Here is a 115,343-nt window from a genome sequence, read left to right as displayed (position 1 = left end):
CGTTGACCGCCTCGGCCCCGGACACCACGTGGTTGTTCGTGACGATGTGCCCCTCGTCGTCGACGACCACGCCCGAGCCCTCGGCGCCGCCCTCGGCCGTCTGCACCTGGATGGCGACGACGGACTGCTGCACCGCCGTGGCGACGGCCTCCCAGTCCGGGCTGTCGACGCTCGACGAGCCCGCCGCCGGCGAGCTGCCGGACGCCTGGCCCAGGTCGGCGATCGACGCGGAGCGCGTCCCGGACCCGAGGTCGCCGTCGAGACCCTCGGAGGCCAGCACGGACCCGCCGACGCCCACGCCCGCGGCGAGCAGCGCCGCGAGGCCGACCGGCAGCCACACCCGGCGCCTGCGACGCGTGCGCGGGGCGGGCGGTCCCGACGGCGCGCCGTCACGGAACGGACCGAACGGCGAGGTAGGGGGCGTGCCATCGGCGCCCGCCGCACCGAGGGGGCCCGACGCCTGCGGCGGGAAGGGGCCGTAGCCCTGCTGCGCGTACCCCTGCTGGGTCTGGGGCTGCTGCACCTGCTGGGCGTAGGGCGCGTAGGGCCCGGAGCCGTGCTGGTGCCCGGGGGCCGGCGCCTGCTGCGCACCCCACGGCAGCGGCGCGGCGGACGGGCGGGCCGGGGCCGACCAGGGCTGCCCAGCCGTCTGCTCGCGGGCGCCGGACGGCACGGGCTGCGTCGCGCCCAGCGGCGGGATCGGCTGCGTCTCGTGCTCGGACGGGTGCTGCGCGTCACGGCGCTGGTCGGCGTCGTGCCCGCCCTCGGGGGTGGTGGTCATCGGGTAACCCTCCTTCGTCGGGAGCCATGAGACCCCGCCGATCTGGAGGCTGGCTCCGACGTGCCTGGGAACAGCCTAGGAGTCCGTCCTGAACCTCGCCCGGGCTGGCGCCCTCGCCGACCGACGGGCGCCGGCGTCAACCCTGCAGCGCGGTCGCCACGGCTGCCGCGACGCGCTCACCGAGCGCGCGGCGGTCGACGCGGTCCACGCGGACCTCGACGACCGACACGCCACGGCCCGGCGCGGCCAGCGCGGCGGCGAGCGCCTCGTCGGTGGCGACGCGGACGTGCCGGACGCCGTACCCGGCGCACAGCGCGGCCAGGTCCGCGCCGTGCGGGGTGCCGAAGACCCGCTCGAACGCCGCCGCCCGCGCCGGCTCGCCCGGCTCGAGCGTGCTGAAGATGGAGCCGCCGTCGTCGTACGCCACGACGACCTGCAGGTCCGCCCGACGCTCGAGCGGCCCGGCCAGGAGCCCGCCGACGTCGTGCAGGAAGGTGAGGTCGCCGACCAGGAGCCGTGTGCGCCGGGACGGCAGCCCCAGCGCCACGCCGAGCGCCGTCGACAGCATGCCGTCGATGCCCGCGAGGCCCCGGTTGGCCAGGACCAGCGGGGGGTGGGCCCACCGGGCGACGAGGTCGAGGTCGCGGACGGGGTTCGACGACCCGACCACGAGCACGTCGTCCGGGGCGGACGCGGCGGCGACGGCGCGGGCGACGACCGGCCCGGTCAGGGGCGGCTGCAGGCGGGTGGCCGGCCGGTCCACGGCCGCGGCCGCGTCGAGCACGGCGTCGACCGCGGCGTCGGCCCGCTCCCCCGCCGCCCGCCACGCGTCGAGCCAGGGTGCCGCCGGTCCGGGAGCCGATTCGGGAGCCGGTGCGGGAGCCGGCGCGGGAGCCGGCGCGGGGACGAGCCAGGCGGACGGGACGGCGGGCAGGACGACGGCGGCGCGGCGGGCGGCGTCCGGCCACGGACCGGCGCCGGGGGCGACGACGACGACCTCCACGTCGTGGCGGGCCAGGAGTGCGGAGACCGGGCGGCTGAGCGTCGGGCGGCCGAGGACGACCGCGCGGCGCACACGGCCGCCGAGCCCGGGCGCACCCAGCAGGAGGCGGTACGCGGCCGGGCCGACGTCGGTGCGGCGCGCGCCCGAGGACGGCTCGGCCAGCACCGGCCAACCGCGGGCGCGGCCCAGCTCCACGGCGAGGGGCCCCGCGCCGTCGCCGGCGACGACGACGGTCGGACGGTCGTCGGGCAGGGGGAGGTCGACGGGCGCGACGACGGGGGACGCGGCGACGACGTGCGTGACCCCGGAGCGACCCCGGGGACCCTCGCCCTGGCCGGCGCGCTCGTCGCCGTCCTCGCCGGTCACCGGCCAGGGGGCGCCGGGCGGCGCGAGCAGGGGTTCGCGGTAGGCGAGGTCCAGGTGCACCGGTCCCGGCCAGCCGGTGCGGGCTCCCGAGGCGGCGGCCACGGCCCGGGACGCCAGCGCGCGGAGGTCGTCGTCCTCGCCGGGGCGGCCGGAGGGGGCCGGCACGTCGGCGAGGAGGCGGACCGCGGGACCGAGCAGGCCGGGCTGCTCGGTCGTCTGGTTGGCGCCCGTGCCGCGCAGCTCGTGCGGGCGGTCGGCCGTCAGCAGCAGCAGCGGCACGCCCGCGTGGTGCGCCTCGAGGACCGCGGGGTGCAGGTTCGCCACGGCCGTGCCCGACGTCGTGACGACCGCGACGGGCGGCACCGGGACGCCGGCACCCGCCGACGCCTGCGCCGCCCGGGCCAGGCCGAGGGCCAGGAAGGCCGCGCTGCGCTCGTCGACGCGCACGTGCAGGTCCAGCGCCGGCGCGCCCGCGGGCCGCCGCCCGTCGGGCAGGGTGGTGTCCACGAGCGCCTCCGCGAGGGGCGCGCTGCGGGAGCCCGGTGACAGCACGACGTGCCGGACGCCCAGCCCCGCGAGCGCCGCGAGCAGCACGCGCGCCGCGCGCGGGGCGGGCGGCAGGTCGTCGCCGGGTCGCGTGTCGCTCACGACGCCATCCTCACACCCGGGACCGCGAGCCGATCGCGCCGGCCCGGGCGCGCGGCCGAGGCGTCAGCGCACCGCGGCGATCTCGGCGGCCCGTCGCACCCACCGGCCCTCGAGCATAGGACCCGCGGCGGCCGCCGCGAGGAGCCCGTCGTCCGGCTCCGGACGACGCACGGCGATCGCACCGTCCACCGGCAGCAGCGGCGCGGCCACCACGTCCTGCGCCAGCAGCTGGGCCGTGGCCAGCCCACAGGCGTAGGGCAGCTCGGGCAGCGCGGCCGCGAGCGCGAGCCCCGCTGCGAGCCCGACGGACGTCTCCAGCGCGGACGACACGACGACGGGCAGGCCGACCTGCTCGACGAGGCGCAGGCACGCGCGCACGCCGCCGAGGGGCTGGACCTTGAGCACCAGCACGTCCGCGGCCCCGGCGCGCGCGACCGCCAGCGGGTCCTCGGCCCGGCGGACGGACTCGTCGGCGGCGATCGGCACGGAGGTGCGCCGGCGCACCGCGGCGAGGTCCGCCACCGTGGGGACGGGCTGCTCGGCGTACTCCAGCCCGCCGGCCGCCCGGTCGAGGACCCCCAGCCGACGGACCGCCTCGTCGACGTCCCAGGCCGCGTTCGCGTCGACGCGGACCCGCCCGCCGGGCCCCAGCGCGTCGCGGACGGCCTCGAGCCGGGCGACCTCCTCCGCCAGCGTCTGGCCCCGCTCGGCGACCTTCACCTTCGCCGTCGTGCACCCGCCCGAGCCGGTGACGATGCGGTGCGCCGTCACCGGGTCGACGGCGGGCACCGTGACGTTGACCGGGACGGCGTCGCGCACGGCGGCGGGCCAGCCCTCGTCGGCCGCCTCCCGGGCCGCGCGCCACCAGGCCGCGGACTCCGCCGGGCCGTAGTCCCAGAAGGGGCTGAGCTCGCCCCAGCCCGCGTCCCCGCGCACGAGGACGCCGTCGCGCCGGACGAGGCCACGGAAGCGGGTGCGCAGCGGCACGTCCCAGACGTAGGTGCGCGCGGCGAGGGCGGTGGCGACGGGCCGGGGCCGGCCGGCCGCCGACGCGGCCTCCTGCGCCGCCGGGCGTGCGGGGTCGTCGCTCACGGCCGCCACCCTAGGCTGGCGGCCGTGAGCACGCCGGTCCCGCCGCCCTCCTCCTCCCCCTCGTCGGCGTCCTCGTCGCCGTCCACCTCGACGCCCGACGAGCGCGCACCCGGTCGTCCCGCGCCGACGACGACCCCGCTGCCGGCACGCGTCTCGGAGACGTTCGACCCGGCCCGCTGGCGGTCGGTGCCCGGCTTCGAGGGCCTGACCGACCTCACCTACCACCGCGGGGTGGCCCGGCCCGACGCCGCCGCGGCGGCCGCGGGGGCCACCGAGCGGGACGTGCCGGTCGTGCGCGTCGCCTTCCACCGTCCGGAGGTCCGCAACGCCTTCCGCCCGCACACCGTCGACGAGCTGTACGCCGTGCTCGACCACGCGCGCACGAGCTCCGACGTCGGCACGGTGCTGCTCACGGGCAACGGCCCGAGCCCGAAGGACGGCGGCTGGGCGTTCTGCTCCGGCGGCGACCAGCGCATCCGCGGCCGCGACGGCTACCGGTACACGCACGACCCCGGGGCGCAGACCGCGGAGGGCTGGGACCCGGCGCGCGCGGGCCGCCTGCACGTCCTCGAGGTGCAGCGCCTCATCCGGACGATGCCGAAGGTCGTCGTGGCGCTCGTCGGCGGCTGGGCGGCCGGGGGCGGGCACTCCCTGCACGTCGTCGCGGACCTGACGATCGCGAGCCGCGAGCACGCGCGCTTCATGCAGACCGACGCGAACGTGGGGTCCTTCGACGGCGGGTACGGGTCGGCGCTGCTGGCCCGGCAGGTCGGCCAGAAGCGCGCCCGGGAGATCTTCTTCCTGGCGCGGGAGTACTCCGCCGACGACGCGCTCGCCTGGGGGGCGGTCAACGACGTCGTGCCCCACGCCGAGCTGGAGGAGGCCGGCTGGGAGTACGCGCGGATCATCGCCACGAAGTCCCCGCAGGCGATCCGCATGCTGAAGTTCGCCTTCAACCTGGCCGACGACGGCCTGGCCGGGCAGCAGGTCTTCGCCGGGGAGGCGACGCGCCTGGCGTACATGACGGACGAGGCCGTCGAGGGCCGGGACGCCTTCCTGCAGCGCCGCGACCCCGACTGGTCGGGCTTCCCGTACGCCTACTGACGCGCTCGCGGCCCCCGGTCAGCCGACCTCGATGGAGCCCGTCGTCACGGGCACGAGCTCGATCCACGTGGTCCCCGGCGCCAGCGTCGCCGTCTGCCCGTCGCCCGTGGTGAGGACCAGCGGCGCGGTCGGCTCGGCGCCCTTCGACCACGAGACGGGCACGGTCCGGCCGCCCGTGGCGAGCACGCCCTCGCCGCCGCTGCCGGCCAGGATCGTCTCCGGCACGGGGTTCCCGGCCGGGTCGGTGCCGACGTCCGGGTCGAGCTGCACCGACAGCGCGACGACGTTCGTCGCCGCGAGCCGGGTCCCGGACCGCGCGGTGGCGGGCACGCCCGACTCGGAGCGCAGCCACGTCCCGCTCGCCGCGTCCCAGTCCCACGAGGGCCGCTCGACCGGCGAGAAGGTGGGGACCACGCGGGTCGCCGGCGTGCCGAGGCGCACGGCCGAGGCCGCCTCGGGCGTCCGCGCGAACGAGAGCGGCTCGGCGGGCGGGACCGTGCGGCTCGCGTCGGCCTGCGACCAGAAGGTCGTGGGCGTGCCGTACACGTTGTGCGGCGCGGGGGCGACGCCGCGCTTGCGGTAGAAGCCCGCGTCGCCCGCGTCCATGCTGACGAGCTGGACGCCCGTCGCGCCGATCGCCTGCACGTAGCGCGGCTGCCCGCCGGAGAACGCGAGGAGGCCCCCGAGCGGCGCGTTGATGGCGCCGTCCATCGGGCGGACGGACCGGATGGGGCCGACCTCCTCGGGGACCTGCGAGTGGTAGACGGCGACGAAGCGCGAGATGCCGCCCTCGACGACCTCCTCCCACACCACGTCCGCCTGCTCCAGACCGGTCTGCGGGCGCGCCTGCGTGGAGTTCTCGATCTTCACCGACAGCGCCGGCCGGGCCGCGACCTCCGTGGTCTCGACTCCGGTGAGCGGCCAGCGCGGGGCCAGCGTGGGCGGCGGCGGTGCCGCCTTGGCCGGCTCGACCGGCGCGTCGACGGTGACCGTCGGGGTCGGCGCCGGTGCCGTCGCCCCGGCGGAGCAGGCGGCCGGGGCGAGGACGGCGAGCGCCAGCAGCGCCGCGACGCGCACCCGGCGGCCGCGGCGGCGGGCGGGGGCGGGCGTGGAGGCGGTGCCGGCGGCGGGCGGGCGGCGGACCGGGGTGGGTCGCACGTCGGGCTCCTCGGGGTGCTGGGCCGCACGGGCCGGTCGCAGGCGGGGCGCACGACGCCCGCGACCCCGGGCGGGGCCGGTGTGCATCCCGTGCGCGGGGCGACGCCACGGTACTGCCCGCCCCGCCCGCGACCGCGCACGCGTGCCCTTTCCGTCCCACGCCGTCCGGAAGGTCGCACCCCGCGACCCGCTCCCACGACGGGTGCCGGCGGCGCGGAGCGGGTCCGGCCGCGCCTACGCTGGGCCGGTGAGCCGTCCCCTCCTGCGCGTGCGCGCCGGGGCGGACCCCGCGGCCCCGGGCGCGGGCCTGCCGGACGGGCTGCTCGCGGGCCTGGCCGCGGCGCTGGCCGGTCGCGGGCCCGCGCTGCTGCCGGTCGACGAGGAGCTCCCCCCGGCGGGCGTGCCGGTCGGCCGCGTGCCCGACGAGGTCGCGCTCGCCGTGGCCACCTCGGGCTCCACCGGTGAGCCACGCACGGTCCTGCTGGCCGCCGAGGCGCTCCGGACCTCCGCGCGCGCCACCGCCGACCGGCTGCAGGGGCCGGGGCGCTGGCTGCTGGCCCTGCCGGTGCACCACGTGGCCGGCCTGCAGGTCCTCGTCCGGTCGGTCCTGGCCGGTACGGAGCCGGTCGCGCTGCCGCCGGGCCCGTTCCGGCCGCCGGCGTTCGTCGCGGCGACGGACGCCCTCGTCGGGGACGCGGGGGCGGATGCGGGCGCGGGTACGGGTGCGGGCGCGGGTGCGGCGCGTGCGCCGCTCTACACGTCGCTCGTGCCCACGCAGCTGCGACGCCTGCTCGACGACCCCGCGGCCCTCGACGCCCTGCGCGCCTTCGACGCGGTCCTCCTCGGCGGCGCCGCGCCGCCGGCCCGCCTCGTGTCGGCCGCCCGGACCGCCGGCGTCCCGGTGGTCGTCACCTACGGGATGTCGGAGACGTGCGGCGGCTGCGTCTACGACGGCGTGCCGCTCGACGGCGTCGGCGTGCGCGTCGAGGACCCCGACGCGACGGGTGCCGGCCGCGTGCTGCTGTCCGGCCCGGTCCTCGCCCTCGGCTACGCCCCCGGCACGGCGCCGCACATCTCATCGAGCGCCGCCGCCCGGCCACCGGGCGCCGTCGGTGGCGACCTGCTCCCCCTCGACACCTCCGCCCTCGTGGTCCTCGACGGCGTGCCCCACCTGCGCACCTCGGACCTCGGCCGGTGGCGTGACGGACGGCTCGAGGTGCTCGGCCGGGCCGACGACGTCGTCGTCACGGGCGGCGTCAACGTCGCCCCCGCGGCCGTCGAGCGGGTGCTGGCCGAGGTCCCCGGCGTGGCGGAGGCGTGCGTCGTCGGGGTCCCCGACGACGAGTGGGGTCGGGCCGTCGTCGCCCTCGTCGTGCCGTCCGGCCGCCCGCCCGGGCTCGACGAGGTCCGCGCCGCGGCGGCCGGCGCCCTCGGCCCCGCCGCCGCTCCCCGCGCCCTGCTCCTCGTCGACGCGCTGCCCCTGCGCGGCCCGGGCAAGGTGGACCGCCGCGCCGCCGCGGCGCTCGCCGCCGCGGCCCCGGCGGTAGCGTCCCGCCGGGCACCCGTCCCGCCCACCGCCCAGGAGGACCCCTCATGACCGTCGCGACCGCACCGCGCACCGGCCGGCACCACCCCGTCCGGCGGGCCGCCGCGTGACCACCGCCGCGCAGTGGGTCGCCGGCGCGCGGCCGCGCACGCTCCCGGCGGCCGTCGCCCCGGTGCTCGTCGGCACGGGGGCGGCCGACCACGCCGGCGGCGCGCACCTGGGCCGTGCGCTCCTCGCGGCCGGGGTCGCCCTGGCCCTGCAGGTGGGGGTCAACTACGCCAACGACTACTCCGACGGCATCCGCGGCACCGACGCCGACCGGGTCGGGCCGATGCGCCTCGTCGCCTCGATGACCGCCCGGGCCGTCGACGTGAAGCGCGCCGCCTTCGCGGCCTTCGGGGTGGCCGCGGTCCTCGGGCTGGTGCTCGTGGTCCTGTCGGGGGACCCCTGGCTGGTGCTCGTCGGTGCCGCCGCCATCGCCGCCGCCTGGTTCTACACCGGCGGGAAGCGCCCGTACGGCTACCGCGGGCTCGGCGAGGTCGGCGTGTTCGTGTTCTTCGGGCTCGTCGCCGTGCTCGGCACGACGTGGACGCAGGCGCACGCCCTGCCGCTGCCGGCCTGGCTGGGCGCGGTGGCGATCGGCCTGCTGGCCTGCGCGCTGCTCATGGCCAACAACCTGCGGGACGTGCCGACCGACGCCGTCGTCGGCAAGCGGACGCTCGCGGTGCGGCTGGGCGAGCACCGGGCGCGCCGGGCGTACGCGGCGCTCGTCGTCGTGCCCGTCCTGCTCGGCGCGGCCTGCGCGGTCGTGGCGCCGTGGTCGCTGCTCGTGCTGCTCGCGGGGGTGCCCGCGGTGGCGCTCGCGTCGGTGGTGCTGCTCGGGGCGCGCGGCCGGGCCCTCGTCCCGGTGCTGGCGGGCACGGGGTTCCTCGAACTGGGCGTCGGCCTGCTGCTGTTCCTGGGGCTCGTCGTCAGCTGACCGGCGGCGTCGCGTCGGCGCGCCCGGCGGTGCTCCTGTCGGTGCTCCTGTCGGTGCTCCTGTCGGTGCTCCTGTCGGTGCTCCCGGGGGTCCCCCGGTCCTCGGCGGCCGCGTCGAGGACCGCGTCCTCGGCCTCCGCGTCCCTTTCGGCGGCGCTGCGCTGCTGCTCGTCCCGTCGCCGGCGCGCCCGCTCCTCGTCGCGGCGCTGCAGCCACAGCGCGGCGCCGTCGCGCGGGCCCCGCAGCAGCAGGTAGCTCAGCAGGGCACCGATGACCACGGCTCCGACGGCCGCGAGCCACGGGCTCATGCCGGCCAGGACGAGGGCGCCCCAGGCGGCGGCCACGAGCACGAGGCGCAGCAGGGTGTAGACGAGCACGGGCACGCGCCCAGGGTACGACGGGTCGCTGAGCGCCCGGCGGGACCCCCGGCGGCGCACGGCGAGGCCCGGCGACGCGCCCGGACTACCGTGGGGGCGTGAGCCGCATCCTGCCCGCCCTCCTGGTCGTCGCGTTCACCGTCTACTGCGTCGTGGACGTCGTGCAGAGCGACGAGCGCAGCCGGCGCGGGGTCCCCGCGTGGCTCTGGGTGCTGCTCGTCGTGCTCGTGCCGGTCCTCGGCGGGCTGGCCTGGATCGTGTCCAGCCGGTCGGCGCGCGCGGGCGACGGCGGCCCCGGCGGCGGGGGCGGCAGCCGCCCGCGCCGGCCCGGCGGCCGGCCGGGCGGCGGGCGCGGCCCCGTGGCGCCCGACGACGACCCCGACTTCCTGCGCCGGCTCGACGAGCAGCGTCGTCGGCGCCAGGCCGCCGAGGGCCGGGAGGGCACGACCTCGTCCGGCGACGAGGACGGCCGCGGCCAGGGCACGACGAACGACGGGCCGGTCACCCAGGGCTGAGGCGCGCGGTGCCGCCCGGGGCCGGCCGGTCAGGAGACGGTCAGAGCCCCGAGTACGAGTGCTTGCCGGTGACGAACAGGTTCACGACGGTGAAGTTCGCCAGGACGACGGCGTACCCGACGAGCACGAAGAACGCCGCCCGGCGGCCCGTCCAGCCGCGCGTCGTGCGCGCGTGCAGGTAGGCCGCGTACACGACCCAGGCCACGAAGGTGCCGACCTCCTTGGGGTCCCAGCCCCAGTACCGGCCCCACGCGTGCTCGGCCCAGATGGCCCCGCCGATGAGCGTGAACGTCCACAGCACGAAGCCGACCGCGTTCAGCCGGAACGACAGCGCCTCGAGCCGCGTGGCCGACGGCACCTGGCGCAGCCAGGCGAACCGCGGACCGGTGACGCGCCAGTCGTGCAGGGCGCGACGCGCACCGCTCGTGGCCCCGGGGGCCGCCACGTGCGACCGCCCCTGCTCGCGCCCGTCCACGAGGAGCTGCAGCACGGCCGCCCCGAAGCCGACGGTGAACACCCCGGTCGCCGCGATGGCGACGCCGACGTGGATGACGAGCCAGTAGCTCTGCAGCGCGGGCTGCACCGCGTCCGCCTGGACGAAGAAGACGAGCAGGCCCAGCGCGAGCGCCAGGACGGCGATGCCCATGACGAGCACGCCGAGGAACGCCACGGTCCGGCGGAACTGCACCACCGCCAGCACCAGGACGGCGACGAAGGTCCCGACGAGCGTGAACTCGTACATGTTGGCCGTCGGCCAGCGCCCGGACGCGACCCCGCGCAGGACGATGCCGCCGAGCAGGAAGGCCAGGCCGAGCCAGGTCGTCGAGCGCGCGATGCCCTCCGCACGGACGGACCGGCCCATCGCGGGACCGTCGTCCTCGGCGCGGCCGAGCCCACCCCCGGACCCGGCGTCCCCCTCGAGGGTGATGGTCCCGAGGCCCGTGCCGACGGCGACGTGCGCGCGTGCCTGCGCCGACGGGCGCGCGGTGCGGGCGGCGCGCGTGGCGGCGTCGGCGATGCGCGCGAGGTCCACCGTCCACGCCACCAGGGCGATGGTGAAGACCGTCGTCGCGCCCCACACCAGCAGGGTGCTCAGGTCGCCGGTGCTCATGGCTGTCCTCCGGGGGTACGGGTGCTGGTGCTGCTGCTGGTGGCGCTGCTGCTGGTGGCGCTGCCGGCGCCGGTCTCCTCGGGGCCCGTCGCGCCGGCGCCCGTCGTGCCGGCGCCCGTCGCGCCGGCGCCGACCGTGCCGGCGCCGACCGGGGTCGGGCTGCGCGGCGGTCCGGCGTCACCGCCGGGGGGCGGGCCGAGCGCGGCCCGCAGCAGCGCGCCGACCTGCCCGACGAGCGCCGTGTCGTCGCCGCGCGCGAGGCCGGCGGCGAGGACGAGCGTACGCCCGGGCTCGTCGTCGTCCGCGGGTCCCGCCCGCAGCCACAGGCGGCGGCGAGGGGCGAAGAGCGAGACCGCCAGGCCCGCGAACGCGAGCAGCGAGAACACGAGGACGGGCGCGAGGGCGGGATCGTAGCGCAGGTCGAGGGCGACGAAGCGCGGCAGCGCACCGAACGTCACCGTGCCCCGGCCGTCCGGCAGGTCCACCGTCTGGCCCGGCTGCACGTACAGCGTCACGGGACGGCCCTCGGCGTCGACGGCCTGGGTCATGGCCGTCGTGTCGAGCTCGTAGACGTTCTGCGGCACGCCGTCGTCCAGCCCCAGGTCCCCGGTCCACACACTGAGCACGAGCATCGGGTCGCGCGGCTGGGGGTCGACCGACCGCACGAGCCCCTCGCCCAGCCGCTCGACCGTCGGCAGGAGGAACCCGTTGAGGCCGATCTGCTCCTGGCCGGGGCCGACGTCGGGCACCTTGACGACGCCGCGGGAGGTGTAGACCTCGTCCTGCGGGAGGAAGGGCACGGTGCCCGAGAAGGCGACGCGGCCGGTGGCGTCCCGGACCGTCACCTCCGGCGCGTAGCCGTTGCCCTGCAGGTAGACCTTCGCACCGGCCACGTCCAGCGGGTGGTTGACGCGGATCGTCCGCTCGGTGGGCTCGCCGCCGGGCTCGGTCACCGTGACGTCGGCGGCGAAGGACCGGGACTGCAGGGTGTCGGCGTCGAAGGAGGAGCGGAAGTCGTCGAGCCGCAGCGTGAAGGGCACGAGCGACTCCGCCCGGAAGGCGGCGCCCTGCTGCCACGTGTCGTAGTTCGTCACGGCGTTGGCGAACCCGCGCCCCTGCACCACCAGCTCCTGCCCGCGGTAGTGCAGCAGCTGCCCGGTCGCGACCGACACGAGCAGCCCGACGAGCGCGAGGTGGAACAGCAGGTTGCCCGTCTCGCGCAGGTAGCCGCGCTCGGCGGAGACCGACCAGGTGCCGGCCCCCTCGTCGTGCACGTCCACCCGGTGACGCGGGACGGGTGGGAGCCAGGCCCAGCCGCGTCGCAGGTCCGCGGCGGCCCGCTCGACGACCGCGCGCGCGTCCTCGTCCGTGCGAGCCCGGCCGCGCGCGGGGAACCGCTCGAAGCGGCGCGGGGTGCGGGGCGGACGGCCCCGCACGCCCCGCAGGTGCACCGCGGTGCGCGGCAGGATGCAGCCGACCAGCGACACCATGAGCAGCAGGTAGATCGCCGAGAACCAGACGGAGGAGTAGACGTCGAAGAAGCCGAGGCGGTCCAGCCACGGGCCCGCGGTCGGGTGGTCCGTCAGGTACGTCGCCACGCGGTCCGGGTCCTGCGCGTTCTGCGGGAACACGGTCCCGGGCACGGCGGCGACCGCCAGCAGCATGAGGAGCAGCAGCGCCACGCGCATGCTCGTCAGCTGCCGCCAGCCCCAGCGCAACCAGCCCCGCACGCCGAGGGCGACGGGTGCGGGGCGCGCGGGACCGTCCGGCGAGGCGGCGGGCCCGCCGCCCGAGGAGCCGCTGCCGGCCGACCCGCCGGCGCCGTCGCCCGCCCCCGTGGCGCCCGGTCCGGCGGCGGACGTGGCGCCGGCCGCCGGTCCGTCGTCGCCGGCAGGGACGACGAACGCGTCGTCGAGCCCCTCCGGGCGGTAGGGCGCCCGGGTGCTCGACCCGGCGCTCGAACCGGTGCTCGACCCGGTGCGCACCCCGGCGCCCGGCCCGGTGCGCGTGCCGCGGCCGGCCATCACACCACCGGCCGGAAGGTGTCGGCGCCGGTGAGCAGGTACTGCAGCCACGTCGCCCACTGCGTCCACAGCCCGGTGACGAGGGCCAGGCCCAGCACGACGAGCAGCACGCCCCCGGCGCGCTGCAGCGCGCGGCGGTGCCGGCCGAGCCACGCCAGGACGCGCGCGCTCCCGCCGAGCCCGAGGGCGACGAGCACGAACGGCAGCCCGAGGCCCAGGCAGAACGCCACCGCGAGGAGCGCGCCACGCCCGGCCGAGCCCTCGGTGTAGCCGAGCGTGAGGATCGCGGCGAGCGTGGGGCCGATGCAGGGCACCCAGCCGATGCCGAAGGCCAGGCCCAGCAGCGGCGCGCCCCACAGCCCGGCGCGCGGGGCCACGTGCCACCGCCGCTCCCGCTGCGCGGCCGGCACGAAGCCGACGAACACCAGGCCCATGAGCACGACGAGCACGCCGAGCACCCGCGTGACGACGTCCGACTCGCGCGCGAGGAGGGCGCCGACGGATCCCGCCGCGGTGCCGTAGGCGACGAAGACCGCGGTGAAGCCGAGCACGAACAGCACGACGCCGAGCACGACGTCGCGACGGGGGCGGACGGCACCCGCGGCCCTCGTCGTCGTGGGGGCCGGCACCACCACGGTGCTCGCGGCCACCGTGCGCGTGGCACCGCCGGCGGTGCCGGAGCCGGCGCCGGTGCCCGCACCGGTGCCCGTGCCCGTGCCCGTGCCCAGCAGCCCCGTCGCGTCCGCGAGCGCACGCCCGCCCAGGCTCGGCCCGGCGGGCGCACGTCCCGCCGTCGCCCCGGCCATGCCCCCCACGTACGCCAGGTACCCGGGGACGAGCGGCAGGACGCACGGCGACGCGAACGACACGAGCCCGGCCAGCACCGCGACGGGCAGCGCGAGCAGCAGCGAGCCCGACACGACGGCCCGGCCGAAGGCGTCGCCGACGTCGGCCACGAGGGGCGCCGCCGCGAGCAGCGAGGTCACGACGCGGCCCCCTCGCCCTCGGTGAGCAGGTCGTCGACGACGCTGCGCAGCGTGCTGCCGTCGGCCAGGCCGAGGACCCGGGCGGCGACGCGCCCCTCGGCGTCCAGGACGACCGTCGTCGGGACCGCGTTGACCGGGACGGTGCCCTGCAGCGCGGCGATCGCGGAGCCCTCGGTGTCGGCGATGCTCGGGTACGGGACCGCGAACGTCTCCTGGAACGCCTCGGCGGCACCGGCGGCGTCGGTGCTGTTGATGCCGAGCACGTGCACGCCGCGGTCGGCGTAGTCGGTGGCCAGCGCCACGAGGTCCGGCGCCTCCGCCCGGCAGGGCGGGCAGGCGGCGTACCAGGTGTTGAGCACGACGACGTCCCCGCGCCAGGCGCCGACGTCCTGCGTCGCGCCGGCGTAGTCCGTGCCCGCGAGCTCCACCGGGCCCGGCCGCTCGTCGGCGGCCCAGACGGTGACGGAGCCGTCGCCGGACACGTAGCCCTGGTCCGCGACCTCCTCCTGCCCACCGGTCCCGCCACCGGTGCCCGACCCCGCGGCCTCGTCGGGCGAACAGCCGGCCAGCACGACGAGCGCGACCGCGAGCCCCAGCACGGGCGCGAGGGCCCGCCGGGACCGTGCGCCCGACCGTGCGCCCGACCGTGCGCCCGACCGTGCGCCCGACCGTGCGCCCGACCGTGCGCCCGAACCTGCACCCGACGACGTGGCGATGCGTGCCGACCTCATGCGCCGCTCACGGTGGCCGCGCCGGGCAGCAGGGACGCCGCCGGCTCGCTGTACCGGATGCCGACGAGCACGTCGTCCTCGAACCGGAACGAGGTGAGGGAAGCCAGGGAGCACTGCCGGCGCCGGGGGTCGTGCCAGAGCCGGCGACCCTCGGCCGCGCACCGGGCCATCCAGACGGGCAGCTGGTGGCTGACGAGCACCGCCTCGTGCCCGCGGGCACGCACGCGTGCGCTGTCGACGGCCGACAGCATGCGGTCCGCCTGCTCGCGGTACGGCTCGCCCCACGAGGGACGGAAGGGGTTGACCAGGTGCGGCCAGTGCTCGGGGTGCCGCAGCGAGCCGTCGCCGACGCCGAAGGTGCGGCCCTGGAAGTGGTTCTCCGCCTCGATGAGCCGCACGTCCGTGGCGACCTCGAGGTCGAACGCCTCCGCGAGCGGCGCCGCGGTCTGCTGCGCGCGCTCCAGCGGGGACGCGACGACGAGCGTGACGTCGTGCCGGGGCTCGTCGCCCGAGCCGGCCAGGTGGTCGGCGACCATCCGGGCCATGGCCTCGCCGCGGGCGGAGAGGCGGTAGCCGGGGAGCCGCCCGTACAGGACGCCGGCGGGGTTGTGCACCTCGCCGTGCCGCAGCAGGTGCACGGTGGTGGGGACCATGGCCCCAGTCTCACAGACCGACCTGGGTGCCCGGCGTCCCCGGCCAGGGCCGCCTCAGGGGGTCCGCGTCACTCCTGCGTCACCGACCCGCCGCTCCCGAGGAAGCCCCGGGCCCGCTCCCGGCTCACTCCCCCGTCAGCACCGCCGACGGGCAGCCCACGCCGTCCAGCCCCGCGTTGACCGCCCGCATGGCGTCCCCGAGCGCGGTGAGCTGCTCCGGCGTCAGGACGTCGACGAGGTGCCGGCGCACCGAGCGCACGTGCCCCGGTGCCGCGGCGACGAGCCGCTGCCAGCCCGCCTCCGTCAGGACGGCCTCGACGCCGCGCGCGTCCGACGCGCAGGCCCGCCGCTCCACCATCCCCGCGTCCTCCATGCGCCGGACCGTGTGCGTGAGCCGGCTGCGCGAGTGCGCCAGGCCGGCGGCCAGCTCCGACATGCGCAGCTGCCGCCCCGGGGCCTCCGACAGCCGCACGAGCAGCTCGTACTCGTGCAACGACAGCCCCGACTCCGCCTCGAGCTCGTGCCCGAGGGCGCCCATGAGGCGTGCGCTGGCGTCGCGGAACGCGCGCCAGTCACCCTGCTGGCCCTCGGAGAGCCACTGGACGTCCGTCGCGGTGGTGGTGCTGGTCATGGCGTTGCTCCCGGTCCGGTCCTGCCTGCCGTCCCGCAGCACGTGCGCGACCCGTGGGGTGACGCGTACTTGCGGGAACAAGATCACTGTAGTAGAACTTTAAACCATCAGCCGGTTGAGAGTTCAACGACCTGGTCCAGCACGGGGCCGGGCGAGGGGCGATCGACCAGCGGTCAGCACCGCCCACCCCCCGGCCACCTCGCCGGTCCCGCCCCAGGAGGACGCCATGAGCACCACGACCCCCACCGCCCTGCCCGCCGGCCTCGTCACCGGCACCTACGCCGTCGACCCGACGCACACGGAGGCCGGCTTCACCGTCCGTCACGCCGGCATCTCCAAGGTCCGCGGGAAGGTCGCCGTCACCGAGGGCACCGTCGTCGTGGGCGAGGACCTGTCCTCCTCGTCCGTCACGGTGACGCTCGACCCGGCGTCGGTCAGCACGGGTGACGCCAACCGCGACGGCCACCTCAAGTCCGCCGACTTCTTCGAGGTCGAGACCTACCCGACGTGGACCTTCACCTCCACGGCGGTCCGCCCCGCCGGTGGCGCCTACGTGATCGAGGGCGACCTGACGATCCACGGCGTCACGCAGCGCGTCGAGCTCGAGACGGAGTTCAACGGCGTCGCGACCGACCCGTTCGGCAACGCCCGCGCCGGCTTCGAGGCCAACGTCACCATCTCGCGCAAGGACTTCGGCCTGACCTGGAACGCGGCGCTGGAGGCCGGCGGCGTCCTCGTCTCGGACAAGGTCGTCATCACCATCGACGCGTCGGTCATCCAGCAGCAGGGCTGACCCGTCGGGCCGGCGGGCCGACGCCGCGCAGGCCTCACGACCACCACGGCCGGGTGCCGGGACCACGCGTCCCGGCACCCGGCCGTCGTCGCCGGCGCGGACGTCGACCGGTCCCGGGCGCCGTCAGGCCCGCGGCGGCACCAGCGCGCGCCGCAGCCGGTCCGCGTCGATCCGCCAGTACCCCTGCCGGACGCCGTCGACCTCGACGACGGGGACGAGCTCACCCAGCTCGGCGACGAGGTCGCGCCCGTCCGGCGCCGCCGCCGGGTCGTCGACGTCGACCTCCCGCCACCGCTCCCCCGTCGCCGCGCAGACCTCACGCACCACGTCCCGGGCCGCCGCGCACAGGTGGCAGCCGGCCCGCCCGTAGAGCACGACCCGAGGCACCCCGTCCTCGCGCCCGCCCTCGCGCCCGTCCACGCGCCCGTCCTGCCCGTCCACGCGCCCAGGGTAGGACGGGTGCCGTGGCTAGAGTGGCCGCGTGCCCCAGGACGACGAGGTCGCCCCCGACCGGGGACCTCGCGCCGTCGCGGAGGTCGCCGCGGCGGTCGCCGAGCCGGTCCCGCCGGCCCGGGTCGGCGCCTTCTTCGACGTGGACAACACGATCATCCGCGGCGCCAGCGCCTTCCACCTCGCGGTGGGTCTGTACCGTCGCGGGTTCTTCCGCCAGCGCGACCTCTGGCGCTTCGGCTACCAGCAGGCCCGGTACCTCGCGTTCGGCGAGGACAAGGACCAGATCGACCAGCTGCGCCAGCGCGCGCTGTCGATCATGCGCGGGCACAGCGTCGCGGAGGTCGTCGCCATCGCGGAGGACGTGTACGACGAGGTGCTCTCCCTGCGCATCTACGAGGGCACGCAGCGCCTGCTCGACGAGCACCTCGCCGCCGGCCACCAGGTCTGGCTCGTCACCGCCACGCCCATCGAGATCGGGGCGCTCATCGCCCGGCGGCTCGGCGTGACCGGTGCCCTGGGGACCGTGGCCGAGCACGAGGACGGCTTCTACACCGGCCGGCTCGTCGGGGACCTGCTGCACGGGCAGGCCAAGGCCGAGGCCGTCCGCGCGCTGGCCGAGCGCGAGGGTCTGGACCTGGCGGCCTCCCACGCCTACGGCGACTCGGCCAACGACGAGGCCATCCTGCGGTCCGTCGGCAACCCCTGCGCCATCAACCCCGACGGCCGGCTGCGCCGCCACGCCGCCGAGGTGGGCTGGCCGGTGCGCGAGTTCCGCGGGCGCCGGCGCACCGCCCGGCGTCGCGGCACGCTGGTCGCCGCCGGCGCCGGCGCGGTGTGGGCCACCTCGCTGACCGTCCGCGCGGTGCGGCGGACCCTGCAGGGCTGACCCGGCCGACCCGGCTGACCCGGCCGGCGGCCCGGCGTCAGGCCGGGTCGAGGGCGAACCAGCGCACCCCGTGCGGCGGCACCTCGGCGACGAGCTCGTCGCCCAGGGGCACCGGCCCCGCGGGGTCCCAGAGGTCGGTGGCGCCCCAGGGGCGCCCGACGTCGGCGGTCCCCACCACCGAGGCGACGGCCACGGCGCACGTGCGCGCCGCCTCGCCGGTCCACACGAGCGCGGCGTACCGGCGCTCGCCCCCCGCGGCGCGCGCTCCCCACACGACGAGCTCTCCGGCGTCGGGCCCGGTGCCGAGCGGCTCGCGGACCAGCTCGGCACCGTCCGTGCTGCCGCGCAGCACCTCCCCGATCGCGGGGGTGGCGAGCAGGTCCAGGGTGGCCGGGTCCGTGCTGGGCAGGTCGCCGCCGACCATGAGCGGCGAGCGTGCCATGGTCCAGACCGTCAGGAGCGTGCGCTGCTCGTGCGGGGTCAGCCGGCTGTCCCGGGGCTCGCCGCGCTCGGCCCGCAGCCCGATCCGGCCCAGCGGCAGCATGTCCGCGTCGGCCCAGCCGCCCGGCCGCTGGAAGGGCGCCCAGCGCGCCAGCCGCGCGAGCTGCGCGTGCACGTCCTCCCACCGGTCCCACAGGTCGTCGGAGATGCGCCACATGTGGGCGTTCGCCCGCAGGTGCTCCACGTGCCGCGTCGACACGTGCGTGCCGGGCGACAGCGACAGGACGATCGGGCGCCCGCTGCGCTCCACCGCCCGCGCGTAGGCCTCGATCTCGCGCGCGTGGTACGGCGCGAGCATGTCGTCGACCTTCAGCAGGTCCACGCCCCAGCCCGCGAGCTGGGCCACCTGGGCGTCGTACCAGGCCTGCGCCCCCGGGTGGTCGTGGTCGAGGCCGAGGTTGTCGGGGTTCCAGGGGCACACGTGGTCCGGGTCCGCGACGTCCCGCGCGGTCCACGACGTGCCGAGAACCGGCAGGTCGAGCTCGACCGCCCGCCGCGGGACACCCCGCATCACGTGCACGCCGAACCGCAGGCCGAGCGCGTGCACCGCGTCCGCGAGCGGCCCGAAGCCGCAGCCACCCGCCGCGGAGGGGAAGCGCCCCGGTGCCGGCAGCTGGCGGCCGTACGCGTCGAGCACCACGGGGGCGCCCTCGTTGTAGCCGTGCGCCCGCGCGGTCGGGTCGTACCAGGCGATGTCCACGACGACCGTGTCCCACCCGACCGGCAGCAGCCGCTCGGCCATGACCCGGGCGTTGGCGAGGACCTCGTCCTCCGTCACGGTCGTGCCGTAGCAGTCCCAGCTGTTCCAGCCCATGGGCGGCGTGGCCGCCACCCCGGTCGTGCCCGTCATCGGTCCCTCCCCCGGCGCCCCTCGTCGGACGCCCGCGCCCAGCCGAGGGGAAGCGCTGTCCACCGACGTCCGACGGGCGGAGGGCTCAGACCGCGAGCCGCAGGACCGACCAGGAGACCGGCGGCAGCGTGCCGCCGAGGCGCCCGTCGGCCACCGCGACCGAGGCGTTCGGGCGCGGGGCGACGCTGACGTCGTCGTCCGGGGAGGCGACCCACGTGTGGTCCGGGTTCGACAGCGTCGTGGCCTCGACGAGACGGAGCCCCGGCAGCGCGCGCAGGTCGACGTCGAGCCGGACGTCGCCGTCGGTGCTGCGGTTGACGACGAAGACCGTCAGGGCGCCGGCCGGCTCGTCCCAGGTGGCCACCGCGTCGAGCAGCGGGACGTCGCCGAAGCGCGCCGTCTCGTAGGTCGGGGCCTCGACCGCGACCTGGAGCACCTCGCCGACGGCGAGCTGCGACGCCTGGGCGAAGGGGTGGAACGTCGTCTGCCGCCACAGCCGTCCGCCGGGCTCGGTCATCATCGGCGCGATGACGTTCACGAGCTGGGCCAGCGACGCGGCGTGCACGCGGTCGGTGTTCCGGAGCAGGGAGATGAGGAGGTTCCCCACGACGACGGCGTCGGCCACGTTGTAGCGGTCCTCGAGCAGGACGGGCGCCACCGGCCAGTCGTGCCCCGTCGGCGGGCGGGACTCCGCGCGCTTCTGGTACCAGACGTTCCACTCGTCGAAGGAGATGTGGATCCGCTTGGCGAGCTTCTTGTGGGCACGCACGCCGTCGGCGGCCGCCGCGACGGAGGACACGAAGTGGTCCATGTCGACGGCGGAGGCCAGGAACGACCCCAGGTCGCCGTCCTCCTCGGCGTAGTACGCGTGGGCGGAGATGTAGTCCACGTGCTCGTACGTCTCGTCCAGGACGATGCGCTCCCACTCGCCGAACGTCGGCATGGCGCTGGAGGAGGAGCCGCACGCGACGAGCTCGAGGCCGGGGTCGACCATGCGCATGGCACGGGCCGTCTCGGCCGCCAGCCGCCCGTACTCGTGCGCCGTCTTGTGGCCGATCTGCCACGGGCCGTCCATCTCGTTGCCCAGGCACCACATGCGCACGTCGTAGGGCTGGGGCGCCCCGTTCGCCCGGCGCAGGTCGGACCAGTACGTGCCCGAGCGGACGTTGCAGTACTCGAGCAGGTCGAGCGCCTCCTGCACCCCGCGGGTGCCGAGGTTGACGGCCATCATGGGCTCCGTGCCGGACAGGGCCGTCCAGCGCATGAACTCGTCGACGCCGACGAGGTTCGGCTCCGTGGAGTGCCAGGCCAGGTCGAGGCGGGACGGCCGCTGGTCGCGCGGGCCGATCCCGTCCTCCCACCGGTAGCCGGAGACGAAGTTGCCGCCCGGGTAGCGGACGCTGGAGATGCCGAGCTCCTTCGTCAGCTCGACGACGTCCCCCCGGAACCCGTCGGCGTCGGCCGTCGGGTGGCCGGGGTCGTGGATGCCGGAGTAGACGCAGCGCCCGAGGTGCTCGACGAACGAGCCGAACGTGCGCCGGCGGACGGGACCGACGCGGAACGCGGGGTCGACGGTCAGGGACGCGGACAGCATGGGGACTCCCGGGGGGACGGTGACGCGGACGGGTGGGGCGAGGGGCGGGCCGTACGGGCCCGGGCGGTCACTTGACCGAGCCGTGCGACAGGCCGCCCTGCCAGTACCGCTGCAGCGCCAGGAAGGCGACGATCAGCGGGAGGATCGAGACGAAGGCCCCGGTGGTGATCAGGTTCCAGACCTGCTCGCCGCCGGCGCCGGCGTTGGACAGCGCCTGCCAGCCGTTGAGCCCGACGGTCACGGGCAGCAGGTCGGGGTCTTGCAGCATCGCCAGCGGCAGGAAGAAGTTGTTCCACGTGCCCACGACGGTCAGCAGCAGCACGGTCACGATGGCCGGCCGCAGCAGGGGCAGCGCCACCTGGAAGAACACGCGCAGCTCGCCGGCGCCGTCGACGCGGGCGGCGTCGAGCATCTCGTCGGGCACCGCGTCCTGCGTGTACACGCGCATGAGGTAGACGCCCAGCGGGGACAGCAGCGACGGGAGGATGACCGCCCAGACCGTGTTGACGAGGTCGAACTTCGACAGCAGCACGAACGTGGGGATCACGAGCGCGGTGAGGGGCACCATGACCGAGCCGAGCAGCAGGGCGAAGGCGAACGTCCGCCCGCGGAAGCGGTACTTGGCGAAGCCGTAGCCCGCGAGGATCGACAGGACGGTCGCCCCGATGCCGCCGGCGAAGGCGTAGAGGAACGAGTTGCCCAGCCAGCGCCAGTAGATGCCGCCGTTGTGCGTGCCGAGCCCGCGCAGGTTGTCCAGGAGGCTGAACTCGCTGTTGAACCACAGCGGACCGCCGTCGCCCACGAACAGCCCGGAGTTGGACTTGGTGGAGGCGACGAGCAGCCACCACAGCGGCAGCACGAAGTAGACGACGAGCAGCAGGAGGAACACGTGGGAGCCGATGCGGCGGCCGCCGCCCACCTCGCGGTCGGGGCGCAGCGCGCGAGGTGCCCGGCCGGTCTGGGCGGCGCGGTCGGCGAGGGTCGTGGCCATCACTTCAGTCCGCTCTGCTTGCGCGTGAGGTACAGGAACAGGTACGAGCCGATGAACACCACGACCCCGAGGGCGAAGGCGATCGTCGAGGCGTAGTTGAACTGGCTGTAGGAGAACGCCAGGGAGTAGGCGTACATGTTCGGCGTGTAGTCCACCGGGATGGCGCCCTGAGCGATGGACCGCAGCACCTGCGGCTCCGTGAAGAACTGCAGGGTCCCGATGAGCGAGAACACGACGACCATGACCATCGAGCTGGAGATCATGGGGACCTTGATGCGCAGCGCGATCTGCCGGCCCGTGGCCCCGTCGATGCGGGCGGCCTCGTAGATCGACGGGTCGACCGACCGCAGGGCCGCGTAGATGACGATCATGTAGTAGCCCGCCCACTGCCACGTGACGATGTTGACGAGGCTGCCGAACACCGTGCCGGGCGCCAGGAAGTTCGGCGCGTCCAGCCCGACGAGCCCGAAGAGGTCCGCGGCGGGTCCGAAGCGCGGGCTGTAGAGGAAACCCCACATGAGCGCGCCGATGACGGCCGGCACGGCGTAGGGCACGAAGATCATGAGCCGGCTGAACTTCGACAGCCGGGTGGTGAGGGTGTCGAGCACGAGGGCCGCGACGAGCGCCACGAGGATCTGCACGGGCACCATGACCGCCGCGAACCCGGCGACGCGGAGCAGACCGCGAAGGAAGATCTCGTCGGAGAAGGCCTTGACGTAGTTCTCGAGGCCGACGAAGCGCTCCCCCGTCGCCAGCGTCTTCAGCCGCAGGCTCATCCAGAACGCGTAGCCCAGGGGGGCGATGAGGAACGTCGCGAAGACGATCGCGAACGGCCCGACGAACAGCCAGCCCCAGCGCTGACGCCGGCTGTCGATCTCCGTCCGGCGCCGACGCGTGGCCCGGACGGGCGCCGGACGGACCGGCGCGGCGGTGGTCGTGGTCATGCAGGTCCTCCAGGGGTGTCCCGGCCGGCGGGGCGGCGCGTCGTCGCGCCGCCGCCCCGCCGGTCCGGGCGGACGGGTCCGTCAGGGTGGGGCCGGGGCCGCGGCCGGGACCGTGGTGGTCCCGGCCGCGCGGGCTCACTCGCTGACCGTGAAGCCCTGCTCCTTGCCGTAGGTGACGAGGGTCTCCTGCAGCGTGTCGAGCGCGTCGCCGGCGCTCGTGCCGTTCTCGACCATGTCGAACAGCACCGTCGTCTGCTGGTCGTAGGCGTAGTTCTGGAACGGGCTGAAGGTGAAGCCCTCGTAGCCGGCGGCGGCGTCGAGGAACACGTCCTTGTTGATCTGCTGCCCGCCGAAGAACGGGTACTCGAGGTCGCGGAAGTAGTCCGACTCGAGGATGGGCTTCCAGAGGGGGAACAGCGCGCCCTTCTCGATGCCGATCTTCCAGGCCTCCTCGGTCCCGAAGATCTCCTTGGCGACCGTGGCGGCGGCCTCGGGGATCTCGGACTGCGACGTCACCGCGAAGGTCGAGCCGCCCCAGTTGACCTGCACGGGGGAGGACGCGTCCCACTGCGGCAGCGGGGCCGCGCGCCAGACGGCGTCGGAGTCGGCGTCGGCCAGGCCGGACAGGTAGCCCGGGCCCCAGGCGGCCGCCAGGTAGGTGGCGTACGTGCCGTCGACGAGGTGGGTGTTGTAGTCGGTGGTGAACGCGTCCTCGGTGCCGACGACGCCGTCCTCGATGAGGCCGTCCCAGTACTCGAGCACCTTCTTGGCGCCCTCGTCGTTCGCCGTGATGCCGACCTCGGTCGGCTCCGCGTTGTCGTAGGTCCACGGCGCCGACCCGGCCTGGGCGAAGAGCGCCTGGTTGAAGGCGCGGCCGTTCGTCGGGAAGTCGGTGATGTAGCCCTCGAAGCCCGCGTCCTTCAGCGCCTGCGCCGCCGTGGCGAACTCGTCCCACGTCGTGGGCACGGCCACGCCGTACTGGTCGAAGATGTCCTGGCGGTAGAGCATGCCCATGGGACCGCCGTCGACCGGGATGCCGTAGACGGCGTCCCCGGAGGAGACGTCCTTCCAGGCACCGGCCGTGTAGTCGTCCTCCACCTCGTCCGCGCCGTACTGCGACAGGTCGACGAGGGCGTCGCGGATCGCGAAGCTCGAGATGACCTCGGACTCCAGCATGATGACGTCGGGCGCGCCGGAGCCCGCCTCGATCGCCGTCGAGAACTTGGTGTACTCGTCGTTGCCCTGGCCGGCGTTCGTCCAGCAGACCTGGACGTCGTCGTGCGTCTCGTTGAACAGGTCCACGACGTCCGCGAACGCCGGGTACCACGCCCACACCGTGACCTGCTGGGCGTCCGTCTTGGTGATGGTGTTCGTGCAGGACGCCTCCTCACCGCCGGCCGCGTCCGTGCTGCCGGCGCTGCCGCCGTCGCCCCCGCTGCCGCAGGCGGCCAGCAGGCTCATCGCCAGGAGCGCCGGCACGGCGACCCGTCCCCTCGTGCGCCGAGTGGTGCGCATGCGAATCCTCCTCGATCCGTCCGTCCCGGTCGGCGGCTGCGCCGACGGGCTGCTCAGACGTCGTCCGGGCCGGTGGTCGCCGACCGTCTCCAACGTTGTAGTACAACGATAGAGGAAACCGGGCAGAAGTCCAGCACCCAAATGGCTGGGACCGTCAGCCGTGACCGGATCGTGACCCGGCCGCCACCGAGGACCCCCGCCCTCAGCCGGGGTGGGGCGCCGACGACTCGCGCTCGACGACCGTGAAGTCGGCGACGACGCGGCGGAACGGTCCCGCCGCGGGCCCGTGCTCGATGCGCTGCGCCAGCAGGTCGACCGCGGTGCGCGCGATCTGCTCGCGGCCGGGGGCGATGGTGGACAGCGTCGGCGCGACGTAGGCCGACTCGTCGATGTCGTCGAACCCGATGACCGCCACGTCCTCCGGCACCCGGATGCGCCGCTCGTGCAGGACGTGCAGGACGCCGAGGGCGAGGGCGTCGTTCATGGCGAAGACCCCGTCGACCTCGACGCCCTCGTCGAGCAGCCGCCGCATCGCGTCGGCCCCCGTCGCGCGGTGCCAGAGACCGGCCTCGGCGACGAGCGCGGGGTCCGGCTCGAGGCCCGCCGCGCGCACGGCCCGCTCCCAGCCCTGCAGCCGCAGCGCGGCGGACCCCACGACCTCGCCGGAGTGGGCCCCGACGGCGGCGACGCGACGACGACCCCGCCCGAGCAGGTGCGCGGTGGCCGCCTCGGCCGCCTCGACGTTGGCCATCGTCACGTGGTCCGCCGAGGCGTCGAAGATGCGCTCCCCGAGCAGGACGACGGGGTGCGCGCCGAGCAGGGGCTCGAGGTCGTCGCGCAGGATGGCCAGCGGCGAGAACAGCAGGCCGTCCGTCATGGCGCGGCGGCTGCCGGCGAGCACCGCGAGCTCGCGCTCGCGCACGGCGCCCGTCTGCTCGATGAGGACGGTGAGGCCCACGCGCTCGGCGGCCTGGATCACCGAGTCGGCGAGCTCGGCGAAGTACGGCAGGCTCAGCTCGGGCACGGCGAGCCCGATCATCCCGGTCCGGCCCTGGCGGAGGTTCCGGGCCGTGAGGTTGACCTGGTAGCCGAGGGCCCCGATGGCGGTCTCCACGCGCTCGCGGGTCTCCGCGCGGATGTAGGGGTAGCCGTTGATGACGTTCGAGACGGTCTTGATGGACACGCCCGCCCGCTCGGCGACGTCGCTCATCGTCGCCCCGCCGGCTCGTCGTGCAGGCATCGCCACCCCCGTCCCCCGAGCGGCGCACGCGCGCCGCGCGCGACGGCACCGACGCGCACGGCGATGCTAGCGGGTCCGTTACATCGTTGTATGGACCCTCCCTGGCCCGTGGGACCGCGGCCTCGCCGCCACGGCGTCCGGCACCGGGAAGAAGACGACGGGCCCGGCCGGAGGCCGGGCCCGTCGCAGGCTCACTTCTTGTTGCGGCGCTGGTGGCGCGTCTTGCGCAGCAGCTTGCGGTGCTTCTTCTTGGCCATCCGCTTGCGGCGCTTCTTGATGACGGAGCCCATGGAACCTCACTCGAGTCCGGGGGGCGGCCGCGGTGCGACGATCCGCCCAGCTTGTCTGGCGTGGTGGTCTCTCGACGCGGTGCTGTCGGCGGAACTGGCACGTGCCCACGCCCGGGAAAGTCCGAGGGGCGAGACTACCACCTCTAGGAGGACAGGCGGCCCGCCGCGGTGCCGCCGTCGAGGCCCGCGTCGAGCCCGCCGTCGGCGCGCACCGACGTCGCCGGCGACGTGGCCAGGAACCGCTCGAGCGCGTCCTGGGGCACCCGGAACGAGCGCCCGACGCGGACGCCGGGCATGTCCCCGGCGTGCAGCAGGCGGTACACGGTCATCTTGGAGACGCGCATCGTCGCGGCGACCTCCTGGACGGTGAGGAAGCGGGTGCGGGGACCCGTCCCGGGAGCGGCCCCGTCGCCACCGAGGCCGGCGTCCGGCCCGGCGGTGCCCCTGTCGTCCATGGCGTCATCCTCGTCCCGGCCGGCGCTGCCGGCATCCCGCACACCCGCGGCCGGGGTACGGCGGACACAGTAGTGGGGCCGCGACCTCGGCGGGAAGGTGACGCGCCCCGCAGGCACCGCGCCCCCGGGCGCCTGCTGCCGGTCGGCGCACCGGACGGCGGACCGGTCGACGGACCGGTCGACGGACCGGTCGACGCTCAGTCCAGCTCGGGGTCGAGGCCCCAGGCGGGGAAGACCGCCGCCCGCGTGGCACGGACGGCCCGGTCGACGTCGTCGGCGGGGTCGTAGCCGCGCGACCACGGGACGGGGTCGGGGGTCGTCCCGTCGCCCATCCGCGCCGGGCCGGACCGCCCGAAGCGGTCCTCGACCATCGCCTGCCACGCCGCCGGCACCGGGGTGGCCGGGTCGACGGGCCGGTGCACCGCGACCCCGACGAGGTGCGCCCACACGCGCGGCACCGCGTCGATGACGGCGTACCCGCCGCCGCCCAGGGCCACCCACCGGCCGCCGCACAGGTCGTGGGCGAGGTCGTGGAGCCGCGTCGTGGCGGCGAGGAGACCCTCGACGCTCATGCGCAGGCTGGTCAGCGGGTCGAGGCGGTGCGCGTCGCAGCCGTGCTGGGTGACCAGCACCTGGGGGTCGAACTCGCGCAGGACGGCCGGCACGACGGCGTCGAACGCGCGCAGCCAGCCGGCGTCCCCCGTGCGCGAGGGCAGTGCGACGTTGACGGCTGTGCCGTCGGCGTGCGGGCCGCCGGTCTCGCGCGCGTGGCCCGTGCCGGGGAACAGCGCCTGGCCCGTCTCGTGGAGCGACACCGTGAGGACCCGCGGGTCGTCCCAGAACACCTCCTGGACGCCGTCACCGTGGTGGGCGTCGACGTCGACGTAGGCCACGCGTTCCGCGCCGAGCTCCAGCAACCGGCGGATGCCGACGGCCACGTCGTTGTACACGCAGAACCCCGACGCGCCGCCCGGCATGGCGTGGTGCAGGCCGCCCGTGACGTTGACGGCGTGGCTCGCCCGGCCCGTCCACACGGCCTCCGCCGACTCCACCGTCCCGGCCACGGCCCGCGCCGACGCCTCGTGCATCCCGGCGAACACCGGGGTGTCCTGGGTGCCGAGCCCGCGCAGGACGTCGGGGGTCCCGTCGGCGTCGGCGCGGTGGACCGCCGCGACGTAGGCCGCCTCGTGCACGGTCTCGAGCTGCGCGTCGCTGGCGCGGCCGGCCCCGACGAGCTCGACCCCGGGCCCGTCGAGCAGGCCCAGCTCGGCCGCGAGGCGGACCGTCAGCTCCAGCCGCTCCGACGTCATGGGGTGCCCGTGGCCGAAGTCGTAGCGGAGCATCTCCTCGGACCAGACGACCCGGACCGGCGGGCCGGGGTGCGCGTCGCCGCCGCCGTGCTGCATGGGCACACCGTGGCACCCGCGCACCGCCACCGTCCACCGGTCCCGCGCGCTCGCACGCGGGGGCCTGGCCGGTCAGGCAGGATGGCGCGGGGCGGCACGACCCGCGGACGACGAGGGCGGAGGAGCGGATGGCGGCGGGAGGCATCGCCCTGGCCCAGCGCGGGCGCGACCTCGTCGACCGCGCGGCGCGCCACTCCCCCGCGCGGCTGGCGATCGCGGTGTTCGCCGCCGTCATCGGCGTCGTGACGCTGGGGCTGTGGGGCCCGTGGGCGACGGTCAGCGGTGAGAGCCCGTCGTTCGTCGACGCGCTGTTCACCGCGACGTCCGCCACGACGGTGACCGGGCTCGTCGTCGTGCCGACGGGCGAGTACTGGTCAGGGATCGGGCTCGTGGTCATCCTCGTCGCCATCAAGGTCGGCGGGCTCGGGGTGATGACGCTGGCGTCCCTGCTCGGGGCGGCCGTGTCGCGGCGTATCGGGCTGACGCAGCGGCTGCTCGTCTCGTCGGAGACGAAGTTCACCCGGCTGGGCGAGGTCGGCTCGCTCGTGCGGACCGTCATCGTCACCTCGACGCTGCTCGAGGTGTCCATCGCGCTCGTGCTCTTCCCGCGGTTCGTCATCGACGGCGAGGGCGTGGGGCAGGCGGCGTGGCACGCGATCTTCTACGGCGTCTCCGCCTTCAACAACGCCGGGTTCGTGCCCACGGCCGAGGGGCTGGTGCCCTACGGCTCCGACTGGTGGGTCCTCATGCCCATCATCATCGGCGTCTTCATCGGCTCGCTGGGGTTCCCCGTCATCCTCGACGTCATGCGGCGGCTGCGCCGGCCGCGGCGCTGGACGCTGCACTCGAAGCTGACGATCACGACGAGCGCCGTGCTCGTGGTGTTCGGCGCGGTCGTCGTCGCCGCCTTCGAGTGGACCAACCCCGACACCTTCGCGCCGCTGGACGCCGACGGCACGTTCCTCGCCTCGCTCTTCGCGGGCGTCATGCCGCGATCGGGCGGGTTCTCGACGGTCGACGTCGGGGCCATGCACGAGGGCACCTGGCTGCTCATGGACGCCCTCATGTTCGTCGGCGGCGGGTCCGCCTCGACCGCTGGCGGCATCAAGGTCACGACGCTGGCCGTCATGCTCCTGGCCATCGTCGCCGAGGCGCGCGGGGACCGGGACGTCGAGGCCTACGGCCGCCGGATCCCCCGCGAGGCGCTGCAGGTCGCGATCGCCGTCTCGCTCGTGTCGGCGACGATCGTGCTGGTCGCCTCCCTGCTGCTGCTCGCCATGACGGGGTTCACCCTCGACATCGTGCTGTTCGAGGTGATCAGCGCGTTCGCCACGTGCGGGCTGTCGACGCAGGAGCCCGGCGGCTGGCCGGACCCGGCGAAGTACGTGCTCGCGGCGCTCATGTTCGTCGGCCGGACGGGCACGATGACCCTCGCGGCCGCCCTCGCCCTGCGCAGCCGCCGCCGCGTGATCCGCTACCCCGAGGAGAGGCCGATCATTGGTTGACAACGACCCGCTGAAGCCGCGCACCACGCGACGCGCGCCCGACTCCTCGAAGGACGCCGGCGTCCTCGTCATCGGGCTCGGGCGCTTCGGCTCGGCGATCGCCGACACGCTGGAGCGCCTGGGCCGCGACGTGCTCGGTGTCGAGCGGCAGCCGGAGCTCATCGCGCAGTGGGCGGGTCGCATCCCCCTGGTCGAGGCCGACGCGACCAACCCCGAGGCGCTCGAGCAGCTCGGCGCGCGGGACTTCCCGACGGCCGTCGTCGGCGTCGGCTCCTACCTGGAGGCGAGCGTGCTCATCACGGGCAACCTCGTCGACATCGGGGTGCCGCAGATCTGGGCGAAGGCGATCAGCGCCGAGCACGCGCGCATCCTGCAGCGCATCGGGGCGCACCACGTGGTGCTGCCCGAGGCGGACGCCGGCGCGCGCGTCGCGCACCTGGTCTCCGGGCGCATGCTCGACTACATCGAGGTGGAGGACGGCTTCACGATCGTCAAGATGCGTCCGCCGCAGGAGACGCAGGGCTTCACCATCGCGCAGTCGAAGATCCGGGAGCGCTACGGCGTGACCGTCATCGGTGTGAAGAGCCCGGGCATCGACTTCGTCTACGCGACGCCCGAGACGCGGATCTCCGCGAACGACCTGCTCATCGTCTCCGGCAACGCCGACCTGCTGGAGCGGTTCGCGGCGCGCCCCTGAGGCCGACGGCCGGCCGTGCCGACCCGTGCCGGCCCGCGACGCGGGGAGGGCCGGCGCCGGCTCAGGCCTGGGTCCGGAACGCCTGCACCGGCCCGTACGCCACGCCGCTGCGCGAGCTCGCGACGACGCGGAAGCTGTAGACGGTGTCGGGCAGCAAGCCGCTGAGCCGCACGCCCTGGCTCCCGGCCTTCGCGCTGCCCGGCACGGCCACCCCGCCGACGCGCGCGGACGCCCCGTCGCGACCCCACTCCACCCACGCGCGGGTGTCCATGCCGTGGGTCGTCACGTGCACCCCGACCGTGGCGGCCGTCCGGCCCACGCTGACGGAGCCGCTCACGTCGATGCCGGGTCGGCGCCGCACCGCCGCGTAGGCGGCGGCCGCCGCCTGCACGGCGACCTCGACCGCGTTCGGCGCGGTCTCGTCGTGCACGTCCTGCGCCGTGGCCGCGGCGGCGGCCGGCGACGAGACCGCGACGGGAGTGCCCGCCACAGCGGACCCCGTCGCGGCGACCGCGTCCGGCGTCGGCTCCGCCCACGTCCCGGCCGTCGTCGACGGGGCGACCGACGACGCGTCGGTCGCCCGCACCTCTCCGATCCTGTCCATGTCACCGTCCCTGCGTCCTGCGCGCTCCGCCGGCGCGTCCGTGCGCCGGGTCCCCGTCGCCGTCCGCCGGTGGTGCCGGGCAGGGGTGGGGGCAGCATCGAGGATGCCGGACCGGCGGCACGCGGACGGGTCCGGGGACCCGGGATAGCCCGTGCGGACCGCCCGGGTCCTCCCCGCGGGCGATGCCCGGGTGGGCCCGGTCACGCCCGGACGGACGACGCCGCCCGCCCGGGCAGGGGCGGACGGCGTCGGGGCGGACCGGTGCGGCGGTCCGCCGGGGGCGTGGCGGCGGTCCGGGACCGCCGCCGTCCCCGTCAGAGGGGCTGGGCGATCCGGTGGTAGACCGAGTTCCAGCGCACCGCGTCGCGGAAGCCGCGGCGGGTCGTCGCCTCGTCGATGACGAGGAGCTCGACGCCGGAGATGTCCGCGAACATCTCCCACGCCTCGATGCCCACGGCCGTCGTCATGGCGGTGTGGTGCGCGCCGCCGGCGGTCAGCCAGCACTCGGCGCTCGTCGGGAAGTCCGGGCGGGGCTTCCACACCGCACGGGCCACGGGCAGGTGCGGCAGCTCGGCCGTCGGCGGGACGACGTCGACGACGTTGGCCGTGAGGCGGAAGCGGTCGCGCATGTCGGACAGCGCGACGACGACGCCGGGGCCGGCGTCCGCGTCGAACACCATGCGGACCGGGTCCTCCTTGCCGCCGATGCCGAGCGGGTGGATCTCCACCCGCGGCTTCGCGGTGGTCAACGTGGGGCAGACCTCGAGCATGTGGGCGCCGAGGATGAGCTCCTGCCCCGGCGTGAGGTCGTACGTGTAGTCCTCCATGAGGGACGCGCCGCCGGGCAGGCCCTCGCCCATGACCTTCGCGGCCCGGACCAGCACCGCCGTCTTCCAGTCGCCCTCGGCGCCGAAGCCGTAGCCCTTGGCCATGAGCCGCTGGACGGCCAGGCCGGGGAGCTGGCGCAGGTCGCCGAGGTCCTCGAACGTCGTCGTGAAGGCCTTCGCCCCGACGGAGGTGAGGAAGCCCTCGAGCGCGAGCTCCTGCCGCGCCGCGTAGCGCAGCGACTCGTGCCGCTCGCCGCCCGCCCGCAGCTCGGGCACGACGTCGTAGAGCTCCTCGTACTCCGCGACGAGGGCGTCGACCGCCGCGTCGTCCACGGCCTCGACGGCCGCCACGAGCTCGTTCACGCCCCAGGTGTTGACCTGCACGCCGAAGCGGATCTCCGCCTCCGTCTTGTCGCCCTCGGTCACCGCGACGTAGCGCATGTTGTCGCCGAACCGGGCCAGCCGCAGGGAGCGCGTCGCCGCGACGCCGGCCGCCGCGCGCACCCAGGTGCCGACGCGCTGCTGGACCGCAGGGTTCGACGCGTGCCCGACGACGGTCGTCCGCGAGACGCCGAGGCGGGACAGGATGTAGCCGTACTCCCGGTCGCCGTGGGCGGCCTGGTTGAGGTTCATGAAGTCGAAGTCGATGGTGTCCCACGGCAGCTCGACGTTGGCCTGCGTGTGCAGGTGCAGCAGCGGCTTGCGCAGGGCGTCCATGCCCGTGATCCACATCTTCGCCGGGGAGAAGGTGTGCATCCAGGTGATGACGCCGAGGACGGCGTCGTCGGCGTTGGCCTCCAGCACCGCGCGGCGGATGGAGTCGCTGTCCTTGAGGACCGGCTTCCACACGATGCGCGCGGGGACGGCGCCGGCCTCGTCGAGCAGGCGCGCCACCTCGCCCGACTGCTCGGCGACCTGGCGGAGGGTCTCCTCGCCGTAGAGGTCCTGGCTGCCGGTGAGGAACCAGATCTCCCGGTCGGCGTAGGCCTTGCTCATCGTGCGTCCTCCGTGGTGTCGGTGCTGCTGGTGCTGCTGCTGGTGCTGCTGCTGGGGGTGACGTCGTCGGCCACGACCGTCAGCGGCGCGCGGACCGCGCCGCCCTGGCCGTAGACGTACTGGTAGCGCTCGTACAGGGAGTCGACCTGCTCGGCCGGGATGCGCGTCGGCTCGCCGAGCTGGCGCGAGATGTGCACCGTGCGGGCCACCTCCTCGACCATGACCGCCGCCTTGACGGCGTCCTTCGCGTCGCGTCCGATGGTGAACGGCCCGTGGTTGCGCATGAGCACCGCCCGTGAGCGGCCGCCGCCGAGCGTGGCGACGATGCCCTGGCCGATGGAGTCGTCGCCGATGAGGGCGAAGGGGCCGACGGGGATGTCGCCGCCGAACTCGTCGGCCATCATCGTCAGCACGCACGGGATGGGCTCCGCACGCGCGGCCCACGCCGTGGCGTAGGTGGAGTGCGTGTGCACGACGCCTCCGACCTCGGGCATGTGGGCGTAGGTGTACGCGTGCGCGGCGGTGTCCGACGAGGGGCTGCGGTCACCCTCGACGAGCGCGCCGGTGAGGTCGCAGACGACCATGGCCTCCGGCGTCAGCTCGTCGTAGGTCACGCCCGAGGGCTTGATCACCAGCAGGTCGCCCGACGCGTGCCGGATGCGCTGGCTGACGTTGCCGGCGGTCCAGACGACGAGCTCCCACCGGGGCAGCTCGGCGTGCAGGCGGGCGACGACCTCGCGGACGCGGGTCACCTCCGCGCGGAAGGCCTCGTCCCAGGTGGCGGGGTCGGTGCTGACGACGCCTGTCGTCGCGGTCGTGCTCTCCGTGGTGCTCACGGCGGTGGTCACGTCGGTCATCCTCGTCTCGTCGGGGACTGGGACTGGGATCCGGGCGCCGGTCACAGCGCCTGGGTGGCGGCGCGCTCGACGGCGAGGCCGGCGCGGTAGCGGTCGAGGAACGTCGCGAAGCCGGCCACGTCCGCCGGGTCCGGCTCGACGACGTCGGACGCGCCGTCGACGAACACCCGGTTGCGCAGGAACGTCGGCAGGTCGTCGGCGCCGGAGGCGAGGAAGGCCGCGAGCACGGCGATGCCCCACGGCCCGCCCTCCCCCGCGGCGCTGCCGACGGCGACCGGCGTGCCGATGGCGGCCGCCAGCAGGCGCTGCGCGACGCCGGCCGTGCGGAACATGCCGCCGTGCGCGTACATCGCGTCGAGCTCGACGCCCTCGTCGGCCAGCACCTGCATGCCCAGCGCGAGCGTGCCGAAGGCGCTGTAGACCTGCGTCCGCGCGAAGTTCGCGAGCGTGAGGCGGCTGTCGGGGGTGCGGACGACGAGCGGGCGACCCTCGTCCAGGCCCGTGACGGGCTCGCCCGACAGGTAGTTGTAGGCCAGGAGGCCGCCGCCGTCGGCGTCGCCGTCGAGGGCGGCGCGCAGGAGGGCGCCGAAGACGGCGTCGGGGTCCGCGCTCTGCCCGAGGGCCGTGGCGAACTGGCCGAAGACCTCCGCCCACGCCCCGAGCTCGCTGGCGCCGTTGTTGCAGTGCACCATCGCGACGAGGTCGCCCACGGGCGTGGTCACGAGGTCGATCTCGTGGTGCACGCCCGTCAGGGGCTCCTCGAGGACGGCCATCGCGAAGATCGACGTGCCCACGCTGACGTTGCCGGTCCGGCGGGCCACGGCGTTGGTGGCGACCATGCCGGTCCCCGCGTCGCCCTCCGGCGGGCACAGCGGGACGCCGGCCGTGAGCGTGCCGGTCGGGTCGAGCAGCCGCGCGCCCTCCTCCGTGAGGCGGCCCGCCTCCTGCCCGGCGACGAGCACCTCCGGCAGCAGGGCCGACAGGGTGAGCCCGGGCCGGCGCGCGGAGACGAGGGCGTCGACCTGCGCCAGCCGTGCGGCGTCGTACGTGCGCGTGGCGGGGTCGACCGGGAACACGCCCGACGCGTCGCCGACGCCGAGCACGTGCCGCCCGGTCAGGCGGCGGTGGACGTACCCGGCGAGGGTCGTGATGGAGGCGACCTCCGCGACGTGCGGCTCCTCGTCGAGCACCGCCTGGTACAGGTGCGCCACGGACCAGCGCAGCGGGATGTTGTAGCCGAGGACCTCGGTGAGCTCGGCGGCCGCCCGGCCCGTGCTCGTGTTCCGCCACGTGCGGAAGGGCACGAGCAGCTCGCCGGCGGCGTCGAAGGCCAGGTAGCCGTGCATCATCGCGGAGACGCCCAGCGCCGCGAAGGTCGTCGGGCGCACGCCGTGCTGCCGCTCGGCGTCGTCGAGCACGGCCGCCACGCACTCCTGCAGGCCGGCCCACACCGCGTCGAGCGAGTACGTCCACACCCGGTCGACGTACTGGTTCTCCCAGGAGTGGCTGCCGCTCGCGAGGGGGCGGCCGTCCGGGTCGACCAGGCTGGCCTTGATGCGGGTCGAGCCCAGCTCGATCCCGAGGGCGGCGCCGCCCGCGGCGATGACCGTGCCGGCGTCGGGGCGGCCTTCCGGGCCGCCGTCGGGGGTGGACGTGCTCATGCGGTCTCTCCATCGCGTCGTCGCGGCACGGCGTGCTCGTCGTTCGCTGCCATGTTAGCGCTCACACGGCATGCCGTGTCCAGCCGGCCGGCCCCTCTCACCCTCGCGCTCGGGGCGCGGACGCGTCTCTCCTGCCCCCACGCCCGGTGCGGTGGCGGATCGGTGCGGCGAAGAGCCGGCGCCTCCGCGACACGCCGCGCGACACGCCGCAGGAGAGCCGTCCGGCAGGAGGACGCCGCACCGGAGCGCCAGCTGCCGGACCGCGACCGGCCGTCCCACCCCTGGCCCGGGCCCCGGAGGCTGCCCGGGCGGTGCCCCGCCCGGCGACGGGTCAGCGGCAGGTGCAGCGCTGCTCGGCCGGCACCTGGGCCATGACGGCGTCGGCGTGCTCGCCGCACCCCGTCCAGGTGGTGCCGCCGCAGGTGGCGCAACGGATCGGGCTGCACATGGTGGTTCTCCCTCTGTCGACCGGCCCTCATCCTCTCCCACCCCGCCGGTGCGGGTCACGGCGGGGTGGGAGTGCGGCTACGCGCCCGTGCCGCCGGCGCCCCGCCGTGCGGGCAGGCTCGTGCCCGACGACGACCGCACGCCGGCGGCCACCGGCCCGCGGGGGCCGGACGGGCGCCCGGACGGCGCCGCGGCGTGACTCGCCTGCTCCACCATCTCGCGCGCCGGGTCGCGCAGCTTGACGTTCTTGTGCTGGCTCAGCGCGGACAGGAACGTGAACGCCTCATCGGGGGTGCCGCCGCGGTGCGCCATGACGATGCCCTTCGCCTGGTCGATCGTCGCGCGCGACACCAGCGCCTGGCGGAGCTGATCGGCCTGGGTGCGCAGCTCGGCGTGGAGGCGCAGCTGCTCCACGCCGGTGGTCGTGCCTGCCGCCATCACCTCGACGGCGTGCCGGTGCCCCCCGTGGAAGACGCCGCCGTCCGCCCCGTAGACGTTGACGCCGCCGATGGCCCGCCCCTCGTCGAGCAGGGGGCTGGAGACGACCGGAACCGCGCCACCGGCCCGGGCGGCCCGCACGAGGCGTGGCCAGCGCGCGTCCGTGAGGACGTCCGCGCTCACGACCGTCCTGCTCGTGTCGCCGGACTCGACGCACGGACCCTCGCCCGCCCGGATCTGCCACCCGTCGAGCTCCGCGGCGCGCCGCGACGTCGAGGCCACCTCGGTCGGCTCCGCCGCGGAGCCGAGCTGCACGCTGACGGCCGTCGCGCCCGGGACCGTCCGCAGCACGACGTCGACGAAGGCCCCGAGGGCGGCGTGGAGCTCCGCGTGGTGCACCGGCACCGCCGCGAGCTCCAGCACGCCGGTGGTCAGCCCGGGCACCGCGACGACGGCGACGGGCCCGTCGGTGGGGACGGCGGCGGAGGCGACGGTGCCGGCAGGTGCACCGGCTCGCTCGTCGAGCAGCTCCTCCAGACCCATGACCGTGGCCACGACACGGGCCGTCCCGCTCGCGCCGCGCACCCTGAGCTCGCCGCCCCGCTCCACCACCAGGTCCCGCGCCGTGGCCAGCGCCCGCATCCCGGCCACGTCGACGTACCCGACCCCGGTCAGGTCCACCACGACGTCCACCCCGGGACGGGAGGCGACCAGGCCGGCCAACCCCACGAGGAAGGGACCGCCCTGCCGGTCGAGCTCCCCGGACGGAGCGACGACGACGGGGTGCGCACCTCCGACGGTGCAGACGAGGTCCGGGCCGGCTCCGGGGGACAGGGCGCCGAGGTGCAGGAGGTCGTCGAGGGACATGGCTCTTCCTTCTGAAGAGAGTGCGGGCCCTCGCCGGGTCGGCTGCTGCAGAAGGAGGCGGGGGCTTCGGGCCGCGTCGCTGCTGCAGTCCGGAGGCTGTTCCCTCAACCTGAGAACCACCTTACAGCGCGGAGCGGTCTTTCACCCCGGGGGGCGACATCAGGTCGCGCTCGACGCCCTGATCACGAGCTGCGGCGTGAGCACCCTGTCGCCCGGGTCGCCGCCGGCGAGGACCGAGGTGAGGGAGTCGACCGCCGCGCGGCCGAGGGCGGCGAAGTCCTGGCGGACCGTCGTCAGCGGTGGGCTGTAGAAGGCGGCGCCGGGCTCGTCGTCGAACCCGACGACCGCGACGTCGTCCGGCACCCGCACGCCGGCCTCCGACAGCGCCCGCAGCAGGCCGAGCGCGAGCTGGTCGTTGGCCGCGAACACGGCCGGCGGCAGGCCCTCGTCGAGCAGGCGCCGGCCCGCGGCGTACCCGTCCGCGGCGTCCCAGCCGGCACCGATCGGCGTACGGGCCGGCACCCCGGCGGCCTCGCACGCGTCCCGCCAGCCGGCGACGCGGTCACGGGCGTCGAACCAGTCCTGCGGGCCGGCGACGTGCACCACCTCCGCGCGACCGTGCGCGAGCAGGTGCTCGGTGGCCAGACGGGCGCCGGCGCGCTGGCCGACCGCCACCGCGTGCACCCCCTCGGGCCGCGGCCCCTCCGTGTAGGACGAGACGAGGACCACGGGGACAGTGGCGCGCAGCCCGGACAGCACGTCGGCGACCTGGGTCGTCGGGGCGACGACCGCCACGCCCTCGACGCCGATCTCCAGCAGCCGCTCCAGCGCGTGGCCGACCGCGGCCTCGTCGCCCTGCCGCAGGGTGGCCACCGTGACGACGAAACCGGCCGCGCGGGCCGCGTCCTCCAGCTCCAGCAGGGTGCTGGTGGGCCCGTAGTGCGTGCCGCCGATGGTGATCGCGCCGAGCACGCCCGAGCGGCGGGTCACCAGCGCACGGGCGGCGCTGTTGCGGCGGTAGCCCAGCGCGGCGATGGCCGCCTGGACGCGCTCGCGCGTGTCCGGCAGGACGCTCGGGTGCTCGTTGACGACGCGGGAGACGGTCTGGTGGGACACGCCCGCGAGCGCGGCCACGTCGGCCATCGAGGGCGCGTGCACGGGCGCCGGGCCCTCGGTGGCCACGCGGCTCAGGCCCCGTACGCCGCGCCGAGCGCGCGGGACCGGTCGCGCGCGGCTTCGGCGGCGGCCAGGACACCGGCGCGGACGCCGTGCACGTCGAGCTGCCGGACGGCCGCGACGGTGGTGCCGCCCGGCGACGAGACGCGCTCGCGCAGGACGACGGGGTGGTCGCCGGACTCGCGCACGAGCGCCGCCGACCCCTCGACCGTCGCGACCGCCAGCCGCGTGGCCAGGTCGCGCGGCAGGCCGAGCAGGACCCCCGCCTCCGCCATCGCGTCGATCACGTAGAACGCATACGCCGGCCCGGAGCCCGAGATGGCCGTCACGGCGTCGAGGTCCTTCTCCGCCACGCGCACGACGAGGCCCGTCGCCGCGAGCAGGCGCTCCGCGAGGGCCAGGTGCCTCTCCCCCGCGGCCGTGCCCGCGGCGATCGCGCTGGCGCCGCGGCCGATGAGCGCCGGGGTGTTGGGCATGACGCGGACGACGGGGGTGCCGGCCGGCAGCCGGCTCTCGTAGGCCGCGAGCGGGACGCCCGCGGCGACGCTGACGACGAGCGCGCCGGGTGCCAGGTGCGGGGCGATCTCGTCGAGCACGGGTGCCACGACGTCGGGCTTGACGGCCAGGAGCACGACGGCCGCGTCCGTCACGGCCGCGACGTTGTCCGCCGTGCCCTGCACGCCGTGGGCGGCGACGAGCTCCGCGACGCGCGCGGCGGAGCGCTCGGCGACCCGGACGTCGCCCGGCGCGAGGCCGCCTGCGAGCACCGCCCCGACGAGGGTGGCGCCCATGACGCCGCCGCCCACGACGGCCACCGGCCCGGGCGCGGCGGCGGACGGTCCCGCGTCCGGGGTCGTGCCGGCGCCCGCGGTCGTGCCCGCCTCCGGCGTCGCGCTCTCGTCCTGCGTCATGACAGCCTCCCGTGCTCGTCGGTCGCGGAGCCTACCGGCGGCCCGGTGCCTGGCCGGCAGGCGGCTGCGTCACCGGCGGGCGATGGCCAGCAGGTCCTGCGCCGGGCCGCGCGGCCGGCGGCCGGACGGCCAGACCGCGCGCAGCCGGCGCTCGAGGGCGACGCCCTCCACGGGGACCGCGACGAGCCGGCCGGCGGCGACGTCGTCACCCACGGCCAGCTCGCTCAGCACGGCCGGCCCGGCGCCGGCCTCGACGGCGGACCGCACGCCGGTGCTCGTCGAGAGCTCCAGCACGGGCGGCGCCTGGGCGGTCCCCGGGCCGAGCGCGGCCGCCAGGGCGCCCGCCAGCGCGGCCCGCGTGCCCGACGTCGGCTCCCGCTGCACCAGGCGCGTCGCCGCGAGCTCGGCCGCGTCCACAGGACGGCCCCGGCGCGCCCTCCTCGCCCAGGCGTGACCCGGCGGGACGACGAGGACGAGGTGGTCGGTGCGCACCGTGCGGGCCTCGAGCCCGTCCGGCGTCCCGGGCCCCTCGACGAACCCGAGGTCGGCCTCGCCCGCCAGCACCCGCCGCGCGACCTCCGTCGAGTTCACCGCCGCCAGGGTGACCGCCGTCCCGGGACGGTCGGCCGCCAGGCGCACGAGCCAGCCGGGCAGCAGGTGCTCGGCCACCGTGAGGCTCGCCGCCACCCGCAGCCGCCCCTCGCCCTCCTCGCGCAGCGCCGCGACGGACGTCTCGAGGTGCGCCGCCGCCGCCAGCAGCGGCTGCGCCCACTCGGCGACGAGTGCGCCGGCGGGGGTGAGCGTCGACCCGCGCCGCCCGCGCGCGACGAGGGGCACGCCGAGGAGCCGCTCCATCGCGCGGACCCGGGCGCTCACCGCGGGCTGGCCCAGGCCGTGCGCGGCGGCGGCGCGGCCGAGGCTGCCGGTCGCCGCGATCCGCAGGAGGAGGTGCAGCGAGTCCAGGTCCGGCAGGCGCGGGGACGGCGCCGGCGGGAGCGTTGTTGGGTCGGGCGCGGGCGCGTCGTCGCGGTCCGGCCGTGCGTCGTCGGCACCTCCGGACGCACCGGCGGTGCCCGACGGCGGCTGCCTGTCCTGCGTCACCACGGCACGGTAGCGCCGCCGCCCGCCGGAGTCATCGATGCCGTCGATGACCTCATCACCCCCGGGCCGCTACCGGCCGGACCCGAGCCGGCCGACCGTGGACCCCATGCTCCTGCCGCTGGCCCCGCCCGCCGCCCGTCCGGCGACGACGACCCCGCGGCCGTCCCGCAGCCGGCTCGCGCGGCTGCGCGGCACCGTCCCCGGGCTGGCCGTCGTCGCCGGCGTCGCCGCGGCCGCCCTCCTCGCGGCCCGGGCCGTACCGGGCGTCCAGGCGTCGACGGCCGCGGTCGCCCTCGGCGCCGGGCTCGCGGCCACCGGTCTGCACCGGCCGGTCCTGCACGCGGGGACCCGGTGGGCCGGGCACGGCCTGGTCCGGCTCGCGGTGGTGCTGCTCGGGCTGCAGACGGGGGCGGGGACGCTCGCGGTGCTGGGCGTCGGCGGTGCGGTGGTCGTGCTCGTCACCGTGACGACCACCTTCGTCGGGACGCGGCTGGTCGGGCGGCTGCTGCGGGTGCCGGCGCCGCAGGCGCTGCTCGTGGCGACCGGGTTCTCCATCTGCGGTGCGTCCGCCGTCGCCGGCGTGCGGGACGTCGCCGGGGCGCACGACGAGGACGCGGCCGTCGCGGTCGCCCTCGTGACGCTGTGCGGGACGATCGCGATCGTGGCGCTGCCGCTCCTGCGCGAGCCGCTGGGACTGGACCCGGCGGCGTTCGGGGCCTGGGTCGGCGCGAGCGTGCAGGACGTCGGCCAGGTCGTGGCGACCGCGCACCGGGTGGAGGGCGCCGATCGCGCCGCGGTCGTCGTCAAGCTCGCGCGGGTCGTGCTGCTCGCGCCGCTCGTGGCGCTCGTCGCCCTGGAGGGGCGACGAGGCCGCCACCCCGCTGCCGCCGCCCCCGCCGACGCCCCTGCCGACGCCCCTGCCGACGGGCACGTGCGACGGCGGCCGCCGCTCGTGCCGGCCTTCGTCGTGGCGTTCCTCGTCACCGCCGCGCTGTCCGGGGCCGGGGTCGTGCCCGTCCCGGTGCTGGCGGCCGCGGCCGACGCGCAGGGCGTCGTCGTCGTGGCGGCCCTCGTCGGGCTGGGCACGGGCATCACGCCCGCCGTGCTGCGTCGTGCCGTCGGCCGGCCGCTGCTGCTCGGGCTGACGGCGTGGGTCCTCGTCGCAGGGACGGCGTGGGCGGGGGTCCGCCTCGTCGGCTGACCCCCGCCCCGTCCCGCGCGGCCGGTCGGCGCTACGCCTGCCGGACCGACTCCTGCAGGGCCCCCGACGTCGCCAGCAGCTCCTGCGCCGCCTGCCGCACGCCGTCCAGCTCGGCGGTGGTGCGCTCGGAGGCGCGGCCGACCTCGTCGATGGTCGCGGCGATCTCGCGGCCGCCCTCCGCCGCGAACGCGACGCTGGAGGCCATCGCCGTCGTCGTGGCGGTCTGCTCCTCCACGGCCCCGGCGATCGTCACCTGGTAGTCGTTGATGGACGTGATGATCTCGCCGATGTGCGTGATCTCGGCGGCGGCCTGGGCGGCGGCGGTCTGGATGGCCTCCACCCGCACGGCGATGTCCCCGGTGGCCCGCGCCGTCTCCTGCGCGAGCTCCTTGACCTCCCCCGCCACGACCGCGAAGCCCTTGCCGGCCTCCCCGGCGCGCGCGGCCTCGATGGTCGCGTTGAGGGCCAGCAGGTTCGTCTGCTCGGCGATGGAGGTGATGACCTTGACGACCGTCCCGATCTCGCCCGAGGACTCGGCGAGCAGCGAGACGGTGCGGTTCGTCGTGCGAGCGACCTCCACGGCCTCGCCGGCGACGCGCGCCGCCGCCTGGGCGTTCGTGGCGATCTCCGTGATGGAGGCGCCCATCTCGTCCGTCCCGGACGCCACCGTGCCGATCCCCGTGCTCACGTCGGCCGCCACCGCGACGCCCGCGGCGGCGTGCTCCCGCGTGCGCTCGGCCTCCGCCGCGACGGCGTCGCTGCTGGCGACGAGCTGCTGGGCCGCCGCCTGCAGCCGGCCGACGGCGCCCTGCACGCGGTCGGCGACGTCGGCGGACCGGTCGAGGGACGCGTTCACCGCGCCGGCGAGGGCCTCGAGCTCGGTGCGGCCCGCGCCCGCCGGCAGGCGGGTGGCGAGGTCGCCGCTGCGCAGGACGCGCGTCATCTCCTGCACCGGCCGGACGACCGACCGGGCGACGACGAGCGCGAGCGCCCCCACCACGAGGACGACGACGAGGCCGGCCAGGCCCAGCCGCACGACCTGCGCGGTGGCGGCCGCGTGCACGTCGTCGACGTAGGTGCCGGACCCGACGACCCAGCCCCAGGGCTCGTAGCCCGCGACGTAGGACACCTTCGGCTGGGGGGCCTCGGAGTCCGGGCGCGGCCACTGGTAGGCGACGAAGCCGGCGCCGTCGGCCTCGACCACGCGCACGAACTCCTCGAACAGGTGCAGCCCGTCGGGGTCGGCGACGTCCGAGAGGTCGGTGCCGTCGAGCTCGGGCTTGATCGGGTGCACCACCATCGTCGGGCCGAGGTCGTTGATCCAGAAGTACTCGTCGCCGTCGTAGCGCAGCGTGCGCACCACCGCGATCGCCGCGGCCTGGGCCTCCTCGCGGGTGAGGCGGCCTGCGGCCTCCTCCTCGCCGTAGTGGGCGACGACGCCGAGCACCGTCTGCACGACGTCACGCGTGGCGGCCTGGCGCGCGCCCATCGCGGCCGAGGACGCCTGCACGGCGGCGACGGCGGTCAGCGCCAGCACGCCGACGGCGAAGGCGGCGACGAGGAGCACGAGACGGGCGGTGAGGGACCGCGGGACGAGGCGGCGCATGAGGGTCTCCGGTGACGCGGTGGGTGCGCCCGGGCTGCTCCGGCACGCAGACGGGACCATCGACCCATGTCGGCCCCTGTTGAGGATGCCGGGGCTCACCGGTGCGACGGGAGCCCGGGCAGCACGACCTGCACGCGCCGCACGCGCCCCGCCTCGACGAGGAGCCCGCGCCCGGGCGGCTGCTCGCCGACGGCCCGCGGACCGGGGGCGGTGCGGAACAGGCCCTCGGCGTCACCGGGCTGAGGGTGCAGCAGCAGTCCTCGCCGGCCGGACCGGAGCTCCGCGAGCAGCGGCCAGCCCGCCGACCACGCGGACGTCTCCGCCTCCCCGACGACGAGGCCGCCACCGCGCCGCACGGCCCGCACGAGCTCCGTCAGCGGCGCGTCGGCCGCCGTGCCCAGCAGGTCAGCGACGCCCTCGACCACGACGACGAGCGGCGCACCGGACCCGTCCGGGGTGTCGGCAGCACCGGCCGCGAGATCCACGAGGAGCGCCCGGGCGAGTGCTGCCGCCGCCTCGGGGTCGATGGTGCGGGCCGACCAGGGACCGGCGGCGCCGACGTCCGTCCGGCCGTGTGCGACGTGGACGAGGCGGGCGTCCGGCACGGCGTGCGCGACGGCCTCCGCCAGGGCGAGCAGGGCCGTGCTCCGTCCGCTCCCGCTGGGCCCGGCGACGACGAGGGTGCCCGTCGGCGCGAGGCCGACCGGCGCCAGCGTGTCGTCCGCCAGCGCCATCACGGGCAGGCCGTCGACCGTCCTCGGCAGGTCGGACGCGGGCACGACGGACGGCAGGCACCCGACCGGTGCCGTCACGCGGGCGCCGCTGCCACGGAGGCGGGCGGCCGCGGCCAGCACCGCCGCGGCCTGGGCAGCGGCATCGGGCACCACGACGGGACCGGCGTCCGTGCAGGGGTCGGTGCCGGCGTCGGTGCCGGCGTCGGTGCCGGCGTCGGTGCCGGGGTCGGTGCCGGGGTCGTTGTGGGAGTCGGTGCCGGCGTCGGTGCCGGGCGTCCGCGGCGTCCTCGGCGCGGCGTCCCCGACAGGGGTGAGCACCGGCCGCAGGCACGGCACCGCGAGCTGCACCTCCTCCGCGGCACCGGCGAGCACCGCGCGCCCGGGCGACGCGTCGGGTCCGAGCACGTCCCGCGGGACGCCGAGCTGCAGGTAGGCGCCCTCGTCGGCCTGCCGGAGCACCACGCGCGCAGGGATCCCGGCGCCCAGCACCGACGGCAGCGCCGCGGGTCGCTCACCCGTCAGCACGACGTGCACGCCGAGCGCACGACCCTCCGCCACCAGCCGCACGAGCGCGGCCCAGACCCCCGTCCGGGCGAGGTCGGCCTCGTACGCGTCGCGCACCGCGCCGATCCCGTCGACGAGCAGGAGCACCCGCGGCTCGTCGGGACGACCCGCCAGACGGCGGTACTCCGGCAGGGACCCGGCGTGCACCGCCCCGAACCGGGTCGCGCGGTCGTCGAGCAGCGACGTCAGCGTGCGCAGCAGCCGGGCCGTGCGCTCGGTGTCGGCGGGCTCGAGGACGGAGCCGACCGCCGGCAGCTGCGCGAGCACCGCGAGACCGCCGCCGCCGTGGTCGAGGACGTGCACCTCGACCGGGTCCGCCGCGGTGGCCGCGCCGAGGGCGATCGTCCGCAGCGCGGTCGTGCGGCCGCTGCCGCCGGCCCCGAGGACGGCGAGGTGCCCGTGCTCGTCGGGCCGGAACGCCACCGCGTGCTGGCGCTGCTCGGCGGGGGCGTCGAGCAGGCCGAGGGGCAGCGCGTCGCTCCCGTGCCCGCCGTCGGTGTCCAGCGGCACGACCGCCGGGAGGGCCGGCAGCCACGGCCGGCGGGGAGCGGGGACGGCCGCCGCCACGGCGGCGGCGCGGATCGTCGCGACGAGCCGCGCGGCGTCCGACGGGCCACCGGTCGGAGCACCGGTCGGAACACCGGTCGGAGCAGCGGTCGCGGCACCGGTCGCGGCGGTGCGACCTCGACCGGGACCGCCCCCGGTCACCGGCTCGTCCTCGCCCGCAGCCGTCGCCTCCGCCTCCGTCGCCTCCGCCTCCGTCGCCTCCTCCGCGGCACCACCGTGGAGCGGCAGCGGGTGCACGCGCACGACCGGGGCCAGCCCGCCGTCGGCCGAACCGCTGACGGACCCCGTCTGGAACACCGCGACCCGTCCCGGCCCGGTGCGGACGGCCGCACGGCCCGGGGTCGCCGGGTCCACGTGCGCCGCCAGCGGCACGCCCAGGACGTCCGTGGAGTCGTGCTCGTCGGCCATCCGCAGCGCCACGCGCAGGCCCGTGTTCGCGCGGATCGCGTCCGTCACCACGCCGGCCGGACGCTGCGTGGCGAGGACGAGGTGCAGCCCGAGCGAGCGCCCGCGCTGCGCCACGTCGACGACCCCCTCGACGAACGCCGGCACCTCGCGGGCGAGGGCGGCGAACTCGTCGACCACCACGACGAGGGAGGGCGGGGCCTCCGGGTGCCCCCGCCGCTCCAGCGTGACGAGGTCCGGCGCCCCGAGGCGCGCCAGGAGACGCTCGCGGTGCCGCAGCTCGGCGCGCAGGGACGTCAGGGCGCGGTGCACGAGGTGCCCGGACAGATCCGTGACCAGCCCGACGGTGTGCGGCAGGTCGACGCAGTCGGCGAACGCCGCGCCGCCCTTGTAGTCCACGAGCAGGAACGTCACCCGGTCCGGCGCGTAGGACGCCGCCAGCGACAGCACCCACGCCTGCAGCAGCTCGGACTTGCCGGCGCCCGTCGTGCCGGCCACCAGCGCGTGCGGCCCCTGCGCGCGCAGGTCGAGGACGAGCGGCCCGTCGGCGCCCTGCCCGACGACGGCCCGCAGCCCCGCGTCGGCGCCGGCCGATCCCCGCGCCGATCCCCGCGCCGGTCCCCGCGCCGAACCCTGCGCCGGACCCCGCGCAAGACCCTGCGCCGTGGCCCCCGCCGTGTCGACGGCCGCACGGCGCTCGACCAGCGACCCCGACTGGCGCCAGCGCGCGACGACCGCCCCGGGTGCGACCGCGACCGCCGGACCGAGCAGCGTGGTGAGGGCGACCCCCGCGGGCACCTCGCCACCGCCCGGTCCCGGCGCCCCCGCGTCCCGGACGCCGCACAGCACGCGCGCGAGGTCCTCGGCCACCACGTGGGGCAGGCCCTCCGCGTCGAGGGCCGCCCACGTCCCCTCGTCGGCGCGGCCGAGACGCGCCGACCACGCCGACGTGCCGGCCGTCCCACCGGTGGCACCGCCCATGGGTGCCGTCACCTCGAGGAAGGCCCGGCACGCAGCGGGCAGCTCGGGTGCACGGTCGGCGGCCCACACGAGGTGGACGCCGACGGCCGGCCCCGCCTCGGCCAGGGCGACGAGCGCGCCGCGGTCCACCGGCACGGCGTCCTCGACCACGACGAGGACCGCCGGGGGGCGTCCGGCGTCCGCCGCGGCACCGGTGCGCCACGCACCGCGGGTGGGCAGGGCCGCGCGGCGCTCGACGAGCTCCTCGAGCCGGACGAGGAGGGCGGCGCACCCCGCAGGCCCGACCGCCAGCCGTGGTCCGGCCGGGGTGGCCGTCGTGGCGACGTCGGCCGGGGCGGCGTGCGGCAACCAGGCGAGCCAGCGCCAGTCCGCTGCGCGCGACCCCGGGACGAGGGCCGCGACGAGGAGGTCCTCGGGCGCGTGCAGCGCGACCGCCTGGGCGACCAGGGCGCGCGCGACGTCCCGGCCGCCGTCCTGGGCGACACCGACGTGGCCGCACCGACCGAGGTCCACCTCGTGCGCCAGGCGCGGCAGGAGCCGGAGGGCGTCCACCGCGGCGTCGCGAGCCGCGGCGGCGGCGGCGTGCGGCGCCGAGGAGATCGCCGTCGATACGGTCGCCGCCACCGCTCGCACCGTCACGCACGACGGCGCGGGCCCGGTCCCCGCCCGCAGCACCGGCCCGCCGCCGGCGCCCGCCCGGCGGCACCACAGCAGCGGCCCTCGCGACCGCGCGTCCGCGACGAGCGCCACCAGCGGGGGCAGCTCCTCCTCCCGCACGGCCACCTCGTCCGTCTGCAGCGCGCGGGCCCGGGCGACGACGGCCTCCAGCGCCGCGTGGAAGGCGGCCAGCGCGACGCGGGTCGCCCGGCGCTCGCCCGCGCGCCGCTCCCACCACGCGCCGACCGCCAGCACCGGGCTCAGCGCCACGAGGACGAGCGTCAGCGCGGCGTGCGTCGCCAGCCACAGCGCCCCGCCGAGCACCACCGGCGCGGCGACCGTGAGCCAGGGGAACCGGCCGGGCACGGTCGGCTCGGGCACCGGCGGGAGGTCGAGCTCCTGCGGCGCGAACCGCGGGACGACCCGCGGCGCGCGGTTGAAGGGCTCGCCGCGGCTCCCGCCGACGGCGGCGTCGCCGGCAGCTCCCGTCGCGACCGGCTCCACGACGAGCACCGTGTCCCCCAGGACGGCGGGCTCCCCGGGTGCGAGGACCGCGCGGGCCACGCGTCCCCCGGCGACGACGACGCCGCCCACGGTGCCCTCGTCGACGACCTCGAGCCGGCGCCCGACCACGAGGCGCGCGTGCCGTCCCGCCACCCGCGGGTCGTGCAGCCGGACCGCGCTGCCGGCGTCCGTCCCGATCGACGCGGACCCGACGGGCAGCGGCACGACGAGGCCCGCGTCCACCCCGGCCAGCACCCGCAGCACGGCGGCCACGGGCTCGCCGTCGGCCGGCAGCGGCACGTCCTCGACCCGGACGTCGTCGCCGGGCACGAGGACCCCGTCCGCGAGCACCGCCGCCGGCGCCAGCCGCTGCCAGGACCGGCCCCCGGGCGGCCGGACGAGCAGCGTCGGCACCGTGCGACCGGTGCGGCCGCTGCGACCACCGGTGCGGCGCCCCCGCCGCGGCGCCACCGCCCGCGCGACCTGCGTCACCGTCGCCCGCCCGTCGGCCACGACGAGCACGCCCCGCGGAGCGGCCCCGTCGTCGTGCAGCAGCACCGGTGCGCGCACCACGTCCCCCGTCCCCGGGGCGGTGCCCGGCCGTCCACCGGCCGCGGCCGGACCGCCGGACCTCCGGCGGTGCGCGGACGCTAGCGGCAGGTCTCCCGGCCGCGTGCGTCCCCCTGTGGACGACGGGGGACGTCGACGGCGAGGACGTCAGCGCGCCGGCAGCAGGAGCAGCCCGTCGCGCACGAGGTCGCGCACCCGCGGCAGCACCTCGGCGGCGGTGGCCGCCGTGCCGGTCCCGAGCAGCTCCCCCAGCGCGGCGACGATGCGCCCGGCCGCGAGCTCCCCGTCGCACGCGCCCACGAACCCGGCGACGGCCGTGCCGACCTGCACGGTCCGACCGAACCCGCCGCCCTGCCGCAGCAGCACCACGCGCGGGTCGGCGTCGCCGGGCGTGAGGTAGCGCTCCTCCGTCACGTCCGGCGCGACGACGAGCCGCTGCGCGGCCAGCGCGTCGTCGTCGAGGGCGTCGAGCGCGTCGTGCGCGGCCAGCACCGCGGCGACCACGGGGCCGAGGGGCTGCTGGACCGTCCCCGTGACCTCCTCGAGCCGGCGCAGGCGGGTGCCCCCGGGCACGGCCGGGCGCCGCAGCGTGACGATGCCGAAGCCGACCGCCTCGACGCCGCGGGCGGCGAAGTCGTCGAGCCAGGCGCCGTACCGGGCCCGCCAGGCGGCGCGGTCGCCCTCGGGCGTGGTGCCGCCGTCGCGGATCCACATCTCCGCGTACTGCGCGGGGTCGAGCAGGTCCCGCTGCACCACCCACGCGTCGAGGCCGGCGGCGTCGACCCAGGCGCCGATGCGCTCGTGCCACTCCTCGCCGCGGTGCACCTCCCAGTTGCCGAGCAGCTGCGCGACGCCCCCGGGCACGAGGACGTCCCCGATCCCCTCGACGAGCTCCTGCACGATCGCGTCGCCCGCGCGGCCGCCGTCGCGGTACTCGTACGCCGGCACGCCGGGCACCCGCGGGGTGATGACGAAGGGCGGGTTGCTGACGACGAGGTCGAACCGCTCGTCGGCCACCGGCTCCAGCAGCGATCCGCGGCGCAGCTCGACCGTCCCCGCCGGCAGGCCGGCCAGGCGCGTCGTGAGCCCCGCGAAGGCGAGGGCGCGGGACGAGATGTCCGTCGCGACGACGGTGCGCGCGTGCCGGGCGGCGTGCAGCGCCTGGACGCCGCAGCCCGTGCCCAGGTCGAGCACGCGCTCCCGCGGGGTCCGCACCGTGGCCTGCGCGAGCAGCGCCGACGCGCCGCCGACGCCGAGCACGTGGTCCGTGCGCAGCGCGCGCCCCGTCGCCAGCTCCCCGAGGTCCGAGACGACCCACCAGTCGGCGGGCGCGCCGAGACCGTCCTCGACGGCGTAGGGCCGGAGGTCCACCCGCGCCCGCACGGCGTCGTCCCTCCCCTGCCCCGCGACCTCGAGCAGGCCCGCGGCGACGGCGGCGTCGACACCGAGGGTCGGCAGGGCGGCGGCCAGGTCCCGCCGGGCGACGTCCGCCCCCAGCAGGAACGCCCGGACCAGCGCGGCCGGGCCGCCCGCCCGCGTGACGCCCGTGCCGTCGAGGCCCGCCGTCGCCCGCAGCGCCGGCACCGCCTCCCCGCGGTGCAGCGCGGCCGACGCCACGGGCCCGAGCAGCTCCTCGACGCCGTCGACGGTGTAGCCCGCGGCGGTCAGGTCCGCACGCAGCCGCTCGACCCCGGCGTCGTCGAGGCCGGGGACGTCGGGCGCGGGGACGCCGGGCGTCACCGCCCGGCCCCCGCCGCCGGCGCGGCGGGCCGCACGTCGACGACGACGGGCCGGTGGTCGCTGGCCCGGGCGACGACGGGACCGCCGGGCACCCACGACCCCAGCACCACGAGCCCCGCGCGGCCCGGGGCGGCGGCCGCCACGCCGGGCACCCGTCCCGCACCGCTGCGACGGCCCCGCACCGCGTGCACGACCCGCGCCACGCGGCCGGGCGTCGGCGGCGGCGACTCCTCGTCCCCCGCCTCGACCAGGACGGCGTCGATGCGCAGCCGCGGACGTGCCGCCGGGAACGTCGCCACGCCCCCGCCGCCGAGGACCGCGGCGTCCGTAAGACGCCCGCCCAGCCGGCGCCAGGACGCGCCCGTCGGCTGCTCGTTGAGGTCCCCCATGACGACGAGCGGCCCGCCGGCGGGGTCGACCGCCGCGAGCAGCCGGTCGAGGTGCCGGGACCGCTCCCCCGCCGACAGGCCGAGGTGCACGACGAGCACCTGCACCCCTGCCACCTGCGCGAGCACCGCCCCGCGACGCGTGCGGCCCGGCCGCCAGGGCAGCCGCAGCGCCCGCGCGGGACCCGTCGGCAGGCCCGGCGCGACGAGCAGCGCGGTCGTCCGCGCCCCGCCGCCACGCACGAGGGGCACGAGCCCGGCCCGCCGCGCCAGCCGGTCGAGCCGGCGGCGGCCGAGGGGTCCGCGCGGCGGCTCCTGCACCGCCAGCACGTCCGGGGACTGGGCGCGCACGACCGCGGCCACCGCGGCGGCGTCGAGGTGCAGGCCCTTGATGTTGTACGTCATGAGGCGGAGCGACGGCGGCTCCTCGTCGCCGGCCGGGGACGCGCCCGGGACGGGCACGTCACCCGGTCCCGCCGCGGGCACGGTCGGCACCCCGGACGCCGCCACGGGACGGTCCCCCGCGGTCCCCGGGACGGCCGGTCCGCCCGCCGCCGCACCCGGCACCGGGTCCGCCGCCGCGTCGTCCCTCGCCTCGCCCACCGCGCCTGCCTCTCGTCGCCACCGGGCGCCGCTCCCGGTCGACGCATCGTCCCACGCACCGCCGCCCCCGGCCCCGCGGACGGCGGGACGGGGGGCGGCGGACAGGCGGGCGGGGCTGGGGACGGCTCAGGCCCGCCGCTCGGACACGAGCTGCGCGTCGTGCTCGAGGCGGCCCTCGGCGTCGACGCGGGCCGCGCGCAGCCGGGACAGGATGATGGCGGAGAACGCCACGCCCGCCGCGACCACCGCGATGGTCAGGCGCAGGCCGGTGCTCGCGTCGTCGCCCACGGAGACCTGGACGACGGCCGGCGCGATGAGCAGCGCGACGAGGTTCATCACCTTGATGAGCGGGTTGATCGCGGGCCCGGCGGTGTCCTTGAACGGGTCGCCGACGGTGTCCCCGATGACCGCGGCGGCGTGGGCGTCGGAGCCCTTCCCGCCGTGGTGGCCGTCCTCGACGATCTTCTTCGCGTTGTCCCAGGCACCGCCCGCGTTGGCCAGGAAGACCGCCATGAGGACGCCCGCACCGATGGAGCCGGCCAGGAACCCCGCCAGCGGCCCGACGCCCAGGCCGAAGCCGACGGCGATCGGCGCGAACGCCGCGAGCAGGCCCGGCGTGGCCAGCTCCCGCAGCGAGTCGCGGGTGCAGATGTCCACGACGCGCCCGTACTCGGGCCGCGTCTCGCCCGTCATGATCCCCGGGTGCTCGCGGAACTGGCGGCGCACCTCGAACACGATGGCGCTGGCCGCGCGCGTCACGGCGTCGATGGCCAGGCCGGAGAACAGGAACACCGTGGCCCCGCCGAGGATCACGCCGACGAGCGTGACCGGCGAGATGATGTCGTAGGACGTCATGGCCGCGGTGATGTCGCCGCCCAGGTCCGGGCCGACCTCCGCGAGCGCCGTGCGGACGGCGTCGGCGTAGGAGCCGAACAGCGCGGTCGCCGCGAGCACGGCCGTGGCGATGGCGATGCCCTTCGTGACGGCCTTCGTCGTGTTCCCCACCGCGTCGAGGTCCGTGAGGATCTGCGCGCCCTCGGGCGTGACGTCGCCGGACATCTCCGCGATCCCCTGCGCGTTGTCGCTCACCGGTCCGAAGGTGTCCATCGCGACGATCACGCCGACCGTGGTCAGCAGGCCGCACCCGGCGAGGGCGACGAGGAACAGCGCCAGCGGCACGGACCCGCCGGCCAGCAGGAACACGCCGCAGATGGCGGCGGCGATGATGCCCGCGGTGTAGACCGCCGACTCGAAGCCCACGCCGATGCCGGACAGCACCACGGTCGCGGCGCCCGTCAGGGTCGTGCGGGCCACGTGCTTCGTCGGCTTGCTCGTCGTGCCCGTGAAGTAGCCCGTCACCCACAGGATGACGCCGGCCAGCACCACCCCGATGGCCACGGCCGCCGAGGCGATCAGCCGCGGGTCCCCGCCGTGCGTCTCCAGGCCCGCGGTCCCCCCGGGCATCGCCGCGAAGGTCGAGGGCAGGTAGACGAAGGCCGCGACCGCCGCCAGCACGACCCCGACGAGCGCGGCGATGTAGAAGCCCCGGTTGATGGCCGCGAGCCCGCTCTCCTGCCCACGCACCTTCGTCGTGACGACGCCCAGGACGGCGACGACCGCGCCGATCGCGGTGACGATCAGCGGGAAGACCAGGCCCTCCTCGCCGAAGGCGGCCTTGCCGAGGATGAGCGCGGCGACGAGGGTCACCGCGTAGGACTCGAAGAGGTCCGCGGCCATCCCCGCGCAGTCCCCGACGTTGTCGCCCACGTTGTCCGCGATGGTGGCCGCGTTGCGCGGGTCGTCCTCGGGGATGCCCTGCTCCACCTTCCCGACGAGGTCCGCGCCGACGTCGGCCGCCTTCGTGAAGATGCCGCCGCCGACCCGCATGAACATGGCCAGCAGCGCGGCGCCGAAGCCGAAGCCCTCGAGCACCGCCGGCGCCTCCCCGCGGTAGATCAGCACGACCGACGCCGCCCCGACCAGCCCGAGCCCCACGACCGACATGCCGACCACGCCGCCGGTCCGGAAGGCGATCCGCGCCCCCTCCGCGCGACCGCCGGGCAGGGACGCGGCCGCTGCGACGCGCAGGTTCGCGCGCGTCGCCAGCCACATCCCCAGGAACCCGATGGCGGCGGAGAACAGCGCGCCGACGAGGAAGAAGATCGAGCGCCCCACCTTCACGCCGGCGTCGCCGGGCAGCAGGAGCAGCAGGGCCAGCACCACCACGGCGAACAGCGCCAGCGTCCGGAACTGCCGGCGCAGGTAGGCCGACGCGCCCTCCTGCACCGCCTGCGCGATGTCCTGCATCGCGAGGCTGCCCCGGTTGGCGGCGAGCACCTGCTGGCGCAGGAACATCGCCACCCCGAGCGCGGCCACCGCGACGACGGCGATGACCGCGACGATGAGCAGGCTGGACGTCGAGAGCTCGAGCATGCATCCCTCCCTGGTTCCGCGAGGGGCACCCTTGCCCCCCGGGACGCACCGGCCGTCGTTGGCCGGACCCGAGGAGCATAGGTGCACGCCACAGCGCCTGCCCAGGGTGTGGCAGGGACCGGACAGCCGTGTCCCCCGTGCGGGTCAGCCCCTGCGGGCACCGACGTCCCACCCCGGCCGGGGTCCGCCCGCCGCCGCGAGCGCCGACCGGTACGCCGGGCTCGTCCCGTCGGGCCGCACGGTCTGCAGGACGTGCTCGCGCACCCCCCGCGCGCGCAGCCGCTCGACGAGGCCCGCGACGTCCTCCTCGGTCAGGACCGTCGGGTCGACCGTGGTGCGCACCTGGAGGTCCACGCCGGCGGCGAGCACGAGGTCCAGGGACGCCTCCACCGCCGCGGCGGCCGTCGTCGGGCCGCCGACGCGCACGACGTCCCGGTACCGCGCGGCCGGCGCCTTGACGTCCAGGCCGACCCAGTCGACGTACGGCAGCACCTGCGCCAGCGCCCGCGGGTAGGCGCCGGCCGTGTGCAGGCCGACGCCGAACCCCGCGGCCCGCACCTCACGCGCGGCGGCGACGATGGCGGGCTGACGCGTCGGCTCGCCGCCGGAGAGGACGACCCCGTCGAGCAGGCCCACCCGGCGGCCGAGCAGGTCGCGCACCTCCTGCCAGGCGACGACCCCGGGGGTGCGCGGATCGAGAATGGCCGAGTTGTGGCAGTAGGTGCAGCGCCAGGGGCAGCCCTGCAGGAAGACGGTCGCGACGAGGCGCCCCGGCCAGTCCACCGTGGACATCCGCTCGAGCCCGGCGATGGCGAGGCCGTCGGCGCCCTCGTCGGGCGAGGTGCCGCGGCCGCCGCGGCCGCTCACCGCGCGGCCGTCGCCGACAGCCCCACCGGCTCCCGGAACGGGGTGCGCTCGGCGTGCTCGCCCTTCTTGCCGATGTTGAACGAGCTCACGGGTCGGTGGTAGCCCATGACACGGGTCCAGACCTCCGTCGCGCCGCCGCACGTGGGGCACGCCGGCTGCTCCCCGACGAGGTACCCGTGCGCCGGGCAGATGGAGAACGTCGGCGTGACGGTCAGGTAGGGGAGCCGGAACCGGGTCAGCGCCCGGCGGACGAGCTCGCGGCACGCGGCGGCCGAGGAGACCCGCTCCCCCAGGTACAGGTGCAGCACGGTGCCGCCCGTGTAGCGCCGCTGCAGCTCGTCCTGGCGCTCGAGCGCCTCGAAGGGGTCGTCGGTGAAGCCGACCGGGAGCTGGGAGGAGTTGGTGTAGTACGGCTGGTCGTCCGTCCCTGCTTGGCGGATGCCTGGGAAGCGGCGGCGGTCCTCCTTGGCGAAGCGGTAGGTGGTGCCCTCCGCCGGCGTCGCCTCGAGGTTGTAGAGGTTGCCCGTCGCCTCCTGGAACTCGACCATCCGGGCGCGGACGTGGTCCAGGACGCGCAGCGCCATCGCGTGGCCCTCGTCGGTGGTGAGGTCGTGGGCGTCGAGCGTGGCGTTGCGGACCATCTCGTTGAGCCCGTTGACCCCGATCGTCGAGAAGTGGTTGTCGAGTGTGCCGAGGTAGCGGCGGCTGTAGGGGAACAGGCCCTCGTCGAGCAGCCGCTGGACCGTCGTGCGCTTGAGCTCGAGGGACTGGCGGGCCAGCTCGAGGAGGCGGTCGAGCGCGGCGAGCAGCCCCGGCTCGTCGCCGGGGTGCAGGAAGCCCAGGCGCGCGCAGTTGACCGTCACCACCCCGATCGACCCCGTCTGCTCGCCCGAGCCGAAGAGCCCGTTGCCGCGCTTGAGCAGCTCGCGCAGGTCGAGCTGCAGGCGGCAGCACATGGACCGCACGTCGCCGGGCCGCATGTCGGAGCTGATGAAGTTCTGGAAGTACGGCAGGCCGTAGCGCGCCGTCATGGCGAACAGCCGCTCGGCGTTCTCCGACTCCCACGGGAAGTCCGCGGTGATGTTGTACGTCGGGATGGGGAAGGTGAACACGCGGCCGGAGGCGTCGCCGGCGGTCATCACCTCCATGTAGGCGCGGTTGAGCAGGTCCATCTCGGGCTGCAGGTCGCCGTAGGTGAAGTCGCACGGCTCGCCGGCGACGAACGGCACCTCGTCGGCCAGGTCCGCGGGGCAGGTCCAGTCGAAGGTGAGGTTGGTGAACGGCGTCTGCGTGCCCCACCGGCTGGGCACGTTGAGGTTGTGGACGAGCTCCTGGAGGCCCTGTCGGACCTGCTCGTACGTGAGGCCGTCGCGCCGGACGTACGGGGCGAGGAACGTGTCGAAGGAGCTGAACGCCTGCGCGCCGGCCCACTCGTTCTGCATCGTGCCGAGGAAGTTGACGATCTGGCCGATCGCGCTGGAGAAGTGCCGCGGCGCCGTCGCCTCGACCTTGCCCGGGACGCCGTTGAGCCCTTCGGCCAGGAGCTGCCGCAGCGACCAGCCCGCGCAGTAGCCCGAGAGCATGTCGAGGTCGTGGATGTGCAGGTCGCCGTCGCGGTGCGCCTGGCCGACCTCCGGCGGGTAGACCTCGGACAGCCAGTAGTTGGCGATGACCTTGCCCGCCGTGTTGAGGATGAGGCCGCCCAGCGACCACCCCTGGTTGGCGTTCGCGTTGACCCGCCAGTCCGAGCGGTCCAGGTACTCGTCGACGGTGGCGGCGACGTCGACGAGCACGGGGGCGTGGGCGCGAGGGACGGCCGGAGGGACGGGTCGGGCGGCGGGCTGGGCGGGCGGGGGCACGGCGGACGCGGGCACGGCGGGGCCTTTCGGGGTCGGCGACGCATGGCGGCGACGGCCGGTCCCAGATGTGGTGCCCGACCGGTGGGGGCACCACCAGATGTGCCATTCCTACGGGTGGCGCGCGGAGCCGACGAGGACGTTCGTCCTACCGGCTGCGGGTTCGGCTCGCCGTGCTGCGCCGACGGCGCGCAGCGCTGATGGCAGAGCGGGCGTGTCGCTGCAGCGCCCGGCGCGGCACCCCCTCCGGCAGGCAGGTCCGGTCAGAGATCCGGTCAGAGATCCGGTGAGGCGTCCGGACCTCTGACGTCCAGCCGCACCGCGTCGCCCGGCCGGAGCTGCGCGGCGCGGACCAGGGCCGAGGGCGTGAGCACCGCCACCACCGGGTAGCCGCCGGTGACGGGGTGGTCGGCGAGGAAGACGACGGGGCCGCCCGCCGGCGGCAGCTGCACCGCCCCGGGCACGAGCCCCTCGGAAGGGACCTCCCCGGCGTGGCGCCGCACGGCGGGCCCGACGAGCCGTACCGCCGTCCGGTTCGAGTCTGGTGAGACGGTGAGGACCAGCCGCGCCAGCGCGTCCCACGTCAGGTCCAGGCGGTCGGCGCGCGGGCCCGGCAGGGCGCCCAGGACGACCGGACCCGTCGCGGGCGCGCCACGGACGTCGGTGCGCCCGCCGTCGACGGCCCCGTCGGCGGCCCCGTCGTCGGCCCCGTCGTCGGTCCCGTCCGCGCCGGGGGCTGCGGGCTCCGGCCAGCCGTCGGTCTGCTGCCCGACGACGAGCACGTCCCCCGCACGGACCGGCGGCGGCCCGAGGCCGGACAGGACGTCGTGCGAGCGGGAGCCGAGCACGGGCGGGACGTCGACCCCGCCCCGGACGGCCAACCAGGACCGCAGCCCGGCCGACGGCGTCCCCAGCCGCAGCACCGACCCGTCGGTCACGCGCACCGGCACGTACAGGGGCACGGGCACCCCGTCGAGGTCGGCACCGCAGTCGGCACCCCCGAGCGCGACGACGTGCGGCCCGCGCGCCCGCAGCACGAGCCCGCCGAGCAGCACCTCGAGCGCCGCGGCACCGGCCGCGTTGCCGACCGCGCGGTTGACGCGGCGCAACGTCGCGGGGTCGGCGGCTCCGGACCGCGGCACCCCGACGGCCGCGTGCCCGCGGCGCCCGAGGTCCTCCACGAGCACGAGCGGCCCGGTCGCGAGGACCTCCCAGCACGGGCGCGGGGGGAAGGCCGAGGGGACGGCAGTGGGGACGGCGGTGGGGACGGCGGTGGGGCCGGCGGTGGGGACGGCGGTGGGGACGGCGGTGGGGACGGCGGTGGAGCCGCCGCCGTTCCCGGCCGCGGCCCCGGCGGACATCCGCCGCCCTCGTCGGCCTGCCGCCACCGCCTCGCGCACCGGCACGAAGCGCACCGCACGGCCCGGGACGAGCAGCGCCGGCGGGTCGCGCTCGACGTCGAAGAGGACCGCCGTGGTCCGCCCGAGCAGCCACCAGCCGCCGGGGGACGCCTCGGGGTAGACCCCGGTGAAGACGTCGGCGACGGCCACGGAACCGGCAGGCACCCGCGGCCGGGGCGTCCCCCGTCGGGGCAGCACCAGGGCCGGGTCGAGGCCGACGAGGTAGCCGAACCCGGGCGCGAACCCGCCGAAGGCGACCGTGTACCGCCCGGCGGCGTGCCGCGCGACCACCTCGTCGCGCGTCAGCCCGGTGGCCGACGCCGCCTCGTCGAGGTCGGCGCCGTCGTAGACGACCTCGAGGCGCAGCTCGTCCTGCGGTGCCGGGTCCTGCTCGCATCCCGCCTCGCGGTGGGCGTCGCCGCCCGTCGGCGGAGCCCCGGACGCCACCCGCCGCCGCCATGTCTCACGCACCAGCGCTGCCGCACGGTCCGCCGTCCCCGGCCCGCGCGGGGCCCACCGGACGAGCACCGTGCGGGCCGCGGGGACGACGTCCTGCACCCAGGCAGGTGCGGCCTGCCGCAGGGCCGCGTCGAGCGCGCGCACCGACCCCAGGTCGGGCAGGTCGACGAGCACCGCGTCGGGCCCGTACCGGTGCAGGACCAGCGCCGGCACGGCGTTTCCGGGCGAGCCCTCGGCAGGTCCGCTCACCGGGGCCGGAAGGGTTGCAGCGTCACGCCCGCGTCCGTCAGCGCCGCGCGGACGGCAGAGGCGACCGCGACCGCACCCGGCGTGTCCGAGTGCACGCACACCGAGCGCGCCGACACGGCCACGGACGTCCCGTCCACCGCCAGCACGGTGCCGGTCGTCGCCAGGCGGACCGCCTGCTCACCCGCCCGCCGCGGCGAGCCGACGAGCGCACCCGGCTCCCCTCGCGGCACCAGCGAGCCGTCCGCCCGGTACCCGCGGTCGGCGAAGGCCTCGGCGACGACCGCCAGCCCCGCCCGCGCGGCCGCGTCGAGCACCACCGACCCCGGCGCCGCCAGGACGGCGAGGTCCCGGTCGACCGCCAGCACCGCCTCCACGAGCGCACCGGCCTGCTCCGGGTCGTGCCCGACGCGGTGGTACAGCGCGCCGTGCGGCTTCACGTAGCGGACGCCGGTGCCGGCCACCGCGGCGTGCCGGGCGAGCGCCTCGAGCTGCTCGACGAGGTCGGCCCGCAGGACGTGGGCCGCGACGTCGGTGCGCCGTCGTCCGAACCCCTCCCGGTCCCGGTAGGAGGGGTGGGCGCCGACCACGACGCCGCGGGCGGCGGCGGCGCGGCAGGTGGCGAGCATGGTGGCGTCGTCGCCGCCGTGGAAGCCGGCGGCGACGTTGGCGCTCGTGACCAGGTCGAGGAGGGCCTCGTCGGCGACGGGCTCACCGCCGCGCCACGGCCCGTCGCCCTCGCCCAGGTCGCAGTTGAGGTCGAGGACCGGGCCGTGCCCGTCGCCGGTCATCCCGCTCCCCGTGGTCGCACCGGCAGGGTGTGCTGCGTCGTCCGTCAGGAGACCCGGACCTCCTTCCAGAACGCGACGTAGCCGCTGAAGTCGCGGCCGACGCGGTCGAAGGCCGTGGGGTACGGGTGCGGGTAGGACCAGGCGCGGTCCTGCAGCCGGGTGCCGTCCAACGCGACGGTCCAGTACTGGCACTCGCCCTTCCAGGGGCACGTGTACGGGGTGGGCGACGCCTCGAGGAGGTCCGTGCGGACCGACGACGGCGGGAAGTAGACGTTGCCCTCGATGTGCAGGACCTCGTCGTCGGTGGCCTCCGCGAGGACGGTGCCGTCGAGGGTGGCGGTGGGCATGGCTCTCTCCTGTCCCGGAGCTGGAGGGCGCCGGCCGACGCCCCTCCGCGTGACCGTAGGCCGCCGCGCCGGGGCACGCACCCCTCCGTCGGGTGCCGCACGCCCGGCGCCGGTCGTCCCCGGGCGCGGCCCCGGCCAGGGGTTGCCGGGCGGCACGTTCCGGGCCACCGTGGGCCGCATGGCCACGCACGGAGGACCGGAGGACGACGGGGACCTGACGGCGCTGCGCGAGCGCGCCGAAGCGGGCGACCGCGACGCCGTCGACCAGCTCGTCGAGCTCGCCGGCGAGCGGCGGGACCTGGTCGAGCTGCGCCGTCTCGCGGACGCGGGCTCCCGGGCCGCCCTCGACGAGCTCGTCCAGGTCGCGGCCGAGGAGGAGGACCTCGACACCCTGCGCGCGCTGGCCGAGGCCGGCCACCGTGACGCCGTCGACGTGCTCGAGGAGCTCGAGGGCGGGCGCCCGACCTGATCGCGCGTCCGGTGCGACCCGCGGGCCCGCACCTCGGCCGGGCGCCGGGCCCGGCTGGGCCGGGCCACCCGCTCTCTCCTCATGGCGCTCGTCACCGGCCGGCGTCGAGCAGCGTGCGCACGTCCGCGGCGGTCAGTCGGCCGCCGGTGAGCTCCTCGCCGCCCAGCACCGACGCGAACAGCGCCGCCTTGGCCCCCTTGAGCGCCATCACCTTGTCCTCGATCGTCCCGGCCGCGACCAGCCGGTAGACCATCACCTGCCGGGTCTGCCCGATGCGGTGCGCGCGGTCGACGGCCTGGGCCTCGACCGCCGGGTTCCACCACGGGTCGAGCACCACGACGTAGTCCGCCTCCGTCAGCGTCAGGCCGGCACCTCCGGCCTTGAGGCTGATGAGGAACACGGGCGCGTTGCCGGAGCGGAACCGCTCGACGACCTCCGGCCGCCGGCGCGTGGCGCCGTCGAGGTACGCGTAGGCCGTCCCCGCGGCGTCCAGCCGCTCGCGGACGCGGCCCAGCACCGAGGTGAACTGCGAGAACACCAGGACGCGGTGCCCGTCGGCGACGATCTCCTCGAGCATCCCGGCGAGGTGGTCGAGCTTGGAGGCCGGCACCCCCGCGTGCCGCTCGTCGACGAGGGACGGGTCCAGGGCGAGCCGGCGCAGCAGCGTGAGCGACCGGAACACCGCGAACCGGTTGCCGTCGAGGTCGTCCAGCAGCCCCAGCACCTTCTGCCGCTCCCGCGCCAGGTACCGGTCGTAGAGCGCCCGGTGCCGGGGCGCGAGCTCCACCTCCACCACGTGCTCCAGCCGCGGCGGCAGGTCGGCCGCCACGTCCTCCTTCGTGCGCCGCAGCAGGAACGGGCGGATGCGCCGACGCAGGTCCGCGAGCCGCGCGGTGTCGCCCTCGCGCTCGATGGGCGTCCGGTACCGCTCGGTGAACCGCTGCAGCGACGGCAGCAGACCCGGGGCGACGAGCCCGAGCAGCGCCCACAGCTCCAGCACCGAGTTCTCCAGCGGCGTGCCGGTGATCGCCACCTTCAGGGGCGCCGGCAGGGTCCGCGCGGCGGCGTACCCGCGCGAGGCGTGGTTCTTGAGGGTCTGCGCCTCGTCGAGCACGAGCGCGGACCAGCCGACGCCCTGGTGCTCGTCGGCCTCGAGCCGGAACAGCGCGTAGGAGGTGACGACCACGTCCGCCCCTGCGGCCACCTCCGCCAGGGACGTCCCGCGCCGCGCCGCCGTCGCCTCCACCGTGCGAACGACGAGGTCCGGCACGAAGCGGGCCGCCTCCGACGCCCAGGCACCGACGACGGACGTGGGGGCCACGACGAGCACCGGGCCGGCCCGGCCTGCCGTGGTCGTCCGGTACCAGGTCGCGAAGGTCAGCACCTGGAGCGTCTTGCCCAGCCCCATGTCGTCGGCGAGCACCCCGCCCAGACCGGACTCCGCGAGCCGGCGCAGCCAGGCGTACCCGGCGCGCTGGTAGGGCCGGAGCGTGGCGGCGACGCCCGGCGGCACCTCGACGTCCGACGAGGGGTCGGCCAGCGTCGCGAGCCGCTCCACCGCCGACCGCCACGCCCGGGCCTGCTCGACGACGACGCCCACCGCCTCGAGCTCGTCCCACGCGGACACGTCGTAGCGGCTCACGCGCAGGCCGGCGGCCCGACGCGGGTCGTCCAGTGCCCGCGCCTCGGCGAGCAGGGCGCGCAGGGCCTCGAAGGCCGGGCCGTCGACGCGCGCCCACAGGCCGTCGTCGAGCATGACCCGGTCCTGCCCGGCGGCCATGGCGGTCAGCACGCGGGCCAGCGGCAGGTCGCGCCCGTCGACGCGCAGCGTCACGGACAGGTCGAACCAGTCCCGGTCCCCGCCGAGCCGGGGTGCGGCCGCGACGGGACCAGGCGTGACGTCGGTCGCCGCGCCGGGGGCGAGGTCGGTCGCGGAGCCGGACGCGTCGTCGGTGCCGTCGTCCCTCCCGTCGTCGGTACCGCCGGCGGAGGTCCGGACGTGCACCTCCACCGGTGCCGACGCCTCGCGGAACTCCGGCAGCGGACCGGTGGCGCGCACCTCGACGTCCGGCAGGTCCGCGAGCGCCGGCAGCACCGCCCCGGCGAGGGTCACGCCGTCCCACGCCTGCAGCACCGCCCCGTCGGAGCGGCCGTCGGCGTGGTCGTCGAAGCGGCCGTCGGAGCGCCCGACGAGCAGCGGCGCCACGAGGGCCGCCCGCAGGCGCTCGGACGAGCCCAGCACGGTCGGCGCTGCCGCGGCCAGGGCCGCGTCGACCGTGGCCGACGTCGCGGCGAGCACCCTCGCCTCGTCGTCGACGCGGCGCCACGGCTGCGCCGCCCGGTCGAGCGGCCCGACCGGCACGGCCGGCGGGCCGCCGCCCTCCTCCCCGCGGTAGGCCCACGTCCAGCGCGCCGCCACGGTCAGGTCCTCCCCTGGCACCAGCTCCAGCCGGAGCACGCAGCGCGCGGGCGACGGGACCCGCACCGACGTGTCGCTGCTGGTCAGGGGGAGTACGGCGGCCAGCCGCGGGGCGTAGCCCGACCAGAACGCGTCCGTCGTCCCCCCGGTCACGCGGAGCGGCGAGGGGAGGGTCAGCAGCGACTCCGCCCGCCGGTCCACGTGCCCGTCGAGCCGGGCGAGCACGAGGTCGCCCGAGGCGCCGATCCAGTACGCGGCGACCGGTTCCGGCGCGCCGACCAGGCCCAGCGCCTCCGGTGCCGGCTCCGGCACCTCCGGCGCCGTGCCGTCCGGCAGCAGCAGGCGCGCCTGCACGACGAGCTCCCCCTCCACCTCCCGCAGGTCCACCACCGCGCGCACGGCGCCCGGCAGCAGCGTCACCGGACGGAACGGGGCCTTCGGGGCCACGAGCGGCACGCCGAGCCGACCGAGCTCCTCGAGCGCCGCCCAGACGAGCGGTCCCGGCGCCCGGTCCAGGGCGATCCAGGCGGCGGTCGCGCCCCAGCGGTACGGCGTGTCCTCCTCGGTGACGCGGTGCAGCGCGCGCAACGCGGCCCGCTGCTCGGGCCGTGTCGTCAGCGCGTAGCCGTGCAGGACGTCGGACCAGGCGGCGCCGGTGCGGACCCAGCCGCCCCGGTCGCTGCGGACGGCCGGCCGCGCGGCGAGCCGTCGCGGCCGCGGTGGACGCAGCCGGCTACCTGCCGGGTCGTCCTGCACCTCGACGAGGAGCGCCAGGTCCCGGACGGTCCGCGCGGGCCCCGACGCCTGGGGAGGGGCTGCGAGCACGCCGTCGAGCAGCGCGCTCCACACCGGGGCCGTCGTCCCCCTGGCGCCGGTGCCCGCGCCCGCGGGTCCCTTTGCCGCCGTCCCCGCACCCGCGACGCCGACCGGGCCTCCCGTCCCGTCGCCCGTGCGCTGCAGCAGCGCCGCCGCGACGTGCTTGCACCACCCGCCGACCGGGCACGTGCAGTCCGCCGCCCGGACCGTCCGTCCCCGGAACCGCACGCGCACGACGTAGGGGTGCGGCGCCGAGCCCGCCACCACCGCGTCGAGGAGCTGCTCGGCCGCGTCCCACGACCGGCTGCGGACGCGCCCGCGGTGGGCGTACTCGAGCCCCCGCGTGAACGCCGCCGGCCCGACGAGGTCGACGACCTCCTCGACGCGCAGCGCGGGCGGTGGCATGCGGGCCAGGGTAGGTGGCGGCACCCACACGGTCCCGCCCACCTGAGGAGCCGGGGCCGGCCCGGCGTGAGCCGTCCACCGGGACCACCGCCGGGCGGTGCGAGGATGGAGGCCGTGGAGTCCGGGGCGCTGCTCGACGTGCTCGTCGCGCACGGGCGACGGGCCGACCGGGTCACCCACCTGCGCCGTACCGAGCCGCGCGAGGGCCGGTCGGCGGACTGGCCCGCCTGGTCGGACCCGGCCGTCGTGGCCGGCTACCGCGCGCTGGGCGTGGACCGCCCGTGGACGCACCAGGTCGAGGCGGCCGAGCACGCCCGTGCGGGCCGGCACACCGTGCTGGCGACGTCGACGGGGTCGGGCAAGTCCCTCGCCTTCTGGCTCCCGGCGCTGACCGCCGCCCGCGCCGCCGTCACCCCGCCGCCGGCGGCGACGAGCGGTCGCATCGAGACCGTCGGCCGCCGCGCCACGACGCTCTACCTGTGCCCGACGAAGGCGCTCGCCGCCGACCAGCTCTCGGCCCTGGACCGGCTGCTCGGCGCGGGCGCGGTCACCGACGTGCGCGTCGCGACGTGCGACGGCGACACCCCGCGCGAGGAACGGCGCTGGGTGGCCGACCACGCCGACGTCGTGCTCACCAATCCCGACTTCCTGCACTTCGCGCTCCTGCCGCAGCACCGCCGGTGGGCGCGGCTGCTCGGGTCGCTGCGCTACGTCGTGCTCGACGAGTGCCACGCGTTCCGCGGGGTCTTCGGCGCGCACGTGGCCCTCGTGCTGCGGCGGCTGCGGCGGCTGGCCGCCTCGTACGGCGCCGCCCCGACGGTCCTGCTCGCGTCGGCCACGACCGCCGACCCCGCCGTCAGCGCCGCCCGGCTCGTGGGCGTGGAGCCCGACGAGGTCGCGGCCGTGACGGCGGACGGCTCCCCGACGGGCAGCCGCACGATGGTCCTGTGGCAGCCCCCCGCGAAGGAGGGCACCGGCCGCGACGGGTCCGCGCCGTGGGCGTCGCTGCTGCCTGAGGAGGACCCCTGGTCGGGCGACCACCCGCGCCGCACCGCCACCGCCGAGGTGGCGGACCTGCTGGCCGACCTCACGAGCGCCGGTGCCCGGACGCTGGCCTTCACGCGGTCGCGCCGTGCGGCGGAGTCCGTCGCGGCGGCCACACGCGCGCACCTGGCGGAGGTCGACCCGGCGCTGCCGGCGACCGTCGCGGCGTACCGCGGCGGCTACCTGCCGGAGGAGCGACGGGCCCTGGAGGCCGCGGTCCGCACGGGTCGGATCCGCGCCCTGGCGACGACGAACGCGCTCGAGCTCGGCGTGGACATCTCCGGCCTCGACGCGGTGCTGCTCGCGGGCTGGCCGGGTACGCGGGTGTCGCTGTGGCAGCAGGCCGGCCGCGCCGGCCGTGCCGGTGCCGACGGGCTCGTCGCCCTGGTGGCCCGCGAGGACCCGCTCGACACCTACCTCGTCACGCACCCGGAGGCCGTGCTCGACGCGCCCGTCGAGGCGACCGTCTTCGACCCCGGCAACCCCTACGTGCTCGCCCCGCACCTGTGCGCGGCGGCGCAGGAGCTGCCGGTCCGCAGCGAGGAGCTCGACCTCTTCGGCCCGCGCGCGGCCGGGCTGCTCGACGTGCTCGTCGCGCAGGGTGCGCTGCGCCGCCGGGCGTCGGGCTGGTACTGGACGCACGCGGAGCAGGCCGCGCGCCTGACGGACCTGCGCGGCACGGGCGGCGACCCCGTGCGCGTCATCGAGGCGGCCACCGGTCGCGTGCTCGGCACGGTCGACGCGGCGTCGGCCGACGCGCAGGTGCACGACGGGGCCGTGTACGTGCACCAGGGTGAGTCGTTCGTCGTCGAGCGCCTGGAGCTCGCGGACGCCGTCGCGCTCGTCACACGCCGGGACGTCGACTACGGCACGTGGGCCCGCTGGGTGACGACGACGGAGGTCGTCGAGACCGCCCGCAGCACGTCCTGGGGCCCCGTCACGTGGTCCTTCGGCATGGTCGACGTCACCACCCAGGTCCTGGGCTACCAGCGCAAGCGCATCCCGGACCTGCAGGTGGTCGGGGGCGACGACCTCGACCTGCCCGCCCGGACGCTGCGCACCGCGTCGGTGTGGTGGTCCGTGCCGGCGGAGGTGCTGCTGGAGGCCGGGGTCACCGTCGAGCTGACCCCCGGGGCGCTGCACGCGGCTGAGCACTGCGCCATCGGCGTGCTGCCGCTCCTGGCGACGTGCGACCGCTGGGACCTCGGCGGCCTGTCGACGGCGCTGCACGCCGACACCGGTCGGGCGACCGTCTTCGTGCACGACGCGTTCCCGGGCGGCGCCGGGTTCGCCGAGCGGGGCTACGAGCTGGCCGAGCGCTGGCTGACCGCCACACGGGACGTGCTGGCCACCTGCCCCTGCCCGTCGGGCTGCCCGGCCTGCGTGCAGTCCCCCAAGTGCGGCAACGGCAACGACCCGCTGGAGAAGGCCGCCGCGCTGCGCCTGCTCGACGTGGTGCTGGCGCACGTCCCGGGCCCGCCGGACGGGGACCTGGAGGACGCCGAGGGGGCGGAGGAGCCCCTCGCGGTCCCCTGACCGGGTGCGGGCCCGGGGGGGCGGCGCCCCGCTCACCGCAGGCCCGCACGCGCGTGCCGGACCAGGTCGCCGGTCGGTGCGGTGACGCGCACCGACACGCGCAGCGAGCCGTCCACCACCACGACGCAGCTCACCACCTGCGCCCCGTTGCGGGCCGCGGTCGCGCCGGCCGTCCCGCACCCAGCATCACCGACGAGCGCTGCGGCGGCCCCGGCGAGCGCCGCGAGGTCGGCGGCGGTGCTCGCCCGGGCGGCCGCGACGACCGACCCCCCGGCGACCGCCAGCACCGCCGCGACGGCGAGCACCGCGCCGGCGAGCGCGAGGACCAGCGCGGTCCCCGACCCGCGGTCCGCGGGCGAGGTCCGGCTGCCGGCCCGTCCCGCGGCCCGCTCGCCCGGACGCCCGCCGGCCCGCCCGCCGGTGCCGGGACGGACCGGGGAGCGCGGGGGCGTCACGGTTCCGCCCGGGCCGTGGCCGAGCCCGACACCCGCACCGTTGTGGCCCAACGGCCGAGCGTCACCGCCCTGCTGACCGTGACGGTGACCCAGGGCCCGGACGGTGCGACAGTCACCCGAGCACCCCCACCCGCGGCTTCCTGCGCCGCGGCTGTCACCTCCGCCGCACCCTCGCCGAGCGCGGCGGCGCGGGCACCGGCACGTGCCGCGTCCTCGCACGCCAGCCGCGCGGCCACCGCGCCTCCGCCGGCCAGCACCAGCGCGAGGAGCACCACCACGACCGGCAGCGCGAGCGCGAGCTCGGCCGTGACGCTCCCCCGGTCCCGCCCGGTGGGCCGGACGGCACGCCGGTTCGGCCGCCGGTGCGCCCCACGCACCCGCACCGGCACCCGCACCCGCTCCTCAGCGGAGCGGTGCGCCGGCCGGACCGCGCGACCGGGGGAACGCCACGCGTTCACGACGCGAGGGCCGCGCGGACGATGCCGAGCAGCAGCGAGCGCACCTGCTCGCTCTTGAGCACCACCAGCAGGATCCCGGCGAAGCCGACCGCCGCGAGCGTGACGATGGCGTACTCCGCGGTGGCCATGCCCGCGTCCGGGCCGAGGCCGCCCCGGCGGCGCGCCCATCCCGCCACGACCCGCCCCCGGTGCCGCAGACCGCGCAGCCGACCTGCCGCCCGCACGAGACCGCGCGCCCCTGTGCTCCTCATCATCTGTCCCTCCTCCCGGGCGGCCCCGGCGGCCGCCGCAGGACGACGGTGCCGGATGCGCCCCCGCCGTCGTGGTGGCGCTCCTCGGGTCCGGGGACGACGCGGTCGGAGGCGGGCTGGGGACGGCTCGCGGGCGTCCCGGCGCGCCCAGGGGCGCGCAGCCGCTCACCCGAGCAGGTCCTGCAGCAGCGAGAGCACGACGGGCACGAGCCCGAGCAGGACGAACGCCGGCAGCAGGCAGGTCCCGAGCGGCAGCAGGAGCCGGACGCCCAGCGCGCCCGTGGCCGCCCGGGCGGCGGCGCGCTGCTCCCGTCGGCGCCGGTCGGCGAGCGCGCGCAGACCCGGGGCCGCCGGCGCTCCTCCGGCCCAGGCGGGCGCGAGCGCCGCCGCGAGGCCGGACGCCCACGTCACGTCCTCCCACGCGCTGCCCCAGGTCGCGCCGAGCAGCAGCGCCGCGGCCACCCGGCGCAGGTCCTGCCCGCGCCCGCCCCCGATCGCCGCGCCGACGGCGTCGAGGACGCGCGGGACGGGGGCGCCCGTCCCGACCGCCGCCGCGACGAGCTCCACCACGAACACCTCCGGCACCACGACCTCACCGGGCGAGGCAGCCGCCGGCGCCTGCGAGGGGCGCGGCGGGACGCCGACGCCCAGCGCCCGTACCCTGCGACGCACCCGCCTCACGGCGCGCGCCCGGCCTGCTCGGCGCGCGCCAGCAGCGCCGCGGACCAGCGTCGGCCGACGACGAGCAGCACCACGCCGAGCACGACGGCGGCCGTCCCCGGTCCGCCGTCCGTCGCCGCGGCGAGGGGGTCCGCGCCGAGCGCGAGCCCGACACCGGCCCCGAGGAGCGGTAGCCGGCCGAGCAGCGCCGCCGACGCACGCGGGCCCGCGACCGCCGCGCGGCGCTCCCCGTCCACGTCGGCCTGCGCGGCGACCGCGTCGGCGACGTGCTCGAGCACGGGCGCGAGCGGCGCGCCGAGCGTCCCGGCCAGTCGGGCGGCGGCCACGACCACCGCCGCCTCGACCGCGCCGGGCGTGGCGTCGCCGAGGGGCGCCTCCGCATCTCGTCGGACGAGCGACCGGAGCGAGGGCCGGCGGGTCCCCGCCGCCCCGAGCTGGCCCACCGAGGGCACCCCGTCCGCGCCGACGGGCCCGGCGGCCGTCCCGAGCACCGCGGACCAGGCCGCCGCCGGCGCGACCCCGGCGCGCAGCCGGGCCGCGACGTCGAGCAGGACGGCGTCCAGCGGTGGTGCGGGGCGACGCGTCGCGCCCCGGGGCGTCAGCCCCTCGCGCCGTCGCCGCCCGCCACGCGCCCCCGGCCGCGCCTCCTCGTCGCGGTCGTCGCCCGTCACTGCGGCGCTCGGCCGCGCCGTCACGGCGGGCGTGCGCGACGATGCCGGTCCCCCCAGCAGCAGGAGGACGAGCGCGACCACCGACAGCACGGCTGCCGCAGCCGCGCCCGTGCTCACACCGGGCCCCGCACGTCGAGCCGCTCCTGCAGGCGGGCCCAGGCCGGCCCGGCCGTGACCCCGCCGCCCGCCCCCACCTCCAGGGCGGACGTGACGACGAGCGTGCCGTCGCCGCCGCGACCCAGCACCCCGACGGACACCAGGCGACGACCGCCGCCCGGCACCCGCCGGAGGTGGAGCACCGCCTCGAACGCGGCCGACGCCTGCGCCGCGACCGCCGCCCGGTCGAGCCCCGCCAGCGCGGCGAGCGCCTCCAGGCGTGCCGGCACGTCGGCCGCCGCGTTGGCGTGCACCGTGACGCAGCCGCCCTCGTGCCCGGTGTTGAGCGCGGCCATCACGGTCGCGACCTCCGCCCCGCGGCACTCCCCGAGCACGAGCCGGTCCGGGCGCATGCGCAGCGCCTGCCGGACGAGGTCCGTGAGGTCGACGCCGCCGGCGCCCTCGACGTTCGCGCGGCGGGCCAGCAGGCGGACGACGTGCGGGTGCCGGGGCGCGAGCTCGCCGGACTCCTCGACGACGAGGACGCGCTCGTCGTGCGGCACCAGGGACAGCAGGGCCGCCAGCAGCGTGGTCTTGCCGGCCCCGGTGGCACCCGACACGACCAGCGAGGCCCGTGCCGCCACGAGCGCCGCCAGCACCTCGGCCAGCCCCGGCGCCAGCGTCCCGGCGGCGGTCAGCTCGGCGAGCGTGAACGCGCGGGGGCGCACGACGCGCAGGCTGAGCAGCGCGCAGCCGTCCGCGACCGGCGGCAGCACCGCGTGCAGCCGCGTCCCGTCCGGCAGCCGGGCGTCGACCGTGGGCACCGCGTCGTCGAGCCGCTGCCCCCCGAGCGCGGCGAGACGCACCGCGAGCGCGCGGACGTCCTCGACCGTCCCGAGGGCGAGGTCGGCACGCCGCAGGGTCCCCGCCCGCTCCACCCACACGTCTTCGGGGCCGTTGACGAGCACGTCCGTGACCGCCGGGTCGTCGAGCAGGGGCTGCAGCGGGCCGGCGCCCGCGAGCGCGTCCCGGGTGGCGGCGACGAGGGCGTGGGCGCCCTCGTCGCCGAGCACGAGGCCCGCGGCACGCGCGGCGGCCCGCACGGCCGCCGGGAGGTCGTCCGGCGTGGGCCCCGCCGGACCGGCTCCGCCCGCGGTGCCGCTGAGCCGGTGCCGGACGTCGGCCAGCAGCCGTGGCGGCACCACGACGGCGGGGTCGCCCTCCTCGTGCCACGCGGCGGCGGGGACGTCCCCGCCCGCCCGGTGCTCGACGGCCGGACCAGCCGCACGGGCGACCCGCCCGGTCCGGGCCACGGCGCTCACCGCGACCGCCCGTCCAGCAGCCGGCGGGCAACGCGGGCGGCCGGACCGCCCAGACCCACGGCACCGCGCTCCCCCGCTCGCGCCACCGACCGGCGGTGCGGCAGCCGCGCGGCGGCCCGGAGCCCGAGGGCCGTCTCCACCTCGGCGACGCCCAGCCCTCCGGGCGCCGGCCCGCGGGTCACGAGCAGCACGTCGACGCCCGGCGCGCCGGCGTCCGCCAGCCGTGCCAGCACCGCCAGGGCACCGGCCACCCCCGCGAGGTCCTGCGGTACGACGAGGACGACCGCGTCGCACCGGGGCGCGACGGGCACGAGCGCGTCGCGGCCGACGTCGAGCACGACGAGCCCGTGCACGGCCGCGAGGCCCTCCAGCGCGGCCACGACGACGGCCGGGGAGGGTAGGCCCGGCCGGCGGTGGTCAGCGCTGAGCACCGCGACCGGCCCCCACCGGGGCAGGAGGGCGACGAGCTCGTCGCCGTCCAGCGCACCCCGGGCCCCCGCGAGGTCCGGCCACCGCACCCCCGCGTCGTCCTCGACGCCGACGAGCAGGTCCACCCCCGCGCCGTCGGGCACGAGGTCGACCAGCACCGTCGCCGTCCGCGGACCCCCGACGCGGGCGAGCGCCGCCGCCACCGTGGAGGCACCCGCCCCGCCCCGGGCGCCCACGACCGCCAGCACCAGCGCCGCGTCCTCCGGGTGGTCCCGCGCCCCGGCACGGGCCCGGTCAGGACGAGGACCGGTCGCCGACGGGACCTCGGTGCACCTGGATCGGGCAGGGGCGACGAGGTCGTCCCCGGGCAGGGTCGGCAGGGCGGCTCGCGCGTCGGACATGCCCGGGAGGCTGCTCGCGGCGGGGCGACCGCGGGGCTCGACCACTCCCGGCAGGGGAGCAGGACGCGCCGGCAGGGGCTGGGGACGGCTCGGTGCGGGTCGTCCCCAGGGGCCGCCGCCGGACGCGCGGCTCACGGACGCCACCCCTACGCTCGCCGCACCGGGTCGGCCTCGACGAGGGCGACCCTCGCGAGATCGACCCGGGGACCGACGACGACGACGGGGAGGTGACGGCGGTGGACGACGCACGGGCGCGGGGGACGGCCTCGCCGACGAGCACCTCCCCCACGAGCACCTCTCCGACCAGCACCTCGCGCACGGGCACCGTCCCCGCGACCGCGACGCCGAGCCCCCCGTCGTCCGCGGCGGCCTTCTTCGACCTCGACAAGACGCTCATCGCCACCACGACCCCCGCCGCGTTCTCGGCGGCGCTGCGGCGCACCGGCCTGCTCACCCGGCGGGCGATGCTGCGCGCCGCCCGGGCCCAGACGGCCTTCCTGCTCCGCGGCGCGACCGCCGACCGGACCGAACGACTCAAGCAGGCGATGACGCCCCTCGTGCGCGGCTGGGACGTCGACGTCCTCACGCGCGCCGTGGCCGACGCCGCCGAGGAGTCGGTGCGCCCGCTGCTCTCGCCGGAGGCGGTGGCGCTCGTCGAGGAGCACCACGCGCAGGGCCGCGCGGTCGTCGTCGTGTCCGCCTCGCCGGAGGAGATGGTCCGCCCGATCGCGGCGCTCATCGGCGCCGACGCCGTCGTCGCCAGCCGCATGCACGTCGTCGACGGCCGGTACACCGGCGCGGTGGAGTGGTACTGCTACGGCGAGCGCAAGGCCGAGGCGATGCGCGCGCTGGCGGCCGAGCACGGCTGGGACCTGGCCGCGAGCTACGCCTACTCCGACTCTGTCACGGACGCGCCCATGCTCGCGGCGGTCGGCCACGCGTTCGTCGTCAACCCGGACCGCGCGCTCGTCGGCCGGGCGCGCGCCGAGGGCTGGGGGCAGCTCGTCTTCCGCCACCCGCGCCCGTTCGTCCTCATCCCGGGCGCCCGCACCGCCGGGGTCGCGGCCGCTCTCGCGGCCGTGGCCGCCGCCGTGGCCGCGGCTCGCGCCCTCGCGCTGGTGCGCCGTGGCGCCCGGGCCGCGGTCGTGGCGGCCGTCGGTCCGACCTGACGACGGGCGGCGGACGCCGCGGCCGCCCGACGAGCGATCAGGCCGCGCGGGCCCACTGGGCCAGGCGCCCCGCCGGCACGACGCGGCGGCGCGCGACCGCGGCCGTCGTCAGCGCCAGGCCCAGCAGCGTCCACACGACGAGCACCGCCGCCGCCCCGCCGACCCCGCCGGAGCCGTTGACGACACCCTGCAGCCCCCGCAGCGACGCGGCCAGCGGCAGGACGCCGAACACCGCGTCGAGCACCCCCGGCACCGTCGAGACGACCGCCGTCGCCAGTCCCACGACCGCGACCAGCACCGACACGAACCGACCGATGCCGCCCAGGACCGCCACGAGGCCCTGGTTGACCGCCGCGAACGCCACCCCGGTCAGCGCGCACAGCACGGCGAGGGTGACCCAGCCGCCGGGCGCGAGGCTCAGCGCACCGGCGAGCACCGCCACCAGCGCCAGCCCCTGCACGACCCCGACGAGTGCCGCCGGCGCGAACGACCGCAGCGCCAGCACGACCGAGGGCCGCGTCGACGGCAGGGCCCGCCGCGTGACCGCCCCCAGGACGAGGAACGTCGCGAGCCCGCCCAGCCAGAGCGCCACGGTCACGAGGAAGGGCACGCTCGTCGAGCCGAAGAGCGAGCCGTCCTCGCCCTGCGCCGCCACCGGGTCGGCGACGACCTCGGCCAGGCTCCGCGCCTCCTCCGTCGTGTAGGAGGGCACCTGCTCCGTGGCCTGCTGCAGCCCGCCGGCCAGGTCCGTCGCGCCCGACGACAGCTGGCCCGCGCCGCCCGCGAGCGCACCGGCGCCCTCCGCCAGCTCGTCGGCCCCCGAGGCGGCACTGCCGGCGCCGGTCGCGAGCCTCCGGGCCCCTGCCGCCGCGTCGTCGGCGCCGTCGGCGAGGGAGCGGGCCCCCGTCGCGGTCTGCTGCAGCGCGCCGGACAGGGTCCCGAGGCCCGTCGCCGAGGCGGCGACGCCGTCCGCGAGCTGGCGTCCGCCGGCCGCGAGCTGCGGGACGCTCGCGGCGAGGCCCCCCGGCCCGTTCACGGCGGCGTCGAGCGCAGCCGCGCCCTGGGCGAGGCCCGCGGCCCCGGCCGCGAGCGTGGGCTGCCCGCCGACGGGCGCGCTGCCCTGCTGCGCCTGGACGGCGGCGACGAGCCCCTGGCACGCCGCGTCCGAGCCGGCCGCACACCCCTGCGCGGCCTGCTCGATCCCGTCGAGGAACGTGCCCACGCCCGTCGAGAGCGCGCTCGCCCCCGCCGCGAGCGACCGTGTCCCCGACGCGAGCCCGTCGCCGCCGGTGACGCCGGCCGCGAGCGCGTCCAGGCCCTGCGTGAACTGCTGCGCCCCGGGCACGGCCGCCTGTGCCGCCTGCGCCGACGACGCCGTCTGCGTCGCGATCCGACCCAGCCCGGCGGCCAGCTCGTCGGCGCCGTCGGCCAGCTGCCCCACGCCGTCGGCGAGGTCGTCCGCGCCGGAGGCGACCTGCCCGACGCCGTCCGCCAGGGACGCGGAGCCCGAGGCCACGCCCTGCGCGCCCGTGCCGAGCTCCCCCGCCCCGGAGGCGAGCCGGCCCGCGCCCTCGGCGGCCTGGCCCAGGCTCTCGTTCAACGTCGAGAACCCGACGTAGACGTTCTCCAGGTAGGAGGCCGTCAGCTCCTGGTCCAGCAGCCCGACCGCCGTGCTGGTGACGGCCTGGGCGACCGCCCGGTCGACGAGGCGGGAGCGCTCGCTCGTGGCGATGTCGATCGTCGCCTGCTCCGCAGCGGACGCCTCACCACCGACGGAGGTCGCGGCGGCCGAGAAGGACGAGGGGATCGTCACGACGGTGGCGTAGGTGCCGTCCGCGAGGCCCTCGGCGGCGTCCTCCTCGTCCGTGAGGACCCATGTGAAGTTCCGCGACGAGTCCGACCCCGACACGTTGGCGACCGCGTCGTCGTCGACCGTCGCCGAGGGCGAGGCCGCCAAGTCCGTCGACCCGTCGGACGTCACCAGGGCCGACGCGAGCTGCCGACCCAGCGGCACGGTCTGCCCGTCGAGCTCGACGGGGGTGTCGAGGTTGACGATCGCGGCCGTCACCCGGTCGAGCCGCTCGGTCGGCTGCCACAGCGCCCACGTCAGCAGCCCGCCGACGGTGAGCGGCACGAGCACGAGGCCGAGCAGCGTGAACCAGGTGGCGCGGCCCGACGAGCGGGCCCGCTCGGGGTGCAGCAGCCCGCCGCGCCGGTCGCGCCGGGCGACGCCCACGGCCGACGCGCCGCGTGCGGGGACGACGAGGCCCCCCTCGCCCCTGTCGGCGGGTGCAGCGGCGTGCGCCGGCACGTGGGCGGCGTCGTGGGCCGGGACGTGGGCAGGGACGTGGCCGCTGGTGGGCTGGGCCATCAGAGCACCTTCTCGAGGTCGTGCGGGGCGCCGTGCGAGGCGTCGGCGGCGTCGTGCGAGGGCGTGGCGGCCGGACCGACGGCGGCGCGCGCCGCTGCGGCGGCGTGCGCGGGGACGTCGACGACCGTGGCGGGCCCGTCGGGCAGCAGCCCGACCAGCGCGTCGGGCCTCAGGCAGCTCACGACGAGGGTCAGCGGACGCCCGTCGACCGCGGCGGCCGCCCGTGCGCGGGCGATCTCGTCGTGCACCTCCGCCCGCAGCACCGGGTCGCCGACGGCGTCGAGGTCGTCGACCACGACGATCGGCGCCCGCGCCGCGAACGCACGGGCCAGCTCCCCGACCGGGTCGACGGCGCGCGTCAGCGACGCGACCGCCACGCGCGCGCGGATGGCCGCCGCGCGCTCGGGCGCGACCAGCCCCGCGACCTTGAGCGTCCCCGCGTCGGCGTGCGCGCGCCCGGCCAGGGTGAGCAGCAGCGCGGTGCGCCCGCTGCGGTGCGGTCCGTCGACGACGAGCGTGCCGCCGGTCGGCACCCGCAGCGCCACCCCGTCGTAGATCGGGGTGCCGTCCGGCGCCTCCAGCCGCAGCCCCTCGGCGGCGATCGCGAGGTCCGCACCCGGCTCTGGCCAGTCGGCGAGCGCCAGCTCGCGCGCCAGCCCCTCCCCCTCGACGTCGAACGACGGCAGCACGCGGTCGAGCCGCCGCGGCATGTGCCACGCCCGGTCGCCCAGGAGCTGCAGCACCGCCGGCACGAGCGTCATCCGGACGACGAACGCGTCGACGAACACCCCGACGGCCAGCCCGAGCGCGATGGGCTTGATGTTCACGTCGCCCTCGGGCACGAAGGCCGCGAAGACGGAGAACATGATGACGGCGGCCGCCGTGACGACCTTCGCCGAGGCGAGGAACCCCGACCGGACCGCGGCGCGCGCGTCGCCGCCGTGCACGTAGTCCTCGCGCATCCGGGAGACGAGGAAGACCTCGTAGTCCATCGCCAGCCCGAACAGCACGCCCATGAGGACGATGGGCATGAAGGAGATGATCGGCCCGACGCGGTCCACCCCGATGAGCTCCGCGCCGTGCCCCTCGACGAACACGAGCGAGACCACGCCGAACGACGCGCCGACCGACAGCAGGTACCCCAGCGTCGCCTTCAGCGGCACCCACAGGGACCGGAACACCATCGCCAGCAGCACGAACGACAGCCCCACGACGAGCACCCCGAACGGCAGCAGCGCCGCGCCGAGCTTGTCGGAGATGTCGATGCCGACGGCCGTCTGCCCCGTCACCGACAGGTCGACGCCGTACGTGTCCCTGAAGTGGTCGTGCAGGCCGCGCAGCTCGGCGACGAGGTCCTTCGTCGCCTCCGAGTCCGGCCCGCCCTCGGGCACGACCTGGATGATCCCGGTGTCGGCGGAGGCGTTGGGCGTGGCCAGGGGGACCGCGGCGACGCCGGGCAGGTCGGCGATCTCGTCGGCGAGGTCCTGCATGAGCCCGAGCGGGTCCGTCGAGCCGATGATCGTGCCGGTGACGATGAGCGGGCCGTTGTAGCCCTCGCCGAAGTTCTCGGCCAGCAGGTCGTAGGCCTGGCGCGCGCCGGAGCTCTCCGGCTGGGAGCCGGCGTCGGGCAGGGCCAGGCGCAGGTTCGTCGCCGGCAGCGTGAGGGCGCCCAGCGCGCCGACGACGAGCACGACCGTCAGCAGCGGCCAGCGGGTCGCGGCGCGGACCCACCCGGCGAAGAAGCGGTTCTCGCGGACGGGCGCGTGCGCGACCGGGGCCGTGACCGCCGCGGCGGCGCCGGGGGTGTCGGCAGCGCCGGTCGCCGCCGTCGCCCCGCCGCGCGCCCCCGCCGCCAGCACCGCCTCCTCCTCCTGCGCCTGACGCTCGGCCCGACGAGCGGCCCGGCGCGCGGCGCGCCGCCCCGGCCGCAGCCGCTCGCCCGCGAACCCGAGCAGCGCCGGCGTCAGGGTGAGCGCGATGACGACGGAGATGCCGACGGCGACCGCCGCGGCCACGCCCATCGTCGTGAGGAACGGGATGCCGGCGACCGACAGCCCGACGAGCGCGATCATCACCGTCAGGCCGGCGAAGACGACGGCCGACCCGGCGGTGGCCAGGGACCGGGCCGCCGCCTCCTCCGGGTCCAGCCCCGCCGCCAGCTCGTTCTGGTGCCGGCTGATGATGAACAGCGCGTAGTCGATGCCGACGGCCAGCCCGAGCATGAGCGCGAGCAGCGGCGTCGTCGAGGAGATGGTGGCCACCGACGTCGCCGCGAAGATGCCGGCCATCGCGATGCCGACCCCGAGCACCGCGGTGAGCAGCGGCATGCCGGCCGCCAGCAGCGAGCCGAACGTCAGCACCAGCACGACGAGGGCGACGAGCAGGCCGAGCCCCTCGGTGATGCTGACCGCCGGCACCTCGTTGGCGAACAGGTCGCCCCCGAGCGCCACCTGGGCGCCGTCCGGCAGCGCCGCCGCCAGGTCGGCGCGGACCTCCTGCAGCGACTCCCTCGTCGCCTCGCCGACGCCCTGCGCCTGCCCGTCGAGCTGGACGCTCACCACGGCCGCCGACCCGTCGTCGGACACCGCACCGGCCACCGCGCCCTCGCCGGTCGCGAACGGGTCGGTCACGGCGGCCACCTCCTCGAGGTCGCCGAGCGCCGCCACGGCGTCCTCCACCGGGCCCTGCACGGCCGGGTCCGTCACCTGCGACCCGCCCGGCGAGACGACGACCAGCGAGGCCGTCGCGCCGCTGACCTGCGGGAAGGTGCGCGAGAGCTGGCCGAGCGCCTCCCCCGACTCCGTCCCCGGGATGGAGAACGTGTTGTCCGTGCCCTGGTTGAGCAGCCCCGCGGCGCCCCCGGCGAGGACGACGACGACGAGCCACAGCACGGCTACGCGGCGGTGGGCGCGGAACACCCAGCGGCCGAGGCGGTACAACGACGAGGACACGGTGCTCCCGGGGCAAGAGGTGGGACGGCGCGATACGTCGGTGTATCCGATGCATGAACGTATCCGATACAGTGGCGCATCGACAACCCGTCCCGCGCCCTCCGCACCGCCGTCGCCAGGAGCACCGTGAGCACCGCCGCGCCGTCCGCCGCCCCGTCCGCCGCCCCCAGTGCCCGCCGGGGGCGCACCCGCGAGCGCCTGCTCGACGCGGCGTACGAGGCGTTCGCGGACGTGGGCCTCGCCGCCGTCTCGGTCGAGCAGATCTGCGAGCGCGCCGGCTTCACGCGCGGCGCCTTCTACTCCAACTTCGAGACGAAGGATGAGCTGTTCTTCGCGCTGCTGGACCGCGAGAAGGAGCAGCGGCTGCGCCAGCTCGAGGAGGGCATCGACGCCCTGCTGCCCACGGACGGGTCGGGCGCGGACCTGGACGACGAGCGCATCGGCGCGGTGGTGGTCGAGCTCATCGCGGGCCCGCTCGACACCCGGCAGTGGTGCGTGATGCACCTGGAGCTCGAGCTGCTGGCACTGCGCGACCCGGCGGTCGCCACCCGCTTCACGGCCGACCGCGAGCGGCTGCTGGCCTCGGTGCTGCCGCTGGTCGACCGGGCGCTGAGCCGTGCCGGGCGCGCGTTCCGCGTCAACCCGGAGGTCGCGCTGCGCCTGCTCATCACGACGCACGGGGAGCTGCAGCGCGCGGCCGTCATGGCCGGCGAGGACGTCGGCGGGCCGGCGATGCAGCGCGGCATCGCGGACGTGGCGCTGGCCCTGACGCGCCGCGTCCCCGCGTGATCCCCTTGCAGCCCTGACCCTCCTCCGCCAGGTGGCCTCTCCCGCACCACGGTAGGTAGACAGTCTTTCTAGATCGCTCTACTGTCCACTCATGCCCGACGCCGCCTGGCCCAGCGAGTGGCTGCGCGGCGTGCTCGAGCCGTGCGTCCTCCGCGTGCTCGTCGAGGGGCCGACCTACGGCTACGCCATCGCCGAGCGTCTCGACGCCGCCGGTCTCGGCCGCCCCAAGGGCGGCACCCTGTACCCCCTGCTCGGCCGCATGGAGGCCGCCGGGCACGTTACGGTCGAGTGGCGCGCGGGCGACGGCGGCCCCGGCCGCAAGTACTACGCCCTGACCGCGCAGGGCAGGGACGCCCTCGCGGACGCCGCGTCGCGGTGGGCCGCCTTCACGGCGACCACCGGGGCGCACCTCGGGGCGGACCCCGGCTCCACCAGCAGCACCAGCACCAGCACGAGCTCCGTGCGCACCCTCACCGCCGTGGAGGACCGATGACCCGCCCCTCGCCCGCCGACCCGTCCGCGCTCGCACCGCACGTCGACAAGGGCTGGGCCGACGCCTTCGTCCTGGAGCTGCGTCTGCTCGACGTGCCCGGCGACCGCATCGGCGACGCCCTGGCAGAGGTCGAGGCCCACTGCCGCGACTCCGGGGAGCCGGCCGCGGAGGCCTTCGACGAGCCCGTCGCCTACGCCCGCTCGCTCGACCTGCCCGCCGTGCCCGCCGAAGGCGACGGGGTCGGGCCGGTCGTGCTCGGCTCGGTGCTGCAGGTCGCCGCGCTGTTCGCGGTCCCGACCGCCGTCGGCGTGCTGGGCGGGACCGGAGCCGTCGAGGTCGCCGGCGGCGTGCTCGTCACCGCCGTCGTCACCCTCGTCGTCATCGCGCTGCTCGGCGTCGCGCACGGTCCGTTCCTGCGGGCCGTCGTGCACCGCCCGGTCGTCGCGTGGCTCGTGGTGGTGGCGGCGATGGTCGCCGCCGTGCTGCCGGCGGCGCTCTGGCGGGATCCCGTGCTGGCCCTGCCTGCGGCCGGCGTGCTCGCCGTCGGGCTGCTCCTGCTCATCGCCGGTGCTGTGGTCCAGCACCGGGCCCTGGGCGAGGGCGACCCGGTCGTCGCCCCTGCCGGATCGACCGCCGCCTCGTCGCCGGCCGATCCGGACGGCGCTGACGCCCGCCGGTCCGCTCGTCGGACGACGACCGCCCTGTCCCTGCTGGTGCCGGTCGCGACGGTCCTGCTGTCGGCACTGGCCTGGGTCACGGCCGGCTGACCGGCTCCGCGCCGCGCTCGTCGGACCTCGCGACCTCCCGCAGCGGCGCCGGTCAGCAGCAGCGGCCCTCCGGGTGGTCGTCCTGGCGGTCCGCCTGCTCGCGCCAGAACTGCCGCGGCGTGGGCACCGGGTGGTCGGGGTCGGGGTGCGTGGCGCGCAGGTGCGCGACGTACCGCTCGTAGGCGTCCTCGCGCACCAGGCCGCGGGTGTACCAGGCCAGGCCTCGCCCGGCCCGGCGCAGCGCGTCGAGCACGGCGGCCGGCACGGTGGTGACGCCGGCGGTCGGCATGCCCGTCAGTGCCGGACGGCGGGCGTCGTCCGCCCCGCCACCGGCCCGTGCGCCGCCCACTGCTGCTCCAGCTCCTTCTCGGCGGGGCTCGGCGCCCAGCCGGCGGGCGCGAACACCCGGGACGGCACGGCGGCGTCCTCGCTGCTCGGCCCGCCGCCGGCACGGAACGCCCGGACGGTGGCGAGGACCGCGGTGAGGATGACGACGACGGCCAGCGTCACGAACACCACCGACAGCACGCCCTGGATCATCGTGTTCCGCACGACGGCCCGCATCGCCTCGACGCTCGTCGCCGTCCCGAAGGAGGTCTCCCCCGCCGCGAGCGCGTCCCGGAACGCCGCGTGCTGCGCGAAGTACCCGATGGCGGGCACGTCGGAGAAGATCTTCTGGACCGACGCCGTGATCGTCACCGCCGACGCGAACGCGAGCGGGACGGCCACGATCCACAGGTACCGGAACGACCCACGCTTCGCCGCGATGGCCATGCAGACCGCGAGCGCGATGGCCGCGAGCAGCTGGTTCGCGATGCCGAACAACGGGAACAGGGTGTTGATGCCACCCAGGGGGTCGGTGACGCCCATGATGAGGACCGCGCCCCAGGCCCCGACCATGACGGCGGTCGCGAGCCAGGCCCCCGGCCGCCAGGACGTGTCCCGGAACCGCGGCACGACGTTGCCGATGCTGTCCTGCAGCATGAACCGGGCCACGCGCGTGCCGGCGTCGACGGCCGTGAGGATGAACAGGGCCTCGAACATGATCGCGAAGTGGTACCAGAAGGCCATGAGCGAGGTGCCGCCGACGAGCTGCGCCATGATCGTCGCCAGCCCCACGGACAGCGTCGGCGCGCCGCCGGTGCGGGAGACGATGGTCTCCTCGCCGACGTTCGTCGCCGTGCTCGTGAGCATCTCCGGCGTGAGCGACACGCCCTGCAGCCCCAGCCCGTTGACGAACGCGACCGCACCCTCGACGGTCCCGCCGGTCAGCGCCGCGGAGGAGTTCATCGCGAAGTAGATGCCGCGGTCGATCGACAGCGCCGCGACGAGCGCCATGATCGCGACGAACGACTCCATGAGCATGCCGCCGTAGCCGATGAAGCGCGTCTGTCGCTCCTTCTCGACGAGCTTCGGCGTCGTCCCCGAGGCGATGAGCGCGTGGAAGCCCGACAGCGCGCCGCAGGCGATGGTCACGAAGAGGAACGGGAAGAGCGACCCCGCGACGACGGGCCCCTGCCCGGAGCGCGCGAACTCGCTGACCGCCGGCACCTCGAGCACCGGCCGCACCAGCACGATGGCGACGGCCAGCATGACGATCGTGCCGATCTTCATGAACGTCGACAGGTAGTCCCGCGGCGCCAGCAGCAGCCACACGGGCAGCACCGCGGCGACGAACCCGTAGACGATGATCCCCCAGGCGATGGTCACCTTGTCGAGCAGGAACAGCTCCGAGCCCCACGACGTCTCCGCGATGACCCCGCCGCCGACGATGGCGGCGATGAGCAGCACGAACCCGAGGACCGACACCTCGCTGACCTTCCCGGGCCGGAAGAAGCGCAGGTAGCAGCCCATGAGCAGCGCGATCGGGATCGTCATCGACACCGAGAACACGCCCCACGGGCTCTCCGCCAGCGCGTTGACGACGACGAGCGCGAGGATCGCCACGATGATGATCATGATGACGAGCGTCGCCAGCAGGGCGGCGGTCCCGCCGATGACGCCGAGCTCGTCGCGAGCCATCTGCCCCAGCGAGCGGCCGCCGCGGCGCATCGAGAAGAACATGACGAGGTAGTCCTGCACCGCGCCGGCCAGGATGACGCCGACGATGATCCAGATCGTCCCCGGCAGGTAGCCCATCTGGGCGGCGAGCACCGGCCCGACGAGCGGTCCCGCGCCGGCGATGGCGGCGAAGTGGTGACCGAACAGGACCCGCCGGTCGGTGGCCACGTAGTCGCGGCCGTCGGCCCTGTACTCCGCGGGGGTGGCGCGACGGTCGTCGGGCCGCAGCAGGTGCTTCTCGATGTAGCGGGAGTAGAACCGGTAGGCGATGAGGTAGGAGCAGACCGCCGCGAAGACGAACCAGATCGCGTTGACCGTCTCCCCGCGCACCAGCGCGATGACGACCCAGCTCACCCCGCCCAGCAGCGCGATGCCCGCCCAGAGCGCGATCTTCGCCGGCGTCCAGTGCCGGTCCTCGGCATCGCGGACGTCCGGGTCCAGCGCCACCGGTGGGAGCGACGGGTCCTGCACGAGGTCCGCCGTGCCGTCCGGGCCGGTCCCGCGTGCCGTAGTGCTCGCCATGTCTCCCCCTCGAGATCGCTGTGCGTCAGGACTGTAGTCCCGGTGCGCCGTCGCGCTCACGCGCGGCGGCCAGCCGCGCGGCGAGCCGCGGGGCCGTGCGCGCGGCGTCGCGGGGGTGGGCCGCCATCTCCTCGAGCGCGTCATCGACGCTGACCTCCGACGCGAACGCCGGCTCGCCGTCGTCGTCGAAGCGGAACGACGCCCGCCCGTCGCCGTCGATGCGGCAGCCCGCCGTGAACCACGTGCCCTCGCCCGGCCGTGCCACCGCGCCCCGCAGGGCGCGGAACGCGGCCGACGTCGCCCGCGGCGTCGCGACCCGCAGGACCTCGCCGTCGGGACACGTGAGGTTCGCCCGCAGCTCCGCGGTCTTCCCGAGCCGGAGGTACTCGAGCTCGGCCGTCACCCACCCCGGCGGAGACGCCTCGAGGAAGGAGCGGACGACGTCGTCCGACAACCGCGACGTGCTCGGCGGTCACGGCTCGCGCCCCCGGTCCTCGTCCGTCGCCCGTCCGTCCGCCTCGGCCAGCCGGTCGCGGAGCCACGCCGGCGTGTGCGTCGCGTCGCGGGGGAACCGCTCGAGGTCGATGCGGTAGTTCTCCGGGACGACGACGGCCCGGGACCAGGAGGGCTCGTCGTCATCGAGGAAGTCGTGGGTGACGCCGCCGTCCGCGGCGACGGACAGGCGCGCCGTGAACCACGTGCCCGACCCGGGGCGAGCCATCTCGGCGCGCGGCCGGTCCATGGCGGCCAGCGCGGCGCGGGGGAACCGCGTGCGCTGCGCCTCGCCCGCGCGGGTCTCGTAGGCGCGCATCTCGGTGACCTTCCCCGCCGTGAGGAACTCGAGGTCGATCCGTTCCCACCCGGGCGACGCGGCCGCCACCGCGGCCTACGCGATCTCCCGGAGCGCGTCGACCGGAGGCCGGCGGCGAGCCGGTCGGCGAGCCACGCCGGGGTGTGGGCGTCGTCGCGGGGATGCGCCTCCAGCTCCTCGAGGACGTGCCCGAGACCGATCTCCGACGAGAAGTCCGGCTCGGAGTGGTGGTCGAACTCGAAGGTGGCGGTCCGTCCGGCCGAGATCCGGCAGGTGGCGGTGAGCCACGCACCTTCCCCGGGGCGGGACAACACGGCCCGGAGCCGGTCGAACGCGTCCACCGTCGGCAGCGGCATCCGTACGCGCACCACGTCGCCCTCCGGGACGGTGACGTAGGCGCGCATCTCACTGGTCCTGCCCAGCTCGAGGTACACGGGCTCGGCGGACACCCAACCGTCGGGGAACGCCTCGACGAACGAGCGCGCCACCTCGTCCGACGAGCGCGCCACGTCCTCGGCGCTCACGGTCGCACCTCGGAAAACGCGACATCCGCAGATCCAAGCGCTCCGCTCGGCCGCTCGGGCCACGCCAGGGCCGGTCTCCTCGGCCGCTGCCGGCGAGCCCTCGCTGCCGTCGAGGCGTCCGGCGACGTCGGGGCCGACGAGCTCCGGCAACCGCGCGAGGAGCCCGGGGAGCCCTGCCACCCAGCGTGCGGCGTCGTCGTCCTCGGCGGCACCCGCGGCATCGTCGGCCATGCCGGGAACCGGTGCGCGCGCCGGCTCCCACCCCGGATCCTCGGCCGCACGACGCTCAGCCACACGCCGGGTCTGGGCGTCCATCACCTTCGTGAGGACCGTGCCGGTCCTGCGGTGCAGCGCAGCGGTGAGGAGGTGGAACGGCGAGATCGGCGTCGCATCGGAGGTGTCGAGCTGCACGAACGGACGCCCGGTGAAGACGAACGCGGGGTCGTGTTCGATCGACCAACCGCCGCCGCAGGACCGCAGCAGCGTATTCCCGACGTACCGGACCGCGCCGTCGACGAGGTCCGTGACGGGGTCCGCCAGGAACGACGTGTCGTCCGGCCAGCGGCGCAGCAGGTCCGCCTCGAGGCCCGCCAAGGACTTCCGCGACCAGTCGCCGTTCCACGATGGCGGCATGAGCAGGTCCCGGAACCGCGACAGGCGCGGGTGCATGTCCGCCAGCCACTGCTCGAGGACGACGTCCTGGCCCCGCACCTGCATCCCCTCCCGGTCCCGGCGTGTCAGACGCGCTGCTCCCACTCGCGGGCGGCGACGAGCCGGTCGGCGAGCCACACCGGGGTGTGGGCGTCGTCGCGAGGGTACGTCTGCATCTCCTCGAGGACGTGCCCCAGGCTGATCTCCGAGGAGAAGGCCGGTTCGGAGTCGAAGTCGAAGTTGAAGCTGACGCGCCGCTCAGCGGAGATGCGGCAGGTCGCGGTGAACCATGCACCCTCCCCGGGGCGGAACATGGCAGCCCGAAGACTGTCGAACGCGTCCACCGTCGACATCGGCATCTTCACACGCACCGTGCGGCCGTCCGGCCCCGTGGTGAAGGCGCGCATCTCGCCGGTCTTGCCGAGCTCCAGGTACACGAGCTCGGCGGAGACCCAGCCGGCGGGCGATTCCTCGACGAACGATCGCGCCACCGCGTCCGACGAGCGCGCCACGTCCTCGGCGCTCACGGTCGAGATGCGGGCCACGAGCAGCCCGGCATCACGCCCGCAGCTTGGAGAACGGCACCTCCGGAGAACCCGGCGCGCCGTAGTTCGGGTCCGTCAACGGCTCCCACTCACCGAACACCGGCCACTCCGCCCAGAATCCACCCACCGGCGCATCCGTCATTCGCGCAACGTGCACCTCTGCGGTGGCCTTGTCCTTGAACTCGACCTCGCCGGTGCCGTCGGGCTCGAACCGGGACGTGACCACCGACGTGCAGTCCGGCTGTGCGAAGTACCGATCCGCGGCGGGATACGTGTACATCGTCGTGATCCACCGCCACAGACGCCCTTCACGGGCGTCGAAATCGGTGATCTGGAGGATCGAGCCGTGCTGGTCCAACGTCTGGACCCGAATGCCTTGCGAGGTGATGCCGAGCACCCAACGCGGCGTCAGCACCCCTCCGTCGCCATGACGCTCCTCGACGACGAGCAGGTCCTGCCGATGGGCGTAACGAGTGCGCGCCTCGTCGGTCGTCCACCACGGCAGGTCGCCCGCCGGCGCGTGCCGACGAGCGTTGTACCTCTCGGTGTACAGGGCTGACATGGCTCAGTACTCGCTTTCGTAGACACGACCCGTGACGTCCTGGATCCGCACGTTCCACCGATCCGCATAGTCGAGCACAGCCTGTGGGACACCACCAGGCTGGACGGGGATCTCGAGAGTCATCTGTCCCCGCAACGGCCTCCCCACGATCTGCGGGGACCTGTCACCGAACTGCGCGGCGTTGCTGTCCGTACCGAGGACGCGGAGGCCACTGTTCGAGGGGTTGTACTTCCGCACCACCTCATCGATGTACGAACGGGCCGTCGACGGCTTGACCTCCGCCAGCTGCGTGTCCTTGCGCGACACGATGGCCTCGCCTGGATCGTACGAGTCCACCCGGAAGCGGTGGGCGGTTCCCGGCTCCCCTGCGGCGACCTGGGCGGGGGTCGGGGCGTCGCGGACCTCGACCAGGACCTCGCGGTACTCGTAGCGGTGGTAGTTCTCCCAGTTGAACTTGGAGCCCTCGAACATCTGCTGCAGCCACGGCTGCGAGCACGTGCGACTGCAGGACCTTCGGGGCGACGAGGAGGTGCCCCTCGGGCAGGACGGCGTCGTCCTCGAGCAGGCGCAGCGCGGTCGCGACGTCGATCGCGAACCGCGTCACCGACCCTCCCCGCCCCGGCGCCCCATGTCCTCCCGACCCGGACACGGACGACGGCGCCCCTCGGGACGCCGTCGCCGTGACCGTCGACCGTGCGGGTGAACAGGCGTGCATCATCGCGATCGCAACGGAGCCAGTCCGGTCGATCCGCCCCTAGGGGGGCTCTCCTGCGCGTGGGTGCCCGGCACGGTCTTCAGTTGTAGGGCTCGGTCTACACCCGTCGCGGCCCGGAGGGAAGAGCTCCGGCCCCCGTCCTGCGACGACGGCGACGACCTGGACGCCTGGCGAGACGCGCGTCCGGATACCGGACGTCAGCGGGCGACGATCCCCGGCATCCTTCCTGCGAGCACGCCGTCCGCCACGTCCCGGGCCCGCCGGGCACCGTCGACGACGGCGTCGGCGTACAGGGCGACCCACCGGGCGGCGCCGTCCGGCGTCCCGGTCGCGAGCTGCGCCGTGCCGGCGAGGTACGTCTGCGGCGCCGCCGCCCACACCTCCTCCGCCAGGACCGTGCCGGTCGGGTCCAGCCCGCCGCGCACGACGAGGAGCCGCGCGAACGCACGCGCCACCGGCCCGCTGCCCACGGCGAAGGGCCGCACCACCAGCAGCTCCGCGTGCGCCACCGCCGCCACGACGAGGGCCGGTGCCCGTGTGGCCGCCAGCACCTGGCCGAGGAGGGCCACCCGGGCCGCGGCGTCGGCCGCCGCCGGTGCCGGCCCGAGACCGCGCAGGTCGAGCGGCACCTCGGCCGCTGCCCGCAGACGGCCGGCGTCGGCCCGTCCGCCCGGACCCCCGACGACCGCGGCGTGCAGCCGCGCGAGGAGCTGGGCCGTCGGCGGCAGGGCGGGCAGCGCGGGCGCACCCGGCCCGCCCAGCGGCGGCAGGAGGTCGGCGACGAGCGCGTCGGCGCGGAACACGCCCCGCGCGACGACAAGCGCCGCGTCGGCCCGGCCCACGCCGGCCCGGCTCGCGTCGGGCCTGCCCTCGTCGGGTTGGGGCTCGTCGGGCCGGCCCTCGTCGGGGCGGCCCTCGTCGGGCGTCAGCGCCGCGGCCCGCAGGAGGTCCAGCGGGACGCGCGCGCCCTCGAGAGCCGCTCCGGCGCGCGCGGCACGCAGCGTGCACTCCGCGCGCACCTCCCGCCACCGCCGGCGGTACGCCTCGTGCCACCGCAGCGCCTCGCACGCCTCCCGGGCCCGGCCGACGGCCGCCACCACCGCCGGCAGCGCGGCCAGCCCTGCCAGGGGGTCGCCGGCCGGCAGGGGCGTCGCGGGCGGCGGCGGGCGGTCCTCGTCGGGCACCGCGCGAGCCTGCCAGACGCGCCCGGCGCGTGCGGGGGACGCCGCGGGACCGCGGTGCCACGATGGCGCGATGGTCGCAGCCCCGAGCGTGTCCTCGTCCATCACCGCCCGCCTGGAGGTGCCGCCGCGACCGACGCTGGTCAGCGAGCTCACGACGACGATCGAGCGCGCCGGCGGGATCGTCACAGCGCTCGACGTCACCGCGTCGGGCCACGAGCACATGACCGTCGACGTCACGTGCGCCACGCGCGGCGAGGACCACGCGGCGGAGATCGTCGAGGCGCTGCGCGGCATCGCCGGCGTCACCGTCTCCCGCGTCAGCGACCGCACGTTCCTCCTGCACCTCGGCGGCAAGCTGTCGGTGGAGAGCAAGGTGCCGCTGCGGAACCGCGACGACCTCTCGATGGCCTACACCCCGGGCGTCGCGAGGGTCTGCCAGGCCATCGCCGCGCGGCCGGAGGACGCCCGCCGGCTCACCATCAAGCGGAACACGGTCGCGGTGGTCACCGACGGGACGGCGGTGCTCGGCCTGGGGGACATCGGGCCGCTGGCCTCGCTGCCGGTCATGGAGGGCAAGGCAGCGCTCTTCAAGCGGTTCGCGGGGATCGACGCCTTCCCCATCGCCCTGGACACCACGGACGTCGACGAGATCGTCGACACGGTCGTGGCCATCGCGCCGGTGTTCGCCGGCATCAACCTCGAGGACATCTCCGCGCCGCGGTGCTTCGAGATCGAGCGGCGGCTGCGCGAGCGTCTCGACATCCCCGTGTTCCATGACGACCAGCACGGCACGGCCATCGTCGTCGTCGCGGCCCTCACCAACGCGCTGCGGGTGGTGGGCAAGGCGATCGAGGACGTGCGGATCGTGCTCTCGGGTGCGGGTGCGGCCGGGACCGCGGTGCTGCGGCTGCTGCTGGCCGCGGGGGCCCGCGACGTGGTCGTCGCCGACATCGACGGCGTCGTGCACCCCGACCGGCCAGGGCTCGCCGAGTCGCTGCGGTGGACGGCCGAGCACACCAACCCGCGCGGCGTGACGGGCACGCTCGTCGGGGCGCTGGCCGGTGCCGACGTGTTCATCGGCGTGAGCGCCGCGGACATCCTGACCGGCGACGACGTCGCGACCATGGCCGCGGACTCGATCGTCTTCGCCATGGCCAACCCGCGCCCGGAGATCGACCCCGACGAGGCCGCGCAGCACGCCGCGGTCGTCGGGACCGGACGCTCGGACTTCGCCAACCAGATCAACAACGTGCTGGCGTTCCCCGGCGTCTTCCGCGGGCTGCTCGACGCGCAGTCCAGCACCGTCACCGACGAGATGCTGCTGGCGGCGGCGCGGGCCCTGGCCTCGGTCGTCACCGAGGACGAGCTCAACCCGACCTACATCGTGCCGAGCGTGTTCCACCCGGACGTGTCCGAGGTCGTCGCCGGTGCGGTCGAGAAGGCGGCGCGCGCCCACGCCGAGCGGCCGTCCTGACGGCCCCGTCCGGTGAGCCCCACGAGGGACGCCGCTCGGTGCGACCTGCCAGCACGACGACCGCGCCCTGATGGCCTTTCGTCCCACGGCCGCGCCCCTCGCGACGTCGATCCTGGGGACGTGCTCACGATCCCCGAGGCCGTCGCCGCCCAGGCCGCGGCCGCCGCCGAGAAGTCCGCCCTGCTCGCCCGCCCCGCCGTGTTCGCCGTCCGGTCGGCCCTGGCCGGCGCATGGGTCGGCATCGGGGTCGTCATCATGCTGACCGCCGGCGGACCCCTCCGGGTCGAGGGCTCCGTGCTCGCGCCGTTGGCCCCGCTCGTGCAGGGGCTCGTGTTCGGCGTCGCGCTCACGGTCGTCGTCATCGGCGGCGGCGAGCTGGCGACCTCGGCGATGATGGTGCTCACCCAGGGCGGGCTCGCGCGCACGGTCCGCTGGGGCCGCGCCGCGGTGGTGCTCCTGGCCACGATGCTGGGCAACCTCGCCGGCGCCGTGGTCTGGTCCGTCGTCGTGCACCTGTCCGGCCTCATGGCGCCCGACACGCCCGCCGGCGGAGCGCTCACGGCCGTGCTGGCCCACAAGACGAGCGAGACGGACCTGCAGCTCCTCACGCGCGGCATCCTCTGCAACGTCATGGTCTGCCTCGCCGTGTGGATGGCGGCGCGGCTGACGAGCGAGGGCGCGCGCATCGCGGTCGTCTTCGCCTGCGTCATGGTGTTCATCACCTCGGGCTTCGAGCACGTCGTCGCCAACATGACCGCGCTGTCCCTGGGCGTCCTCGGCGACGTCCCCGGCGTGACCCTCGGGGCCTTCGCACGCAACATGCTGCTGGTCGGGCTGGGCAACACCATCGGCGGAGCGGTGATCGTCGGGGCCGCCTACGCCGTCGGTTCGCTGCCCAAGCGCGCAGGGACGGGTGCTGGGACGGCTGCCCGGTCGGGTGCGGGAGCGACCGCCGGCGGCGTGCCCGACGAGGAGCGCCTCGACGCCGCACTAGCGTGAGGTCATGACGGCTGACGCGAGGACGCCCGACCCCCGCCACCCCTGGCGCCGCGACGACGAGGTGCCGGACGGAGCGCGCGCCCCCGACGAGGCGCGGGCCGGCACCGCATCGGCATCGGCACCGGCACCGGCACCGGCACCGGCACCGGAGGAGCCCGGCGCCATCACCGGCCGGCACGCCGTGGTCCGCGGCGCACCCGTCCCCCCGCCCGAGCCCGGGCCGTCCGGCTCCGTCCCGGCCGGAGCGGCGACGGCGGGCCCGCCGACCGCATCCACCGCGCCGGTCACGCCGCTCGCGCCGGTCACGCCGCCCGCGCCGGCCACGACACCCGCGCCGGCCGCCGACCGGTCGGCCGCCGAGCGCGACGCCACCGCATCCACCCCCGGCTCCCGCGCGCCCTGGGCCGCCGACGACGACGCGACGCCCCTGCCTGTGATGGGCACCCCGACGCGGGCGACGGAGCCCGGCCTCTTCCCGGACCCCGACCCGCCCCGGTCGGCGAGCGTCGGCCGGCACGTCCTCGGCGTGCTGCTCGGGCTCGTCCTCGCCCCCGTCGTGGCCGGGCTCCTCGTCGTCGGGCAGGGCCGGGTGCTCGCGGTCGGGATCGGCGCCCCCGACGTGCTGGGCATCGCGTGCCTGGCGGCCGGCGCCCTGCTCGCGGCGGCGGTCGTCGGGCTCGCGACCTGGTCCGCCGCCGTGCCCGTCGCGGCCGGCCTGCTCCTGGCGGTCGCGGGCGGGTTCGCGCTCGTCGCGCCCGGGATCGCCCGGACGGAGGTGCTGGGCTGGTGGTCCTGGGGCACCTGGCGCCCGACGGTGCTCGAGTCCCTCGTCTCGGCCACGTCCGGCACGGTCCTCGTCGCCGGGCTGCTGGTGCTCGTCGGGGGGCTCACGGCCGCCGCGACGCGGCGACGCGGGTACCGGCTCGGGGTCTTCCGCGAGCGCCACCACCCCGGCGGCCCCGTCCGCCGCTGACCGGCGCACGGGCCCGGCACGACGCAGGCACGACGCAGGCACGACGCAGGCACGACGCAGGCACGACGCAGGCACGACGCAGGCACGACGCAGGCACGACGCCCACGGGCCGCACCAGAAGCACGGCGGTTCTTCTCGGCGTTCCCCCGCCCGGAGGCTCGCCCGCGCGCCCGTCGGCGGTCTAGGGTCTGCAGACGTTCCACCAGCACCGATGCCGCTGCAGGAGGCCCTGACGTGACCGACACCGTCCCCAGCACCGCCGAGAGCCACGCCCCGGACGAGGCCCACCCCGAGGGGCCCGCGGCGCTCACCTTCGCGCCGTCGCCCGAGTTCGCCCGGCAGGCCAACGCGACGGCCGACCTGTACGCGCAGGCGTCGGCGGACCGTTCCGCCTTCTGGGCCGAGCAGGCGCGCACGCTGCTGTCGTGGGCGACGCCGTTCGAGGAGGTGCTCGACTGGTCGGGTGCGCCCGTCGCGCGCTGGTTCGCGGACGGCCGGCTCAACGCCGCGTACAACGCCGTCGACCGCCACGTCGAGGCCGGGAACGGCGACCGCGTGGCCATCCACTTCGAGGGCGAGCCGGGCGACACCCGCACGATCACCTACGCCGACCTGCAGCGCGAGGTGTCCCGGGCCGCCAACGCCCTGGGCGCGCTGGGCGTGGGCACCGGCGACCGGGTGGCGATCTACCTGCCGATGATCCCGGAGGCCGTCGTCACGATGCTGGCCTGCGCCCGCATCGGCGCCCCCCACTCGGTGGTCTTCGGCGGCTTCTCGTCGGAGGCCCTGCGCAGCCGCATCGACGACGCCGGCGCCAAGCTCGTCGTCACCGCCGACGGCGGGTACCGCCGCGGCGCGGCCAGCCCGCTCAAGCCCGCCGTCGACGAGGCGGTCGCCGCCGGCACCCCCACGGTCGAGCACGTGCTCGTCGTGCGACGCACCGGCGGCGACGTCACGTGGACCAAGGGCCGGGACGTGTGGTGGCACGACGTCGTCGACACCGCGTCCGACAAGCACACGCCCGTCGACGTCGAGGCGGAGCACCCGCTGTTCATCCTCTACACCTCGGGCACCACGGGGAAGCCGAAGGGGATCTTCCACACCACCGGCGGCTACCTCACGCAGGCGGCGTACACGCACCGCAACGTCTTCGACCTCAAGCCCGAGACCGACGTCTACTGGTGCACCGCCGACGTCGGCTGGATCACCGGGCACTCGTACGTCGTCTACGGCCCGCTCATCAACGGCGCCACGCAGATCGTGTACGAGGGCACGCCGGACACCCCGCACCGCGGCCGCTGGTGGGAGCTCGTGCAGAAGTACGGCGTCACCATCCTCTACACCGCCCCCACGGCCATCCGCACCTGCATGAAGTGGGGCGAGGAGATCCCCGGCGGGTTCGACCTGTCGAGCCTGCGGGTGCTCGGGTCGGTGGGCGAGCCCATCAACCCCGAGGCGTGGACGTGGTACCGGCGCGTCATCGGCGGCGACCGCACGCCCATCGTCGACACGTGGTGGCAGACGGAGACGGGCGCCATCATGATCAGCCCGCTGCCGGGCGTGACGACGACGAAGCCCGGGTCGGCGCAGGTGCCGCTGCCTGGCATCGCGGCCGAGGTGCTCGACGACGACGCCCAGCCCGTCGCGAACGGCCAGGCCGGCTACCTCGTCCTCACCGAGCCCTGGCCCTCGATGCTCCGCGGCATCTGGGGCGACCCCGAGCGCTACGCCGACACGTACTGGTCGCGGTTCCGCGGCCTGTACTTCGCCGGCGACGGGGCCAAGAAGGACGAGGACGGCGACATCTGGCTGCTGGGCCGCGTCGACGACGTCATGAACGTCTCCGGCCACCGCCTCTCGACGACGGAGATCGAGTCCTCGCTGGTCTCGCACCCCTCCGTGGCCGAGGCCGCCGTCGTCGGCGCGACGGACGAGACCACCGGCCAGGCCGTCGTCGCGTTCGTCATCCTGCGCGCCGACGCGGTCACCGCCGGTCGCCCCGTCGAGGAGGTGCAGCAGGAGCTGCGCCAGCACGTGGCCCGGCAGATCGGTCCGATCGCCCGGCCGCGGCAGGTGCTCGTCGTCCCGGAGCTGCCCAAGACGCGCTCGGGCAAGATCATGCGCCGGCTGCTGCGGGACGTCGCCGAGCACCGGCAGGTCGGGGACGCGACGACGCTGGCGGACTCCTCCGTCATGGAGCTCATCTCCGCCGGGCTGGCCGCCCCGAAGGGCTGACGCGCGGGCGCCGCGTGGGGGCTTGACCCTCACGCGGCGTCAGGCCGCAGGCTCGTGCCATGACCACGACCCCGTCCCTGCACGGCACCGGCACCACAGCCGGCTCCCCCGCGCGCACCCTGCGCACGGTGGGCCAGGTGGCGGACGTCTCCGGCGTCACGGTGCGCACGCTGCACCACTACGACGCGATCGGGCTGCTCGTGCCCTCGGGGCGCAGCACGGCCGGCTACCGCCTCTACACGGACGACGACGTCGCCCGGCTCGCGGCGGTCGTCGTCCACCGGCGGCTCGGGTTCGGCCTCGACGAGGTCGCCCGGCTGCTGGACGCCGACGGGGACGAGCGGGTGGCGCACCTGCGCCGCCGGCGGGCCGTGGTCGCCGACCGGCTCGACGAGCTGCACGCGCTCGCCGACGCCCTGGACCGTGCCCTGGCTCGTGAGGGGTCGAGTGGGACGCCGCACGAGCAGGCACGAGGAACGGAGCACGGGATGACGGATCGACCTGCCACGACCGAGGAGCTGCGGGAGCTCTTCGGCGACGGCTACGACGAGGCCTACGCCGCCGAGGCCGAGCAGCGCTGGGGGGACACGGACGCCTGGCGGCAGAGCCGCGAGCGCACCGCCCGCCTCACCATCGCCGACTGGACGCGCGTGAAGGAGGAGAACGAGGCGCTGGAGGCAGACCTCGCCGCCGCCCTCACCGCGGGCGTCGACCCCGCCTCCGCGGAGGGCACGGCCCTGGCGGAGCGGCACCGGCGCAGCATCGAGGTCCACTACGACTGCTCCCCGGGCATGCACCGCGCCCTGGCGGAGATGTACCTGGCCGACGAGCGCTTCACCCGGCACTACGACGACCGGGCGCCCGGTCTCGCGCGGTGGGTGCACGACGCGGTCATGGCCAACGCCGACCGCCTCGAGGCCGCCGGTGACTGACGCGGCTCCGCCGGTCGGCTCGCCCGCCGTCCCCGCCGTCGCTCAGCCCGCGGCGGGGACGGTGGGGCGCGAGCCCAGGTTGAAGAAGGCGACCTCGCCCGTGCTGCGGCCGCACTCCTGGAGCAGCCGTCCGGCCGCGGGGTCCGTGCCCTCCGGCAGCATGCTGACGACCTGCAGGTAGCCGCCCCCGCCCTCGACGGCGTCCCCGACAGCGGCCCGCGCCCCGCCGGACAGGACGACGGCCTCGGCGTCCGCGTCCCAGCGGGTCCCCTCGGGCCACACCACCGGGTACCCGTCGAGGGTCAGGCACGTCCCGTCGTAGGCGACCGTGCCGCTGACGATCGCGGTCATGCCGTCCTCGCTGCTCCCCGCGGACACGACGAGCGGACCGTCGACCGCCCACGCCGTCGTGCCGCCCGTGCAGCCGGCGACGGCGGCAGCGGCGGCGACGGCGAGGACGGCGGCCGGGACGGTCAGGGACGGTCGGGGCGTGCGGCGCAAAGCTGCCACGTCGTCAGCCTCGCACCGCGTGCGCGAGACGGTCCAGCCCCTCGTCGACGGTCACGGCGGGGGTCCACGCCAGGTCGGCGCGGGTGCGGCGCTGGTCGAACCAGTGCGCCGTCGAGAGCTGCTCCGCCAGGAACCGGGTCATCGGCGGCTCGTCGGTCCCCGGGCGGCGCGCCCAGACGGCCTCGACGAGCGCGCCCGCGGCACGGGCGGCCCCGGCCGGCACGCTCCATCGCGGCTCGCGGACGCCGGCGGCCCGGCACATGCCGCCGAGCAGGTCGGCGATCGTGCGCGGCTCCCCGTTGGTGACGACGTAGGCCTGCCCATGGGTCACGTCCAGGCGCCGCAGCGCGGCGACGAAGGCGTCGGCGGCGTTGTCGACGTACGTGGAGTCGACGAGCGCGGTGCCGTGGTCGAGCAGCGGGAGGCGGCCCCGGGCCGCCCGGTCGAGGACCCGCGCGACGAGCTGCGGGTCGCCGGGCCCCCAGACGAGGTGGGGGCGGACCGCCACCACCCGCAGGTCCGGCCCGTCGGCCGCGAGCGCCAGCCGCTCGGCGGCGGCCTTGGTCCGCGCGTACTCCCCCCGGGCGCCCACCGGGTCGGCCGGTCCCGCGTCGACCCCGACGAGCGCCGTCCCTGCGTGCGCGACGGACGGCGACGAGACGTGCACGACGTCCCGCACGCCGGCGTCCCGGGCGGCGTCGAGCAGCGCCCGCGTCCCGCCGACGTTCACCGCGGCGAACTGCGCGGGGTCCCCGGCCAGCGACACCTTGGCCGCCAGGTGCACCACGGCGTCCACCCCGTCGACGGCCCGCGCGAGCGCCGCCGGGTCCGTGACCGAGCCGAGCACGTCGTCGGCCCCCGGCACCCCGCCGGGCCGCCGCTGCAGGGTGCGCACCGCGTACCCCGCCGTCAGCAGCGCCCCGGCCGTCGCGCGGCCGAGGAAGCCGCTGGCCCCCGTGACGAGGACGGTCCCGTTCACGGCCGGCGCACCGGGTCGCCCGCGAGCACCCGGGCCGCCCACGCCGCGAGCCGCGCGCGGTCGACCTTCGAGTTGTGCCGCACGTCGGTCGGCAGCGTGTCGGCGACGAGCACGGCGACCACCGGCACGCCGGCGCGGTCCGGCCCGACGGCGGCGCGCACGGCGGCGACGAGCTCCGCCGGCGCCAGCGGGGACCGACCGCGCAGCGGACCGGTCCGCGAGCGCGCCAGCGACGATCCGGCCTCCGGCTCGACGACGACGACGGGCACCTGCACGCCGGCTGGCCCGACGCCGACGAGCGCCGCCCGCCGCACCCCGGGTACGGTCTCGGCGGCGGTCTCCGCCGCCACGGGCGCGACCGGCCCGACGGCCGTCGTCAGCACGTGGGCCAGCCGGCCCTCGATCCACAGCCGGCCCTCGTCGTCGAGGTGCCCGACGTCCCCCGTCCGGTGCCAGCGGGGACCGGCCCCGACCCGCGCGCCCTCCGCGTCCGACACGTCGCGCGCCGCCTCCCGGTCGGTCAGCCAGAGCCGGTCGTAGCCGTCCTTGAGGTGCGGGGCCGAGACCACGACCTCCCCGAGGACGCCCGGCGTCGTGGCGGCGGCACCGACCGCGCGGCCACCCTCGTCGAGCGGCGCGATCCGCACGCGCGCGGGGCCGATCGGCACGCCCACGCACACGCCGCCGTCGGGGGCGCCGGCCGCGGCGCGCACGCCCTCGAGCGTGACGTCCGTGACGAGCAGGCACTCCGTCATGCCGTAGGGGGTGTGCGGGACCGCGCCCGGCATGAGGGCGGCGGCCGCCGCGAGCAGCGGCTCGGCGATCGGGGCCCCCGTCGACAGGAAAGTCGTCACGCGACCCAGGGCCTCCCGGTCCGCCTCTCCCAGCTCCCCGGCGGTGGCGACGACGTTCCGGATCGCCGCGGGCGAGAGGAACACGACCCGCCCGTCGGCGGCCCGCACGGCGTCGGCGACCGCCCGCGCCGTGAGCGTCCGCGGCGCCGACACGTCCATCACCGGCGTCACGGACCGCGTGCCGAACGCCGGCCCGAGCAGCGCGAACGGCGCGAACCCGGTGACGAGGCCCGTCCGGGGCCCGATGCCGAAGTGGTCGCGCACGACGTCCCGCATCGCCGCGAGCTGCCCGTGCGTGTACCGCACGCCCTTGGCCGGACCCGTGGACCCGGACGTGTGCAGCACGGCCGCGGGGTCGTCGGCTCCGGGCTCCGCGGGCAGCGGCAGCCCGGCCGCCAGCCGGACCCGCCCGACGGCGACGAGACCGGCGACCGTCGTCTCCACGCCGAGCGCGGCCCGGGCCGCGGCGGGCAGCCCCACCGCGGACACGCGCCGCCCCGGCCACCCCAGCGCGCGGGCGGCCAGCAGGCCCGGCTCGGCGGCGACGAGGACGTCCGGCCAGGACGCGCGCACGGCCCGCGACAACCCCCGCACGCCCAGCCCGGCGTCGGCCACGACGACCACGGCCCCGAGGCGCAGGCAGGCGTAGACCAGGGCGGTGAGGGTCGGCCCCGGCGGCACCAGCAGCTGCACGCGCTGGCCGCGACGCACGCCGGCCGCGTCGAGCCCGGCGGCCAGCGCCCGGACCGTCCCCGCCAGCCGCCGCCACGACACCGTCAGCGGCGCGCCGCGCCGTCGGACCGACAGGTCGAGCACGGCCGGCCCGTCGTCGTCGGCCCGCTCGTCGAGCGCGCGCCAGAGCGGGACGAAGGGCGCGGGCGCGCCGGCGGGCGCGGCGGCACCGGCCGCGTCACCGCCGTCCGTCCTGCCGGCGAGGTCAGCGGTGGACGGCCCCGCCGGTCCGGGGCGGGCGACCGACGGCGCCACCTCCTCGGCGACGAACGCCGCCACGGCGTCCGCGTACGGCACCTCCTCGGCCAGCAGGTGACCGGCGCCGACGTAGCGGTGCACGCGCGCGTGCGGCAGCCGGTCGACGAGGTCGTCGAGGTAGCGCTCGGTGAAGACGGGGTCGCGGGGACCCCAGAGCACGAGCGCCGGCACGGTGAGCCGGGCGACGCCGTCCGCGATCTCGTCGAGGGCCGGCCGGCTGGGGTGCGTCGCGTCGGCCGGGATGTCGGCGACGAAGCCGGCGATCCCGTCGCGCCGGTGCGGCCCGCCCGCGGGTCCGGCGTAGGGCGCGCGGTAGGCGGCGCGCACCTCGTCGGGCAGCGGGGGACGCCGGGCCAGCGCGAGCGTGACGTCGAGGAACGCGGTGGTCCGCCGGGTCGCGGACGCCAGCACGCCGCGCGCGGTCGCCAGCCGCAGCGGCGCGGGCAGCGGGTCGCCGAGGGGGTGGTGCACGGCCGTGTTGAGGGTGACGACGCCCGCGAGCACCTCGGGGTGCCGCACGGCCCAGCCGAGCGAGACCACCCCGCCCCAGTCGTGCCCCACGGTGACGACCGGGCCCGTCGCCCCCGGCCCGCTGAGCCCCAGCGCGTCGGTCAGCGCGGACAGGTCCGCCAGCCGCTGCGCCAGGTCCCGGCGGCGGCCCGTGCGCTCGGAGAAGCCCAACTCGAGCTGGTCGACGGCGACGACGCGCCAGGCCGGCCGGCCCGCCGCGGCGTCCGCGACCGTGCGTGCGAGCAGCGCCCGCCACAGGTAGGACCACGTCGGGTTGCCGTGCACGGCGAGCAGGGTGCCGACGGGCTCGACGCCGAGCCCCGCCAGCCGCGCCGCGGTGTCGAGCACGTGCCACCGCCGGGTCTCACCCGTCGCGTCGCCCGCCGCGTCACCCGCCGCGTCACCGGGCCCGTCACCGCCCCTGTCGCCGGGCGCCGCCGGCACGTCCAGGACGCGGCTGTCCCGCGGGTCGACGCCGGGCAGGCCGTCGACCGGGGTGGGGCCGCTCACGTCGCGGTCGCCGCGCGGGGGACCCCGGTGGGCACGCCACTCACCAGGCGAGCTCCATCATCGCGGTGTTGAGGCCCGAGCCGACGCCCATCAGCAGGACGCGGTCCCCGGCGCGCAGGGACTGCTGCTCCTCGGCCAGCGTGATGGGGATCGACGCCGGGCCGACGTTGCCGTAGCGCGGGTACGTCGTCGGCACGCGGCGCCGGTCGAGACCGGCGGCCTTGACCACCGCGGCCGTGTGCGCCTTGGAGACCTGGTGCGTCACGTAGCGGTCCATCGCCGACCAGTCCCACTCGTCGGACGCCTCGCGCCAGGCGCTCATGACGAGGTCGAGCCCGCCCTTGAGCAGCATCCGCGCGTCCGTGAACATGCCGTCGACGCTGCCGACGCACAGGTCGTAGTACTGCGTCGCCGCCCGCGTCACCCCGCCGAGCAGCCGGTGCCCGCCCGGGTTCTCGTCCGTGCGCCCGAGCACCGCCGCCGCCGAGCCCGAGCCCAGCGTGAGGCTGGCGAACTCGCTCATGAAGGCGTCGCGGTCGGACTCGGCCCGCAGGAGGCGCTCGACCGTGTTGACCTGGATGTCGTCCGCGTCCTCGCCCGCGAGCACGATCGCGTAGCGGACCTGCCCGGACTCGATCATCCCGGCGGCCAGGCTCATGCCGTTGACGAACCCGAGGCACGCGTTGGCCACGTCGAAGTTGATCGCCGACGTCGGCAGGTCCAGACCGTGGTGCAGCCGGACGGCCACCGACGGCTCGAGGTGCTTGCGCGTGACCGACGTGTTGATGAGCAGGCCGATGTCGGCCGGGTTCACGCCCGCCTCGTACAGCGCGGCCTTGCCTGCCGCGACCGTCGCCTCGTCCGACCCCTCGCCCGGGGCCCAGTTGCGGCGCTCGAGGACGCCGGCGACCCGCTGCAGGACGGTGCGCGGCAGCCGCAGGCGGTCCAGCGCGGGGGCCAGCCGGTCCTGCAGCTCGGCCGACGTCGTCACGCGCGACGGGATCGTGCTCGTCACCGACAGGAGGGACACGTTCCGGAACCGGGTGGTCGCGTTTCCGGGCACGTGGTCTCCATCAGGGCGTCGTCGTGGGTCTGCGTGGTGCTCTGCGTCGTCGGTCCGAGTCGTCGTCCCCCGTGGTGGCGGCCGCCGGCTCGGGGCGGTCGGGGTCACCCGAGGATACGGAGCCTGCCTGGGGCCAGCGACCGGAGCCGTCGGTGGTGTGCTGTGATGTGGGGCGTGATCACCGTGGAGACGGTCCGCCCGGGGCAGGACGGGGCCGTCCACCGCGGTGCCGTCCGGGCCCTCGCGCGCCGAGCGGAGCGCGTCGACGGCGTCGAGCCGCTGTCGGAGCAGACGCTCCTGCAGGTCGGCCGCCCCGAGGTCGTCCACCTCGTCGCGCGCGACCGCCGGCGGTACGTGGGGTACGCCCAGCTCGTGCCCGACGACGAGGGCCTGCCCACGGTGGAGCTCGTCGTGGACCCGGCCGCCCGGGACCAGGGCACGGGCGCGCTGCTGCTGGACCGCGTCAGGGCGCTGGCGCCCGGCGGCTTCCAGGTGTGGGCGCACGGGGACCTGCCCGCCGCCCGGGCGCTCGTCGAGGACCTGGGCCTCGAGCCCGCCCGCTCGCTGTGGCGGATGGCGCTTGACCTCACCGCCGCGGCCCGCGACGGCCTCGTCCCCGAGCCGCGGCCGCTGCCGGACGGGCTCGCGCTGCGGCCCTTCGTGCCCGGGCGCGACGAGGCGGCGTGGCTCGCGCTCAACGCCCGCGCCTTCTCCTGGCACCCGGAGCAGGGCCGGCTGACGCGGCGCGACCTCGAGGACCGCGCGGCGCAGCCCTGGTTCGACCCCGCCGACCTCTGGCTCGTCGAGCGCACGGGGGCGGCCGACGGGACCGGTGCGCCCGACGGCTCGGGCACCACCGACGGGACGGGCGCGCTCGTCGCCTCCTGCTGGCTGAAGGTCGACCCGCCGGACGGCGACACCGGCGAGCTGTACGTCCTGGCCGTCGACCCCGACGCGCAGGGGCAGGGCCTCGGCGGGCTCCTCACCGAGCGGGTCGTCGCCGACCTGGCGGGGCGGGGCCTGCGGCGGGCGGTGCTGTACACGGAGTCCGACAACGCGGCCGCGGTGCGCGCCTACCGCCGCGCGGGCTTCGAGCGGGAGCGCGCCGACGTCCTGTACGGCCCGCCGGCGGACGGGGACGGCGCCGCCGCGACCCGTGCACCGGTGCGTGAACACCGGGCGAACGGGCGGCGGACGCGCACGTCACCGACGGGTGCCACCATGGGCCCCATGACCGATGCGCCCGTCCTCGACGAGTCCCTGGCCGCGCACATCGCCGAGCACATCGCCGCGACGCCGCCGCGCCGCGACGAGGTGCCGCGGGTGCCCGTCGTCCCCGCCGAGGAGCTGCCGCCGCTGCCGGAGGACCGCTTCCTCGACCGCGAGGTCTCGTGGCTGGCCTTCAACGAGCGGGTGCTCGAGCTCGCGGAGGACCCCGGGCTGCCGCTGCTGGAGCGCGTGCGGTTCCTGGCGATCTTCGCCTCGAACCTCGACGAGTTCTTCATGGTCCGGGTGGCCGGGCTCAAGCGCCGCATCGCCACCGGCCTGGCGGTCACCGCGGCGTCCGGCCTGTCGCCCCGGCAGGTCCTGGAGGCCATCTCCGAGCGGGCGCACGAGCTGCAGGCCCGGCACGCGGCCGTCTTCGCCGAGCAGGTGCAGCCCGCCCTGGCGGGCGAGGGCATCACGCTCGTGCGCTGGGAGGACCTCGGCGAGAGCGAGCAGGAGCGCCTGCGCAAGTACTTCCGCCGGCAGATCTTCCCCGTGCTCACCCCGCTCGCGGTGGACCCGGCGCACCCGTTCCCGTACATCTCGGGGCTCTCGCTCAACCTCGCCGTGCTCGTCGTGAACCCCTCGACGGGCAAGGAGCACTTCGCGCGCGTGAAGGTCCCGCCGCTGCTCCCGCGCTTCATCGCGGTCGACGCGGCCGGGCGGCCGGGCGTGCCGACGGGCCGCGGCGGCGCCGAGGGCGAGCCCATGTCCTTCGTGCCGGTCGAGGACGTCATCGCCCAGCACCTCGACCAGCTCTTCCCCGGCATGACGGTGCAGGAGCACCACACGTTCCGCGTCACGCGCAACGAGGACGTGGAGGTGGAGGAGGACGACGCCGAGAACCTCCTGCAGGCCATGGAGAAGGAGCTCCTGCGCCGCCGCTTCGGGCCGCCCGTGCGCCTGGAGATCGCGGAGTCCATCACGCCGCGCATCCGCCGGCTGCTCACGCGCGAGCTGGGCATGGCCGAGGACGAGGTGTACGAGCTGCCGGCCCCGCTGGACCTCACGGGCCTCAACCTCGTCGCCGACCTCGACCGGCCCGCGCTGTCCTACCCCCGCTTCGTGCCGACGACGCCGCGCCAGCTCGCCGAGGTGGAGTCCGCGACGCCGACGGACGTCTTCGCCGCCATCCGCCGTCGTGACGTGCTGCTCCACCACCCGTACGACTCGTTCTCCACCTCGGTGCAGACGTTCCTGCAGCAGGCCGCCGCGGACCCGCACGTGCTGGCCATCAAGCAGACGCTGTACCGCACGTCCGGCGACTCCCCCATCGTCGACGCGCTCATCGACGCGGCCGAGGCCGGCAAGCAGGTCCTCGCGCTGGTGGAGATCAAGGCCCGGTTCGACGAGCAGAACAACATCGAGTGGGCGCGCAAGCTCGAGCAGGCCGGCGTCCACGTCGTGTACGGCATCGTCGGCCTCAAGACGCACTGCAAGCTGTCCCTCGTCGTGCGCCAGGAGGCCGACGGGCTGCGGCGGTACTGCCACATCGGCACGGGCAACTACAACCCGAAGACGGCCCGGCTCTACACCGACATCGGCCTGCTCACCTGCGACAACGACATCGGCCAGGACCTGACGCGGCTGTTCAACCAGCTCTCGGGGTACGCGCCCAAGTCACGGTTCCACCGGCTGCTCGTCGCCCCGCGCTCCGTGCGCAGCGGGCTCGTGGCGCGCATCGACCGCGAGGCGGCGGCGGCGCGGGCGGGGCACGACGCGTGGATCAGGATCAAGGTCAACTCGATGGTCGACGAGGCCGTCATCGACGCGCTGTACCGCGCGTCGCAGGCGGGCGTGCGCGTAGACCTCGTCGTCCGCGGGATCTGCGCGCTGCAGCCGGGACGGGAGGGGCTCTCGGAGAACATCCGGGTGCGGTCCATCCTCGGCCGGTTCCTCGAGCACTCGCGGATCTTCGCCTTCGCGCACGCCGACCCGGCGGCCGAGGACGGGTTCAAGGGCCCCGAGGTGTACATCGGGTCCGCCGACCTCATGCACCGCAACCTCGACCGGCGCGTGGAGACGCTCGTCCGGGTGACCGACACCGAGCACGTGAGCACGTTGATCGAGCTCGTCGACATGAGCCTCGACCCGGCCGTCTCGTCCTGGCACCTCGCCGCGGACGGGCAGTGGACGCGCCGCCACGTCGGGCCCGAGGGCGAGCCCCTGGTCGACCAGCAGACCACGCTCATCGCCCGCCACCGCCAGCGCCGCCGGATCTCCTCGACGTGAGCGGCCGCCGCGCCCCGGACGTCGTGGCGGCCGGGGCGCTGGTGTGGCGCGAACGCCGGACCCGCGGCGACGCGCCGGCGGACCACCGCGTCGAGCTGCTGCTCGTGCACCGCCCGCGCTACGACGACTGGTCGTGGCCGAAGGGCAAGCTCGAGCCCGGGGAGGCGCTGCCCGTCACCGCCCGCCGTGAGGTCGCCGAGGAGGGCGGCGTCGAGGTCGTGCTGGGGCAGCCGCTGCCCACGCTCACGTACCGCCTCGCGGACGGCCGCCTCAAGCAGGTCCACTACTGGGCGGGGCGTCCCGCGGCGCCGACCACGCCCGCCGTCGTCGCCCGCGAGCCGGTGGCGCCGGCGGAGCCGACGGAGATCGACCGCACCCGCTGGTTCCGGGCCGACGAGGCCCGCCGCCGCCTCACCCGTGCCGCGGACCGCGAACCCCTCGACGCGCTGCTGCACGCCCTCGAGCGGGGCCGGCTCGCGACCCACGCGGTGGTCGTCGCGCGCCACGGCCGGGCGCGCAAGCGCGCGAGCTGGGACGGCACCGAGGGCGACCGGCCGCTGACCGACAGCGGCCGGCGGCAGGCGCGGGCCCTCGTGCCGCTGCTCGCCGCCTACGGCACCGAGCGCGTCGTGACGAGCGAGTGGGACCGGTGCTGGAGCACGGTGACGCCCTACGCACGCGCCGCCCACGTGCCCGTCGTCGTGGAGCCGGTGCTCACGGAGTCGGCGCACGAGAGCTCGCCCGCCCGCGTCGCGGGGCTCGTGCAGGGGCTGCTCGCCGAGCCCGTGCCGGCGGTGCTGTGCACGCACCGGCCCGTGCTGCCGACCGTGGTCGACGTCCTCGCCCAGCACACCCGCCGCGCCGTCGCCGCGTGGCTGCCGGCCTCCGACCCGTTCCTGCGGCCGGGCGAGCTCCTCGTCGTGCACGTGGCGGCCACCGCGAAGGGGCCGCGCGTCGTCGCCGCGGAGCGCTGGCCGACGGCGTGAGGGCCGGGCTCCGCCCGACGCCTCGGCCGAGCCGCCCGAGCCGGCTCGGGCCGGGCCTGGTCAGCCCAGGAGCGCGTGCAGAGCGACGAAGGCGCCGGCCCCGACGAGCGCCGCGGCGGGGATGGTGAGCACCCACGCCGCCGCGATGCTCTTCGCGACGCCCCAGCGCACCGCCGACAGCCGCCGCGTCGCGCCGACGCCCATGATCGCCGAGGTGATCGTGTGCGTCGTCGAGACCGGCGCGTGCAGCCAGTACGCGTTCGTGTAGAGCACGGCGGCCGAGACGGTCTCGGCGACGAACCCGCGGGCGGGGTCGAGCTCGATGATCTTGCGGCCGAGCGTGCGCATGATCCGCCACCCGCCGGAGTACGTGCCGAGCGAGATGGCCGTGGCCGCCGCGAGCTTGACCCACAGCGGGATGCCGCCGCCCGCGGTGTGGAACCCGCCGGCGACGAGCGCGAGCACGATGACGCCCATCGTCTTCTGCGCGTCCTGCAGGCCGTGCCCGAGCGCCATGGCCGCGGCGGAGACGGTCTGCACCAGCCGGAACCGGCGCATCGTCCGCGTCGGCGGCCGGTTCCGCACGAGCCACAGCACGCCGACCATGACGGCGAAGGCGAGCCCGAACCCGACCAGCGGCGACAGGACCATCGGCAGGACGACCTTGTCGAGGATGGCGTCCCAGTGCACCGTCACGCCCGCGGCGAGCCCCGTGCCCGTCAGCCCGCCGATGAGCGCGTGCGTCGAGGACGAGGGCAGCCCGAACCACCACGTGACGAGGTTCCACACGATGGCCCCGACCAGCGCGGACAGCACGACGACGAGGCCCGTGTGCTGCGCCACGTCGGCCACGGTGATGATGTCCTCGGCGATCGTCGTCGCCACCTCGGTGCCGAGCAGCGCGCCCAGCAGGTTGAAGAACGCCGCCATGATGAGCGCGGCCCGGGGCGTCAGGGCCCGGGTCGACACGGACGTGGCGATGGCGTTCGCCGCGTCGTGGAAGCCGTTGGTGTAGTCGAAGCCGAGGGCGACCACGACGACGACGATGACGAGCGCGAGCTCCACGGGGGCTCAGGACTCCTTGAGCGCGATGGTCTCGACGGTGTTGGCCACGCGCTCGAAGGCGTCGGCCGCGTCCTCGAGCTTCTCGACGATCTCCTTGAGCTTGAGCAGCTCGATGGGATCCGTCACCTCGTCGAAGAGCTGCGCGACGAGCTTGCGGTAGGTCTTGTCGGCCTGGTTCTCCAGGCGGTTGACCTCGATCCAGTACTCGCTGAGGGAGTCCATGGAGCGCAGGCGCGGCATGGCCGCCGCCGTCAGCTCGGCCGCCCGCTGCAGCACCGCCACCTGGTCGGAGACCCGGGCGGGCAGCGCGTCGACCTTGTAGAGCACGACGAGGTCCGCCGCCTCGTCCATGAGGTCCATGCAGTCGTCGAGGCGCGACGCGAGGTCGTAGATGTCGTCCCGGTCGAACGGCGTGACGAACGTCTGGTTGAGGCGACGCATGATGCTGTGCGTCGCCTCGTCCGCGGCGTGCTCCGCCTCCGACATCCGCTGGACGACGGCCTTGCGCTGCGCGCGGTGCGCGCCCAGCAGCTCACCGAGGAGGCCGGCGCCGGTGACCAGGTGCTCCGCCTGGGCGGCGAAGAGGTCGAAGTACGAGGTGTCGCGCGGGGTGAGGCGCAGGCGCACGGGAGTCTCCGTCAGGACGGGGGTGGACGCGATCAGGCTAGGACAGACCTGGACGTTTCCCTAACGGCCGGTGACGTGACGGTGAACGCGCGGTGACGCGGCCGTGGCCGGCGCACGACGGGCTGGCCAGGACGAACCGGTGGGGTGGCGCCGGACCGGGAGCGCCTCTCGGCGCGAGGCCGCTCGGAGCGGCTGGTGTTGGAGCCCGGGGCTACCGCGGTCCGACGCCTCCGCCAGACTAGCGTCAGTCGAGCGCGCCGGCCCGCCACAGCCCCGCGGCCGCGGTGAGCTCCTCCGCGGTCCGGCCGAGGGCCGCGGAGCCGCGGGTGAGGCGCCCGGCCCCCGAGGGGTCGACGAGGTCGAGGTGGTCGGCGTCGAGGGCCCCGCCCGTGGCCAGGACCCGGCAGAAGGCGGCGGCGCGCTCGAGGGCCACGGCGAGGTCGCCCGCGTACACGCCCGAGAGGACCGCGTCGGCCGTGGCGCGCACGTCCTCGGGTCCCGGCGGCAGCGCGACGCCGGCCACGGCGCCCTGCACGGGGGCGTGCTCGACGCCCTGCCGGTACCGGTCGGCCACCGTCACGGGGTCACGCCGCACCCACTCCCGCAGGACGTAGAGCCGCCACAGCGCGCCCGGCAGGCTCGAGGGCGGGCTGTCCGACCAGAGCGTGGCGACGAGCTCGAGCCCCTCGCGCTCCACCAGCCCGACGAGCCGGGCCAGCACCGCGGGGTCGTCGCCGCCGGCCCGGCCGTCGCGGACCAGCGCCGCGGCCGTCGTGTGCGCGAGCTCGGCGCGCTGCGCGGGGTCCAGCCCCCCGGGCAGGGCGTCGGCGGTCGCCTGGTCGAGGCTGGCGGGCCGGCGGGGGCGCGGGCGCCCGGCGGAGCCGGAGGAGGAGACGTCCATCCCGCCGATGATGCACCTCCACCCGACGTGCGGCCTCCCACCAGCAGGTCCACAGTGGGAGCCCTCGGCCACCCCCGGCCCGCCGACGTCCCCACCCCCGCGTGCGTCGCCTGCCCGCCGGGGGACGCGGCAGCAGGAGCCGCGCCGGCCCGCACGAACGAGGAGAACCACGCATGGCCCAGACGTCCGCCCGGGGCGGCGCAGCACCCGCCACCTCCGGGTCCCACCAGGGCAAGGCGGTGGCCCTCGCGGTCGCCGCGGCCGTCGGCGGGTTCCTCTTCGGCTTCGACTCCTCCGTCATCAACGGCGCCGTCGCGGCGGTGGAGGAGCGCTTCTCGCTGTCGGCGTTCGTCACGGGCTTCGTCGTGGCGGTCGCGCTGCTCGGGTCGGCGCTCGGCGCGTGGCTCGGCGGACGCCTGGCCGACCGGTTCGGCCGGACCAACGTCATGGTCCTCGGCGCCGTGGTGTTCCTCGTGTCCTCGGTGCTGTCCGCCGCCGCCTTCTCCGCCTGGGACCTCGCGCTGTGGCGGTTCCTGTGCGGCATCGGCATCGGCATCGCGTCGGTCATCGCGCCGGCGTACATCGCCGAGATCGCGCCGGCGCGCCTGTGCGGCCGCCTCGGCTCGCTGCAGCAGCTCGCCATCACGCTCGGCATCTTCGCGGCCCTGCTGTCCAACCAGCTCCTGCGCGACGCCGCCGGCGGGGCGTCGGAGCCCCTCTGGTTCGGCTGGCCGGCCTGGCGGTGGATGTTCCTCGTCGCCGCGGTGCCCGCCGTCGTGTACGGCGTGCTGGCCCTGGCGATCCCCGAGTCGCCGCGCTACCTCGTCGCCCGCGGCAAGGTGGACGACGCCCGCCGCGTCCTGGCCGACGTGCTCCCGGCCGACGAGGACGTCGACGCCCGTGTCCGCCAGATCAAGGACACCATCGACGAGGACGCCCGCAACGCCGAGGGCGCGTCGCTGCGCGACCCGGGCGGCAAGGTCCTGCCGATCGTGTGGATCGGGATCCTGCTGTCGGTGTTCCAGCAGTTCGTCGGGATCAACGTCATCTTCTACTACTCCACGACGCTGTGGCAGGCCGTCGGGTTCGACGAGAGCCAGTCCTTCCTCACCTCGACGATCACGTCGGTCACCAACGTGGTGGTCACCTTCATCGCCATCGCGCTGGTGGACAAGGTCGGGCGTCGGCCGATCCTGCTGGCGGGGTCGCTCGGGATGGCGCTGTCGCTGGGCGCGATGGCCGTGGCGTTCACGCAGGCGTCGGGCAGCGGCGAGGACATCAGCCTGCCGGGGCCGTGGGGCGTCGTGGCGATCGTCGGCGCCAACGCGTTCGTCGTCTTCTTCGGCGCCTCGTGGGGCCCGCTGGTCTGGGTGCTCCTGGGCGAGATGTTCCCCAACCGCATCCGCGCCGCCGCCCTCGGCCTGGCCGCGGCGGCCCAGTGGATCGCCAACTTCGTCATCACGGTGACGTTCCCGCCGCTGCTGGACACCTTCGGCGCGGCGGTGCCCTACTTCCTCTACACCGCGTTCGCGGCGCTGTCCTTCGTGTTCGTGCTCAGCAAGGTGCCCGAGACGAAGGGCGTCGAGCTCGAGGACATGCACGGCGACGCCTTCCGGCGCACGGCGCGCTGAGAGCCCTCCCCCGACGACGACGGGGCCCGTGCCGGTCCTTCGGCACGGGCCCCGTCCGCGTCCCCGACGCGCTGGCGCTCAGCTCGCGTCGAACGTGAGGCTCACCGAGTTCATGCAGTAGCGGTCCCCCGTCGGCGTCTGCGGCGCGTCGTCGAACACGTGCCCCAGGTGGGACCCGCACCGGGCGCAGAGCACCTCCGTGCGCACCATGCCGTGGCTGCGGTCCTCGAGGAGCCGCACCCGGTCCTCCGCCAGCGGGCTGAAGAAGCTCGGCCACCCGCAGTGGCTGTCGAACTTCGTCCCCGAGCGGAAGAGCTCGTTGCCGCACGCGCGGCACCGGTAGACGCCCTCGCGCGACTCGTCGAGCAGCTCCCCCGTCCACGGCCGCTCGGTGGCGGCGCGCCGCAGGACGGCGAACTCCTGGGGGTCGAGCACCGCGCGCCACTCGTCGTCGGTGCGCGTCACCTCGTAGGTCGTGCGTCCGGCGGTGGTGCCGTCGGGCTGGTCGGTCATCGTCGTCCCCTCTCGCCGGTGGGCGTCCGGCTCGTCGTCCCGTGGTCACAACACCGCGGCGCGGCGCGGTCATCCGTGGGGGCACCGCCCGGGCGGGGCGGCACGGGCCGCCACCTGCCCCGTCCGGGTGATCCGTCCCGAGGATCGTCACACCCACCCGTCACGCGCGCCCGGTACCGGCCGATGGTCACCGGTGACGCCTCGCCGTGCAGGCCCACCACCGCACCACCCCCGCCGTCCCGATGCCCCGCCACCCGATACCCCGACACCCGGACGGAGGACCCGTGCCCGACGACGCCGTCCTCGTGCTCACCCCGGTGACGGGGGGCTTCTACTTCGGCGACGTCGTCGCGGGCATGCACCGGGAGGCCGTGCGGGCGGGGCTGCGTCTCGTCGTGCAGCAGACGTACGACGCCGGGACGCGGGCGACCGCGCCGGGCGACGCGCCGACGACCGCCACCCCGCTGGCCTGGGACCAGGTGGCGGGCGCGGTGACGGTGTCGACCGCGGTCGACCGCGGCGTCGTCGAGCGGCTCCGGCGGCACGGGCTGCCGGTGGTGTCCGCGTCGGAGGACGTCGTGCTGCCCCGCGTCCCGCCCGGCGGCGACCTCGCCTCGGCCGGTCTCGCGTCCGCGAGCCCCGACAACGCGGCCGGCACCCGCGCCGCCGTCCGGCACCTCGCCGAGCACGGGCACACGCGCATCGGCTTCGTGGGGAACCTGGGCCAGGCGGACATGCGCGAGCGGTACGCGGGGTACCACGAGGCGATGCTGGAGCTGGGCCTCGCGCCCGACCCCGCCCACTTCCTCGCCACGGCGGACCACGGCGAGGCCAGCGGCGAGCACGCGGCCGCCGGCCTCGCGCTGCTCGACGAGCCGCCCACCGCGGTCGTGTGCGCGACCGACCGCAACGCCCTCGGGGTCGTCGCGGGCCTGGCGCGGGTGGGGCTGCGCGTGCCGCAGGACGTCGCGGTCGTCGGGTTCGACGGCATCGAGGCCGCCGCCTACTGCGTGCCCGCGCTGACGACCGTCGACCAGCCCTTCCACGCGACCGGCGCGTACGCGATGCGCCTCCTGCGCGCGCTCCGCGAGGGCCGGGACCCGGACGGGGAGCCGCGGCACCCCGTCGCCCTGGTGCGGCGCTCGTCGTGCGGGTGCCCGGGCGAGGCGGTCGCGGTGCGCGAGGACGTCGTGCGCCACGACGGGGCCGACGACCCCGTGGGGGTGCTGCGGCACGGCCTCGCCGCGGCCCTCGAGCACGCCGACGGCCCGGCGGGGCCCGAGCAGGCCGTGGAGGACGCGCTGCGGGAGGTCGCGGCGGTCGTCGAGGAGGCCCTGCGCACCGGCACCACCCCCGCGCCAGCGCGCATGGCCGCCGCGCTGCGGTCCGTCACGGACGCGCGCCTGCTGCCCGGTGGCACGGACCGCGCCGTCGGCGCGCTGACCGCGCATCTGACCCTCCTCGCCGAGGCCGACGAGGCAGCCCGCGCCGAGGCAGCCCCCACCGAGCCAGCCCGCACCGAGGCAGCCCCCGACGAGGCCGCGCGCCAGGTGCTGCGCGCCATGCTGCGACGCATGCCCGCCGTGCTCAGCCACGTCCACGCGGGCCAGTACCTGCGGCGGGCGCACGGCGCCGAGGCCGCCCTCGTCGAGCAGCACGACGTGGGCGTCGCGCTGCTCGGGCACGGGGCCGGCGACCCCCGCTGGCTCACCTGGATGTCCCGCACGGGCGTGCGCGCCGGGGTGCTGGCCCTGTGGCGCGGCGACCGCCTCGTCGTCGAGGGCGTCTACGACCCGCACCGGACGCTGCGCGTCGTCGCCGGGGACGCGAGCACGGCCGCGTGCTTCCCGTCGTCCGACGTGCTCGCGGCGGCACGTCCCGAGCAGGGCGAGGCGGTCTACGTCGTGCCGGTGCGCGCCCGCGGGCGCGACTGGGGCGTCCTGGCGGTCGTCGGGTCCGTCGACGACAACCTGCGCCGCGAGAGCTACAACCAGTGGGCGGCGCTGCTGTGCGCGTCGTTCGAGCAGGAGGACCTCGCGCGGTCGCTGCGGTCGAGCGAGGAGCGCTACGCGCTGCTGGCCTCGGCGATGAACGAGGGGCTGTGGGACTGGGACCTCGAGGGCGGGGACATCAACCTGTCCGCGCGGTGCGTGGCGCTGCTCGGCCTCGAGCACGTGCCGGAGCCCGAGCGCGGCGCGCAGTGGGCGCGCGGGGTGCACCCGGACGACCTCGACGGGCTCCTGGCCGACCTGCGACGCACGGCACGGACGGGCACGACCCTGCAGGAGCGCGAGTTCCGCTACCGCGGGCCTTCGGACGTCACCTGGCGGTGGCTGCTCAGCCGGGCGATGCCCCTGGGCGCGCACCCGGCCGGGACGGGGTCGCCGCGACTGCTCGGCTCGCTGTCGGACCACACCCACCGCAAGGGCCTCGAGGAGGAGCTGCGACGCCACGCCTCGGTCGACCCCATCACGGGGCTGGCCAACCGGCGCGCGTTCCTCGAGCGGCTGACCACGTCGGTGCGGCGGGCGACGGCCGGGACGCCGTTCGCAGTGCTCTTCCTCGACCTCGACCGGTTCAAGGTCATCAACGACTCGCTCGGCCACCAGACCGGTGACCGCCTCCTGCGCGCCGTCAGCGACCGGCTGCGCGAGGCCGTCCGGCCCGCCGACACCGCGGCCCGGTTCGGCGGCGACGAGTTCGCCGTCCTCCTCGACGGGCTCCCGCCGGAGCACGTGCCGGCGGTCGTGCAGCGCATCCGCGAGGCGCTGAGCCGCCCCGTCGAGGTGACCGGCCACTCCCTGTGGGTGACCGCGAGCGTCGGCATCGCCCTGTCCAGCGCGGGGTACGAGTCCGCGGAGGACGTCCTGCGGGACGCCGACACCGCCATGTACGACGCGAAGGTCCGCGAGCGCGGCTCCGTGTCGTACTTCGACTCGTCCATGCACGACGCCGCCCTGCAGCACCTGTGGCTGCAGGACCAGGTCCAGCGCGCGCTCGAGCGGCAGGAGTTCGAGGTCCACTACCAGCCGATCGTGGCGCTGGCCGGTGACGACCTCACGCGGTTCGAGGCGCTCGTGCGGTGGCGGCACCCCGAGCGCGGGCTCGTCCCGCCGGCGGAGTTCCTGCCGCTCATGGAGGAGACGGGCCTCGTCGTCGCCCTGGGCCGCTGGCTCGTCGACCGGGTCGCGCGCGACGTCGCCGGGTGGCGGCGCGCGCACGCCGGGCCGGTCACCGTGTCCGTCAACCTGTCCGACCGCGAGTTCTGGGACGCGGACCTCGTGCCGACGACGCTCGCGACGCTGACGCGGCACGGGCTCGGCCCGGAGCACCTCGCGCTGGAGATCACCGAGCGCGTCATCGCCCGTAGCCCCGAGCTCGCCGACCGGATGGTCCGGCGCTTCCGGGACGCGGGCCTGAGCCTGCACATCGACGACTTCGGCACCGGGCACTCCTCCCTGCAGACGCTGCAGCGCTACCCGGTGGACGCGCTGAAGATCGACCGCTCCTTCGTCGCCGAGCTCGCCGACGACGCGCGGTCGCAGGAGCTCGTGCGCGCGGTCGTCGCCATGGGCCGCGCCCTCGACCTCGACGTCGTCGCCGAGGGCGTGGAGACCGTCGAGCAGCTGCGCGCGCTGCGGGCGATCGGCTGCGCGAGCGCGCAGGGCTACCTGTTCTCGCGTGCCGTCCCCGCCGACGAGGCGCGCCGCCTGCTGGGCCGCCCGGTGCCGGCGCTCGTCGCCGAGGACGCGCGGCGGACGCCGCCGACGCCGGACGAGCCCGTCGCCTGACCGTCGGCGCCCGGGGGCGTCCCGGTCGCCGGACGACCACCAGGGGCGGGTCCGCGGACCGTCCAGCCGGCGGTCGCGCCGTCCGGGTCTCTCCCGCCGGTGGTTCAGGCGTCGTCCAGGCGCGTCCGGGTCCCGTCCGGGCCCGTCCGCACGGGCCCGGTCAGGAGACGCCGGCGAAGGCGGCGCGGCGGTCGCGCTGGAGGCGCGCGACGAAGGCGTGCAGCGCCTCGGCCTCGCGGTGCCCGAGGCCGACGAGCCGGCAGCCGTGGTGCTGCACGTCGCCGTGCACGCTGCTGCGCACGACCTCCAGGCGCACGGGCAGCGGCTCGGCCGCCGCGCGGCCGACGGGGCGGGCGTCCGGGATCGCGGTGACGAGCTCGTCGCCGATCGCGAGCGACCCGGGCGTGGTGATGCGCAGCCCCTCCGCCGACAGGTCGAGGAGCTGCAGCTCCATGCGCTCGGGGGCGGCGTCGGGCTCGGCGCCGCGGCGCACCACGATGGCGACGACCTGGACGTCGATGGCGACGCGGAGCGCCGCGCGCAGCTGCACGGCGGACAGGAGCCCCACCTCGACGAGGCGCACCTCCCCACCGCCGTGCTCGCCCGCCACGACCTCGGCGACGACGCCGCCGTAGACGCAGATGCCGCGCGCGTCGTCCTGGACGCGCAGGCGGACCGGCGTGCCGGGCACGAGGGCCGTCTCGTCCCGGACGGCGGCGAGCCCCTGGGCCGTGACCGCGAGCCGCGCAGGTCCCGTCGCCGGAGCACGCTCGACGCCGACGCGGGCGGACCCGTCGCCGAGCGCGAGCACCGTGCCGCCCGTGGTGGCGGCGCCCGCGAGCACCACGCAGGGTCGCATCTCGTGCACGTCCCGTCCCCTCGCCGGCTCCCCGGCCCGTCCGGGCCCGGTCGCGTGTCCTGGGACCCGTCACCCGGTCCCCGCAGACCACCATCGGCAGGTCGCGCCCGGACGGTAGCGTCGTGGTGGGTCGAGCCGACCGGAATACCCGCCGGGGGCGCACGGTTCAGGGTCCTCGTCAGCAGTACATGCAGACGCATGGATCGGGAGGCGCGAGATGCAGTTCGGGATCTTCACCGTGGGGGACGTCACGACGGACCCCACCACGGGCCGCACGCCGGACGACACGGAGCGGGTCCGGTCGATGCTCACCATCGCGAAGCACGCCGACCAGGCCGGCCTGGACGTCTTCGCCACGGGCGAGCACCACAACCCGCCGTTCGTCCCCTCGTCGCCCACGACGATGCTCGGCTACCTGGCCGGCGTCACGGAGCGCATCACGCTGTCCACCGCGACGACGCTCATCACGACGAACGACCCCGTCCGCCTGGCCGAGGAGTACGCGATGCTCCAGGTCATCAGCGACGGCCGCATGGACCTCATGCTCGGGCGCGGCAACACCGGCCCGGTGTACCCGTGGTTCGGCCAGGACATCCGGCAGGGCCTCAACCTCGCGGTCGAGAACTACGCGCTCCTGCGGCGGCTCTGGACCGAGGACGTCGTGGACTGGGAGGGGAAGTTCCGCACGCCCCTGCAGGGCTTCACCTCGACGCCCCGCCCGCTCGACGGCGTGCCGCCCTTCGTCTGGCACGGCTCCATCCGCAGCGCGGAGATCGCCGAGCAGGCCGCCTTCTACGGCGACGGCTTCTTCCACAACAACATCTTCTGGCCGATGAGCCACACCCGGCAGATGGTGCGGTTCTACCGGCAGCGCTTCGAGAAGCACGGGCACGGCCGGGCCGACCAGGCGATCGTCGGGCTCGGCGGGCAGGTCTTCGTCCGCAAGGACTCCCAGAAGGCCGTCGACGAGTTCCGCCCGTACTTCGACAACGCCCCGGTCTACGGGCACGGGCCGTCGATGGAGGACTTCACCCGCGAGACGCCGCTGACGGTCGGCAGCCCGCAGCAGGTCATCGACCGCTACGCGCGCTTCCGCGAGCAGGTCGGCGACTACCAGCGCCAGCTGTTCCTCATCGACCACGCCGGCCTGCCCCTCAAGACCGTGCTCGAGCAGATCGACCTCCTCGCCGAGGAGATCGTGCCGGTCCTGCGCCGCGAGGCCGAGGCCGCGCGGCCCGCGCACGTGCCCTCCGGGCCCCCGACCCACGCCGAGCGCGTCGCGGCCGCCCGCGCCGCCGGCGAGCTGCACGCGCAGCCGGTCGTCGGCGCCGACCGCTGGACCGGCCGCCGCGCCGAGGACGCCGACGCGTCCGGCGCCGAGGCCACCACCCCCTCCGACGACCCCCGCACCAGCGCGAAGGCGGCCTCCTGATGGCGACGACCCCGACCGGCCCGCGCGGCACGTCGACGGGTGCACCGACCGGCACGTCCCGCAGCTCGTCGCACGGCACGCTGCACGCCGTGGACGGCGCGACCCGCGTGCCCGCGCCCGAGCCGCGACGGCTCGTCGTGCTCGCGGCGGGCCTGTCCCAGCCCTCGTCGACGCGGCTGCTGGCCGACCGCCTGGCGTCGGCCACCGTCGAGGAGCTCGAGGCCCGCGGCGTGCCGGTCGAGGTCCGCACCCTCGAGGTGCGGGACCTCGCCCACGACGTCGTCAACCGCCTGCTGACGGGCTTCCCCTCGGAGGCGCTCACCGACGCCCTCGAGGCCGTCGACGGCGCGGACGCGCTCATCGCCGTGACGCCGATCTTCGCCGCGACGGCGTCCGGGCTGTTCACGTCCTTCGTCGACGTCATCGACAAGGACGCCCTGACGGGCAAGCCGGTGCTGCTCGGCGCGACGGGCGGCACCGCGCGGCACTCCCTGGCGGTGGAGCACGGCGTCCGGCCGCTGTTCACCTACCTGCGGGCGCACGTGGAGAGCACGGCGGTCTTCGCCGCGACGGACGACTGGGGCAGCGCGGAGGACGCCCTGCCGTCCCGCATCCGCCGGGCGGGTGCGGAGCTCGCGGCGACGGTCGCGGCCCGACCGCCCGTGGTGCGGGTCGACGAGTTCGACGACGTGCCCTCGTTCGAGCAGCTGCTCGGGAACGCGTGACCACCGGGGCCGCCGCGCGCCGGCACCTGCCCGCCCTCGCCCTCGCCGGGCTGCTGGGCGCGGCGGGTGTCCTGCACCTGCGGCGGCCCGCGGTGTTCGAGCCGCTCATCCCGGCCGCACTCGGCCCCGCCCGGCCGTGGGTGCTCGGGAGCGGCGTCGCCGAGCTGGCGTGCGCGGCGCTGCTCGTCCCCCCGGCAGCGCGACGGCTCGGGGGGCTCGCCTCGGCCGCCCTGCTCGTCGCCGTGCTCCCCGGGAACGCCAAGATGGCGCTCGACGCGGACGGCTCAGGTCCCTGGACCCGCGACCGCCGCGTGACGCTCCTCCGGCTCCCGCTGCAGGCGCCCCTCGTGGCCTGGGCGCTCGCGGTCGCCCGTCACGGCGCCGGGACGACGCCTCCGTCGGGCGCCCTCCTGCCGCGCCCCGCACGACGTCGCGGCGACGTGTCCGATGACCGCGCCTGATCCTGGTGACGGCGGCAGAGGCCGCAACGCCGACGCTGACGCTGACGCTCCCGGTCCCGCCGAGGCCCTGCTGCTGCTCGACGCCCGGGAGCAGGAGCTCCGCACCCGCGCCGAGCAGGCCGGTGCCGAGCTCGACGAGGTGCGCCACGCCCGCACCGCGACCACGGCGGACGACGAGCACGACCCGGAGGGCTCGACGCTCTCCCAGGACTGGTCGCGCGCCGTCGGGCTGCGTGAGGCCGCGCTCGCAGGGCTGCGCGAGGTCGAGGAGGCCCGCCGTCGGGTCGACACCGGGACGTGGGGACGGTGCGTGCGCTGCGGCGGCCCCGTCGGCGCCGGTCGGCTGCGCGCCCGGCCGACGGCCGCCCTCTGCGTGACCTGCGCCGCCCGGAGCGCCCGCGACCCGCTGCGAGGGTGACCACGAGGGTCGGGGAGCACGCTCGCTCTGCGGCGCAGCGCCGCCGCCGACCGCCACGTGGCACGGCAACGACGCCGCCCCGGCGTGATCAGAGGCGTGGTCAGAGCCGTGGTCAGAGGCGTGGTCAGAAGGGGATGGGTCCGGCCCAGGGGTCCGGGACCGGTTCGGGTGCCGGTGGCGGTGGTGGTGGCGCTGGTGGCAGGGGCAGGACCG

General features: G+C 76.6%; 93 protein-coding genes and 2 pseudogenes (1 of these 95 running past the window's edge). 29 read left to right on the top strand and 66 right to left on the bottom strand.

Features of this window, described 5'->3' with window-relative positions:
- The 3 genes from BM048_RS07055 to BM048_RS07045 form a co-directional block, all read right to left on the bottom strand.
- Nucleotides 1–781, bottom strand: the 5' portion of a protein-coding gene (locus tag BM048_RS07055; RefSeq protein WP_090031812.1) for a S1C family serine protease. The gene continues 872 nt to the left of window position 1, outside the view; the window shows 781 of its 1,653 coding nt (coding positions 1–781); its start codon is at nt 779–781; its stop codon lies off the left edge, out of view.
- A 136-nt stretch (nt 782–917) separates the two neighbouring features.
- Nucleotides 918–2,798 carry a 2-succinyl-5-enolpyruvyl-6-hydroxy-3-cyclohexene-1-carboxylic-acid synthase gene (gene menD, locus BM048_RS07050; RefSeq protein ID WP_090031810.1) on the bottom strand — a complete coding sequence of 627 codons (1,881 nt, stop codon included), beginning with the start codon at nt 2,796–2,798 and terminating at the stop codon, nt 918–920.
- Nucleotides 2,799–2,861: 63 nt separating this feature from the next.
- Nucleotides 2,862–3,890, bottom strand: coding sequence for an o-succinylbenzoate synthase (locus BM048_RS07045; protein ID WP_090032104.1), 1,029 nt, complete (start codon nt 3,888–3,890; stop codon nt 2,862–2,864).
- A 138-nt stretch (nt 3,891–4,028) separates the two neighbouring features.
- On the opposite strand from BM048_RS07045, the gene BM048_RS07040 reads away from it, so the two are divergent.
- Nucleotides 4,029–4,994, top strand: a complete 966-nt coding sequence (locus BM048_RS07040; RefSeq protein ID WP_090032102.1) for a 1,4-dihydroxy-2-naphthoyl-CoA synthase — start codon at nt 4,029–4,031, stop codon at nt 4,992–4,994.
- An 18-nt stretch (nt 4,995–5,012) separates the two neighbouring features.
- Here BM048_RS07040 and BM048_RS07035 read toward each other — a convergent pair whose 3' ends face one another.
- Nucleotides 5,013–6,152, bottom strand: coding sequence for a DUF3048 domain-containing protein (locus tag BM048_RS07035; RefSeq protein WP_239078971.1), 1,140 nt, complete (start codon nt 6,150–6,152; stop codon nt 5,013–5,015).
- Nucleotides 6,153–6,399: 247 nt separating this feature from the next.
- Here BM048_RS07035 and BM048_RS07030 point away from each other — a divergent pair, with 247 nt between their 5' ends.
- Both BM048_RS07030 and BM048_RS07025 read left to right on the top strand, forming a co-directional pair.
- Nucleotides 6,400–7,749, top strand: coding sequence for an AMP-binding protein (locus tag BM048_RS07030; RefSeq protein WP_239078970.1), 1,350 nt, complete (start codon nt 6,400–6,402; stop codon nt 7,747–7,749).
- A gap of 55 nt (nt 7,750–7,804) precedes the next feature.
- Nucleotides 7,805–8,677 (top strand): 1,4-dihydroxy-2-naphthoate polyprenyltransferase, encoded by an 873-nt coding sequence (locus BM048_RS07025; protein WP_090031807.1) that lies wholly within the window; start codon nt 7,805–7,807, stop codon nt 8,675–8,677.
- Here the strand turns inward: BM048_RS07025 and BM048_RS07020 are convergent.
- Nucleotides 8,670–9,059 (bottom strand): DUF4229 domain-containing protein, encoded by a 390-nt coding sequence (locus tag BM048_RS07020; RefSeq protein ID WP_239078969.1) that lies wholly within the window; start codon nt 9,057–9,059, stop codon nt 8,670–8,672. The genes BM048_RS07025 and BM048_RS07020 overlap by 8 nt on opposite strands.
- Before the next feature lie 92 nt (nt 9,060–9,151).
- On the opposite strand from BM048_RS07020, the gene BM048_RS07015 reads away from it, so the two are divergent.
- Nucleotides 9,152–9,568: a PLDc N-terminal domain-containing protein gene (locus tag BM048_RS07015; RefSeq protein WP_090031804.1), complete on the top strand. Its 417-nt coding sequence runs from the start codon at nt 9,152–9,154 to the stop codon at nt 9,566–9,568.
- A gap of 40 nt (nt 9,569–9,608) precedes the next feature.
- On the opposite strand, the gene ccsB is transcribed toward BM048_RS07015, so the two are convergent.
- The 6 genes from ccsB to BM048_RS06985 form a co-directional block, all read right to left on the bottom strand.
- Nucleotides 9,609–10,679 carry a c-type cytochrome biogenesis protein CcsB gene (gene ccsB, locus BM048_RS07010; protein ID WP_090031802.1) on the bottom strand — a complete coding sequence of 357 codons (1,071 nt, stop codon included), beginning with the start codon at nt 10,677–10,679 and terminating at the stop codon, nt 9,609–9,611.
- Nucleotides 10,676–12,703: a cytochrome c biogenesis protein ResB gene (gene resB, locus BM048_RS07005; RefSeq protein WP_090031800.1), complete on the bottom strand. Its 2,028-nt coding sequence runs from the start codon at nt 12,701–12,703 to the stop codon at nt 10,676–10,678. Before resB ends, ccsB begins: the two co-directional genes overlap by 4 nt.
- Nucleotides 12,703–13,689, bottom strand: a complete 987-nt coding sequence (locus tag BM048_RS07000) for a cytochrome c biogenesis CcdA family protein (protein ID WP_090031798.1) — start codon at nt 13,687–13,689, stop codon at nt 12,703–12,705. The genes resB and BM048_RS07000 overlap by 1 nt, the downstream gene beginning before the upstream one ends.
- Nucleotides 13,686–14,288, bottom strand: coding sequence for a TlpA family protein disulfide reductase (locus tag BM048_RS06995; protein WP_239078968.1), 603 nt, complete (start codon nt 14,286–14,288; stop codon nt 13,686–13,688). The genes BM048_RS07000 and BM048_RS06995 overlap by 4 nt, the downstream gene beginning before the upstream one ends.
- A gap of 128 nt (nt 14,289–14,416) precedes the next feature.
- Nucleotides 14,417–15,073 (bottom strand): histidine phosphatase family protein, encoded by a 657-nt coding sequence (locus BM048_RS06990; RefSeq protein ID WP_090031795.1) that lies wholly within the window; start codon nt 15,071–15,073, stop codon nt 14,417–14,419.
- Nucleotides 15,074–15,197: 124 nt separating this feature from the next.
- A complete protein-coding gene (locus BM048_RS06985; RefSeq protein ID WP_090032098.1) occupies nt 15,198–15,704 on the bottom strand; it encodes a MarR family winged helix-turn-helix transcriptional regulator in 507 nt (168 codons plus the stop codon).
- Between the two features lie 226 nt (nt 15,705–15,930).
- Here BM048_RS06985 and BM048_RS06980 point away from each other — a divergent pair, with 226 nt between their 5' ends.
- Entirely contained in the window at nt 15,931–16,497 is a 567-nt protein-coding gene (locus BM048_RS06980) for a YceI family protein (protein WP_090031793.1), read from the top strand.
- 123 nt (nt 16,498–16,620) lie between these two features.
- On the opposite strand, the gene BM048_RS06975 is transcribed toward BM048_RS06980, so the two are convergent.
- A complete protein-coding gene (locus BM048_RS06975; protein WP_308439542.1) occupies nt 16,621–16,938 on the bottom strand; it encodes a glutaredoxin family protein in 318 nt (105 codons plus the stop codon).
- 40 nt (nt 16,939–16,978) lie between these two features.
- On the opposite strand from BM048_RS06975, the gene BM048_RS06970 reads away from it, so the two are divergent.
- Nucleotides 16,979–17,836, top strand: coding sequence for an HAD family hydrolase (locus BM048_RS06970; protein ID WP_090031791.1), 858 nt, complete (start codon nt 16,979–16,981; stop codon nt 17,834–17,836).
- Between the two features lie 37 nt (nt 17,837–17,873).
- Here BM048_RS06970 and BM048_RS06965 read toward each other — a convergent pair whose 3' ends face one another.
- From BM048_RS06965 to BM048_RS06925, 9 genes and pseudogenes are all read right to left on the bottom strand, one after another.
- On the bottom strand, nt 17,874–19,187 hold the full coding sequence (locus tag BM048_RS06965) for a glycoside hydrolase family 27 protein (RefSeq protein ID WP_239078967.1): 1,314 nt from the start codon (nt 19,185–19,187) through the stop codon (nt 17,874–17,876).
- A gap of 85 nt (nt 19,188–19,272) precedes the next feature.
- A complete protein-coding gene (gene arfA, locus BM048_RS06960) occupies nt 19,273–20,781 on the bottom strand; it encodes an arabinosylfuranosidase ArfA (protein WP_090031789.1) in 1,509 nt (502 codons plus the stop codon).
- 67 nt (nt 20,782–20,848) lie between these two features.
- Complete coding sequence (locus tag BM048_RS06955) at nt 20,849–21,772, bottom strand: carbohydrate ABC transporter permease (RefSeq protein ID WP_090031788.1); 924 nt, start codon at nt 21,770–21,772, stop codon at nt 20,849–20,851.
- Nucleotides 21,772–22,716: a carbohydrate ABC transporter permease gene (locus BM048_RS06950; RefSeq protein WP_090031786.1), complete on the bottom strand. Its 945-nt coding sequence runs from the start codon at nt 22,714–22,716 to the stop codon at nt 21,772–21,774. Before BM048_RS06950 ends, BM048_RS06955 begins: the two co-directional genes overlap by 1 nt.
- Before the next feature lie 135 nt (nt 22,717–22,851).
- The gene (locus BM048_RS06945) at nt 22,852–24,231 is read right to left on the bottom strand and encodes an ABC transporter substrate-binding protein (RefSeq protein WP_239079057.1); all 1,380 of its coding nucleotides are present in this window, start codon (nt 24,229–24,231) and stop codon (nt 22,852–22,854) included.
- Between the two features lie 202 nt (nt 24,232–24,433).
- On the bottom strand, nt 24,434–25,441 hold the full coding sequence (locus BM048_RS06940) for a LacI family DNA-binding transcriptional regulator (protein ID WP_090031785.1): 1,008 nt from the start codon (nt 25,439–25,441) through the stop codon (nt 24,434–24,436).
- Nucleotides 25,442–25,662: 221 nt separating this feature from the next.
- The gene (locus BM048_RS06935) at nt 25,663–25,761 is read right to left on the bottom strand and encodes a 30S ribosomal protein bS22 (protein ID WP_003792170.1); all 99 of its coding nucleotides are present in this window, start codon (nt 25,759–25,761) and stop codon (nt 25,663–25,665) included.
- Nucleotides 25,762–25,904: 143 nt separating this feature from the next.
- Nucleotides 25,905–26,138 (bottom strand): annotated as a pseudogene (locus BM048_RS18705) (helix-turn-helix domain-containing protein); the annotation flags it as partial.
- Between the two features lie 275 nt (nt 26,139–26,413).
- Nucleotides 26,414–27,622 (bottom strand): acetoin utilization protein AcuC, encoded by a 1,209-nt coding sequence (locus BM048_RS06925; protein ID WP_090031781.1) that lies wholly within the window; start codon nt 27,620–27,622, stop codon nt 26,414–26,416.
- A 128-nt stretch (nt 27,623–27,750) separates the two neighbouring features.
- Here BM048_RS06925 and BM048_RS06920 point away from each other — a divergent pair, with 128 nt between their 5' ends.
- A complete protein-coding gene (locus BM048_RS06920) occupies nt 27,751–29,127 on the top strand; it encodes a TrkH family potassium uptake protein (protein WP_090031780.1) in 1,377 nt (458 codons plus the stop codon).
- Nucleotides 29,120–29,824, top strand: a complete 705-nt coding sequence (locus BM048_RS06915) for a potassium channel family protein (protein WP_090031778.1) — start codon at nt 29,120–29,122, stop codon at nt 29,822–29,824. Before BM048_RS06920 ends, BM048_RS06915 begins: the two co-directional genes overlap by 8 nt.
- Nucleotides 29,825–29,885: 61 nt before the next feature.
- Here the strand turns inward: BM048_RS06915 and BM048_RS06910 are convergent, their stop codons facing one another.
- From BM048_RS06910 to BM048_RS06875, 8 genes are all read right to left on the bottom strand, one after another.
- Nucleotides 29,886–30,428: a hypothetical protein gene (locus BM048_RS06910; protein WP_139224354.1), complete on the bottom strand. Its 543-nt coding sequence runs from the start codon at nt 30,426–30,428 to the stop codon at nt 29,886–29,888.
- A gap of 314 nt (nt 30,429–30,742) precedes the next feature.
- Complete coding sequence (gene araA / locus BM048_RS06905) at nt 30,743–32,251, bottom strand: L-arabinose isomerase (RefSeq protein WP_090031775.1); 1,509 nt, start codon at nt 32,249–32,251, stop codon at nt 30,743–30,745.
- A complete protein-coding gene (locus BM048_RS06900) occupies nt 32,248–33,108 on the bottom strand; it encodes an L-ribulose-5-phosphate 4-epimerase (RefSeq protein WP_090031774.1) in 861 nt (286 codons plus the stop codon). Before BM048_RS06900 ends, araA begins: the two co-directional genes overlap by 4 nt.
- A gap of 41 nt (nt 33,109–33,149) precedes the next feature.
- Nucleotides 33,150–34,769 (bottom strand): xylulokinase, encoded by a 1,620-nt coding sequence (locus BM048_RS06895; protein ID WP_090031772.1) that lies wholly within the window; start codon nt 34,767–34,769, stop codon nt 33,150–33,152.
- A 525-nt stretch (nt 34,770–35,294) separates the two neighbouring features.
- Nucleotides 35,295–36,521, bottom strand: coding sequence for an ANTAR domain-containing protein (locus BM048_RS06890; protein WP_090031770.1), 1,227 nt, complete (start codon nt 36,519–36,521; stop codon nt 35,295–35,297).
- A gap of 159 nt (nt 36,522–36,680) precedes the next feature.
- The gene (locus BM048_RS06885; RefSeq protein WP_308439557.1) at nt 36,681–37,703 is read right to left on the bottom strand and encodes a LacI family DNA-binding transcriptional regulator; all 1,023 of its coding nucleotides are present in this window, start codon (nt 37,701–37,703) and stop codon (nt 36,681–36,683) included.
- Nucleotides 37,704–37,708: 5 nt separating this feature from the next.
- Nucleotides 37,709–38,608: a pyrroline-5-carboxylate reductase gene (proC, locus tag BM048_RS06880; protein WP_090031769.1), complete on the bottom strand. Its 900-nt coding sequence runs from the start codon at nt 38,606–38,608 to the stop codon at nt 37,709–37,711.
- 69 nt (nt 38,609–38,677) lie between these two features.
- On the bottom strand, nt 38,678–39,709 hold the full coding sequence (locus tag BM048_RS06875) for a LysR family transcriptional regulator (RefSeq protein WP_239079056.1): 1,032 nt from the start codon (nt 39,707–39,709) through the stop codon (nt 38,678–38,680).
- 106 nt (nt 39,710–39,815) lie between these two features.
- On the opposite strand from BM048_RS06875, the gene BM048_RS06870 reads away from it, so the two are divergent.
- On the top strand, nt 39,816–40,910 hold the full coding sequence (locus BM048_RS06870) for a YeiH family protein (protein WP_090032089.1): 1,095 nt from the start codon (nt 39,816–39,818) through the stop codon (nt 40,908–40,910).
- Nucleotides 40,911–40,941: 31 nt separating this feature from the next.
- Here the strand turns inward: BM048_RS06870 and BM048_RS06865 are convergent, their stop codons facing one another.
- From BM048_RS06865 to BM048_RS06820, 10 genes are all read right to left on the bottom strand, one after another.
- Entirely contained in the window at nt 40,942–42,516 is a 1,575-nt protein-coding gene (locus tag BM048_RS06865; protein ID WP_090031767.1) for a methyl-accepting chemotaxis protein, read from the bottom strand.
- Nucleotides 42,517–42,611: 95 nt separating this feature from the next.
- Entirely contained in the window at nt 42,612–47,501 is a 4,890-nt protein-coding gene (locus tag BM048_RS17770; RefSeq protein ID WP_175499366.1) for an FtsK/SpoIIIE domain-containing protein, read from the bottom strand.
- Nucleotides 47,502–47,645: 144 nt separating this feature from the next.
- A complete protein-coding gene (locus BM048_RS06855) occupies nt 47,646–49,238 on the bottom strand; it encodes a DUF7059 domain-containing protein (protein WP_090031766.1) in 1,593 nt (530 codons plus the stop codon).
- A complete protein-coding gene (locus tag BM048_RS06850; RefSeq protein ID WP_139224352.1) occupies nt 49,235–50,227 on the bottom strand; it encodes an endonuclease/exonuclease/phosphatase family protein in 993 nt (330 codons plus the stop codon). Before BM048_RS06850 ends, BM048_RS06855 begins: the two co-directional genes overlap by 4 nt.
- A 126-nt stretch (nt 50,228–50,353) precedes the next feature.
- Nucleotides 50,354–52,660 carry a sodium-translocating pyrophosphatase gene (locus BM048_RS06845; RefSeq protein WP_090031763.1) on the bottom strand — a complete coding sequence of 769 codons (2,307 nt, stop codon included), beginning with the start codon at nt 52,658–52,660 and terminating at the stop codon, nt 50,354–50,356.
- 144 nt (nt 52,661–52,804) lie between these two features.
- Entirely contained in the window at nt 52,805–53,527 is a 723-nt protein-coding gene (locus BM048_RS06840; protein ID WP_275407351.1) for an anaerobic ribonucleoside-triphosphate reductase activating protein, read from the bottom strand.
- Nucleotides 53,524–55,320 (bottom strand): ribonucleoside triphosphate reductase, encoded by a 1,797-nt coding sequence (locus BM048_RS06835; protein ID WP_203708939.1) that lies wholly within the window; start codon nt 55,318–55,320, stop codon nt 53,524–53,526. The genes BM048_RS06840 and BM048_RS06835 overlap by 4 nt, the downstream gene beginning before the upstream one ends.
- Before the next feature lie 338 nt (nt 55,321–55,658).
- Nucleotides 55,659–57,491, bottom strand: a complete 1,833-nt coding sequence (locus BM048_RS06830) for a carboxyltransferase domain-containing protein (protein ID WP_175499364.1) — start codon at nt 57,489–57,491, stop codon at nt 55,659–55,661.
- Complete coding sequence (locus BM048_RS06825; RefSeq protein WP_090031759.1) at nt 57,488–58,279, bottom strand: LamB/YcsF family protein; 792 nt, start codon at nt 58,277–58,279, stop codon at nt 57,488–57,490. Before BM048_RS06825 ends, BM048_RS06830 begins: the two co-directional genes overlap by 4 nt.
- 44 nt (nt 58,280–58,323) lie before the next feature.
- Nucleotides 58,324–58,626, bottom strand: a complete 303-nt coding sequence (locus BM048_RS06820; RefSeq protein ID WP_090031758.1) for a DUF427 domain-containing protein — start codon at nt 58,624–58,626, stop codon at nt 58,324–58,326.
- Nucleotides 58,627–58,804: 178 nt separating this feature from the next.
- Between BM048_RS06820 and BM048_RS06815 the strand changes: the two genes are divergently transcribed.
- Nucleotides 58,805–59,095, top strand: a complete 291-nt coding sequence (locus BM048_RS06815; RefSeq protein WP_090032083.1) for a hypothetical protein — start codon at nt 58,805–58,807, stop codon at nt 59,093–59,095.
- Nucleotides 59,096–59,186: 91 nt separating this feature from the next.
- Here the strand turns inward: BM048_RS06815 and BM048_RS17765 are convergent, their stop codons facing one another.
- Nucleotides 59,187–62,735: a DEAD/DEAH box helicase gene (locus BM048_RS17765; RefSeq protein WP_139224351.1), complete on the bottom strand. Its 3,549-nt coding sequence runs from the start codon at nt 62,733–62,735 to the stop codon at nt 59,187–59,189.
- Between the two features lie 105 nt (nt 62,736–62,840).
- On the opposite strand from BM048_RS17765, the gene BM048_RS06805 reads away from it, so the two are divergent.
- Nucleotides 62,841–65,315, top strand: coding sequence for a DEAD/DEAH box helicase (locus BM048_RS06805; RefSeq protein ID WP_090031756.1), 2,475 nt, complete (start codon nt 62,841–62,843; stop codon nt 65,313–65,315).
- A 32-nt stretch (nt 65,316–65,347) separates the two neighbouring features.
- Here BM048_RS06805 and BM048_RS06800 read toward each other — a convergent pair whose 3' ends face one another.
- From BM048_RS06800 to BM048_RS06770, 7 genes are all read right to left on the bottom strand, one after another.
- Nucleotides 65,348–65,770: an Rv3654c family TadE-like protein gene (locus tag BM048_RS06800; protein WP_090031754.1), complete on the bottom strand. Its 423-nt coding sequence runs from the start codon at nt 65,768–65,770 to the stop codon at nt 65,348–65,350.
- Nucleotides 65,767–66,159: a TadE family type IV pilus minor pilin gene (locus BM048_RS06795; RefSeq protein ID WP_244890635.1), complete on the bottom strand. Its 393-nt coding sequence runs from the start codon at nt 66,157–66,159 to the stop codon at nt 65,767–65,769. The genes BM048_RS06800 and BM048_RS06795 overlap by 4 nt, the downstream gene beginning before the upstream one ends.
- 65 nt (nt 66,160–66,224) lie before the next feature.
- A complete protein-coding gene (locus BM048_RS19025) occupies nt 66,225–66,482 on the bottom strand; it encodes a DUF4244 domain-containing protein (RefSeq protein ID WP_090031753.1) in 258 nt (85 codons plus the stop codon).
- Nucleotides 66,483–66,644: 162 nt separating this feature from the next.
- Complete coding sequence (locus tag BM048_RS06785) at nt 66,645–67,160, bottom strand: type II secretion system F family protein (RefSeq protein WP_175499362.1); 516 nt, start codon at nt 67,158–67,160, stop codon at nt 66,645–66,647.
- Complete coding sequence (locus BM048_RS06780) at nt 67,157–67,948, bottom strand: hypothetical protein (RefSeq protein WP_239078930.1); 792 nt, start codon at nt 67,946–67,948, stop codon at nt 67,157–67,159. The genes BM048_RS06785 and BM048_RS06780 overlap by 4 nt, the downstream gene beginning before the upstream one ends.
- Complete coding sequence (locus BM048_RS06775; RefSeq protein ID WP_373308454.1) at nt 67,945–69,132, bottom strand: TadA family conjugal transfer-associated ATPase; 1,188 nt, start codon at nt 69,130–69,132, stop codon at nt 67,945–67,947. The genes BM048_RS06780 and BM048_RS06775 overlap by 4 nt, the downstream gene beginning before the upstream one ends.
- A gap of 113 nt (nt 69,133–69,245) precedes the next feature.
- Nucleotides 69,246–70,079: a CpaE-like family protein gene (locus tag BM048_RS06770; protein ID WP_239078932.1), complete on the bottom strand. Its 834-nt coding sequence runs from the start codon at nt 70,077–70,079 to the stop codon at nt 69,246–69,248.
- Between the two features lie 236 nt (nt 70,080–70,315).
- Here BM048_RS06770 and BM048_RS06765 point away from each other — a divergent pair, with 236 nt between their 5' ends.
- Complete coding sequence (locus BM048_RS06765) at nt 70,316–71,248, top strand: HAD family hydrolase (RefSeq protein WP_090032073.1); 933 nt, start codon at nt 70,316–70,318, stop codon at nt 71,246–71,248.
- 37 nt (nt 71,249–71,285) lie between these two features.
- Here BM048_RS06765 and BM048_RS06760 read toward each other — a convergent pair whose 3' ends face one another.
- Both BM048_RS06760 and BM048_RS06755 read right to left on the bottom strand, forming a co-directional pair.
- On the bottom strand, nt 71,286–73,619 hold the full coding sequence (locus BM048_RS06760) for a YhgE/Pip domain-containing protein (RefSeq protein ID WP_139224349.1): 2,334 nt from the start codon (nt 73,617–73,619) through the stop codon (nt 71,286–71,288).
- Nucleotides 73,619–76,570 (bottom strand): MMPL family transporter, encoded by a 2,952-nt coding sequence (locus BM048_RS06755; RefSeq protein WP_090031750.1) that lies wholly within the window; start codon nt 76,568–76,570, stop codon nt 73,619–73,621. Before BM048_RS06755 ends, BM048_RS06760 begins: the two co-directional genes overlap by 1 nt.
- A 126-nt stretch (nt 76,571–76,696) precedes the next feature.
- Between BM048_RS06755 and BM048_RS06750 the strand changes: the two genes are divergently transcribed.
- The 3 genes from BM048_RS06750 to BM048_RS06740 all read left to right on the top strand — a co-directional run bounded on the left by BM048_RS06750 (nt 76,697) and on the right by BM048_RS06740 (nt 78,619).
- On the top strand, nt 76,697–77,359 hold the full coding sequence (locus BM048_RS06750; protein WP_090031748.1) for a TetR/AcrR family transcriptional regulator: 663 nt from the start codon (nt 76,697–76,699) through the stop codon (nt 77,357–77,359).
- A gap of 91 nt (nt 77,360–77,450) precedes the next feature.
- On the top strand, nt 77,451–77,852 hold the full coding sequence (locus BM048_RS06745; RefSeq protein ID WP_090031747.1) for a PadR family transcriptional regulator: 402 nt from the start codon (nt 77,451–77,453) through the stop codon (nt 77,850–77,852).
- Nucleotides 77,849–78,619 carry a hypothetical protein gene (locus BM048_RS06740; protein ID WP_090031745.1) on the top strand — a complete coding sequence of 257 codons (771 nt, stop codon included), beginning with the start codon at nt 77,849–77,851 and terminating at the stop codon, nt 78,617–78,619. The genes BM048_RS06745 and BM048_RS06740 overlap by 4 nt, the downstream gene beginning before the upstream one ends.
- Nucleotides 78,620–78,671: 52 nt before the next feature.
- Here BM048_RS06740 and BM048_RS06735 read toward each other — a convergent pair whose 3' ends face one another.
- The 8 genes from BM048_RS06735 to BM048_RS06700 all read right to left on the bottom strand — a co-directional run bounded on the left by BM048_RS06735 (nt 78,672) and on the right by BM048_RS06700 (nt 86,194).
- The gene (locus BM048_RS06735) at nt 78,672–78,908 is read right to left on the bottom strand and encodes a YbdD/YjiX family protein (RefSeq protein ID WP_090032069.1); all 237 of its coding nucleotides are present in this window, start codon (nt 78,906–78,908) and stop codon (nt 78,672–78,674) included.
- 5 nt (nt 78,909–78,913) lie between these two features.
- Nucleotides 78,914–81,202 carry a carbon starvation CstA family protein gene (locus BM048_RS06730; RefSeq protein WP_090031743.1) on the bottom strand — a complete coding sequence of 763 codons (2,289 nt, stop codon included), beginning with the start codon at nt 81,200–81,202 and terminating at the stop codon, nt 78,914–78,916.
- Between the two features lie 25 nt (nt 81,203–81,227).
- Nucleotides 81,228–81,656, bottom strand: a complete 429-nt coding sequence (locus BM048_RS06725) for a hypothetical protein (protein WP_090031742.1) — start codon at nt 81,654–81,656, stop codon at nt 81,228–81,230.
- A gap of 18 nt (nt 81,657–81,674) precedes the next feature.
- Nucleotides 81,675–82,082, bottom strand: coding sequence for a hypothetical protein (locus BM048_RS06720; protein WP_090031740.1), 408 nt, complete (start codon nt 82,080–82,082; stop codon nt 81,675–81,677).
- A gap of 1,192 nt (nt 82,083–83,274) precedes the next feature.
- Nucleotides 83,275–83,715, bottom strand: a complete 441-nt coding sequence (locus BM048_RS06715; RefSeq protein ID WP_139224347.1) for a hypothetical protein — start codon at nt 83,713–83,715, stop codon at nt 83,275–83,277.
- Between the two features lie 31 nt (nt 83,716–83,746).
- Nucleotides 83,747–84,295: a hypothetical protein gene (locus BM048_RS06710; RefSeq protein WP_090031736.1), complete on the bottom strand. Its 549-nt coding sequence runs from the start codon at nt 84,293–84,295 to the stop codon at nt 83,747–83,749.
- 3 nt (nt 84,296–84,298) lie between these two features.
- Nucleotides 84,299–84,766, bottom strand: a complete 468-nt coding sequence (locus BM048_RS06705; protein ID WP_090031735.1) for a hypothetical protein — start codon at nt 84,764–84,766, stop codon at nt 84,299–84,301.
- Between the two features lie 441 nt (nt 84,767–85,207).
- Nucleotides 85,208–86,194, bottom strand: a complete 987-nt coding sequence (locus BM048_RS06700) for a cell filamentation protein Fic (protein ID WP_239078933.1) — start codon at nt 86,192–86,194, stop codon at nt 85,208–85,210.
- Nucleotides 86,195–86,264: 70 nt separating this feature from the next.
- Between BM048_RS06700 and BM048_RS06695 the strand changes: the two genes are divergently transcribed.
- The 5 genes from BM048_RS06695 (at nt 86,265) to BM048_RS06675 (ending at nt 92,807) form a co-directional block, all read left to right on the top strand.
- Complete coding sequence (locus tag BM048_RS06695) at nt 86,265–87,668, top strand: NAD-dependent malic enzyme (RefSeq protein ID WP_090031733.1); 1,404 nt, start codon at nt 86,265–86,267, stop codon at nt 87,666–87,668.
- Between the two features lie 120 nt (nt 87,669–87,788).
- Nucleotides 87,789–88,667, top strand: a complete 879-nt coding sequence (locus tag BM048_RS06690; RefSeq protein WP_090031732.1) for a formate/nitrite transporter family protein — start codon at nt 87,789–87,791, stop codon at nt 88,665–88,667.
- Nucleotides 88,668–88,671: 4 nt separating this feature from the next.
- Nucleotides 88,672–89,640: a hypothetical protein gene (locus BM048_RS06685; protein ID WP_090031730.1), complete on the top strand. Its 969-nt coding sequence runs from the start codon at nt 88,672–88,674 to the stop codon at nt 89,638–89,640.
- Nucleotides 89,641–89,874: 234 nt separating this feature from the next.
- Entirely contained in the window at nt 89,875–91,875 is a 2,001-nt protein-coding gene (gene acs / locus BM048_RS06680) for an acetate--CoA ligase (protein WP_090031729.1), read from the top strand.
- A gap of 59 nt (nt 91,876–91,934) precedes the next feature.
- On the top strand, nt 91,935–92,807 hold the full coding sequence (locus BM048_RS06675; protein ID WP_090031727.1) for a MerR family transcriptional regulator: 873 nt from the start codon (nt 91,935–91,937) through the stop codon (nt 92,805–92,807).
- A gap of 42 nt (nt 92,808–92,849) precedes the next feature.
- Here the strand turns inward: BM048_RS06675 and BM048_RS06670 are convergent, their stop codons facing one another.
- The 4 genes from BM048_RS06670 to BM048_RS06655 are packed head-to-tail and all read right to left on the bottom strand — an operon-like array spanning nt 92,850 to nt 98,223.
- The gene (locus BM048_RS06670) at nt 92,850–93,317 is read right to left on the bottom strand and encodes a hypothetical protein (RefSeq protein WP_139224346.1); all 468 of its coding nucleotides are present in this window, start codon (nt 93,315–93,317) and stop codon (nt 92,850–92,852) included.
- A gap of 4 nt (nt 93,318–93,321) precedes the next feature.
- Nucleotides 93,322–94,296: an NAD-dependent epimerase/dehydratase family protein gene (locus tag BM048_RS06665; protein WP_090032064.1), complete on the bottom strand. Its 975-nt coding sequence runs from the start codon at nt 94,294–94,296 to the stop codon at nt 93,322–93,324.
- Entirely contained in the window at nt 94,293–97,160 is a 2,868-nt protein-coding gene (locus BM048_RS06660) for an alpha/beta fold hydrolase (RefSeq protein WP_090031724.1), read from the bottom strand. Before BM048_RS06660 ends, BM048_RS06665 begins: the two co-directional genes overlap by 4 nt.
- A gap of 40 nt (nt 97,161–97,200) precedes the next feature.
- Nucleotides 97,201–98,223, bottom strand: coding sequence for a 3-oxoacyl-ACP synthase III (locus tag BM048_RS06655; RefSeq protein ID WP_090031723.1), 1,023 nt, complete (start codon nt 98,221–98,223; stop codon nt 97,201–97,203).
- Between the two features lie 165 nt (nt 98,224–98,388).
- On the opposite strand from BM048_RS06655, the pseudogene mshD reads away from it, so the two are divergent.
- From mshD to BM048_RS06645, 3 genes and pseudogenes are all read left to right on the top strand, one after another.
- A pseudogene (gene mshD, locus BM048_RS18695) lies at nt 98,389–99,282 on the top strand (mycothiol synthase); the annotation flags it as partial.
- A 171-nt stretch (nt 99,283–99,453) separates the two neighbouring features.
- On the top strand, nt 99,454–101,721 hold the full coding sequence (locus BM048_RS06650; RefSeq protein WP_239078935.1) for an RNA degradosome polyphosphate kinase: 2,268 nt from the start codon (nt 99,454–99,456) through the stop codon (nt 101,719–101,721).
- The gene (locus BM048_RS06645; protein WP_090031719.1) at nt 101,718–102,707 is read left to right on the top strand and encodes an NUDIX hydrolase; all 990 of its coding nucleotides are present in this window, start codon (nt 101,718–101,720) and stop codon (nt 102,705–102,707) included. Before BM048_RS06650 ends, BM048_RS06645 begins: the two co-directional genes overlap by 4 nt.
- Nucleotides 102,708–102,767: 60 nt before the next feature.
- Here the strand turns inward: BM048_RS06645 and BM048_RS06640 are convergent, their stop codons facing one another.
- The 3 genes from BM048_RS06640 to BM048_RS06630 form a co-directional block, all read right to left on the bottom strand.
- Nucleotides 102,768–103,772 (bottom strand): inorganic phosphate transporter, encoded by a 1,005-nt coding sequence (locus BM048_RS06640; protein ID WP_090031718.1) that lies wholly within the window; start codon nt 103,770–103,772, stop codon nt 102,768–102,770.
- A 6-nt stretch (nt 103,773–103,778) separates the two neighbouring features.
- Complete coding sequence (locus tag BM048_RS06635) at nt 103,779–104,399, bottom strand: DUF47 domain-containing protein (protein WP_090031716.1); 621 nt, start codon at nt 104,397–104,399, stop codon at nt 103,779–103,781.
- A gap of 244 nt (nt 104,400–104,643) precedes the next feature.
- Entirely contained in the window at nt 104,644–105,300 is a 657-nt protein-coding gene (locus BM048_RS06630) for a hypothetical protein (RefSeq protein WP_090031714.1), read from the bottom strand.
- Between the two features lie 173 nt (nt 105,301–105,473).
- Here BM048_RS06630 and BM048_RS06625 point away from each other — a divergent pair, with 173 nt between their 5' ends.
- Entirely contained in the window at nt 105,474–106,931 is a 1,458-nt protein-coding gene (locus BM048_RS06625) for a sugar porter family MFS transporter (RefSeq protein ID WP_090031713.1), read from the top strand.
- Between the two features lie 78 nt (nt 106,932–107,009).
- Here the strand turns inward: BM048_RS06625 and msrB are convergent, their stop codons facing one another.
- Entirely contained in the window at nt 107,010–107,444 is a 435-nt protein-coding gene (gene msrB / locus BM048_RS06620; protein ID WP_090031711.1) for a peptide-methionine (R)-S-oxide reductase MsrB, read from the bottom strand.
- Nucleotides 107,445–107,728: 284 nt separating this feature from the next.
- Here msrB and BM048_RS06615 point away from each other — a divergent pair, with 284 nt between their 5' ends.
- Nucleotides 107,729–111,235: an EAL domain-containing protein gene (locus BM048_RS06615; RefSeq protein WP_175499360.1), complete on the top strand. Its 3,507-nt coding sequence runs from the start codon at nt 107,729–107,731 to the stop codon at nt 111,233–111,235.
- Nucleotides 111,236–111,395: 160 nt separating this feature from the next.
- On the opposite strand, the gene BM048_RS06610 is transcribed toward BM048_RS06615, so the two are convergent.
- Nucleotides 111,396–112,094 (bottom strand): PilZ domain-containing protein, encoded by a 699-nt coding sequence (locus tag BM048_RS06610; RefSeq protein ID WP_239078936.1) that lies wholly within the window; start codon nt 112,092–112,094, stop codon nt 111,396–111,398.
- Nucleotides 112,095–112,311: 217 nt separating this feature from the next.
- On the opposite strand from BM048_RS06610, the gene BM048_RS06605 reads away from it, so the two are divergent.
- Genes BM048_RS06605 through BM048_RS06590 form a run of 4 tightly spaced genes read left to right on the top strand, consistent with a single transcriptional unit; the run spans nt 112,312 to nt 115,130 of the window.
- Nucleotides 112,312–113,526: an LLM class flavin-dependent oxidoreductase gene (locus BM048_RS06605; RefSeq protein WP_090031706.1), complete on the top strand. Its 1,215-nt coding sequence runs from the start codon at nt 112,312–112,314 to the stop codon at nt 113,524–113,526.
- Nucleotides 113,526–114,251, top strand: coding sequence for an FMN reductase (locus BM048_RS06600; RefSeq protein ID WP_090031705.1), 726 nt, complete (start codon nt 113,526–113,528; stop codon nt 114,249–114,251). The genes BM048_RS06605 and BM048_RS06600 overlap by 1 nt, the downstream gene beginning before the upstream one ends.
- Nucleotides 114,248–114,712: a DoxX family protein gene (locus tag BM048_RS06595; protein ID WP_239078934.1), complete on the top strand. Its 465-nt coding sequence runs from the start codon at nt 114,248–114,250 to the stop codon at nt 114,710–114,712. The genes BM048_RS06600 and BM048_RS06595 overlap by 4 nt, the downstream gene beginning before the upstream one ends.
- A complete protein-coding gene (locus BM048_RS06590) occupies nt 114,699–115,130 on the top strand; it encodes a TraR/DksA family transcriptional regulator (RefSeq protein ID WP_090031703.1) in 432 nt (143 codons plus the stop codon). Before BM048_RS06595 ends, BM048_RS06590 begins: the two co-directional genes overlap by 14 nt.
- The last annotated feature ends 213 nt before the right edge of the window (nt 115,131–115,343 follow it).

It is taken from the genome of Cellulomonas marina, assembly GCF_900111925.1.
GTDB classification, from domain to species: Bacteria; Actinomycetota; Actinomycetes; order Actinomycetales; family Cellulomonadaceae; genus Cellulomonas; species Cellulomonas marina.
Note: the sequence above shows the minus strand (reverse complement) of the source record. Positions and strands in the feature narration are given on the sequence as shown.

Coding starts and splice junctions, on each gene's coding strand:
- ccsB (WP_090031802.1), bottom strand. CDS start 10,679: ATGAGCACCGGCGACCTGAGCACCCTGCTGGTGTGGGGCGCGACGACG.
- resB (WP_090031800.1), bottom strand. CDS start 12,703: ATGGCCGGCCGCGGCACGCGCACCGGGCCGGGCGCCGGGGTGCGCACC.
- BM048_RS06990 (WP_090031795.1), bottom strand. CDS start 15,073: ATGGTCCCCACCACCGTGCACCTGCTGCGGCACGGCGAGGTGCACAAC.
- BM048_RS06985 (WP_090032098.1), bottom strand. CDS start 15,704: ATGACCAGCACCACCACCGCGACGGACGTCCAGTGGCTCTCCGAGGGC.
- BM048_RS06980 (WP_090031793.1), top strand. CDS start 15,931: ATGAGCACCACGACCCCCACCGCCCTGCCCGCCGGCCTCGTCACCGGC.
- BM048_RS06965 (WP_239078967.1), bottom strand. CDS start 19,187: ATGACGGGCACGACCGGGGTGGCGGCCACGCCGCCCATGGGCTGGAAC.
- arfA (WP_090031789.1), bottom strand. CDS start 20,781: ATGCTGTCCGCGTCCCTGACCGTCGACCCCGCGTTCCGCGTCGGTCCC.
- BM048_RS06955 (WP_090031788.1), bottom strand. CDS start 21,772: ATGGCCACGACCCTCGCCGACCGCGCCGCCCAGACCGGCCGGGCACCT.
- BM048_RS06950 (WP_090031786.1), bottom strand. CDS start 22,716: ATGACCACGACCACCGCCGCGCCGGTCCGTCCGGCGCCCGTCCGGGCC.
- BM048_RS06945 (WP_239079057.1), bottom strand. CDS start 24,231: ATGCGCACCACTCGGCGCACGAGGGGACGGGTCGCCGTGCCGGCGCTC.
- BM048_RS06940 (WP_090031785.1), bottom strand. CDS start 25,441: ATGAGCGACGTCGCCGAGCGGGCGGGCGTGTCCATCAAGACCGTCTCG.
- BM048_RS06935 (WP_003792170.1), bottom strand. CDS start 25,761: ATGGGCTCCGTCATCAAGAAGCGCCGCAAGCGGATGGCCAAGAAGAAG.
- BM048_RS06925 (WP_090031781.1), bottom strand. CDS start 27,622: ATGCAGCACGGCGGCGGCGACGCGCACCCCGGCCCGCCGGTCCGGGTC.
- BM048_RS06920 (WP_090031780.1), top strand. CDS start 27,751: ATGGCGGCGGGAGGCATCGCCCTGGCCCAGCGCGGGCGCGACCTCGTC.
- BM048_RS06910 (WP_139224354.1), bottom strand. CDS start 30,428: ATGGACAGGATCGGAGAGGTGCGGGCGACCGACGCGTCGTCGGTCGCC.
- araA (WP_090031775.1), bottom strand. CDS start 32,251: ATGAGCAAGGCCTACGCCGACCGGGAGATCTGGTTCCTCACCGGCAGC.
- BM048_RS06900 (WP_090031774.1), bottom strand. CDS start 33,108: ATGACCGACGTGACCACCGCCGTGAGCACCACGGAGAGCACGACCGCG.
- BM048_RS06895 (WP_090031772.1), bottom strand. CDS start 34,769: ATGAGCACGTCCACCCCCGACGGCGGCCCGGAAGGCCGCCCCGACGCC.
- BM048_RS06890 (WP_090031770.1), bottom strand. CDS start 36,521: ATGTCCCTCGACGACCTCCTGCACCTCGGCGCCCTGTCCCCCGGAGCC.
- proC (WP_090031769.1), bottom strand. CDS start 38,608: ATGACGCAGGACGAGAGCGCGACGCCGGAGGCGGGCACGACCGCGGGC.
- BM048_RS06870 (WP_090032089.1), top strand. CDS start 39,816: ATGCTCCTGCCGCTGGCCCCGCCCGCCGCCCGTCCGGCGACGACGACC.
- BM048_RS06865 (WP_090031767.1), bottom strand. CDS start 42,516: ATGCGCCGCCTCGTCCCGCGGTCCCTCACCGCCCGTCTCGTGCTCCTC.
- BM048_RS06845 (WP_090031763.1), bottom strand. CDS start 52,660: ATGCTCGAGCTCTCGACGTCCAGCCTGCTCATCGTCGCGGTCATCGCC.
- BM048_RS06825 (WP_090031759.1), bottom strand. CDS start 58,279: ATGACCGGCGACGGGCACGGCCCGGTCCTCGACCTCAACTGCGACCTG.
- BM048_RS06820 (WP_090031758.1), bottom strand. CDS start 58,626: ATGCCCACCGCCACCCTCGACGGCACCGTCCTCGCGGAGGCCACCGAC.
- BM048_RS06815 (WP_090032083.1), top strand. CDS start 58,805: ATGGCCACGCACGGAGGACCGGAGGACGACGGGGACCTGACGGCGCTG.
- BM048_RS17765 (WP_139224351.1), bottom strand. CDS start 62,735: ATGCCACCGCCCGCGCTGCGCGTCGAGGAGGTCGTCGACCTCGTCGGG.
- BM048_RS06805 (WP_090031756.1), top strand. CDS start 62,841: ATGGAGGCCGTGGAGTCCGGGGCGCTGCTCGACGTGCTCGTCGCGCAC.
- BM048_RS19025 (WP_090031753.1), bottom strand. CDS start 66,482: ATGATGAGGAGCACAGGGGCGCGCGGTCTCGTGCGGGCGGCAGGTCGG.
- BM048_RS06770 (WP_239078932.1), bottom strand. CDS start 70,079: ATGTCCGACGCGCGAGCCGCCCTGCCGACCCTGCCCGGGGACGACCTC.
- BM048_RS06760 (WP_139224349.1), bottom strand. CDS start 73,619: ATGGCCCAGCCCACCAGCGGCCACGTCCCTGCCCACGTCCCGGCCCAC.
- BM048_RS06745 (WP_090031747.1), top strand. CDS start 77,451: ATGCCCGACGCCGCCTGGCCCAGCGAGTGGCTGCGCGGCGTGCTCGAG.
- BM048_RS06740 (WP_090031745.1), top strand. CDS start 77,849: ATGACCCGCCCCTCGCCCGCCGACCCGTCCGCGCTCGCACCGCACGTC.
- BM048_RS06735 (WP_090032069.1), bottom strand. CDS start 78,908: ATGCCGACCGCCGGCGTCACCACCGTGCCGGCCGCCGTGCTCGACGCG.
- BM048_RS06730 (WP_090031743.1), bottom strand. CDS start 81,202: ATGGCGAGCACTACGGCACGCGGGACCGGCCCGGACGGCACGGCGGAC.
- BM048_RS06710 (WP_090031736.1), bottom strand. CDS start 84,295: ATGTCAGCCCTGTACACCGAGAGGTACAACGCTCGTCGGCACGCGCCG.
- BM048_RS06705 (WP_090031735.1), bottom strand. CDS start 84,766: ATGTTCGAGGGCTCCAAGTTCAACTGGGAGAACTACCACCGCTACGAG.
- BM048_RS06695 (WP_090031733.1), top strand. CDS start 86,265: ATGGTCGCAGCCCCGAGCGTGTCCTCGTCCATCACCGCCCGCCTGGAG.
- BM048_RS06685 (WP_090031730.1), top strand. CDS start 88,672: ATGACGGCTGACGCGAGGACGCCCGACCCCCGCCACCCCTGGCGCCGC.
- BM048_RS06675 (WP_090031727.1), top strand. CDS start 91,935: ATGACCACGACCCCGTCCCTGCACGGCACCGGCACCACAGCCGGCTCC.
- BM048_RS06650 (WP_239078935.1), top strand. CDS start 99,454: ATGACCGATGCGCCCGTCCTCGACGAGTCCCTGGCCGCGCACATCGCC.
- BM048_RS06630 (WP_090031714.1), bottom strand. CDS start 105,300: ATGGACGTCTCCTCCTCCGGCTCCGCCGGGCGCCCGCGCCCCCGCCGG.
- BM048_RS06625 (WP_090031713.1), top strand. CDS start 105,474: ATGGCCCAGACGTCCGCCCGGGGCGGCGCAGCACCCGCCACCTCCGGG.
- msrB (WP_090031711.1), bottom strand. CDS start 107,444: ATGACCGACCAGCCCGACGGCACCACCGCCGGACGCACGACCTACGAG.
- BM048_RS06610 (WP_239078936.1), bottom strand. CDS start 112,094: ATGCGACCCTGCGTGGTGCTCGCGGGCGCCGCCACCACGGGCGGCACG.
- BM048_RS06605 (WP_090031706.1), top strand. CDS start 112,312: ATGCAGTTCGGGATCTTCACCGTGGGGGACGTCACGACGGACCCCACC.
- BM048_RS06600 (WP_090031705.1), top strand. CDS start 113,526: ATGGCGACGACCCCGACCGGCCCGCGCGGCACGTCGACGGGTGCACCG.
- BM048_RS06590 (WP_090031703.1), top strand. CDS start 114,699: ATGACCGCGCCTGATCCTGGTGACGGCGGCAGAGGCCGCAACGCCGAC.